The organism is Bradyrhizobium sp. WCU1, from assembly GCF_053474805.1.
In genome coordinates, this window is the sequence record NZ_CM130280.1 from 2612510 (window position 1) to 2726885 (window position 114376).

A 114376-nucleotide genomic window follows, 5' to 3' on the forward strand; every position below is an offset into this window, starting at 1 on the left:
CGCTGTTCGTTGCCGGGCGACAGCGACTGTCCCCATACCGCAGTCGTGATGTCGAAGTCGAAATTGCGGATGCGGTTCTGGTACTGCACGCTGTCGACGGTGCGGATCGACACCGTCATGCCGAGGCGCTCAAGGTAGGGCTTGTAGAACAGCACGCCGCGCTCGTCGCCGGGGTCACCGGACAGAAATTCGACACTGACCGGCTTGCCCGTGGGATCGACCAGCTTGCGGTCGCGATTCTCGAACCCTGCTTCCTTGAGCAGGCGCGCGGCTTCGCGAAGGTTGCTGCGCGCCGCCTCCTCATTGCCGCCCACCGGGTTCTTGTACGGCGTCGTGAACAGCTCTGCAGGGACCTTGTCGCGCAGCGCTTCGAGGATCTGCAGCTCGGCGCCTTCCGGCAGACCGGTCGCCATGAACTCCGGAATGCCGTCAAAATAGCTGTTGTCGCGATGGTAGTCGCCGTTCGAGAGCAGCCGGTCCGACGTCTCCCAATCATAGGCGAGGTTGAAGGCGCGGCGGACCCTGATATCGGTGAATAGCGGACGGCGCAGGTTGAACGCGTAGCCCTGCATCCGCCCCGAACTCGAATTGGTGAACTTCTCCTTGAGGACGCGCTTCTCGGCCACCGCCGGAAAATCATAGGCGGTCGACCATTGCTTGCCGCTACGCTCGTTGAACCAATCCAGCTGATCCGCCTTGAAGGCTTCCCGTCCGACGGTGTCGTCGCGGAAGAATTCGGACCGAACCTGATCGAAATTGTTCTGTCCGACGTTGACCGGGATGTCCTTGCCCCAATAGTCGGCAACGCGCTCCAGCACCACCGAGCGGCCGGCCACGAACTCCTTGATGCGATAGGGTCCGGATCCCAGCGGGATCTCCAGCGTGGTCGCCGTCACGTCGCGCTTGTTGCCTTGCGCATCCTTGCCTTCCCACCAGTGCTTGGCCAGCACCGGGACTTCACCGGCAATACTGGGAAGCTCACGGTTTCCAGGCGCATCAAACACGAATTTGAGGTCGCGCTCACCGATCTTCTCGCATTTGACGATGTGCCGATAGTACGCGTTGTACATCGGGCTGTTGGCCTTGAACGCGTCGAACGAGAAGATCACGTCTTCGGGCGTGACCGGCTTGCCGTCATGCCAGCGCGCCGCCGCGCGCAGACGGTAGATGACGTAGGAATAATCATCGGGATAGGCCGCGGCCTCCGCCAGCAACCCGTAGGCGGTCGAAGGCTCGTCCAGCGACCGCGTGGTCAGCGTTTCGACGATCTGCCCGACGGCGCCGGCAAGCGAGCCCTTCACGCCCTGGATGACGAGATTGAAGTTGTCGAACGTGCCGAGTTCGAACGTCCTGATGACCCCGCCTTTCGGGGCATCGGGATTGACGTAGTCGTAGCGCTTGAAGTCGGCGGGATATTTGACGTCGCCAAACGTCGAGAGAGCGTGACGCCATTTCAGCCCGCCGGGGGCGTCCTGCGCGTGGGCCGGAGTGATGACCGATGCGGCGGGAGCAAGACCGAGCGCCGGAGCCATCGCGGCGCAGGCGCTAGCCTGGAGAAGATGTCGTCGGGTGATCGCCAATGCGGAATTCCTGTTGCTGTGCACGCCTCGCTACATGGGACTCACTATAAGGCAACGGTTCGACAAATTACGTTGCTTTTTCCTCATGATAGCTGCTGGGGAACAATTCCGCTGCGGCGAAACGCCCCGATAACAAGCCCGCGACCGCCAAACGGTTTCTCCCATACGAAAACGGCCAGGCATTGCCTGGCCGTCCATCTGCATATGATCGCAGGACAAATCCCTACTTCGAAGCGGTCGGGATCGGAGCCGGGTGCTCTGAGTTCGAATTCAGATAGGCGATGATGTCGGCGCGCTCGCTGTCCTTCGGCACGCCGGCGAAGCCCATCGCGGTGCCCGGGACGAAGGCCTTCGGGTTGGTCAGGAACTTGTTGAGGTCGTCGAACGACCAGTCGCCGCCCTTGCCCTTCATCGCAGCCGAGAAATTGAACCCGCGGCCCTCGCCCTTCTTCTCGCCGACGACACCGTAGAGGTTCGGACCGACGCGGTTGGGGCCACCCTTTTCGAAGGTATGGCAGGCCTGGCACTTCTTGGCGGCCGCCGCGCCCTTCTCGGCGGAGGCGGTCTGCAACAGCTTCTCGATCGGCTCGGAGGCGGCCGCAGCGGCCTCGCCGCCACCGCCATGGGACTCTTCCTTCACCGCGATCTCAAAACCCGGCTTCTCCGGCTGCTTCGCAGAAAACACCGATCCGGCGGTAAAGCTCATCACCAGGACGACGATGCAGGTGCCAAGAACCGCACCGAGGATTTTGTTGAGTTCGAAGGAGTCCATTTTCGGTCAGGCTCCGGGCCTTGAATGTCGACTTCAGGCCGGGAATACGGCCGCGGGGAAAGACCCGGGAATCGACCTTTCGTGCCTCCCCCCAGGCAGGGTTGAGATATCGGTTTGCCCGCGCTCTGGCAACCCGTATAAACGCGCCGAATTCAACCGCCTCCCCGGCAATTTCCGCAGCCCGGACGGGCCCTGACACGAATGACCCAATCCCGTACCTTGGTGCTGATTCCGGCCCGCATGGCCGCCACGCGCCTCCCCGGCAAGCCACTGCTCGATATCGCGGGCGCGCCGATGATCGTCCACGTGCTGCGGCGGGCCGAGGAGGCCGGGATCGGCCGGGTCGCAGTCGCCACCGATACGACCGAGATCGCCGCCGTGGTGAAGGCCGCGGGCGGTGAGGTGGTGATGACCCGCTCCGGCCATCCCTCGGGCTCGGACCGGATTCATGAAGCGATGACGATCCTCGACCCCGGCGGCAATGCCGAGATCGTGGTCAATCTGCAGGGCGATTTCCCGACCATCACTCCGGACACCATCCGCAGCGTGATGCCGCCGCTGGCCGACCCCGCCGTCGATATCTCGACGCTGGCTTCGCGGATCCATAGCGAAGAAGAGGATCAGGCCCCGAGCGTCGTCAAGGCGGTCGGGTCTCCGATCGGCGCCAACCGGTTGCGCGCGCTGTACTTCACCCGCGCCACCGCGCCTTATGGCGACGGGCCGCGCTACCACCATATCGGCCTCTACGCCTACCGCCGTGCCGCGCTGGAGCGGTTCGTGGCGCTGCCGCCCTCGCCGCTGGAGCAGCAGGAGAAGCTCGAGCAATTGCGTGCGCTGGAGGCCGGGATGCGGATCGACGTCACGATCGTCGACACCGTCCCACGTGGGGTCGACACCCCGGCCGACCTCGAAACTGCCCGCAGAATACTGGCAAAAGCCTGAGCCACTGATAAAAAGCCCCGCATGAACAAAAAGCTGAAAATCGCGTTCCAGGGCGAGCCTGGCGCTAATTCCCACATCGCGATCGCCGAGGCCTATCCCGACGCCGAGCCGATGCCCTGCCCGACCTTCGAGGACGCGCTGGCCGCGATTTCCTCCGGCGAGGCCGATCTCGGCATGATCCCGATCGAGAACTCGGTCGCCGGCCGCGTCGCCGATATCCATCACCTCTTGCCCGCGTCCGGCCTGTTCATCGTCGGCGAATGGTTCCTGCCGATCCGCCACCAGCTGATGGCGCTCAAAGGCGTCAAGCTCGCCGACATCAAGAGCGTGGAGAGCCACGTCCAGGCGCTCGGCCAGTGCCGGCGCACCATCCGCAAGCTCGGCATCAAGCCGATCGTCGCCGGCGACACCGCCGGCAGCGCCCGCGACGTCTCCGAACGCGGCGACAGGACCGTGGCCGCGATCGCCTCGCGCCTTGCCGCCGAGATCTATGGCCTCGACATTCTCGCCGAGGACATCGAGGACGAGGCCCACAACACCACCCGCTTCGTGGTGCTGGCGCGCGAGGCCAAATGGGCAGCGCAAGGCTCCGGGCCGCTGGTCACGAGCTTTGTGTTCCGGGTGCGCAATTTGCCGGCCGCGCTCTACAAGGCGCTGGGCGGCTTTGCCACCAACGGCGTCAACATGACCAAGCTCGAGAGCTACATGGTCGACGGCAATTTCTTCGCCACACAATTCTATGCCGACGTCGACGGCCATCCCGACGACCGCGGGCTCGCCTTTGCGCTCGAGGAACTGAAATTCTTCTCGCGCGAATTCCGCATCCTCGGCGTCTATCCAGGCAACCCGTTCCGCGCGACGTTCAGCGAGACGCAGGACTGAGTCGCGCAAACGCAATCCGTTTCAGCGTCGTCCCGGCGAAGGCCGGGACCCATAACCACCGACGTTCGTAGGCAGCAAGGCGACAACCAGTTTGCGCGACAAATGGGGCCGCGGCGTATGGGTCCCGGCCTTCGCCGGGACGACGACTACGATGCGGCCACCCTCTTCGCAAGCCCGAACGCCTCGGCAAGCAGGCTGTAGGACTTCTTCCGCGCCGCGTGATCGTAGACCGCGGTGATCACCATCAACTCGTCGGCCTGACTCGCCGCGATCAGCGGCTCGAGTTTGGCCATCACGGTTGCCGGGCTGCCGACGAACAGCCGCGCCCGATTGCGCGCGATCGAGGCCCGCTCGGCGTCGGTGTAGGGATAGGCCTCCGCCTCCTCGACGCTCGGCAGCGGCAGATACTGGCCGCGGTCGCGGCGCAGCCGGTTGAGATCCATCGATAGCGCAAGCTGCTCGGCCTCCGCATCGGTGTCCGCGGCAACGACGGCGACCGCCAGGATCGATTGCGGCGTCGCGCGCCAGCCTGACGGCTTGAAATGCGCCCGATAATTCGTCATCGCCGCGATCGCGTCGTGGGTGGCAAAATGGTGCGCGAACGCAAAGCCCATCCCGACCTGGGCTGCGAGCTCGGCGGAATAATCGCTCGAGCCGAGCAGCCAGATCGGCGGCAGCGGCGAATCGTCCGGCATCGCCACCACATTGTGGTAGGGATGGCCGGCCGGGAAATCGCGCGTCTCCCACAAGGTCAGCTCATGCAGCCGCTCGAGGAAATCATCGCCCTCGCGGCGATCGAGCCGGCTGCGCAGCGCGTAGGCGGTGGCACCGTCGGTGCCGGGCGCGCGGCCGAGGCCGAGATCGATGCGTCCGGGAAACAGCGCCTCCAGCATCTTGAACCGCTCGGCGACCACGAGCGGCGCATGGTTGGGCAGCATCACGCCGCCTGAGCCGACACGGATATGCTGCGTCACCGCCGCGATCTGCCCGATCATCAGGTCGGGCGCCGGGCTTGCGACCGAGGCGAGGTTGTGGTGCTCGGCGAGCCAGTATCTGACATAGCCGAGGCCATCGACATGGCGCGCCAGATCGATGCTGTTGCGGAGCGCGGCGGCGGGCTTGGTGCCTGTCGTGACGACGGACAGGTCGAGGACGGAAAGCGGGATCATGGCCGACAGCCTAGTGTGACGTCACGAGGCGACAAAGACCCCGGCCGCGCAGGGCAGTCCCGCAGCGGAAAGCTGGAAGAGGTTGCATAGGCTTTGGGACGAAACGAGACGACTCATTGATATAGCCCATGGCCCACATTGTACTTTGGTGGCACGTATATCGCCGGAGCATGATTTAATATAAATATATCAATGCAGTAAGAAACGGTTTTGGCCGTCAGCTCGTCGCCCACCATATGTGCCCCGCAGTCGATTTTTCTCGCTTCACCGCAAATAATGGGCAATTTCCCATATACGATGGGCTGTCTCAGCCCACCCGTTTCGATTATCTTGGGGCTCCATATCCAGGCCGGATGTCTGCCCTCCAGTTGCGGAGCCCTTGCGTATCATGACCCAGACCATTTCCTCCGTGCCGAATGGCCAGCGCGCGCCGAAGGCGCCGAAAATCTCCTTCGAGTTCTTCCCACCGAAGACCGAGGAGATGGAGCGCAATCTCTGGGAGACCATCAACCGGCTGGCGCCGCTGACGCCGAACTTCGTCTCGGTCACCTACGGCGCCGGCGGTTCGACCCGCGAGCGCACCCATTCGACCATCAGCCGCATCCTGCGCGAGACCGATCTGCTGCCGGCCGCGCATCTGACCTGCGTCAGCGCCTCGCGCGGCGAGATCGACGAGATCGTCGATCGCTATCATGAGGTCGGCGTCCGCCACATCGTGGCGCTGCGCGGCGATCCGCCCGGCGGCATCGGCACGCCCTACTTCACCCATCCCGACGGCTACCAGAGCTCGGCCGAGCTCGTCGCCGGCATCAAGCGGCGCCACGCCGACATCGAGATCTCGGTGTCCGCCTATCCCGAGAAGCATCCGGAAGCGAAGGATTTCGATGCCGACATCGACACGCTGAAGGCCAAGGTCGACGCCGGCGCGACCCGCGCGATCACCCAAGTGTTCTTCGACAACGACCTCTACCATCGCTACGTCGACAGGGTGCGTGCGCGCGGCATCGAGATCCCGGTGGTGCCGGGCATCATGCCGATGCACAATTTCAAGCAGGCCCGCAATTTCGTCACCCGGGCCGGCACCAGCGTGCCGGATTGGCTCGCCGAGAAGTTCGAGGGCCTCGACAACGACGCCGAGACCCGCAAGCTGGTGGCGGCCACCGTCGCCGCCGGCCAGGTGCAGAAGCTGTTCAAGCACGGCGTCGACACCTTCCACTTCTACACCATGAACCGCGCGGACCTCGTGTTCGCGATCAGCCATCTGCTCGGCATCAGGCCGAACGGTGCCCAGAAAGCTGCCTGAATCATGTCCGTACCGGTTTCCCCCAAGCGTAGCGCTTTGCTCGCGGCTGCCCGCGAGCGCATCCTGGTGCTCGACGGCGCCATGGGCACGATGATCCAGGGCCTGCAGTTCGACGAAGCCGCCTTCCGTGGCGAACGCTTTGCGGATTTCCACCGTGACATCAAGGGCAACAACGATCTCCTGATCCTGACCCAGCCCGACGCGATCACGGACATCCACGCCGCTTACTTGCGCGCCGGCGCCGACATCGTCGCGACCAACACCTTCTCCTCGACCTCGATCGCGCAGGCCGACTACGACATGTCGGACCTCGCCTATGAGATGAACCTGCAAGGCGCCCGCCTCGCGCGCGCCGCCGCCGAGCGGGTGTCGGCCGAAGACGGCAAGGAGCGCTTCGTCGCCGGCGCGCTCGGCCCGACCAACCGCACCGCCTCGATCTCGCCCGACGTCTCCAATCCCGGCTATCGCGCTGTCACCTTCGACGATCTGCGCACGGCCTACGGCGAACAGGCCAAGGGCCTGCTCGACGGCGGCGCCGACCTGCTGCTGGTCGAGACCATCTTCGACACGCTGAACGCCAAGGCGGCGCTGTATGCGATCGCCGAGATCATCGAGGAGCGCGGCATCGACGTGCCCGTGATGATTTCCGGCACCATCACCGACAAGTCCGGCCGCCTGCTCTCCGGACAATTGCCGGAGGCGTTCTGGCATTCGGTGCGGCACGCGCGGCCGATCACGATCGGCTTCAACTGCGCGCTCGGCGCCGAGGATCTGCGCGCGCACATCGCCGATATCGGCCGCGTCGCCGACACGCTGGTGTGTGCCTATCCGAACGCCGGCCTGCCCAACGAATTCGGCCAGTATGACGAGACGCCAGACTACATGGCGCGGCTGATCGGCGAATTCGCCGCCGCCGGCCTCGTCAACATCGTCGGCGGCTGCTGCGGCACCACGCCCGACCATATCGCGGCGATCGCCAGGGCCGTCGCCCCGCACAAGCCGCGTGTGGTGCCCGAGATCGCGCCGCGCCTCAGATTGTCCGGCCTCGAGCCGTTCACGCTGACCGATGCGATCCCGTTCGTGAACGTCGGCGAGCGCACCAACGTCACCGGCTCGGCGCGCTTCCGCAAGCTGATCACCGCCGGCGACTACACCGCGGCGCTTCAGGTCGCGCGCGACCAGGTCGAGAACGGCGCCCAGGTCATCGACGTCAACATGGACGAGGGCCTGCTCGATTCCGAGAATGCGATGGTGACGTTCCTCAACCTCGTCGCCGCCGAGCCCGACATCGCGCGGGTGCCCGTGATGGTCGACTCCTCGAAATTCCACGTCATCGAAGCCGGCCTGAAATGCATCCAGGGCAAGCCGATCGTCAACTCGATCTCGATGAAGGAAGGCGAGGAGAAGTTCCTGCACGAGGCGACGGTGGCCAAGCGTCACGGCGCCGCCGTGGTAGTAATGGCGTTCGACGAGACCGGCCAGGCCGACACGTTCGCGCGCAAGACCGAGATCTGCAAGCGCGCCTATGACATCCTGGTCAACCGGCTCGACTTCCCGCCCGAGGACATCATCTTCGATCCGAACATCTTCGCGATCGCGACCGGCCTCGAGGAGCACAACAATTACGGCGTCGACTTCATCGAGGCGACGCGCTGGATCCGGCAGAATCTGCCCGGCGCCCACATCTCCGGCGGCGTCTCCAATTTGTCGTTCTCGTTCCGTGGCAACGAGCCGGTACGCGAGGCGATGCACTCGGTGTTCCTGTATCACGCCATCCATGCCGGCATGGACATGGGCATCGTCAATGCCGGCCAGATGATCGTCTATGACGACATCGATCCCGAACTGCGCCAGACCTGCGAGGACGTCATCCTCAACCGCGATCCCGGCGCGTCGGAACGGCTGCTGGCGCTAGCCGAGAAATTCCGCGGCAAGGAGAAGCAGACCAAGGAGCAGGATCTCGCCTGGCGCGAATGGCCGGTCGAGAAGCGGCTCAGCCACGCGCTGGTGCACGGCATCACCGAGTTCATCGAGGCTGACACCGAAGCCGCCCGCCAGAACGCGTCGCGCCCGCTCGACGTCATCGAAGGCCCGCTGATGGCCGGCATGAACGTGGTCGGCGACCTGTTCGGCGACGGCAAGATGTTCCTGCCGCAGGTCGTGAAGTCGGCACGCGTGATGAAGCAGGCGGTCGCCTATCTGATGCCGTTCATGGAGGAGGAGAAGGCACGCAACCTCGCCAACGGCATCACCGGCGGCCGCAATGCCGCGGGCAAGATCGTGCTCGCGACCGTGAAGGGCGACGTCCACGACATCGGCAAGAACATCGTCGGCATCGTGCTCCAGTGCAACAATTTCGAGGTCATCGATCTCGGCGTGATGGTGCCCGCGAGCAAGATCATCGAGACCGCGAAGGCCGAGGGCGCCGACATCATCGGCCTGTCCGGCCTGATCACGCCCTCGCTCGACGAGATGAGCTTCCTTGCCGGCGAACTGGAACGCCAGGGCATGAACGTGCCGCTTTTGATCGGCGGCGCGACCACGAGCCGCGTGCATACCGCCGTCAAGATCGACCCGAACTATCCGGGCGGCCCGGTCGTGCATGTCAATGACGCGAGCCGCGCCGTCGGCGTCGCCTCCTCGCTGCTGTCGGCCGAGAAGAAGCAGGCCTATGCCGCCGAGGTGCGCGCCGAATATGCGAAAATCTCGACCGCGCATTTCCGCGCCCAAGCCGACAAGAAGCGGCTGAAGCTGCCGGACGCCCGCGCCAACAAGGTTGCGATCGACTTTGCGGCAGTGCCGCCGAAGAAGCCGGCGTTCTTCGGGCTGAAGAGTTTTGACGCCTACGATCTCGCCGAGCTTGCCGACTACATCGACTGGACGCCGTTCTTCCAGACCTGGGAGCTGACCGGCCGCTTCCCGGCGATCCTCGACGACCCCAAGGTCGGCGAGGTCGCGCGCTCGCTCTATGCCGACGCGCGCAAGATGCTCGACAAGATCATCGCGGAGAAGTGGTTCACCGCTCGCGCCACCATCGGCTTCTGGCCGGCGAACGCCGTCGGCGACGACGTCGAGGTCTATGCCGACGAGACGCGGAAGCAAAAGATCGCGACCTTCCATACTCTGCGCCAGCAGCTCGAGAAGCGCGAGGGCCGCTTCAACGCCGCGCTGTCAGACTTCGTCGCGCCGAAGGACACCGGCGTGCCTGACTATATCGGCGGCTTCGTCGTCACGGCGGGGATCGGCGAGGACGCGGTCGCGGACCGCTTCAAGAACGCCAATGACGACTACTCCTCGATCCTGTGCAAGGCACTGGCCGATCGCCTGGCCGAGGCCTTTGCCGAGCGCATGCACCAGCGCGTGCGCAAGGAATTCTGGGCCTACGCGCCCGGCGAGACGTTCTCCGCCGACGAACTGATCCTCGAGAAGTATGACGGCATCCGTCCGGCACCCGGCTATCCGGCGCAACCCGACCACACCGAGAAGCGGACGCTGTTCGCGCTGCTCGATGCCGAGAACACCGCCGGCGTGAAGCTGACCGAGAGCTTTGCGATGTGGCCGGGATCGTCGGTCTCGGGGCTGTATTTCTCGCATCCCGAGAGCTTCTATTTCGGCGTCGGCAAGATCGAGCGCGACCAGGTCGAGGACTATGCGGCGCGCAAGGCCATGACGGTCGCCGAGGTCGAACGCTGGCTCGCGCCGGTCTTGAACTACATCCCCTCGCAGGACGGCGCCAAAGGCCAGGCGATCGCGCCGGCCGCGACGCCCGCCAACGACGAGGAACTGGCCTCGCATCCGCAGGGCTGCACCTGCGCCGTGCACCTTGCCTGGCGCAAGAAGAAGGTGGGCGCGGGCTAGCTCTTCCTTCCCTTCTCCCCTTGTGGGAGAGGGTGTCGCGGACGCAGTCCGAGACGGATGAGGGTCTCTATCCGCGGACACAGACCCCTCACCCGTCCGCGATGCTGTCGCATCGCCCCCACCCTTTCCCACAAGGGGAGAGGGGAAGAATGAGGAGTGCACTCCATGCAGTTCTTCTCCTTCTGGCGATCGCTGGCGAGCTTCCGGGTGCGGATCGCGCTCAACCTCAAGGGCGTGCCGGCCGAAATCGTATTCGTCGATCTCGATGCGGACGCGCATCGCGCTGACGCCTATCGCAAGATCAATCCGCAAATGGCGCTGCCGGCGCTGGTGATCGACGACGGCACCGTGCTGTTCCAGTCGCTCGCGATCATCGACTATCTCGACGAGACCTATCCCGACCCGCCGCTGCTGCCGGCCGATGCGCTCGGCCGCGCCCGGGTGCGTGGACTGGCGCTGATGGTCGCCTGCGAGGGCCATCCGCTGATCACGCCACGGGTGCGCCGCTATCTCGACCGCGAGCTCGACCTGCGCGACAGCCAGCAGAACGCCTGGCGGCGGCACTGGACGGTCGAGACGCTGGCGGCGCTCGAAGGTCATCTCGCCGGCCGCAAGGCGACCGGCCTGTTCTGTCACGGCGACGCGCCGACCATCGCCGACATCTGCCTGGTCGGCCACGTCACGGCGGCGATCAACCAGCAGATCAGCCTGTCGCCCTGGCCGACCGTGAAGCGGATCCACGAGACAGCGATGGCGCTGCCGGCGTTCGCCAAGGCGCATCCCTCCGCGCAGCCCGATACGCCGGAGGCAATGCGGGCGAAGTGAGCGTGCGGCGCCTGCTCTATCCACCGCTCTCCGCGCTCCGGGCAATGCGATCCCGGACCGTCCGCGCGATCGCCGCCGGCGCCTCGTCGGGGATCGCAAAGCATGAACTGGCGTTGATCTCACACAGCACGTAGGTGTCGGCGCCATCCGCATCGCGCGGGCCGTAGAGGAAGTCCGCATCCCAGATCACCGGCAACGACGCGTCGTCGATCGCCAGCGTCTTCATCAGCTGCGGAATCCATTCGTCCTCCATCGAACGGCGCAGCGCCTGGAATTGCGGCGCATCCGGGCCGTGCATGATGCGCGGGCCGGGCTGGGCTTGCGGGGAATCCGGGCCTTCCGGGGGCGGCGGGATCAAGGCCTTGATCAGCTGATGCCCGAACCCTGCGACCTTCGCGCCGCTGACATAGCAACGGATCATGCCCTCGGGCAGCCGCGGCTGGAATGGCTGATCGATGATGCAGCCGCCCCAGCCGAAATACGGCTCGCAGCGCGCCATGAAATCTTCCAGCGGCATCTCCTCGGGCTGGCTGCCGCGCAGCGCGTGCAGCACACGCACCGTCGCATCGGGCAGGGCCTCCACCTTCCAGACGCCCTGCCCGCCATTTCCGCGATTCTGTTTGAGGACACGCGGGCCGGCTGCGCGAAGCCGCGGCGGGAATTCGGCGCTGAAAGAATCGGCGGTGGCGTAGCGATGCGTGTCGGCGCCCCAGCCCAGATGCCGCGTGCGGTGGAGCACCTCCTTGACGCCCATCTTGAGGATGACATCGGGATGGGCGCTGACCCACGGACGCTTCGCCGCGACCTCGCGCAGCAGCAGATCGAGCGCCGCGCGCGTCTTGCCCTGATGGATCGGATCGACCCAGACCAGAACGCCGTCCATGGTCAGCAGCTGGTCGCGGACGAGATCGGCGAATGTCTCGTCATAGACGACGGGATTGGCCTCGATGCCGGAAGCAGCGAGCGCTTCGAAGACGCGAACGAAACGACTGTTCTCTGGCGTCGCCTCGCGGCGCGACGCGGCATCTCCACGCCACAGGATGGCGACCTTGGAACGACGAATTGATTGCGGTTGGATGTCCATAGCAAGCTCCACGACGGATTGTCGCGCAGAGCTTGGACCAAAGGTCTCACGGGGAGTCTGCCTTTCCCCGTCAGAGAGACTCTAGACGACGGCGCGCAGGTTTCAAGCTGGAAGTGAACTGAAGCGGATCACGGCGTGATCCCGTGCAGGCCGAACCCAGGTGAGAGCAAGCGCGCCGCCGAAGTTGAAACACCGCTGCGTTACCGGCGTTGAGAACATGCCTGCGGCTTTCTAAATCAGGGCGTGCCCACCCGCCCCCGCGGCGCCGTCATTCGCCACCGAAGAGTTCAGCCGATGCGACCTCACATCATCTGCCACATGGGCACGTCGATCGACGGCCGGCTTCACCCCAGCCGCTTCACCAAGGCAGCTAGCGGCATTCCCGCCGAAGTGCTGCGCTCCCACTATGAACGAATCCATGACGGCTTCGATGCCGACGGGTGGATCATCGGCCGCGTCACCATGAACGAGATGGCCAAGGGCACGGCGCGGCACATCGCCAATCCACCGAGGCTGCCGCGCGAGCCGCATCTTGCCAACCGCGACGGCCGCAAGCTTGCGATCGGCATCGATCCGTCGGGCCGCGTGCATTTCGGCAAGGACAATGTCGGCGGCGATCATGCCGTTGCGGTGCTCGGCGAACAGGTCTCCGACAGCCATCTCGCCGAGCTGCGCGAGGACGGCGCGTCCTACATCTTTGCCGGCCCCAAGGGCGACGATCTGCCGGGCGCGATGGCGCAGCTGGCCTCGCTGTTCGGCGCCGGGAGGCTGTTGCTCGAGGGCGGCGGCGGGATCAACGGCGCATTTCTCAAGCACGGGCTGATCGACGAATTCAGCACCTTGATCTTTCCGGCGGTCGACGGCGTTGCGGGATCGCAAAGCATCGTCGACTATCGCGGCCCCGAAGGCGATCGTCCCGGCGCCGGACAATCGCTGCGGCTGACGCATTGCGAGACGCTGGAAGGCGGCATGGTCTGGCTGCGCCACGCCGTGGAGCGGGCGCCGGGCTGAAGTTGCCTCGGAGAGCGGCGCAAAGCGCGGGCGAACCACGTCCGGCAGGCGCGGCTGGATGCCGGGCATGACGGGACGGTGATTTGTTCAAGCCGGTGTCAGAACTTGTAACTCAGCGCAGCGCGAGCCACGCTGAATCTGTTCTCGCGGCTGGCGTTGTAGCGGATCTGGCTCTGCAACGGATCGGTGCCCTGGAACGTCGCCGTGGTGCCGCTCGAGCCGAGATCGACGTAGAGATATTCGCCGCGCAGCGTCCAGTTGTTGGTGAAGGCATATTCGGCGCCGCCGCCGGCGGTCCAACCGACGCGGACGTCGGAGTTGTTGCCAAGCCAAAGCCGCGACAGGCCCGTGGAGAACGCCGACGAATTGGCGATATTGGTCTTCACCTCGCCGTAGGCGAGGCCGCCTGTCGCATAGATCAGCAGGCGCTCAGTGGGCACAAAGCCGATGCGCCCCCGCACGGTGCCGAACCAATCGACCTTGCTGGTGTATTGAGGATTGAAGCTTCCCGTCACGCCACCCGGGAGAGCGACGATGGCGCTGCCGTTCCGGGTAGACTTCAGGTCGACATAGTTGAAATCGGCTTCGACGCCGAGGACGACCCTGTCGATCTGGGAATTGTACCCGACCAATCCACCCGCGGTCACACCCGCCTGGTTGCTGCTCGAAAGGGGAACGCGGATGATGTTGGCCGGCGGGACGATCGAAGCGACATTGCTCCTCGTCGTGATATTCCCGCCATCATACCAGCCACCGCCCACATTCACGCCGGCATAGAAGCCGGACCAGTTGAACGCGGGAGCCACCAAGGGCGGAGCCTTGGTCCAGCTGCGCTCCGACAGGTCAGCCGCCGATACCGCGCTTGCAAACCCCACAAATGAAATCAGGCCAGCCCCGACAATTGCAAAACCACGCATTCCCATTCCCATTCCTTGCACTCGGCGAAACCGCCTTACTTAAGGTTGTGGCACGAACGGGAGGCTTGCGACAGCTTGTCTCATTCGAATTTGATTCTTTTGTGCGCCGTGTGGCGAAGTTGCAACGATCCTTGCTCGCAACCCAACGAGCGGATTTGTCTCGGATCGCGCGGATCAATTGGTCCCAGGCCGGTATCCGGATCTGCACGCCGCGACGAAGAACGCGACGCCGTGCGCGACATGCTCATCGATCTCGGGGCCGAGCGCTTTCAGGTCCACCTCGAACAGCGCCCGGAGCAGCATCGGCACCGCGATGATGTCGAGGAACAGGCGCGCCGTGGTCGGCAGGTGCTCCGGCGCGAAGGCCGGCAGCTTGCCGAGCTCGTCGGATTGCGTTAGCTCGTGCAGCAGGTGAATCCCGAGCTCGGTGCTGAGTGCACGCGCCCGGCGGTTAACGGTGGCGGCGAGGTCCGGGAAGCGGTGCGCCTCCGCAATGGCGAGCCGCATCAGGCCGATCCGGTCGGCGTCGAACCCCCAATGCAGCAAGGTCGAGGCGACGCTGGTGAGACGCTCCTCGATGGTCACGCCAACCGGCGGATCGGCCTTGAACTCGGCAATGCGCGACAGGATGTCCCGCGTCACCACCTCGGTGAACAGCGCCCGCTTGTCGCGGAAGCGCGCGTAGATCGTGCGCTTGCCGGAGCGCGCGACTTCGGCGATCTCGTCGATGCTCGCGCCTTCGAACCCGCGCTGCAGGAACACCCCGCGCGCAGCATCGAGGATGCGCGCATCGACCTCGCCGGCCAATTCCTTCGGCGGTCGGCCGGCGCGTACCTCGACCGGGCCCGCCGCCGGTCTTGTTGCCAGTTTGGTTGCCAGTCTGGTTTTGGGCCCCCGCGGCATCTTCAGAGTGCTGGTGGTCATCGCCTTGACCCGGGTTCCATGAGCCGGCCAAGCCGGCAATGTCGGGCAATATAAGCCTATCACATCTAGTTGTAAATAGAACGGTACGGTTCCGTTCCTATTGACGCACTCTGCAATCGAGACTATTTGCCGCACAGAACGGAACGGTATCGTTCCCTTTTGCGAAGGCCGTGCCGACCTCGCTCACCAGCCAAGAGCAGCCATCATGTTCGAAGACACAGTTCTGGAGCGCGACCAGCCGGGGCACGAGGCCACCGAGGGCGCGCCCTCGGCTCCGGCCTCTCACGAGCCCATCATCACGTCGGAGCGGCCGGAGGTCACCGCAAAGGCGCCCGCCGAGGGGCGTCCCGCGGCCAAGGACCCCGCCCCACCGGCAACGGTTCCGCCGGAGGCCACCGGCCCGGTGCTGCGGCGCGGCCTGCTGCGCCGCCGTCCGGTGGTCTCCGCGATCGGTGCCGTGCTGCTCGCCGCCACGCTCGGCGGCGGCTATCTCTACATGGACTACACCGGGCATTTCGAATCCACCGACGACGCCTTCATCGCGGCGCGGCAGTCGGCGCTGGCCCCGAAAGTGTCCGGCTACATCACCGCGGTTCCGGTCACCGACAACCAGCATGTCGCAGCCGGCGACGTGATCGCCCGTCTCGATGACCGCGACTATCGCGTCGCCCTGGCGCAGGCTGAGGCGCAGGTCGCCGCCGCGCAGGCCAGCATCGAGAATGTCGATGCGCAGCTCGACGTGCAGCAGGCGCAGATCGCGGCCAGTCAGGCCCAGGTCGACCAGGCGCAGGCGGCGCTGACCTTCGCCCAGCAGCAGGCGACGCGCTACCAGCATCTCGAGCAGACCGGCTACGGCACGGTGCAGAATTCCGAGCAGTACACCTCGCAACTGCATCAGCAGCAGTCCGCTGTCCTGAGCGCGCAGGCGCAGCTGAACCTGGCGCAGCGCCAGGTGGAATCGTTGATGGCGCAGCGCAAGAGCGCGCTCGCCAATCTGGCGCAGGCCGACGCGCAGCGCGACCAGGCCAAGCTCAACCTGTCCTATACGATGGTCACCGCCGCGCAGCCCGGCCGCGTCGTCAACCTGTCGGCCGCGGTCGGCCAGTTCGCGCAGGCCGGCACCAACCTCACGATGTTCGTGCCCGACCAGACCTGGGTCACTGCGAACTTCAAGGAAATCCAGCTCGACAAGATGCGCCCCGGCGAGAAGGTGACGCTGAAGATCGACGCCTATCCCGGCCGCACCATCAACGGCCATGTCGAGAGCGTACAGCCCGGCTCCGGCACCGCGTTCTCGCTGCTACCGGCGCAGAACGCCACCGGCAACTACGTCAAGATCGTGCAGCGCGTGCCGGTCAAGATCGTGATGGACGACCCGCCGACCGACGTCGCGCTCGGCCCGGGCATGTCGGTGGTGCCCACCGTGCGCATCAATCCCGCTCCGTCGCTGGTCGAGCGGCTTGGCAAGCTCTGATCCCGGGAGGCTGTCATGAGTGCAGCAGCAATCGATCCCAAAAGCCTCCCTGTCCCGCGCGTCACCGTCAATCCGTGGCTGATCGCCATCGTGGTCGCGCTCGCGAGCTTCATGGAGGTGCTCGACACCACCATCGCCAACGTCGCGCTGCCCTATATCGCGGGCGGCATGGGCGTCAGTGAGGACGAAGCCTCCTGGGTGGTGACGAGCTATCTGGTCTCCAACGCCATCATCCTCACCGCCTCGAGCTTCCTCGCCAAGATGCTGGGGCGGAAGACCTTCTTCCTGATCTGCCTCGGCATCTTCACGGTGAGCTCGATCCTGTGCGGCTTCGCGCCGAACCTCAACGCGCTGCTGCTGTTCCGCATCCTGCAGGGCCTCGGCGGCGGCGGCATGGTGCCGGTGGCGCAGTCGATCCTTGCCGACGCGTTTCCGCCGGCCAAGCGCGGCCAGGCGTTTGCGGTGTTCGGCATCGCCGTCGTGGTGGCGCCGGTGGTCGGCCCGACGCTGGGCGGCTGGCTCTCCGACAATCTGTCCTGGCACTGGTGCTTCCTGATCAACGCGCCGGTCGGCGCCTTCGCGATCGCGCTGATCGCCGCGGTACTGCAGGAGCCCGCCAGGCCCAAGGACCAGAAGCAGGACAATTCGTTCGATTTCATCGGCTTCGCGCTGGTCGCGACCTTCCTCGGCGCGCTCGAGGTGACGCTGGACCGTGGCCTGGAGGACGACTGGTTCGGATCGTCCTTCATCATCGCGTCGGCGGCGATCTGCGCCATCGCCTTCGTGCTGATGATCCCGTGGGAGATGACCCGCCGCAATCCGATGATCGATCTGCGGATGGTCGCGACCCGGCAGTTCGGCGCGAGCTTCCTCGTGATGCTCGCGACCGGCGCGATCCTGCTCGCGACCACCCAGTTCCTGCCGCAACTGGTGCAGCAGGATTTCGGCTACACCGCGACCTGGGCCGGCCTCGTGCTGTCGCCCGGCGGCGTGGTGACCATGGTGATGATGTTCGCGGTCGGCCGTCTCGCCGCCAGGGTGCAGCCGAAATATTTGATCATCGCCGGCGCGCTGGTGATCGCGGCGTCGATGTACAGCATGACCAATGTCTATGGCGACCTCGGCTTCTGGTACATGGCGCGCTCGCGCATGCTGATCGGCGTCGGCCTGCCCTTGATCTTCATTCCGATCATGGCGGCATCCTATGACGGCATTCCGGCCGGCAAGACCGACCAGGCCTCGGCGCTGATCAATGCCGCGCGCAACACCGGCGGCTCGATCGGCGTCTCGCTGGTCTCCAACGTGCTGACGCATCGCGAGCAGTTCCACCAGAGCCGGCTGGTCGAGCAGGTGACGCCGTCAAGTCCGCAATATCAGGACACCATGCATCGAATGACCGACTTCTTCATTGCCCAGGGCAGTTCGCTGCTGCAGGCGCAGCAGCAGGCGGTGCAGTGGATCGGTCAGCAGGTGCAGACCCAGGCCTCGTTCCTTTCCTACATGGACGCATTCTGGGTCCTGATGCTGATCGCGCTCTCGGCGATCCCACTGGCGCTGACCTTGCGCAACATCAAACTCGGCGGCCCCGCCCCCGCGGGTCATTGATCAGGCGCATCGTCTCGACCCGGATCAAATGCCGCCGGTGGCGGCGACGATCGTGTCCCTGAGCCAGCGGTGCGCCGGCAGATCGTCGAAGCGGCGGTGCCAGCACATGACACTGTGCAGCTTCGACGCGTCGAACGGCAACTCCCGCATCTCGATCGGATAGGCGCGGCGGAATTCGAGCGCGAGCTTGCGCCCGAGGATCGCAACCATGTTGGATTGCACCAGAACCGCGCCGGCCGACAGATAGGGCACATCTGATGCAATGATGCGGCCCGCCTTGCGTGCCCGCAGCCAGGCGTCGATGAAATCCAGATTCTCGCCGCTGGAGGTGATCGCAAGATGCGGCAGCTCGATCAGCGCCTCGCCGGTCAGCTTCTTGCGCAGGGCCGGATGACCGGCCCGCAGCACAGCGACGAAGCGATCCTCGATCAACCGACGGGAGGCGAAGCGCTCGCCCTCCAGCGCGCCGGCGGAGATCGCAAGATCGAGCTCGCCGCGATCGAGCCGGTCGGCGAGATTCAAGGTCCCGCTCGGCACCAGCGTCAGCCGCACCCGGGGCGCCTGCGCGCGCACCGCCGCGATGATCGCGCCGGCGGCAACCACCGCAGCATAATTATTGACGGCAATGGCGAAGCGCCGATCCGCCTGCGCCGGATCGAAACGATCGCCTTCGACCGCCAGTTGCAGGTCGCTCAGCGCCTTGCGGACCGGCAGCGCCAGTGCTTCGGCCCGCGGCGTCGGCAGCATGCCGGACGGCGTGCGGACGAACAGCTGGTCCTTCAGCGCATGACGCAGCCGGTTCAGCGCGTGGCTCACGGCGGGCTGGCTGATGGCAAGTGCGCCGGCTGCACGCACCACGCTGCGCTCGCGCATGACGGCGTCGAACACCAGCAGAAGATTGAGATCGAGATTGCGCAGCCGCATGCATTCATCATGCACAATGTGAATAGGCAAATAAAGACAATTCATTTGAATAATATCGGACCAAGGCCCAGCTTCCGGGCATGCCCGAGAGCCCGCACAGCGCCATCGCAACCCGGCCCCATCGCGCCACCGCGCGCGTGCTGGTCGGCGTCCTGGTCGCCCCCGATGCTGCTGATATCGCCGTACCGGAAACCTTCGCGCGCTGGCGACGGCTCACCCCGCTTGCGACATGGCTGCCGATTGCGCTGCGCGAAACCAGCTATGCCGGCATCCTGAGCGGCGTTGCGGCCGCGCTCGACCGCGTCGGGATGGCGCCGCGGCAGCTGATCCTGCTCGGCGAAGGGCCCATCGCGCGGCGCATGCTCGAACTGACGCTGCGCGGCGAGCTGCCCTGCGGCGGCATCGTCGCGATCGACGTTGCCTCCGACGCACTGTCGTTTCCCGTGGTGCCGACGGTGACCGCGATCCGGCTCGTGATTCATCACAATGACGAAGAGCCGCAAGGCAGTCTGATCGGCGCGTTGCGCGCCGCCGATCTCGACGCCCGCATCATCAATCTCGACCTCGCCGCCGGCCGCGCGACGGAAGCTGCCGCGGCGAGCGCAACCGAAACCTTTGTCCTGGAGCTGGTCGCGACGATCGGCCGCCGGACCACCGATGGAGCTGGTGAACCATGACAATGAAGACCATCACGATCGCGGGCGTGTGCCTGGCGGCCGCCGCAATCAGCGTCGGCTTGTATGCCGTGGATCGGCCGGATCGCGCGGCCGACAGGGCTCCGGCCGCGGCCCAGTCGAAGACGACCACATCAGTCGTTCCGGTGACGGCGGCAAAGGTCCTGCAGCATGATGTGCCGATCGTGCTCGAAGGATTGGGCACGGTGACGCCGATCAACACGGCCACCATCCGCACCCAGGTGCAGGGCACGCTCGACAGCGTCGATTTTGTCGAAGGCAAGCAGGTGAAGCGCGGCGATGTACTCGCCAGGATCGACCCGCGGGTCTACGAGGCCCAGGTCGACCAGGCCGAGGCCGCGCTGGCACGCGACCAGGCGAGTCTGAAGAACGCCAGGACCAATCTGGCGCGTACCCAGCCGCTCGCCACTCGCGGCTTTGCGACCCAGCAACTGCTCGATACCCAGGATTCGCAGGTCGCGCAGGGCGAAGGCACCGTCGCGCTCGACAAGGCCGCGCTTGAGGCCGCACAGACCCAGCTGAGCTACGCCACGATCACGGCGCCGTTCAACGGCGTCACCGGCATCCGCCGCATCGATCCCGGCAACGTCGTGCACCCGACCGATACCAACGGGCTTGTGGTCCTCACCCAGCTGCAGCCGATCGCGGTGATCTTCACGCTGCCATCCGGCGACATCCCCGGTGTCCAGCAGGCGCTGGCATCCGGCGACGCATCGGTCGACGTCTATGATGCCCAGAACAAGCACAAGCTCGACCACGGCAGCCTGATGCTGATCAACAACCAGGTCGACAGCTCGACCGGCACCGTGCAGCTGAAGGCATCCTTCCCCAATGCCGGCAACACGCTGTGGCCAGGCACCTTCGTCAACGTTCATCTGACGATCGCCGTTCGGCACAACGCGCTCACCGTGCCGCTGACGGCGGTTCGCCAGGGGCCGGACGGCGCCTTCGCCTATACGGTCGGCCCGAACAACGTCGTCGGCATCCGCAATGTCACGACCGGCCAATCGCGCGACGGGCAGGTCCTGATCGAGCAGGGCCTCGCGGCCAACGAGACCGTGGTCACCGCGGGGCAGTACCGGCTCAATCCCGGGACCACGGTCGAGATCGTGCCCGACGACAAGAAAGACCAGGTCCAGGACGCAACCACCGCAAGCGCAGGGATGCTGCCATGAACGTCTCCGCAGGTTTCATCCGCAAGCCCGTCGCCACCGCGTTCCTGGCCGTCGCCATCGTGCTGGTCGGCATCATCGCCTTCGTGCGCCTGCCGGTCTCGGCGTTGCCGACGGTAGATACCCCGACCATCCAGGTCACCGCGCAATTCCCCGGCGCCGACCCGCAGACCATGGCCTCGTCGGTCGCAACCCCGCTGGAACGGCAGTTCGGTCAGATCGCCGGCTTGACCGGCATGAGCTCGAGCAGCGGGCTCGGCAACACCCAGATCACGCTGCAATTCGCGCTGAACCGCAGCGTCGATGCGGCGGCGCAGGACGTGCAGACCGCGATCGATGCGGCATCGGGGCAATTGCCCAAGACGATGCCGTCGCCGCCGACCTTCCACAAGGTCAATCCGGCCGACGTGCCGGTGCTGCTGATCGCGCTCACGTCGGACACCGAGCCGCTGACCAAGGTCGACGACTATGCCGACAGCATCCTGGCGCAGAAATTGTCGCAGGTGCCGGGTGTCTCGCTCGTCACCATCGGCGGCATGCAGAAGCCGTCGATCCGGGTGCAGGTCAATCCGGCCAAGCTCGCTGCCGCAGGGCTCGATCTCGAGCAATTACGCGCCACGCTCGGCAACATCACCGTGAACCAGCCCAAGGGGGTGCTCTACGGCAGTCAGCAGGCCTATACGCTCGCCACCAACGACCAGGTGCTGGTCGCGAACAAGTATGACGATCTGATCATCGCCTATCGCAACGGCGCGCCGGTGCGCCTGCGCGACGTCGGGCAGGCCATCGTGGCGGCCGAGGACGTCACGCTGCACGGCTGGTACAACGACAAGCCCGCCGTCATTCTCGCGATCCAGCGCCAGCCCGGCGCCAACGTGATCAGCACGGTGGACGGCATCAAGAAGCTGCTGCCACAGCTGGTGTCGAGCCTGCCGTCCGACATCAAGGTCACGATCGCCTCGGACCGAACGCAGACCATCCGCGCCAGCGTCGCCGACGTTCAGCTCACCCTGGTGCTGACCATCGCGCTGGTGGTCGGGGTGATCTTCCTGTTCCTGCGCAATCTGTGGGCGACCATCATCCCCGCGGTCTCGGTCCCGATCTCACTGATCGGCACCTTCGGCGTGATGTATCTGCTCAACTACAGCCTCGACAATCTGTCGCTGATGGGCCTGTCGATCGCGGTCGGCTTCGTCGTCGACGATGCCATCGTGATGATCGAGAATATCTCCCGGCATATCGAGGAAGGCCTCTCTCCGATGCAGGCTGCGCTGAAAGGCGCGGGCGAGATCGGCTTCACCATCATCTCGATCTCGGTCTCGCTGATCGCGGTTTTCATTCCGCTGCTGCTGATGGGCGGGGTGATCGGCCGCATGTTCCAGGAGTTCGCCGTCACGGTATGCGTTGCCATCGTGGTGTCGGTGATCGTCTCAGTGACGCTGACGCCGATGATGTGCGCCTATTTGCTATCGCCGCACCAGGGCGCCGAGGCCGGGATCATCTCGCGCACGCTGGAACGCGGCTTCGTCGCGATCCAGACGGGCTATGAAGCCGTGCTTGCCGCAGCGCTGCGCTACAAGGCCGCGACGCTGTCGATCATGCTGGCGAGCGTCGCGGTGACCGGCTTGCTGTTCGTGGGCATCCCGAAGGGCTTCTTTCCGCAGCAGGACACCGGCATGATCACCGGCATCACGGAGGCCTCGGCCGACATCTCTCCGGCGCAAATGGCGACACTGCAACGCAGCGTCATCGATGTCATTTCGAGGAATCCCTCGGTTGCCAATGCGACCGGTTATATCGGGCCGGGCGGCCCGACCGTGACCGAGAACAACGGCCGCCTGTTCGTGCTGCTGAAGCCGCGGGCCGAACGCAACGCATCCGCCGATCAGGTGATCCGCCAGCTCGACACCGCGTTGCAGAAGATCAAGGGCATGTCGGTGTTCATGCAGGCAACGCAGGACATCAATCTCGCGAGCCGCCTGTCCAAGACGCAGTACCAGTTCACCCTCACCGACGTGAACCAGGATGAGCTCAATCTGTGGGCCGGCAAGCTGTATCAGAAGCTGAAGACGCTGCCCGAATTGGCCGACGTCGCGACCGACCAGGCCAACGCCGCGCGTCAGCTCAAGCTGCAGATCGACCGCGACGCGGCCTCCCGCCTCGGCATCGATCCGGCTGCCGTGGACAACACGCTCTATGATTCATTCGGCCAGCGGCATGTCGCCCAGCTGTTCACGACGCTCAACACCTATTACGTGATCCTGGAGGTCGATCCGTCGTTCCAGCTCGGCCCCTATGCACTCAACCGCATCTATATCCGTTCGTCCGCGGGGACCATGGTGCCGCTCAGCCAGATCGCGAGCATCGACTACGGCACCGCGCCGCTTTCCGTGAACCATCAGAGCCAGTTCCCGTCGGTGACGCTGAGCTTCAACCTGGCGCCGGGCACGGCGGTGGGGACCGCGGTCGCGGCGGTGCAGAAGGCGACCGCCGAGCTGCACGTGCCGTCGACCGTCGTCACCAGCTTCCAGGGCAATGCGCAGGCGTTCCAGGCGGCGCTCGCGTCGACGCCGATCCTGATCCTCGCCGCCTTGGTCGCCGTCTATCTGATCCTCGGCATGCTTTATGAGAGCACGATCCACCCGATCACGATCCTCTCGACCTTGCCGTCCGCCGGGCTCGGCGCGCTGGTCGCACTGTGGGCGTTCGGCCTCGGGCTCGACGTGATCGGGCTGATCGGCATCATCCTCTTGATCGGCATCGTACAGAAGAACGGCATCATGCTGATCGATTTCGCGCTACAGGCCGAGCGCCACCAGCATGTCTCCGCCGAACAGTCGATCTACATGGCCTGCCGGGCGCGGTTCCGCCCGATCCTGATGACGACAATGTGCGCGATGCTCGGCGGCGTTCCGCTGATGATCGGCACCGGCACCGGATCGGAGCTGCGTCAGCCGCTCGGCTTTGCCATCGTCGGCGGCTTGATCGTCTCGCAATTGATGACGCTGTTCACGACGCCGGTCGTGTACATCTACCTCGACAGGATCAGCCGGTCGTTGGCCAACCTGCGCGCAGTTGCGCGGAAGGACGCGCCGCACGAAGCCGAGGCGGCCTCGTGACCTGCTCGCTCAGCCCGCGCGGCGCCGCTGGCCGCGCCACCACAGGCCGAAGGCGATCGTGACCGCGGCCGCCAGCGAGAACCAGGTGATGGCGTACTGCATGTGGTCGTCCTTGAGATGCACCTTCAAAGGCCCGGGCTTCGGCGTGCCGCTATCGGGCACCGGCGCTTCGAGGTCGATATAGAACGGCGCGACCTCGCCCCAGCCGAGCGCCTGCGCCATGGCGCGATGGTCGCGCACGAACCACAGCCGCTTCGATGCATCTTCCTTCGGCGTCAGCCGGCCCGGCGGCTCGGGATAACGGATATAGCCTGTGAGTTCGACCGGCGCGCCGGTGACGAGGCGACCTGTGACGCGATCCTCGAAAGCGCGGTCCTGCATCGTGTTCTGGACGAACCCGGTGTTGATCACGACGGTCTCGCCACTGGCAAGCTTGGCCGGCAGGAACGCCCAGGTGCCGGGCCCCGAAATGTCGTCGCGCACCGCGGAGCCGGAGCTGAACACCATCGCGTCGGGCAGCTTTGCGTAAGTCGCGGTCAAAGTGACGCGGCGGAATTCATCCTTCGCCGAGGTCAGCGTGGGCCATGCCGATGGCGGCGGCAGCGCCTCGGTCGGCGCGGCCAGCCGCGCGTCGAGCGCTGCGATCAGCGCATGCTTCTCGACCCGGCGCTGCAACTGCCAGACGCCGAGCGCGATGAACACCGCGATCAGGATCAGCGTGAAAAGGCCGAAGCCGGCCGCGCTCGGTCGGCGCGTAGAGACGTCATTCATTTCGGGTCGCGCTCGATCAGTTGGCCTTCGGCGGCCTTGTGGTGGAATTGCAGCGCGATCAGCAGCGCCTTCATCGAACGCAGCGGCAGGATCGTGGTCACCACGATCAACGGCAGCCATAGCGCGGCATGCACCCAGAATGGCGGCTGGTACTTGACCTCGACGATCAGCGCCGCCGCGACCACGATGGCGCCGGCCAGCATGATGATGAAGACCGCCGGCCCGTCGCCGGCATCGATGAAGGCGTAGTCGAGGCCACAGGCCTGACAGCGCGGCGCCAGCGTCAGAAAGCCGGAATAGAGCTTGCCCTTGCCGCAGCGTGGGCAGCGGCAGGCGATGCCGCGGATCGCGCTTTCGGTCACAGTGGGCGGGATATCGGTCATCGGCTCTCTATCAAAAGCAAAGGGGGCGGCCATCAGGCCGCCCCCTCTTAGCACGTCGGCGAAGTCAGTGGGCGCCGTGCGCCATCGACTCGGCGCCGTGGCCCCAGACATAGATGCAGATGAACAGGAACAGCCAGACCACGTCGACGAAGTGCCAGTACCAGGCGGCGAACTCGAAGCCGAGATGCTGCTTCGGCGTGAAGTGGCCGGCATAGGCGCGGATCAGGCAGACCAGCAGGAAGATGGTGCCGACCAGCACGTGGAAGCCGTGGAACCCGGTCGCCATGAAGAAGGTCGCGCCATAGACGTTGCCGCCGAACGAGAACGTCGCATGGGCGTACTCATAGGCCTGCACGCAGGTGAAACAGGCGCCGAGGATCACGGTGAGGATCAGGCCCTGCTTGAGGCCCTGGCGGTCGTTCTCCAGCAGCGCATGGTGCGCCCAGGTGACCGTGGTGCCCGAGGTCAGCAGCAGCAGCGTGTTGAGCAGCGGCAGATGCCAGGGATCGAAGGTCTCGATGCCGTGGGGCGGCCAGGTGCCGGGGACGGAGCATGCGCCCATCGCCGTGCCGGCGCCGCAGCCGAACACCGCATCGCGCGTGGCGTGCACCGCATCGGCCGGGAACAGCGCCGAGTTGAAAAAGGCCCAGAACCAGGCGACGAAGAACATCACCTCGGAGGCGATGAACAGGATCATGCCGTAGCGATGGCTGATCTGCACCACGCGGGTGTGGTCGCCCTTGTACTGGGCTTCCTTGATCACATCGCCCCACCAGCTTGCCATGGTGTAGAGCACGCCGATGGTGCCGACGCCGAACACGATCGGCGCGGCGGAGAACATGTGGTGCATCCAGCCGATCGCACCGAGCGCCATGATGAAGGCCGAGACCGAGCCGACCACCGGCCACGGGCTCGGGTCGACGAGATGATAGTCGTGATGCTTGACTTGCGCCTCAGCCATTGCCGTCTCTCCATTCGCGTGCCGCAAGGCACGTCTTAATCTTAAATTCCAATCTCTTCAGCATGATCTTCTCGGAAAACCGGACCCCACTTTTCCGGATCATGCTCTAGCCGCCCTTGCGCTGCTCCGCCTCGCCGGCCGCCACGGGCTTCGGCGTAGCGTCGCGCACGGGAAAGAAGGTGTAGGACAAAGTGATCGTCTTCAGCGTGTCGTTCTCGCTGTCCTTGGCCAGCGCCGGATCGACATAGAACACCACGGCCATCTCGCGCTTCTCGCCCGGCGCCATGGTCTGTTCAGTGAAGCAGAAGCAGTTGATCTTCTGGAAATAGGCGCCGACCGTCAGCGGCGCGACGTTGTAGGCTGCCTGGCCGGTCGTGGTGCGCGCCGACTGGTTGGTCACGGTGTAGTAGACCGTGACGACCTGGCCGATCTTGACGTCGATCGTGGTCTGCTCGGCCTCGAACTTCCAGGGCAGGCCCGGCGCGACGTTGGAATCGAAGCTGACCGCAATGGTGCGCTCGAGCGGTGCATCAGAAGGCGCCGACGTCGCGACCTGGGTGGTGCCGTTGAAGCCGGTGGTGCGGCAGAACCAGTTGTAGAACGGCACGGCCGCGTAGGACGCGCCGACCATCAGCACCACGACGAAGCCGCAGATCGACGCCACCAGGGCGTCGCGGGTCAGCATGCGGCGCGTGACCTTGGCACCCTCGCCTTGCGGAGCCTGCTGCACACCCTGGTTCGCCATCTCGCTCACAGCGGTCGCACCAGCACGGCCGGCCCCTTCACCAGGGTGACGGCGAAGAACAGCACCACCATGACGCCGAGCGCGAGCGCAATCGCGATCGAACGCTGGCGGCGGCTCTTGAGTTGCGCCTCGGTGAGGACGATGCCGTCTGGTTCGTTCTTGTCGTCCATTGCTGTCCCGTGTGCCCCCATCTCGCCCCCCGGCGTCCCTATCCGATGAAGGCAGGCAGGATCGCGCGGACCACGACCTCGGCAAGGAGGACGGCGAACAGCGCGAACAGATAAAGGATCGAGAACGCGAACAGCCGCCGCGTGGCGCGGTTGGCAACCGTGCCCTCGCGGCGACGGTAAACCTCGATGGCGAGCCACAGCATGCCGGCGCCCAGCACCAGCGAGGTGACGCCGTAGATCGCGTCGAAATAGCCGAGCGGCCATGGCGCCAGCGCGATCGCGACCAGCACGACGGTGTAGAGCAGGATCTGCAGGCGGGTGGCGTCGGGACCGGCGACCACCGGCAGCATCGGGATGCCGGCGCGCGCATAGTCGTCGCTGCGGAACAGCGCCAGCGCCCAGAAGTGCGGCGGGGTCCAGAAGAAGATGATCATGAACAGCAGGATCGGCTCGACCGAGAGCGAGCCGGTCGCGGCGGCCCAAGCCACCACCGGCGGCAGCGCGCCGGCGGCGCCGCCGATCACGATGTTCTGCGCGGTCCAGCGCTTCAGCAGCATCGTGTAGATCACGGCATAGAAGAAGATGGTGAAGGCGAGCAGCGCGCCCGCCACCCAGTTGACCAGGATGCCGAGCGTCATCACCGAGAAGAAGGCGAGCGTCAGGCCGAAGGCGGCCGCCTCGGCCTGGGTGATCCGGCCGCGCGGAATCGGCCGGTTGGCGGTGCGCGTCATCAAGGCGTCGACGTCGCTCTCATAGGCCATGTTGAGAGCGCCGGAGGCACCGGCACCGACCGCGATGCAGAGGATTGAGGTGAACGCCAGCACCGGATGCACATGAACCGGCGCGATCATCAGCCCGACCAGCGCGGTGAAGATCACCAGCGACATCACGCGCGGCTTCAGCAGCGCGATGTAGTCGCCCACTTCAGCCTCCGAGATCCGGGGCAATTCAATGGCGTTGTGATCGACAACCGACAAGATCAGGTCTCACTTCTCTGCAAAAGGCGCGGCGCACCCGCAGGTGCGCCGCGTTGTCGTGGACTTACTGCACGCGCGGCAGCACTTCGAACTGGTGGAACGGCGGCGGCGAGGTCAGCGTCCACTCAAGCGTAGTGGCACCCGCACCCCACGGATTGTTCGCGGCCTGCTCCTTGCGGACGAAGGCATCGATCACGCCGTAGATGAAGATCAGGACGCCGACGCCGGAGATGTACGAGCCCCAGGAGGAGATCAGGTTCCAGCCGGCGAACGCATCCGGATAGTCGACATAGCGGCGCGGCATGCCCGACAGGCCGAGGAAGTGCTGCGGGAAGAACACCAGGTTGACGCCGACGAAGGTGAACCAGAAGTGCGCCTTGGCGATCTTCTCCGAGTACATGTAGCCGAACATCTTCGGGAACCAGTAGTACCAGCCGGCGAAGATGCCGAACACGGCGCCGAGCGACAGCACGTAGTGGAAGTGCGCCACCACGTAGTAGGTGTCCTGCAGCACGCGGTCGACGCCGGCATTGGCCAGCACGACGCCGGTGACGCCGCCGACGGTGAACAGGAAGATGAAGCCGATCGCCCAGATCATCGGCGCCTTGAACTCGATCGAGCCGCCCCACATCGTGGCGATCCAGGAGAAGATCTTCACGCCGGTCGGCACCGCGATCACCATCGTGGCGGCGACGAAATAGGCCTGCGTCGCCGACGACATGCCCACGGTGTACATGTGGTGCGCCCACACCACGAAGCCGATGCCGCCGATCGCGACCATGGCGTAGGCCATGCCGAGATAGCCGAACACGGGCTTGCGCGAGAAGGTGGAGACGATCTGGCTGATCATGCCGAAGGCGGGCAGGATCAGGATGTACACTTCGGGGTGGCCGAAGAACCAGAACAGATGCTGGAACAGCACCGGGTCGCCGCCGCCGTCGGCCGCAAAGAAGGTGGTGCCGAAATTGCGGTCGGTCAGCAGCATGGTGATCGCGCCGGCAAGCACCGGCAGCGACAACAGCAGCAGGAACACCGTCACCAGGATCGACCACACGAACAGCGGCATCTTGTGCAGGGTCATGCCCGGCGCGCGCATGTTGAAGATCGTGGTGATGAAGTTGATGGCGCCGAGGATCGACGAGGCACCGGCGAGATGCAGCGACAGGATCGCGAAATCGACCGCCGGACCCGGATGACCCGAGGTCGACAGCGGCGCGTACATGGTCCAGCCGGCGCCGACGCCGTTGGCGCCCGGCTCACCCTCGACGAAGGTCGACAGCAGCAGCAGCGCGAACGAGGCCGGCAGCAGCCAGAACGAGATGTTGTTCATGCGCGGGAACGCCATGTCGGGCGCGCCGATCATCAGCGGCACCATCCAGTTGCCGAACCCGCCGATCATCGCCGGCATGACCATGAAGAAGATCATGATCAGGCCGTGCGAGGTCACGAACACGTTATAGGTGTGCGTCTCGTGGAATATCTGGACGCCCGGGTACATCAACTCGGCACGGATCGCGATCGACATCGCAGCGCCGATGACGCCCGCGATCACCGCAAAGACCAGGTACATCGTACCGATGTCCTTGTGGTTCGTGGAGTAGAGATAGCGCCGCCATCCGGTCGGATGGTGGGCGTGATCATCATGGGCGTGATCGTCGTGTGTCGCTGCGCCTGTCGCCATGTTCAAAATCCTGCCTTGCAGTCCCTCTCGGACCTTGCGGTCCCGTCGCCCTTATTCCGTCCGCGCCGTAAGCCGTCCGGCTTACTGCGCCGCCTGACCAGCCGAGGCGTAGGAATTCGCCGGGTTGGTCGCAAACTTCTTCTTCGCGCCTTCAACCCAGGTCGCGAATTCCTGGTCGCTGACGACCCGCACCGCGATCGGCATGAAGGCATGGTCCTTGCCGCACAGTTCCGAGCACTGACCGTAGAACACGCCGGTCTTGGTCGCCTTGAACCAGCTCTCGTTGAGGCGGCCGGGGACCGAATCGATCTTCACGCCGAACGCCGGCACCGCGAAGGAGTGGATCACGTCGGCGCCGGTGGTCTGGATCCGCACCACCTTGTTGACCGGCACCACCATCTCGTTGTCGACGCCGAGCAGACGGGGCTGCTTGTCCTTGTCGAGCAGCGAGTCGAACTCGAACTTGCCGTTATCCGGGTAGGCGTAGGACCAGTACCACTGCTTGCCGGTGACCTTCACGGTGAGGTCCGGCTTCGGCACGTCGAGCTCCAGGAACAGCAGGCGGAACGACGGCACCGCGATGCCGACCAGGATCAGGACCGGGATCAGCGTCCAGGCCACCTCGATCAGGGTGTTGTGGGTGGTCTTGGAGGGGACCGGGTTGGCGCGGGCGTTGAACTTCACCACCACGATGACGAGCAGCGCCAGGACGAACAGCGTAATGACGGTGATCAGCACCAGCAGGAAATTGTGGAACCAGATGATGTTTTCCATCACCGGGGTCGCGGCTTCCTGGAGCGTGTGCTCCCACGGCGCCGGCTGCCCCATCTCGGCGAAGGCCGATCCCGCGGCGACAGACGCCACACCCGCTACCGTCAACCCCAGCAATTGCCTGCCCAACCGGCCAATCGACATCTTCATGCCGCTCGCGCTCCCTTGCATTATTCCCCAAAGCACCTCCGGCATGTGGCCGAAAATGCAGCACGATCCGCCCTGACAAACGGCCTTCCGGACATACCCGTCTCTGAGTCAAGGTGGGTACGGGAGCCAGATCGCTAGAACGCGTCGAAATCCAGCCTCTCAAACCATAATTCTCAGGCGCTCGCAATGCAGTAGTAGGGCCGAAAGCCATGCGCCTGCGATGAAGCTGCCGCTTGCGATTTTTCCCGCAAAATCAAGCGAAAGGCGGCCGCACGCAGTTGACAGGCGGATTACCGGATGTAGGCACAGGCGCGGTAGCCCACAGGAACCTGATTCGCTGCGGGCTGCCCCAATCCGGCGCGGGAATGGCTCCAAGATCGCCTTCAAGGCGCCGTCATTGCGGTATCAGTCGGCTGTTGCGCGCTACCGGCGGCCGGAACGGCCGGACCCAACATTTTAGAGGATCGACCCGGATGGGCGCTTCGAACATTCAGGCAGGACGGGCGCTGCCGCGCTGGCTCGGCGCCCTCTTGGCGGCCGCATTTTCGCTCGGCCTGAGCCAGGCGGCCAACGCGCAGGGCGCGGTGCGCTCGGTCCATGGCGACTGGCAGATCCGCTGCGACACCCCGCCCGGCGCCCAGGCCGAGCAATGCGCGCTGATCCAGAGCGTGGTAGCGGAAGACCGCTCCAATGCCGGCCTGACCGTGATCGTGCTGAAGACCGCCGACCAGAAGAGCCGCCTGATGCGCGTGGTCGCCCCGCTCGGCGTGCTGCTGCCGTCCGGCCTCGGCCTGAAACTCGACAACCAGGACGTCGGCCGCGCCGGCTTCGTCCGCTGCCTGCCCAATGGCTGCGTCGCCGAGGTCGTGATGGACGACAAGCTGCTCGGCCAGCTCAAGAACGCCAAGACCGCGACCTTCATCATTTTCGAAACCCCGGAAGAGGGCATCGGCTTTCCGCTCAGCCTGAACGGCCTGGCGGAGGGCTATGACAAATTGCCCTAGGGCGCTCCCTTAGCTGCGGAAGCACGTACCCCGGATGGAGCCAATGGCCGCGTCAAGCGCACGGTCTATCCCGAGGTGCCGCCGCGGATTGAGTATGAGATGACGCCGTCGGCGAAGGCGCTCAGGCCTGTATGTTCGACGAGTTGCACCGATGGGCGCAGGAGCATGGCTTTCCGACCTCGACCGGGAGCGCCGCGCAGTCGGCGCCGTCGAGCGATGAGCCCGAGCCGGAAGACCAGCCGCGGAGGGCGGACCGGCGCGCGCGCTGATGACGACAAGGTGAGGATCGCGCGGGGCTGCCGTGATCGCCGTCACTGTCCCAGCCCCTCCCGGTTTGCCACCCAAAACACTATGTTTGACGGTCGCCATCCGGCCCTGAACCAGGACCGGCGCAGCTTTCCGGGTTGTAAGATGCGTTTTCCGCTCGTCTCTGCTTCAATCGCCCCGAAATCCCTGCGTCCGGGTTCCCCACTGGCAATCAGTTGCGCTTCAGGCAAGGATGACACGGAACGCCCAAAGAATCGCACTGCGTCGGAGTGACCATGACCAATCCCGCCACGACCTCCCTGCTCGACCGCGCCAATCTGGACCGCGATGCCGTTCGCCGCGAGGTGGCACGCGGCCTTGAAGGCGCCGACGACGGCGAGCTGTTCCTGGAGTTCGGGCAGACCGAGGCGCTGGTGTTCGACAACGGCCGGCTCAAGCAGGCGACCTACGACACCTCGCAGGGCTTCGGCCTGCGTGCCGTCAAGGACGATGCGGTCGGCTATGCGCATTCCTCCGACGTCTCGATCCCGGCGCTGATCCGCGCGGCCGATGCGGTTGCCGCGGTGCGCGGCGGCTATGCCGGCACGTTCGCCGCGGCGCCGGCCCACACCAATGTCAGGCTGTATGGCGACGAGAACCCGCTCGACGGACCTGCGTTCGAGGCCAAGGTCAAACTGCTCGGCGAGATCGACGCCTATGTCAGGGACAAGGACCCGCGGGTGCGGCAGGTCTCGGCCAGCCTCACCGCGACCTGGCAGGTGGTGGAGATCCTGCGGCCCGACGGCGAGAGCTATCGCGACATCCGCCCGCTGGTGCGCGTCAACATCTCCGTGGTCGCAGGCCAAGGGGACCGCCAGGAGAGCGGCAGCAAGGGTTATGGCGGCCGCGAGGGCTATGCGCGCTTCATCGAGACCAAGGCCTGGCGCGACGCTGCCGACGGCGCGCTGCGCGAGGCGCTGGTCAATCTCGAATCGATGCCGGCGCCTGCCGGCGAGATGGACGTGGTGCTCGGGGCCGGCTGGCCCGGCGTGATGCTGCATGAGGCCGTCGGCCATGGGCTCGAGGGTGACTTCAACCGCAAGCAGACTTCCGCCTTCGCCGGCCTGATGGGCCAGCAGGTCGCAGCCAAGGGCGTCACCGTGGTCGACGACGGCACCATGGCCTCGCGCCGCGGCTCGCTGTCGATCGACGACGAGGGCACGCCGACCAACCGCACCATGCTGATCGAGGACGGCATCCTGGTCGGCTACATGCAGGACCGCCAGAACGCACGCCTGATGGGCATGAAGCCGACCGGCAACGGCCGGCGGCAGAGCTATGCCCACGTGCCGATGCCGCGCATGACCAACACCTACATGCTGGCGGGCGACCGCGACCCGGCCGAGATCATCGCCTCGGTGAAGAACGGCATGTATGCCGCCAATTTCGGCGGCGGCCAGGTCGACATCACCTCGGGCAAATACGTGTTCCAGTGCACCGAGGCCTACAAGATCGAGAACGGCAAGCTCGGCGCGCCGCTGAAGGGCGCCATGCTGATCGGCAACGGGCCGACCGATCTCCACAGGATCACCATGATCGGCAACGATCTTGAGCTGGATACGGGAATCGGCACCTGCGGCAAGAACGGCCAGGGCGTGCCGGTCGGCGTCGGCCAGCCGACGCTCAGGATGGAACGGATTACGGTCGGAGGAACGGGCTAGTGAGCAGCGGAAACGAAGTCGTGGCGGCCAAGCCGACCAGCTGGCGCGGACAGGCCGTACAGCTGGCCGCGATCGTGGCCGTCGTGTTCCTCGCCAAGGGCGCGATCGCCGAGCCGTTCTACGTGCCGTCGGGCTCAATGGAGCCGACGCTGCTGATCGGCGACGCGCTGGTCGCCTCGAAATATCCCTATGGCTACGGCGCGGCGTCGCTGCCGATCCAGATCACGCTGCCGGAGACCGGCCGGGTGTTCGGCGAGACGCCGAAGCGCGGCGACGTCGTCGTGTTCCGCTGGCCGGGCGACCGCTCGCAGGCCTGGGTCAAGCGCGTGGTCGGGCTGCCCGGCGATCGCATCCAGATGCGGCAGGGACAGCTCTTCATCAACGATCATGCTGCGGCGCTGAAGCCCGACGGCACCGGCTTTGCTGAAGACGATCGCGGCGGCGGCGAGGACGCCAATCGCTATGTCGAGACGCTGCCGAACGGTGTCAGCCACGCGATCTTCAAGATCCGCGACAATGGCCGGCTCGACAACACGCCCGAGGTGACGGTGCCGCCCGGCAATCTGTTCGTGCTCGGCGACAACCGGGACAATTCCGCCGACAGCCGCGTGCCGGTGCGCGACGGCGGCGTCGGCCTGTTGCCGATCGACAATCTGATCGGCCGCGCGGACGCGGTGGTCGGCTCCTGGGACATGGGCATCCGCAGCCAGCCGGTCTGGACCTGGCTCTCCGGCTTCCGCCTCGCGCGTTTCTTCACCTCGGTGCAGTGAGTAGGTCAACGTGACCTTCGACGACGTCAGGACCCTGGTGCTGGCGTGGCCGGAGGTCGAGGACGGCACGTCCTACGGAACACCGGCGCTGAAGGTGCGCAAGAAGATGCTGGTGCGGCTCAAGGAGGACGGCGACAGCCTGGTGATGCCGGGCGTGCCGCCGGATGAGCGCGACATGCTGGTCGAGAGCCAGCCCAGGCTCTTCTATTTCACCGATCACTATCGCGATTATCCGACCGTGCTGATCCGCCTGTCGAAAGCCAAACGTGCGACCGTCGAGCCGCTGCTGCGCCGGCACTGGCGCACGCTGGCCTCGAAGAAGGCGGTTCGGGATTACGATGCGACGGCAACGTCGTGACGCAAGACGAATTCCTCGCCGCGGCACTGCGCAACCCAGTCAATCCAGCGATCACAGGCGAGCTTGACCGCCTCGGTCTGCCTGATGCCTGGCTGGTGGCCGGCTGCCTGGTGCAGAGCGTGTGGAACGTGCTGACAACGCGGCCGCTCGATCATGGTATCAGCGACTACGACGTCTTCTATTTCGATTCCGACACGTCATGGGAGGCCGAGGACGCCGTCATCCGCGACCTCACGGCGCGACTCGGCCATCTCGGCGCCGCGATCGAGGTGCGCAACCAGGCCCGCGTCCATCTCTGGTATCCCGGCAAGCACGGCGTGCCCTACCCTGCGCTGTCACGTTCGACCGACGGCATCGATCGCTTCCTCAGCGCGAACGTGCAGGTCGGCATCCGGCGTAGTGCGAGCGGTTACGACGTTTATGCGCCGAGCGGTTTCGACGATGTCGCCGACATGATCGTGCGGCCGAACCGGACCGCGAATTTTTCCGCGGCGAATTACGCCAAGAAGGCAGCGCGATGGAAGACGCTGTGGCCGGAGATCACGGTGATCGCGGCGGAGTAGCCTGTCGTTCCTGCGAACAGGTTCGCAGGGACGACGCTTTGTGTGCGGCCGTTACCGCACCACGCCCGACGTGAACCCCGCCTTGCGGCGCGGCGGCTTGATCTCCTTCTTGAGGAAGCAGTGCGCGTCGCGGCCGGCATAGCCGGGCCGGGCGTAGGTCCAGGCGCGGCACTTGTTGTCAGCGGTGCAGGCGGCCTGGCAGGCCTCGTCGCCGTCGCTGCTCTTCAGTTCGAAATTCTTGTAGTCGCCGCCGAGGCGGTCGATCGAGGTTTCGATGGCGCCGTTGCGCGGTTCGACCACGCCGGCGCCGCGCACCCCGGAGACGCAGCAAACGTCCTGCACCCGCGGCGGCACGCTGTTCTTCAGCCAGCACACCGCGCCGTTGTTGGAATCGGTCGGATAGTTGAAGCTCCAGGCGCGACAGCGGCGGTCGCGCTCGCAGGTCAGCGCGCAATCGGCGGGGTCACCCGACGTCACCGGCGCGTTCAGATAGTCTCCGCCGGGACGGTCGAAATTGGTTTGCGCCAATGCCGGGCGCGTGACGGCAACGGCCGACAAGACCGCGAACATCACCACACACGCCCTAAAGAGGCGGCCTATCCCCATGACATTGCTTTCAAATTCGTACAGCCCCGCGCATCCCGCGGGGCGTCATTTGAACGCCATGAACCTGTACGGCTGATGAACGGCGCGGCAGCGGCGGGTGCGACAACACCGCCGTCCGCACGCGTTCGGGGCGCGGGCCGGGATTAGAAGGCGTATTCCTGATAGGCCGGTTCCACGGAGCCCTTCCAGGGCCCGTTGAACTTCTCCAGCATCTCCTCGGCCGGCGAGCGGCCGGTCTCGATGATGCGCTCAAGCGGTTCGAGGAAGCGGCTCTCGTCGCGTCCGAGATGGTCGATCCGGCCGCGCCGGCGCAATCCGGCATGCGACAGGACCAGGCACTCCTTGGCGATCTCGAACAGATAGCGGTCCTTGATCCGTGCCTTGAAGCCGAAGCGCGGCACGTCATCGCGCAGCGCCTGCCGCTCCGCCGCGGTCCAGTGCCGGACGATATCCCAGGCGGCATCGAGGCTGTCATTATCGTAGAGCAGCCCGACCCAGAACGCCGGCAGCGCCGGCAGCCGGCCCCACGGCACGCCGTCGGCGCCGCGCATTTCGAGATAACGCTTCAGCCGCACCTCGGGGAAGATCGTCGAGAGGTGGTTGGCCCAGTCCGACAGCGTCGGCCGCTCGCCGGGGAGAATCTTGTTGTTGCCGGCGAAGAAATCGCGGAACGACGAGCCGGAGACGTCGATATATTCCTCGCCGCGCTTGACGAAATACATCGGCACGTCGAGCGCGTAATCGACATAGCGCTCGAACCCCATGCCGTCCTCGAACGCGAACGGAATCATGCCCGAGCGCGCATTGTCGGTGTCGCGCCAGATTTCGGAGCGGAACGACAGGAAGCCGTTCGGTTTGCCTTCGGTGAACGGCGAATTGGCGAACAGAGCGGTCGCGATCGGCTGCAACGCCAGCGACACCCGCAGCTTCTTCACCATGTCGGCTTCGGAGGAGAAGTCGAGATTGGTCTGCACCGTGCAGGTCCGGAACATCATGTCGAGGCCGTATTGGCCGACCTTCGGCATGTAGTTGCGCATGATCTTGTAGCGGCCCTTCGGCATCACCGGGATCTGCGCGCGCGACCAGGACGGCGTCATGCCGAGGCCGAGGAAGCCGATGCCGAGCGGGGTTGCGACCTCCCGCACCTGCGCCAGATGTGCCATCAACTCCGACTGCGTCTGGTGCACGGTCTCGACCGGCGCGCCCGACAATTCGAACTGCCCGCCCGGCTCGAGCGAAATCGCGCCGCCGCCGGTGACGTCATAAAGCCCGATGATGTTGCCGCGCTCCACGATCGGCTCCCAGCCGAGCAGGAGCTTCATGCCCTCGAGCAACGCGCCGATACCCTTGACGCCCTCATAGGGCACGGGCTGGTGGCCCTCGAGCGTGAACGGGGTCTTCTCGTGCTCGGTGCCGATCCGGAATTCGGACTCGGGCTTCACGCCGGCTTCAATCCACGCCACGAGTTCGTCGCGCGACTGCAGCGGCGTCATGTCGATCTGGTCACGCGCCATAAAAAATCCAACTCAAGGGCGCTTCGATCGAAGGCGCGCGGTGGCAGGGACATCCGCGGGCCATGCCGGCCGCGGATGATGGGATCAGGACTATCATCGGGCGGGCACGCCGTCTCGCGCGGGTGCGGCCTTGGTATCGCTCTTTGCATCGGTCTCGCCGCAGGAGCAGCCGAGACGGTCGAGCAGACCGCACAGCCGTTCGGCGTCGGCGTCGGACAATTTCGAGCCGACATGCTTGTCGATCGCCGCCGAATAGGCGTTCCACATCTTCTTCTGCAGCTCGCGCCCGGCCTCGGTGATCTCGACGAACTGGCCGCGCTTGTCGATCTTGCATTCGCGCCGGGCGGCGAGCCCCTCGTCGACCAGCTTGTCGATCAGCCGCGAGGTCGAATATTGCGGGATCAGCATCTGCCGCTCGAGCTCGACCGGGCGCAGCTCGCCGGACGGCGCGCGCGACAGCTCGAGCAGGGCGTCATACCAGGCGAGCGGCGGAAAGCCGGCCTTCTTCAGATCCTGCTCGACGCAGTCCAGCACCCGGCTCGGCACCCGCATCAGGCGGATCCAGGCGGCCGTCGCCTCGCTCGATAGCTTGCGTTTCATCGTCTGGCCCTAAGTTCCCGGAACCCAGTGTACCGCACTGAATGCATCTGCATCAATCTTGACTAATTCATGCAGGCGCATGTAGGCAATCCCTCTCCGGACGCCAAGAACAAGGGAAGGAATACCCCCATGAAGCTTTATTACTCCCCCGGTGCCTGCTCCCTCTCCCCCCACATCGCCCTGCTTGAAGCCGGCCTGCCCTATGACCTGGTCAAGGTCGATCTTCGGGCCAAGAAGCTCGAAAACGGCGACGATTTCCTGCAAGTGAACCCCAAGGGCCAGGTGCCGGCGCTGGCGCTGGATACCGGCGAGATGGTCACCGAAGGCCCGATCATCATCCAGATGATCGCCGACAAGGTCGCCGACAAGAAGCTGGCGCCCGCCCGGGATTCCAACGAACGCTACAAGCTGCTCGAATGGCTGAACTACATCACGACCGAGCTGCACAAGAATCTCGGCCCGATGTTCTCGCCGGTGCTCGCCGACGACGCCAAGGCGTTTTTCAAGGACCGCGCCATGGGCAAGTTCAAATATGTCGACAGCCAGCTCGCCGGCCGCGAATATCTGATGGGCAGCCAGTTCACGGTCGCCGACGGCTACCTCTTCACCATGATCATGTGGGCGCAAGACCGGCTCGGCTTCGATCTCTCCGGCCTGCCGAACGTGACGGCCTACAAGGCCCGCGTCGCGGCGCGCCCGAAGGTGCAGGAAGCGCTGAAGAAGGAAGGCCTGCTGAAAGCGGCCTGAGCTCTCGAAGCTGCTTCATCGGACGTGAAAGGGCCGGATAGCATCCGGCCCTTTTGTTTGGGCCGCCCGATCGGGTCAGCCCCAAATCTGCAATTTTCAGCAGTTTGTCCGCTTCCACGTAAGCGCGCCTTCGCTATCCCGCGAATACCGCAGCCGGGATTCGGCAACCATTTGCCCGATCGGACGTAGCCGGATTGCTGCCTCATCCAGCGGGAGATGCGCATGAGTAGCTCTCTATCCAGCAACGCCGCCGACCGGATGGTCGAGGTCCTGGCGGGCTCGACGGCGCTGCTGGCAAATTCCAGCGACGGACTCTCCGACCTGCCACTCCCGGTGACATCTGTGCTGCCTGACGACGGCACGGCCGATACGGCTGCCGGCCCGCCGGCCCACAGCCTGATCGATCCGGTACCGGCGGCAAATGCGCTGGACGGCGCGACGTCCCTGCTCGGCGACGGCGCCGCAGCCGCGGCCGGTTCCGACCTGCCCCTGGTCGGGAGCTTGCTGAACACGAGCGAGCTGCCGGTGATCGGCATTGTGTTGAACGCCGCATTGCCCGTCGAGCCGGATTCGACAGCGCTCGCAGCATCGGGCGGAGCGCTGCAACCGGTGCTCGACACCGCCACGACCGCGGTTCAAGGCGGCGTCCATTCCTCAGCCGGTGTCCTGTCCCAGGCGACCGCACTGCCCGACATGCTTCATGGCCTCACCAATCTCGGACAGGCGATCGATCTCGGCAACATCAGCACCATCGGGACCAGCAATGGCGGCCATGCCAATCTGGTCGCCGACATTCTGGTCGTGCCGGGACAAATCCTTGCCGGCAATCTCGGCGAGACGGTCGCGCATCTCGGCGCCGATATCAGCGGCGTGATTCATGCCGTCTCGGGGCTGGTTGATACGGCAGTCTCCGATGTCAGCGGTCTGCTGAGCCCGGTCACCGGACTGGTCAGCCAGCTGACGCACGGCTTGCTCGATGGCGGCCTGCTCAATCTCGGCGGCGACACCGCAGGCAACGGACCGCTCGGCGGCTTGCTTGGCGGCCTCATTGGCTCCGGCAGCGGCCATTTGGCCGGCGTCACGATCGGCCCGCATCTGCTCGACCTCGGCGCTCTCACCGGCACGCACGAGCTCAACATTCCGAGTCTCAACATTCCGAGTCTCGGCGGCGTCGGCGCCGACGGGTTGGCCGGCAATCTGCTCGGCAGTCTCAACCTCAGTCTGCTCGGCGACAGCAGCGCCGCCGGACACGCCGCGAGCGCGCCGGCCTCCACACCGGTCGATCTCGGCACGATCGGGCATGACCTGCTCTCGCCGCTCACACATGGTCACGGCATCCTTGATGCGCACGGCACACACATCCTCTGAGATTGCCGCAAATCGGCGGATGCGCGCGATCGCCGCGCTTCCGCAACTCCCTCTCCATGTCCATTGGGCATCACAGGCTTGAACATCCGCGGGGCGCGATGATCGGTCAGGGCAAACGCTTCTCCTCACTGCCGGTTGAAATCCGGGATGCGATCACGGCCGTGCGCGGCGCGCTGGTTGCCGTGGCGATGGCGAGCGGCCTCGTCAATCTGTTGATGCTGGTCGGCCCGGTGTTCATGCTGCAGACCTATGACCGCGTGCTGCCGAGCCGCAGCATCCCAACCCTGGTCGGCCTGCTCGTGATCGCGCTGGTGCTGCTCGTCGTGCAGGCCGGCGTCGATGTGCTGCGCAGCCGGCTGTTGGCGCGCATCGCCGAAATCTTCGACGAGAGCATTCGCGGCGCCGTGTTCGACAGCGTGCAGCATGCTTCGCTGAGCCGGCCGAACGGCGACGGCCTGCAGATCATGCGCGACCTCGACAGCATTCGAGGCTTCATCGCCGGCAGCGGCCTGGTCGCGATCTTCGACCTGCCATGGACCCCGCTCTACATCATCGTCTGCACGCTGTTTCATCCGCTGATGGGGCTCGCAGTCGCCGGCGGCGCGATCGCGCTGGCACTGATCACGGTCGCCGCCGAGCTGTTCACGCGCGCGCCGACGCGCGCGCTGGTCGCGCTCGCCTCGTCGCGGCGGCAGATGGCGGAGACCGCATTCTACCACGCGCCCGTGGTGCACGCGCTCGGCATGCAGCAGCGGATGGCCGAGCTGTGGTCGGACCGCACGCAGGCCTATCTCAACATGCAGCGCGTGACCTCCGATTTGACCGGCACGTTCGGCAGCGCCTCGCGCTTCCTGCGCATGATCCTGCAATCCGGCGTGCTGGCACTCGGCGCCTGGCTCGTTATCAATCAGCAGGCCACCGCCGGCGTGATGCTGGCCGCAACCATTCTCTCGATCCGCGCGCTGGCGCCGATCGAGCTTGCGATCGCCAATTGGCGCAGCTTCATCGCGGTCCGCGCCAGCGTCGGCCAGCTTGCCGAAGCCCTGGCGGCGGTGCCGTCGCGGTCGGCGTTCACGCCTTTGCCCGCGCCGAAGAACGAGGTCCGTGTCACCTCGATCAGCCTGACCGCACCGGCCTCCGATGCCGTGGTGCTGCACGAGGTGAGCTTTGCACTGCGCGCCGGCAATGCGGTCGCGGTGGTCGGCCCCAGCGGCTCCGGCAAGTCGACCCTGGCGCGCGCGCTGGTCGGCATCGGCGCACCGGTGCGTGGAGTGATCCGGATCGACGGCGCGACGCTGGCGCAATGGGATCCGCTCGCGCTGGGCCCGTCGATCGGCTACCTGCCGCAGGACGTCGCATTGTTCCGCGGGACCGTCGCCGAGAACATCTCCCGCTTCGCAGCTAGCCCGGACGCCGGCAGGTTGCTGGCCGCCGCGCGCGAGGCCGGCGTACACGAGCTGATCCTCCGGCTGCCTGACGGTTATGAGACCGAGGTCGGCGACGGCGGCCTGATGCTGTCGGGCGGCCAGCGGCAGCGCATTGCGCTGGCCCGCGCGCTCTATGGCGATCCGTTCCTGGTGGTGCTCGACGAGCCGAACTCGAATCTGGACTCCGAGGGCGAGCGCGCGCTGATCCATGCTATCGCGCGCGTCCGTGCTCGCGGCGGCATCGTGGTCGTGATCGCGCATCGGCCCGCGGTGCTGCAGGCGGTCGATCACATGCTGGTGCTGAACGAAGGACGCATGCAGGCGTTCGGCACCACGGCTGCAGTGCTGCCGCTGCTGGTGCCGAAGGCTGCGCAGCCGGCACCGGCGCGCCGCAAGCGCAAGAAGGACGCGGAGCCCCGGCAAAATGCCTAGCGCCCGGCAATCGGTCCATCACCACATCCTGGCGGTCGCGATGGCCGCGGCGTTCCTCGTCGCCAGCATCGGCATCATGGGCGCGGCCACCAGGATGTCGGGCGCGATCATCTCGCAGGGATCGCTGGTGGTCGAATCCAGCGTCAAGAAGGTGCAGCACCCCTCCGGCGGTGTCGCCAAGAAGCTGCTGGTCGAGGACGGCGCCCGCGTCGCCAAGGACGATTTGCTGATCCTGATGGACGAGACGGTGGCACAAGCCAACCTCACCGCCGTGACCAAGAGCCTGTGGGAGCTCGAGGCGCGCCGCGCGCGGCTACAGGCCGAACGCGACGGTGACGCCGAGATCGTATTTCCCGACAGCGTGGCATCGCTCAGCGACCCCGCGGCGCAGGCCGTCGTCTCGGGCGAGCGTCGGTTCTTCCAGCTGCGCAAGGACGCCAATGACGGGCAGAAGCAGCAGTTGAAGGAGCAGATCGCGCAGCTCAAGGAGCAGATCGGCGGCATGCAGGACCAGTTGAGCGCCAAGAAGCAGGAAGCCGATTTGATCGCCAACGAGCTGACCGGCGTGCAGCAGCTCTGGGAACAGCGCCTAGTCTCGCTGTCTCGTCTAAGCGCGCTGCAGCGCGATTCGGCGCGGCTGCTCGGCGAGCGCGGCCAGCTCACCGCATCGATCGCGCAGGCCAAGGGCAAGATCTCGGAGACCGAGCTGAAGATCCTGCAGGTCGATCAGGATTTCCGCTCCGGCGTCGCCAAGGAGCTCGCCGACATCAGGGCCAAATATGCCGACGCGATCGAGAAGCAGGTCACCGCGAAGGACCAGACCGAGAAGCTCGAGATCCGCGCGCCGCAGGCCGGCGTCGTGCACGATCTCACCATCCACACCCAGGGCGGCGTCATCGCGGCCGGCGAAACGATCATGACCATCGTGCCCGACCAGGACAATCTGATCGTGGAAACTCATGTTGCACCGCAGGATATCGATCAGGTCAAGCTCGGCGCATCCGCGGTGCTGCGCTTCACCAATTTCAACCAGCGCACCACGCCGGAGATCGAGGGCGAGGTCAGCCGGATCGGCGCCGATGTGTCGCGGGACGACAAGACGACCCCGACCTACTTCCTTGTCCGCATTGCGATTCCAGCGCCGGAGCTGAACAAGCTCGCGACCGCGCATCTGCTGCCGGGCATGCCGCTCGAGGTGTTCATCCCGACCAGCGAGCGCACGGTGCTGTCGTATCTGATGAAGCCGCTGGCGGACCAGGTGCACCGCGCCTTCAGGGAGAAATGAGCGGTGCAAACTTTCGGCGCGCCGTGGATCAAATCAAATTTAATCCGCATTCTACCGGTTAAGACTAAGTCGGCGTACTTCCGGCTGAGGGCGTTGCCGTCCTTGTTCGTGCGATCCAACTGACCGACTATGACCTGCGGCGCGCCCTCGGCTCCAACTGGTCTGAAAATGTGACGATCGTCTCCACGCTTTTATTGACCAGCACGCTCGTCGGGCTGGCAACCAGTTTGTACTTTCGGGTTTGGACATTGATGCTGGTGTCGCCGCTGATCGCGGTGCTCGCGGCAATCGTGCTCCAGTCCGACGGCTATGCATTTGCCACCGGCGCCCCGATCCTGGTCGCCTGCCTCGCATTCAGCCAGATCGCCTATCTCGCCGGCGCCTTGCTGTTGCCGGACAATGACGGCTCAATGGCGGAAGAAATCGACGGCGTTCCACGCCGCGGCCGCGAGCACAAGATCAACGGCCAGAACCAGTAGTGCAAGGCCTGTCCATGACGGGCCCTTGCCGCGCAGTCGCAGCGGATTCCATCGTCGCGGCGCCGGCCACGAACGCTTGCCCGCGGTTTCAGTGACCCCATGCTTGAGCACAACACCCATTTGCACGACACCCGAGCCTGATCGTCTCTGGCGATCAACCAGCAAGAGTGATGCCAGCAGCGTGGTGCCAGTTGGGAGCAGGCGTGGCGGGACTTTGACCGCCGTGACCGTCGCACAACAGGATCAAGTCGGATCGATGACCGGCTTGATCCTGTACGATGTGTCCCGGAGAGAGACGGCGCTTACGCCGCCTGCTTCTTCGGCGGGAAGCGGCCGTAGAAGGTTTCGCCCTTGGCGGCCATCTCCTCGAGCAGCTTCGGCGGCGTGAAGCGCGAGCCGTATTTCTTCTCGAAGGCGTGGCAGAGCGCGACGAAGTTCTTCGTGCCCATGAAGTCAATGTAGGACAGCGCCCCGCCAGTGAACGGCGCGAAGCCGAAGCCGAGGATCGAGCCGACATCGGCCTCGCGCACGTCGGTGATGACGTGATCCTCGACGGTGCGCGCGGCTTCCACCGCCTGCACCACCAGGAAGCGCTGCTTCAACTCCTCGACGCTGAGCGTATCCGGATCGAGCTGCTTCGGCTGCAGATCGGCGAGCCCCGGCCACAGGCTCTTCTGACCCTTGCCCTTCTCGGGATAGTCGTAGAAGCCCTTGCCGTTCTTGCGGCCGAAGCGGCCCTGCTTCTCGACCATCTCGACGATCAGCTTCTTCTGCGCCTGGTCGATCGCGTTGGGACCGAGATCGGCCTCGGTCGCCTTGGTGATCTTGAGGCCGAGATCGAGCGCGACCTCGTCCTGCAGCGACAGCGGCCCAACTGGCATGCCGGCCATCCTGGCGGTGTTCTCGATCATCGCCGGCGGCACGCCTTCGAGCAGCATCTCGTTGCCCTCGGAGATATAACGCATCACGCAGCGGTTGGCGAAGAAGCCGCGGCTATCGTTGACCACGATGGGCGTCTTACCAATCGCGCGGACATAGTCGAGCGCGGTCGCCAGCGCGACATCGCCGGTGTTCTTGCCGAGGATGATCTCGACCAGCATCATCTTCTCGACCGGCGAGAAGAAGTGGATGCCGATGAACTTGCCCTGGTCCTTGAACTCCTCGGCCAGCGAGTTGATCGGCAAGGTCGAGGTGTTGGAGGCGAAGATCGCACCCGGCTTCAGCAGCGGCTGCGCCTTGGCATAGGTGTCGGCCTTGACCTTGCGGTCCTCGAACACCGCCTCGATGACAAGGTCGCAGTCCGAGATCACGTTGTAGTCTGATGTCGCCGAGATCCGCGCCAGGATGGCGTCGGCCGCCTCCTGCTTCATCCGACCCTTCGCGATCAGCCCGTCGACAACGGTCTTGGCGTGGCCCTTGCCCTTGTCGGCGCTCTCCTGGTCGCGATCGACCAGCACGACGTCGATGCCGGCCTGCGCCGAGACATAACCGACGCTGGCGCCCATGAAGCCGGCGCCGATCACGGCAAGCTTCTTGACCTTGGTCGGCGGCACGCCGGCCGGGCGGCGGGCGCCCTTGTTCAGCTCCTGCATCGACAGGAACAGCGAGCGGATCATCGCCGCCGCTTCCTTCGAGCGCAGCACTTTGGCGAAGTAGCGCGACTCGACGCGCAGCGCAGCGTCGATCGGCAGCTGCAGGCCCTCATAGACGCAGCTCATGATGGCGCGCGCGGCCGGATAATTGTCGTAGGTCTCGCGACGATAGATCGCGTTTCCGGCCGGGAACATCTGCATGCCGGCCTTCGAGAAAACGGGGCCGCCGGGCAGCTTGAAGCCCTTCTCGTCCCACGGCGCGACGGCCTTGCCGCCACCCTTGATCCAGTCCTTCGCCGCCTTGATCAGATCGGCCGCGGGCACCACGGCGTGAATCAGATTGAGCGCCTTCGCGCGGGTGAGATTGACGGCCTCGCCCTTGAGCAGCAGTTGCATCGCATCAGCCGGCTGCACGAGACGCGGCACGCGCTGGGTACCGCCGGCGCCGGGGAACAGGCCGACCTTCATCTCGGGCAGGCCGAGCCGGGTCTTCGGGTTTTCGGCCGCGACGCGGTAGTGGCAGGCCAGCGTGATCTCGAAGCCGCCGCCAAGCGCAAGCCCGTTGATCGCGGCGACCCACGGCTTGCCCGAGGTCTCGATCGCGCGGAACGACAGCGACATCTGGCGGCTCTGCTCGAACAGCATCTGGTTCGCGGCTTCCTCGCCCTTCTCCTTGAAGAGCTGTGCGTAAGCGCGGTTCATGCCCTCGAGCATGGAGAGGTCGGCCCCGGCGCAGAACGCCTCCTTCGCCGAGGTGATCACGACGCCCTTGATCGCGGGATCGCTGGTGGTCTGCTTGATGATCTCGCCGATCTCCTGGGTGGAGACCTCGTCGAACACGTTCATCGAACGGCCCGGGATGTCCCAGGTGACGAGAGCAATGCCGTCGGCGTCGACGTCGAACTTGAAATTCTTGTAAGCCATGTTGCTCGCTCCCCTCGCCTCAGACGCGCTCGATGATGGTGGCGGTGCCCATGCCGCCGCCGATGCACAGCGTGACCAGCGCCGTCTCCTTGTTGGTGCGCTCGAGCTCGTCGAGCACGGTGCCGAGGATCATCGCGCCGGTCGCCCCGAGCGGATGGCCGAGCGCGATCGCGCCGCCGTTGACGTTGATCTTGGCATTGTCGATGTCGAAGGCCTGGATGTAGCGCAGCACCACCGAGGCGAACGCCTCGTTGAGCTCGAACAGGTCGATGTCCGACTTCTTCATGCCGGAGCGCTCGAACAGCTTTTCGGTGACGTCGACGGGGCCGGTCAGCATCATCGCGGGCTCCGAGCCGATATTGGCGAAGGCACGGATCTTCGCCCGCGGCTTCAGGCCATGCTTCGCTCCTGCCTCCTTGCTGCCGAGCAGCACGGCGCCGGCGCCGTCGACGATGCCGGAGGAGTTGCCCGCGTGATGCACGTAATTGACCTTCTCGACCTCCGGATGCGACTGGATCGCCACGGCGTCGAAGCCGGCCATCGCGGCCATCGCCGCGAATGACGGTTGCAGCTGCGCCAGCGACTGCATCGTCGTGGTCGGGCGCATATGCTCGTCCTTGGCAAGGATGGTCAGGCCGTTGATGTCCTTGACCGGCACCACCGACTTGTTGAACCGGCCCTCGTCCCAGGACTTCGCCGCGCGCTGCTGGCTCTGCACCGCATAGGCGTCGACGTCGTCGCGCGAGAAGCCGTATTTGGTCGCGATCAGATCGGCCGAGATGCCCTGCGGCATGAAATAGGCGGGCACCGCCATCGAGGGATCCATCGGCCAGGCGCCGCCGGACGCGCCGATGCCGACGCGGCTCATCGATTCCGCGCCGCCGCCGATCACGAGCTCATGCTGGCCGGCCATGATCTGGGCCGCGGCGAAGTTCACGGCATCGAGGCCGGAGGCGCAGAAGCGGCTGATCTGCACGCCCGGCACCTTCTCGCCGAGGCCGGCGTTCAGCGCCGCGAAACGGGCGATGTCGGACCCGGCCTCGCCGACTGGATCGACCACGCCGAGCACCACGTCGTCGACGGAATCCTCAGGCAGATTGTTGCGCTCCTTGAGCGCCTTCAGCGGCACCGTGGCGAGCGCCAGCGCGGTGACCTCGTGGAGCGCGCCATCGGCCTTGCCGCGGCCGCGCGGGGTACGAACGTGATCGTAGATGTATGCCTCAGGCATGACGCCCTCCTTGATATGAGGATCATAATATATACGGAAGGAAGCGCCGCCGCAGCACTGCGGCGGCAATTATTCAGAACGCTTCCGCGGCCAGTTCCATCGTGGTGGCGCTGCCGCTCTGGATCCTGGCCAGATGCACGGCGGTCTCCGGCAGCAGCCGCTCCATGAAGAAGCGGCCGGTGACGAGCTTGGTGTTGAGGTAAGGCGTGGCGCCGGCCGCAGCCTTGTCCTGCGCGACCTTGGCCATCTTCGCCCACATGTAGCCGAGCGCGACCAGGCCGAACAATTTCATGTAATCGGTCGCGGCCGCGCCGGCATTGTCGGGCTTGGTCAGCGCGTTCTGCATCAGCCAGCCGGTGGCCTGCTGCAGATGGCCGAGAGCGGCCGAAAGCGGGGTCACGAACGGCTTCATCGCCTCGTCGCCACCATGCTCCTTGGCAAAGGCGCCGACCTCACCGAAGAACGCCATCACGGCGCGGCCGCCGTCGCGCGGCAGCTTGCGGCCGACCAGGTCGAGCGCCTGGATGCCGTTGGCGCCCTCATAGATCATCGCGATGCGGGCATCGCGGACGAACTGCTCCATGCCGTGCTCGGCGATATAGCCGTGGCCGCCGAACATCTGCTGCGCGGAGACCGTGTTGGCAAAGCCGGTGTCGGTCAGGACACCCTTCAGCACCGGCGTCATCAGGCCCATGTGGTCGTCGGCGGCCTGACGATCCTTCGGGTCGTTGGAACGGTGCGCGACGTCGCTCTTCAGTGCGGTCCACACCACCATGGCGCGCGCCGCCTCGTTGAAGGCGCGGATGGTGAGCAGCGTGCGGCGCACGTCGGGATGCACGATGATCGGATCCGCGGGCTTGTCGGCCTCCTTGACGCCGGTCAGCGAGCGGCCCTGCAGGCGCTCGCGGGCATAGGCGACCGCGTTCTGATAGGCGACCTCGGACTGCGCGAGGCCCTGCACGGCGACGCCGAGGCGGGCCTCGTTCATCATCACGAACATGCCTTGCATGCCCTTGTTCTCTTCGCCGATCAGCCAGCCGGTGGCGTTGTCGTAGTTCATCACACAGGTGGAATTGCCGTGGATGCCCATCTTGTGCTCGATCGAGCCGCAGGTGACGCCGTTGCGCTGGCCGAGCGAGCCGTCGGCGTTGACCAGCACCTTGGGAACGACGAACAGCGAGACGCCCTTGATGCCGGCCGGCGCGCCTTCGATCCGCGCCAGCACGAGATGGATGATGTTCTCGGCAAGGTCATGCTCGCCGGCGGAGATGAAGATCTTGGTGCCCGTGATCTTGAAGCTGCCGTCCGGCTGACGCACGGCCTTGGTGCGAAGCAGGCCGAGATCGGTGCCGCATTGCGGCTCGGTCAGGTTCATGGTGCCGGTCCACTCGCCCGCAACCATCTTCGGCACATAGGTCTTCTTCTGCTCGGGCGTGCCGTGCACCAGCAGCGCCGCGGTCGCGCCCATGGTCAGGCCGCCATACATCGAGAACGCCATGTTGGCGGAGATCTGGAATTCGTTGACCGCCTGCGACAGCGTCACCGGCAAGCCTTGGCCACCGAATTCGGTCGGCGCCGAGAGGCCGAGCCAGCCACCCTCGGCGACCTGCTTGTAGGCGTCCTTGAAGCCCTTCGGCGTGGTGACGCTGCCGTCGTCATTGCGCTTGCAGCCTTCGAGATCGCCGGTGCGGTTGAGCGGTTGCAGCACCTCTTCGCTGAGCTTGGCGGCCTCGCCGAGGATCGCCTCGCGCACGTCGGCCGACGCGTCGGTGAAGCCGGGAAGATTGCCGTAGCGGTCGATCTGGAAAACGTCGTTGAGCAGGAAGCTGACGTCTTCGACGGGGGCTTTGTAGGTCGGCATGCTGATCTCCCGGCTGGCTCGTGGCCGCATGTGCGGCCGATGCTGCGCAGCTTGTCCTTGGGTTTGTTGGAACGGACCTTATCCGGTTCCGGAGGTCCGCGGCAGGTGCTAGCGAGACTGTGATTGCGACGTTGCGCCGCTCTGATTCATCAACTCCTCGCCCATCATGCGATGCAGCAGGTTGATCGCCTTGAGCGGGCGCACCATCACCTTGAAATGCGTGATCCGGCCGTCACCGTCGAAGGTGATGATGTCGACGCCGTTGAGCTTGATGCCGTCGATCTCGTTCTCGAATTCGAGCACCGCGCCGCTGTCGCTCTTCCATTCGCCCAGATATTTGAAGGTCGGGCCGCCGAGCACCTTGGCGGCGCTGGTCAGGTATTTGAAGGTGATGTCGCGGCCGCGCTGCGGCGTGTGCACGACCGGGCTTTCGAACACCGCGTCGGGATGCAGCAGATCCCACAAAGCGGCGGTGTCGTGGGACTTCATGTAGGCGTACCACTTGTCGAGGCCCGGCTTGCTCATTCGGACGTCTCCTGCGGCTGGGTTGTAGAAGCCTGAACATCGGCTGCGCACGAGAAGGCGGCACGCCGATCATCATATGCATATTGACGCATATGCACAGTAACGCATAAAGTCAAGCGAACTTGTGAATGGTCGATTTGGGAACTCAGATGGAGGTGGGCGTTGGCACTCGGTGACGCAATCCTCGCCTGCCTCACGGAACGTCCGATGACGGGCTACGAGCTCGCCAAGACGTTCGACGCCTCGATCGGCTTCTTCTGGAAGGCCGACCATCAGCAGATCTACCGGGAGCTCTCCCGGCTGCGCGACAAGGGCCATGTCCAGGGCCGCGAGGTGGTGCAGTCGGGCAAGCCCAACAAGCTGGTCTACACGCTGACGGCCGAGGGCCGCGCAGCGCTGAAGCATTGGGCGGCGCGGCCGAGCGTTCCGCCCTCGATCAAGGACGATTTGCTGGTCCGGCTCTATGCGCTCGACTGCGTCGACATCGAGCCGCTGCGCACCGACCTGATGGCGCGGCTGGAACATCACCGCGACCGCTATGAGCGCTACGAGCGCCTGCTCAACAAGCGCTTCCCCGACGGCACCGCGCCTGCGGCCGATGTCGGCAAGATGCTCAGTCTGCGGCTCGGGATGCGCCACGAGCGCGTCGTGGTGGAGTGGTGCGAGGAAGCGCTCGATGCGCTGTCGGCGATGTCCGGCCGCGGCAACGTCACGCCGCTCGCCGACGGCAAGCGCGAGAACAACGGCTAGAAGCAAACTCGTCACGGCTTGCCGTGTTCGTCACGCCAAGCGGAATCCGCTTTGCCTGAAAACGATAGGCCTGTCCTGATCCGGCGCAACAGGTTCCCGGAATCCCTAACTTTAAAGCCCGCCGGCTGCATTCCTTAACCCGTTATTTACCGTGACGGGAAAAAGTCAGCAGCTGAAGCAGACGACCAGCGCAGAATTCGATTGTCTCTTAACGGGAATGCGCGGGGAGGCTGCGGGCGCAGAGTATGGCGCCGGAGTCGGGACCGGACGGAATCATGAATTCGCGCGTATCGTGGAGTGTTGACGGCATCGATCCCTCCGTCCGCGACAGGGCCGAAGCGGCTGCGCGCCGCGCCGGCATGTCGCTGAACGACTGGCTCAATTCGACCGTCGGCGAACCGAGCCCGCCGGATTGGCGCATGGAGCAACGGCAGCCGATGCCGAGCCGGGAGAGCCGCGACGTCGCCGATATCCATCAGCGGCTCGACGCGATCACCCGCCAGATCGAGCAGATTGCAAAGCCGCTGTCGCGCGGCGAAGCCGTGCGCGCCGAGGTGCCGCGCGGCCAGCCCGCGGTGGCGCGACAGCTGAACGACGCGATTTCGCGCCTCGATGCGCGGCTGTCGCAAATCTCGCGGCCGCAGCCGGCGCGCGAGCCGCAGCCCCAGCCGATGCGTGAAGCGCAGATGCAGCGGGAGCCGCAGATGCAGGACCGGCAACTGGAGGAAAGGCTGCGCCAGGCGGAAGCGGTCGAGCGCGCAGCAGCCCAGGTCTACCGCCCCTCGCCGCCGCTAAGCCCGGCGTCGTTCGATTCCGCGATCGCGGAAATCGCCGCGCGCCAGAACGAGCTCGATGGCCCGGCAACGCGGCAGATGCCACAGCGCAGCGCGCCGCCGATGCAGGAGCCGGCCCCGCCGATGGCCGCCTACGCGCCGCCGCTGGCAGCGCCCGCCGGCCCGGACTTCTCCTCGCTCGAGCGTCACCTGCTCAAGATCACGAGCCAGATCGAGGCGCTGCAACGGCCCGACCACATCGAGCAGTCGATCGCGTCGTTCCGCGGCGAGCTCGCGGAAATCCGCCAGGCGATCACCGAGGCGATGCCGCGCCGCGCGATCGAGTCGATCGAGAACGAGATCCGCTCGCTGCACCACCGGATCGACGAGATCCGTCAGGACAGCAACAACGGCCAGGGCCAGGCGATTGCCGGCATCGAGCGCGCGCTGTCGGAGATCCGCGAGGCGCTGCGCACGCTGACGCCCGCCGAGCAGCTCACCGGCTACGACGAGGCGATCCGCAATCTCGGCGCCAAGCTCGACATGATCCTGCGCGCCAACGACGATCCGTCGACGGTGCACCAGCTCGAGAGCGCGATCGCGGCGCTGCGCGCCATCGTCTCCAATGTCGCCTCCAACGACGCGCTGCTGCAGCTCTCCGGGGACGTGCACGCGCTGGCGGCGAAGGTCGACCAGCTGTCGCAGATGTCGCGCGGCGACTCCTACGGCGACGCTTTCGCCGGGATCGAGCAGCGCATCGCGGCGCTGGCCTCGTCGCTGGAAGGCCGCGAGCGGCCGGCCGGCTACGACAACACCGACGCGATCGAGGGCGCCCTGCGCTCGCTGTCGGAGCGGATCGACCGTCTCCAGGTCGGCAATGACAGCTCGTCGGCCTTCACCCATCTCGAACAGCGCGTCTCCTATCTGCTCGAACGCCTTGAATCGGCCGACCAGCGCTCCGGCAATCTCGGCCGGGTCGAGGAGGGGCTGCATGACATCATGCGGCACCTCGAGGCGCAGCACGCCCATCTCGCCTCGCTCGCCGACGCCACCCGCAACACCGTCAACACATCGGCGCCGCAGCCGATGATGGACAGCGGCATCGTCGATCTGGTGAAGCGCGAGCTGTCCGACATCCGCTTCAGCCAGTCGGAAACCGATCGCCGCACCCAGGATTCGCTGGAGACGGTTCACAACACGCTCGGCCATGTCGTCGACCGGCTGGCGATGATCGAGAACGATCTGCGCACGGTGCGCAGCGCGCCGCCGCCGGCTCCGCCCGCCCCCGCGCCGGCCGAGCTGCGGATGGACGCACCGCGGATGGAGATGCCGCGCGCGGCGATGCCGCAGCCGGTCGCACATCCCCAACCTGAATCGTACAGGCCGGACTCGTACCGGCCCGAACTACCCAATCCTGCGCTGGCGCAGGAGCACTTCATGTCCGCGCCGCGCGAATTCCATGCCGCGCAGCCGGTCGAGAGCCCGCCGCCGCCGCTGCCGCCGCGCGCGATCAGCGAGATCCTTGAGCCGCACGCGGCGTCCGCGCGCGCTGTGATCGCACCGGAACTGCCGCCGGATCATCCGCTCGAGCCGGGTACGCGCCCGTCGGGCCGGGTGTCGTCGCCGTCGGAGCGGATCGCGGATTCCGAGCGCGCGATCTCTGATCTTCCTGCGGGCAAGAAGGAGCCGGTCTCGACCTCGAGCTTCATCGCCGCCGCGCGCCGCGCCGCGCAGGCCGCCGCCGCACAGCCCGTCAACGAGAAGGCGGCGCGCGCAGCGAGCAAGGCCGCCGCCAAGGCCAAGGAGAAGGCCGACAAGGCGGCGAAGGCTGCCGCCAAATCCGGCGCCAAGGCCGACGCACCGGCGACCGGCGCGGCGGAGGCCCAGCCGTCGACCATCACCTCCAAGATCCGCTCGCTGCTGGTCGGTGCCAGCGTGGTCGTGATCCTGCTCTCCACTGCCAAGATGGCGATGAACCTGCTCGACAGCAGCTCCGCGCCACAGGCGCCGGCGATCGAGCAGCGCGAGCCGGCGGCGCCCGCCGTGCAGCCGCCCGCCGACATTCCCGTCACCCCTGCGCCGTCGGCGCCCGCCGCGCCGGGCCCATCGATGACCTCGCCGACCCCGCTCGGCCGCCAGTCCAACAACACGCCGGCGCCGAACACGCTCGACGCCGCGCAGGTGACGATCCCTCAGGCCCCTGCGCCGGCACCCGCCGCCGCGCCGGACCCGGCCGTGGCGACGCCCGCGGCCGCCGCCAACGACGTCACCGGCAGCATTCCAACCGCGCCACCGCTCGGCGGCAAGCTCGCAACGATCCAGATTCCGGCGGGCGAAAAGCTGCCCGACGCGATCGGCGGTCCGGCGCTGCGCACGGCCGCGATCAAGGGCGATGCGGCCGCGGCCTATGAAGTCGGCGTCCGCTTTGCCGAGGGCAAGGGCGTGACCGCCAACGTCGACGAGGCCGCCAAATGGTATGGCCGCGCGGCACAGGCCGGTGTGGTGCCCGCGATGTTCCGGCTCGGCACCTTCTACGAGAAGGGCCTCAGCGTGAAGCGCGACTTCGATACCGCACGGCGCTTCTATGTGCAGGCCGCCGAGCGCGGCAACGCCAAGGCGATGCATAACCTCGCCGTGCTCGACGCCGATGGCGGCGGCAAGGGCGCCGACTACAAGAGCGCCGCGCAATGGTTCCGCAAGGCGGCCGATCGCGGCGTCGCCGACAGCCAGGTCAATCTCGGCATCCTCTATGCCCGCGGCATCGGGGTCGAACAGAACCTCGCCGAGTCCTTCAAATGGTTCAGCCTCGCGGCCGCACAGGGCGACGCCGACGCCGGCCACAAGCGCGACGATATTGCCAAGCGGCTCGACCCGCAGTCACTGGCCGCCGCCAAGCTTGCGATCCAGACCTTTACTCCCGAACCGCAGCCGAGCGATGCGGTCAACGTGCCGGCCCCGGCCGGCGGCTGGGACGGCGCCCCCGCGCAGCCTGCGGCGGCGAAGCCGGTCAGGCAGCCGTCGAAGCGGACCGCGGCGCTGGCCGCACCGGCTCATTAAAGCGAGGCTAGCTGCGGCGCCGCTGTCCTGTACCTCCGCCCTCCTGCCGTGTAGACAGGCGCGTAGTCGCGCGCCAATCGCGCCTGCGTTCCGGAGGGTCAGGCTTGTCCGTCGACGATCGTCAGGATGATGGAACGGGCCATCGTTCGTCGCCGACCGGTCCCCGCGTCGCGCCGCCGCGTCAGACGCCGTCTCCATTTGCTGCGCGTCCCAACACTCCGCCTTCGCCGCCTCCACCCGCGCAGGTCAACGCGGCATCGCCGCCGCGCACCTTCCGGTTCTCGCTGTGGTCCGTCGTCATCTTCGTGCTGCTGTTGTCGAGCGTCGCCATTCAGGCCTATCGCGACCTGTCGCGGCCGGGTGCCTGGGATTTTTGGCGCGAGACCTACATCGCGGCGAGCATGACGTCGGCGGTGATATCAGACGTCGACATCGACGGGTCGGGCCGCGGCCGGCGCGCGCTGGCGATCAGCGGCAAGATCGGCTCGGCCAGTGCGAGCTGGTTCCGCGACCGCCTCAGCGAGGCGCGTCTCGCCGCCGGCGATGCCGTGCTGCTGTCGTCGCAGGGCGGCGCGCTGAACCAGGCCGCGATCATGGGCGAGGTCATCCGCACACACGGGCTCGTCACCGCGGTCGCCACCGCAGACGCCTCGGGCAAGCTGCGCCCCGCGGCCTGCGCCAGTGCCTGCGTCCTGGTCTATGCCGGCGGCGCGACCCGCTACGGCATCGCCGGCTCGCGGCTCGGCGTACATCGCTTCACGACCAGCGCACCGGTCAGCGATCCGCTTGCCGAGGCCCAACGCATCCAGGGCATGGTGCTTGGCTACATGACCAAGATGGGCGTCTCTTCCGGGATCGTCGAGGCGATGTCGCAGACCTCGGATATCCGCTGGCTGAGCCCGAAGGAAGCGCTCGCGCTGAACCTGATCACGACGCCGGTCGATCAGCCCTGAGCCGATACAGATGTCATTAATCTGAATTATCAACCACGTGCGCAACCGAGCGGCAACGTGCGGCGAAAAATGCCACCCGGAGCGGAATCTTTAGTCCCTCCTCCCGCCGAATTCGGTTATGCAAGAACGCGGCAATCGACCCGCGTTCGCCTGCGCCTCGCGCGCCGACCGGATTCGTTCAGCCGGAGAATGCCCGACCCGAACGACATCACGCCGTGATGCGGCCTTGCGCCCCAGCATGCGGCGAACCGACAAGAAGCGACGCGCGTGCAGCTCTACCTCCCGATCGCCGACATTCCGGTCAATGTCTTCCTCATCCTGGCGATGGGCGCGGCGGTGGGATTCGTCTCCGGCATGTTCGGGATCGGCGGCGGCTTCCTGATGACGCCGCTCCTGATCTTCGTCGGCATCGCGCCCGCGGTCGCGGTGGCCTCGGTCGCCAGCCACATCGCAGCCTCCTCGTTCTCCGGCGCGATCTCCTATTGGCGCAGGCGCGCGATCGACCCGTTGCTGGCGGCAGTGCTGCTGGTCGGAGGCACACTCGGCACCGCGCTCGGGGTGTGGACCTTCACCTTCCTGCGCTCGCTCGGCCAGCTCGACCTGATGATCGCGCTGTCCTACGTCATCCTGCTGACGACGGTCGGCGGGCTGATGTTCTGGGAAGGCCTGCGCGCGATGCTGCGCGCCCGCGGCGGACGCCCGGTCGCGCTGCGCAAGCCGGGCAGCCATGGCTGGATCCACGGCCTCCCGCTGAAGCTGCGCTTCAAGCGCTCCAAGATCTATCTCTCGGTCATTCCGGTCGTCGTGGTCGGGCTCGTGATCGGCTTCATCGGGGCGGTCATGGGCATCGGCGGCGGCTTCATCCTGGTGCCGCTGATGATCTATGTGCTGCGGGTGCCGACCTCGACCGTGATCGGCACCTCGATGGTGCTGACCCTCGTGACGATGGTGTTCGCCACCATGCTGCACGCGGTGACCAACCATCTGGTCGACGCCGTGCTGGCGCTGATCCTGATGATCGGCGGCGTCACCGGCGCGCAGTTCGGCGCCCGCGCCGGCCAGAAGATCCGCGGCGAGCACCTGCGCCTCCTGCTCGGCCTGCTGGTGCTCGCGGTCGGCATCCGTTTTGCGGTCGAGCTGGTGATCCAGCCGCAGGACCTGTTCAGCATCCGCGAAACCGGCGGAGCGCCGCCATGAGGCTGTGTGCACCACTGGCCATCGCGGGCCTCGTCGCCGCCGGCCTCGCAGCCGTGCCCGCTCGTGCGGAGCGGCTGATCGTGTCGGTCTCCAACCACCGTGTCACGGTGACGCCGAACTATTCCGGCGGCGAGCTCGTGCTGTTCGGCTCGGTCGAGAAGGACGACAAGACGCCGCCCAATCGCGGCAATTACGATCTCGTGGTCACCGTGTCGGGCCCGCGCGCCGACATGGTGACACGGCGCAAGGAGCGCAAATTCGGCATCTGGATCAACACCGACTCGCGGCAATTCCTGCAGGTGCCGGGCTATCTCGCGCTGTTCTCCAATCGCCCGTTCGACCAGATCGCCGCACCGGAGGTGCAGCGGCGGCAGCAGCTCGGGCTCAACAACGTTACGCTGGTGCAGCGGGTCGGGCCGGACTTTGCCGACGTGGTGCCGAACGATCCGTTCCGCAGCGCCTTCGTCCGGCTGCGATCCGAGCACGGCCTGTACCGCGAGGCGACCTCGGCAGTGACGTTCCTGACCCCGACCTTGTTCCGCACCGGCATCCCGCTGCCGGCCGAGGTGCCGATCGGCACCTACAATGTCGAGATCAAGCTGTTTTCCGACGGCGCGGTGGTGACCAAGACCGAGACCGCCTTCGAGATCGTCAAGGTCGGCTTCGAACAGTTCGTCGCCACCACCGCGCGGCAGAACGGCCTGGTCTATGGCTTCGTCACCGCCTTCATGGCGCTGATGACCGGCTGGATGGCCTCGATCGTGTTCCGCAAGGACTAAAGGGCGTAGGTTTGGGTGGAGCGCAGCGCCACCCATCCTACGGTCTCTGCAACGTGCTCTCGAATGCGTCGCCGAGGATGCACGCCCGCAATCCTGGCACGCTCGACCAGCCTGTCGCGCAGGATGATCTCGATGACCTTGAGCCCGACCGCGGCCGGCATCGGATCGGACACATGCGTGAAGCCGCGTTCGTGGCAGCGCTCCTCGATTTCGGCCGATGTCGTCGACATCCGCCCCAAGCAGCAAACCAGGGAATCCTTCGAACGTTTCGAGAAGAAGGTGATCGGCCTTCCGGAGGTCGTCGAGTGCTGCATGATCGCCGGCGACTGGGATTATTCGCTGCGGGTCGTGTCCTCCGACCTCGCAAGCTATCAGTCGTTCATCCTCGACCGCCTGATGCATCCGGACACCGATATCGCGAGCTATCGCACCACCATCATCCTGCGGAAGGTCAAATCGACGACCAGGATCGACAGCTCGCTGTTTCGCAGGGACTAGAGGAGAAACCCGATCCCCATCGCGATCACGCTGAGCGCCATCGCAGCCGTGGAGAGCCAGCCGAGCCAGTACAGCCACCCGCCGATCACGAAGCCTCCCATCACTTCCCTGCGGCGTGCCATGACCATCAGTAGCACCATCACGGGCACGGCGAGCACGCCGTTGACGACTGCGCTCCAGTACAGCGCCGAGATCGGATCGATCGGTGTGAAGTTGAGCGCGATGCCGATGCCGCCCGACAGCGCCAGCACCGAATAGAACGCGATCGCCTCCTTCGGCTTGCGTGCCAGCCCGACCGGCCATCGACGTCCCTCGCTGACCGCATAGGCCGTCGCTCCCGCAAGCACCGGGATCGCCAGCAGGCCAGTGCCAACGATGCCGAGCGCGAAGATCACCTCGGCAAAGGGTCCGGCGATCGGGCGTAACGCCTCGGCGGCCTGCGCCGAGGTCTGGATGTCGGTCTTGCCGGCCACATGCAGCGTGGCCGCGGCAGTGACGATGATCGACAGCGCGATCAGGTTGGAAAATGCCATGCCAGTGATGGTGTCGGCGCGGATGCGCGAGAATTCGCGCTGCGCGCCGTAGTGCCGCTTGATCAGCGGATGCTTGTCGGGATCGACCCGCTGCTCCTCGGCCTCCTGCGAAGCCTGCCAGAAAAACAGATAGGGCGAGATCGTGGTGCCGAGGATCGCGACGATGGTCGTGAAATAGTCCGCGCTCCAGGTGACGCGCGGCAGCACCACGCCGGCCAGCACCTGTGTCCACGACACCTGGGCAAAGGCGAGCGCCGCGACATAGGCGAACAGACTGAGCGTCAGCCATTTCAGGACGCCGACGTAGCGGTGGTAATTCATGAATATCTGAGCGACCACCGACGTCACGCCGAACAGCACGACATAGAGGATGGCCGGACCGCCGATCAGTAACCTGGTTGCGTCCGCCATCGCCGACAGGTCGGCGGCGATGTTGACGGTGTTGGCGATGAACAGCAGCGTCACCACCATAGCGAGGAGCCAGCCGGGATAGTGCCTGCAGACATTGCCCGCAATTCCGTGCCCGCTGACACGGCCGAGCCGCGCCGAAATCTCCTGGATCGCGCTCATCAGCGGGAAGGTCAGCAGCATGGTCCAGCCGATGCCATAGCCGAGCTGCGCGCCGGCCTGGCTGTAGGTGCCGATACCGGACGGGTCGTCATCGGAGGCCCCGGTGATCAGGCCGGGGCCGAGCGCCTTGAAGATGCGGCTGAAGCTGGACGGCTGGCGCCGAGGCTTTTCCGCCGGCGCATCGTCATCTTGGTCGTGGTGCGAGATCGTCCCTTGCCGCGTCATGTCCCAGTTCCAGCGTCTGACAACGAGCCGGATACCGCCTGGTTCCTGCGGCGAAACCCAAGCCTCTATGGCCGTGGCGACCCCGACTTGAAGGAGGCGCTGGGGACAGCCGCGGCGGGGCGGGTCACCAGATAGATGCCGAGCGCGACCGGAACGATGCCGAGCAGATCGCGGAATTCGACATGCTCGCCGAGCACGAGGTAGGCGAACAGCATGCCGAGCGGCGGCATCAGGAAGTGATAGGCGCTGGCAGCGGTGGCGCCGCACACCTTCAGCAGATGAAACCAGATCACGTAGCCGAGGATCGAGCCGCCGAGCACCAGGAAGGCGAAGGCGCCGGCGAGCCGGGCGCTCGGCACGATGTCACCTACGCTGGAAAACGCGAAGGCGAACGGCATCACCGCAAGGCCCCCGGCAATGTTCTGGATGCCGTTGCCGATCCACAAATTGCCCTTGGGCGCGAGCAGCTTGAACAGGATAGTGCCCGCGACGATCGAGGCGAGCGAAGCCAGCGTGAACAGGACGCCGTGCGGACTGTCTGATCCGATCGACATGCGATGCCAGACGATGAAGGCGACGCCGGCGATTCCGAGCAGCAGGCCGGCGACCTTGCGCCAGGTCAGCGCCTCGCCGAGTAACAGCGCCGCCAGCACCGCGGTGAACACCGGATTGGCCGACACGATCAGCGTGCCGAGACCGGCAGAGACCGTCTTCAGACCAGTGTAGCCGAGACCGAGATAGAGCGCGTTGTTGGCGACGCCGAGCACGGCGAACACGACGGCATCGCGCCACGTCAGATCCCATGCGTCCCGGCGCAGCAGCGAGACCGCCAAGATCAGGATGCCGGCCAGCGAAAATCGCGCGGCGAGCAGGATCAGCGGCGGGCAATCGGTGACGCCGACCTTGCCGGCGACGAAGGCGAAGCTCCAGAGCAGGCAGAACAGCGCGATCAGCAGCGGCAGGGTGTTGAAGCGGACGCGAGGGACGGCGATCGAAGATGCGGCGGACATGGATTTCTCCTGGAATTTCTCCATCGCCCATGATCTAGGCCGTCGCGTTGATATTTGGAAATTAAATGATAGACTGGCTTCCAGTGGATTTATGAATGGAGCCTGCGATGCTCGACCTGGAGCTGTTGCGCAGTTTCGTCTCGGTGGTCGATGCCGGCGGCTTCACCCGCGCCGGTGAGCGCGTCCACCGCACGCAATCGACGGTGAGCCAGCAGATCAAGCGCCTGGAGGAGGACGTCGGCCAGCCGCTGTTGATCCGCAGCGGCAAGGACGTCACCCCGACCGAGGCCGGCGAACGGCTGTTGACCTATGCGCGGCGACTGCTGTCGCTCGCGGAGGAGGCCCGCGACGTGCTCTCGCGCCCCGGCAGCGAGGGCGCGATCCGGATCGGCATCACCGAGGACTTTGCCGCCTACCGCTTGACGAGACTGCTTGCGACGTTCGCGCGCAGCCATCCGAATTTGCGGCTCGACGTGCGCTCCGGCCAGAGCCTGTATCTCTACCGCGATCTCGAGCGCGGCGATCTCGATCTGGCGCTGATCAAGCGCGCTGCCAGCGAGAAAGCCGGCATCGCGGTGTGGCCGGAACGCGTGCATTGGGTCACCAGCAAGAGCCATCCGCGCGACACCACGGCCGGCTCGGTGCCGCTGATCGGCTTCGGCTCGGGCTGCCTGTACCGCGCCCACGCCATCCATGCGCTAGAGCGCGCCGGCCGCAACTGGCACATGGCCTACACCTCCTCCAGCCTGGCCGGCATCCAGGCCGCGGTCGCTGCGGGGCTGGGCTTGAGCATTCTCTCGGAAATGTCGATCCAGGCCGAGCACCGCGTGCTGACCGCCAAGGACGGTTTTGCGCCGATCGAGCGCACCGAAGTCGCCCTCGTCGCCGCCCCCGAGGCCCGCCCCGCGACGTTGCGGCTGGCCGACCGGCTCGCCGAGTATTGCGAGAGTGTGCAGGCAAAGGCGGCTTAGGGTATTTATCCGTCATTCCGGGGCGTGCGAAGCACGAGCCCGGAATCCATTCATTCACGAATGATGCGGCTCAATGGATTCCGGGCTCTCGCTTCGCGAGCCCCGGAATGACGATGCGAATCTAGGAGCACCGCGACGCTGCGAATGCGTGGACGCGATTGTCGCCCAGCACATGGGCCATGAAGCCGGGCGATCCGAAAATCCGTGCGAACGCCGCGTCGCGGATGCTGAGGCCCCCGGTGTAGGCGCCGAACGCCGGCATCACCGCGCGCTCGCCGTCGCTGGCAAAACAGCGCCGCTCGATCGAGCGACCGCGGGTCGGCACCCGCGCCTTGGGATGCAGGTGCCCGGCGATCTCGCCGCTCGCGCCGGTCGGCTCGTGGCGGAACACGATCGGGCCGATTGCGACTTCGGTCGCGACCACGCCGCCGAGATTGGACGGCAGCGCCGGATCGTGATTGCCGGCGATCCAGATCCAGTTGCGCCGCATTTGCAATGCCGCGAGCGCCTCGCGGTCGGCCCCGGAGAGACGTTCATGCGCCTCGCGATCGTGAAAACTGTCACCGAGCGCGATCACCTGCCGTGGATCGTGCCGCGCGATCACGGCGGCAAGCCGGCTCAGCGTCGCCACCGTGTCGTAGGGCGGCAGCAAAACGCCGCGGGCAGCGAAGCTCGAGCCTTTTTCCAAATGCAGGTCTGACACCACGAGCAGGCGCTGTTCTTCCCAGAACAGCGCGCCGGAAAAATCCGCCACAAAGCCGACATCCGCCACCATGACCCTCGAAGCGCGCATGTCGTCACCGTCTCGCAAAGCTGGCGCGCTTGCCGTCACGTCCTGTTCCTCACAGCATCAGCGTTAGGTTGTCGCCTCCCGCACGAGTTCCTCGGCCGCCTCGGCCAGAAGCTCGTCGGATGCTTCGCCATAAACTGACTCGCGGCCGATTTCCAGCAGCGCGGGGACGGCAAGCGGGGAAACGTGGTCGAGATCCTTGTGGGTGATTCGGCCCTGGATGCGCGACAGCATGTCGCCAAGACGGCGAAGGTCGAGCAATCCCGTGGCGGCATCGCCACGCGCGGCACGCAGCAGCACGTGGTCGGCCTGGTGCTTGCGCAGCACGTCGTAGATCAAATCGGTCGAGAATAGCACCTGGCGGCGCGACTTCTCCTCGTCGGTGAAGCGGCGCGCGATCAGGCCGGAGATGATCGCGCAGTTGCGGAAGGTGCGCTTCATCAAGGCGGATTCCGCAAGCCACGCCTCGAGGTCGTCGCCGAGCATGTCGGGATCGAACAGCGCGTTGAGGTCGAGCTTGCCATGCCGGATCATGAAGGAGAGATCACCGACACCCCAGACCGCGAGCGCGTATTCGTTGGCGACGAAGCCGAGTGGACGGGCGCGGGCGCGCTCCAGCCTGCGCGTCAGCAGCATGCCGAGCGTCTGGTGCGCGAGCCGCCCCTCGAACGGATAGCAGACGAGATAATGACTGCCGCCGCGCGGAAAGGTTTCCACCAGCAGCTCGCGCACCGCGGGCACGCGGGAGAATTTCCGCTGCAGCGACAGCCAGTCATGCACCTGGTCCGGCAATCCGTTCCACGCCCGGCTGTTGTCGAGCAGCTTGCGCACGCGTTCGGCGAGATAGGTCGAGAGCGGGAACTTGCCGCCCATATAGGACGGCACTTTTGCGTCCTTGTCATTGGCGCGAGAGACGTAGACCTGATCCTCGACCAAGGCCTCGTAGCGCACCACCTCACCGCCAAAGACAAAAGTGTCGCCGGGCACCAGGCCCTCGATGAAGACCTCCTCGATCTCACCGAGCATCCGGCCGCCGCGCGCGATCGCGCCGGTCGACCCGGTTCCGCCGGCGCGCGAGCGCACTAGCCGCACCTTCAGCATCGTCTCCTCGACGATGGTGCCGACGTTAAGGCGGTAGCTCTGCCGTACCTTGGGATTGGTGACGCGCCAGCGGCCCTGCTTGTCCTGCTTGATCCGCGCGAAACGCTCATAGGTCTTCAGCGCGTAGCCTCCGGTCGCGACGAAATCGACGACGTCGTCAAAATCGGTCCGCGACAGCGATGCGTAGGGTGCCGCGGTCCTGACCTCATCGTAGAGTTCGTCGGACAGGAACGGCTTGCCGCAGGCGCAGCCGAGCACGTGCTGGGCCAGCACGTCGAGCGCACCTAGGCGCAACGGCGGCGTGTCCTGCGCATTCTCGGCGATGGCATCGATCGCGACACGACATTCCAGCACCTCGAACCGGTTGGCCGGCACCAGCACGGCGCGCGAAGCCTCGTCGAAGCGGTGGTTGGCGCGACCGATCCGCTGCATCAGCCGCGACGATCCCTTGGGCGCGCCGATATTGATGACGAGGTCGACATCGCCCCAGTCGACGCCGAGATCCAGCGAGGAGGTACAGACCACGCCGCGCAGTTTTCCCGCAGCCATCGCGTCTTCGACCTTGCGGCGCTGCGCGACGTCGAGCGAGCCGTGATGCAGCGCGATCGCGAGCCCATCGTCGTTCATCCGCCAGAGGTCCTGGAACAGCATCTCGGCCTGGCTGCGGGTGTTGACGAACACCAGCGTGGTCTTGTTGCGCTTGATCAGCTCATAGACCTCGGGCAGCGCGTGCCGCGCGCTGTGGCCGGACCACGGCAGCCGCTCGCGCGTGTCGAGCATCTCGACCACCGGCGGCGCGGCACCGCCGGCAGTGACGACGTCGGCGGATGCGCTCGCGCCGCCCGGCTGCGGCACCAGGAAGCGCGCGAGTTGCTCGGGCTCGGCTACGGTTGCCGAGAGGCCGATGGCACGCGCCTGTGGCGCGATGGTCCAGAGCCGCGCCAGGCCGAGCGACAGCAGATCGCCGCGCTTGGAGGTGACCAGCGCGTGCAGCTCGTCGAGCACGATGCGCTTCAGCGACGAGAACAGGAACGGCGCGTCGTCGGACGCCAGCAGCAGCGCCAACTGCTCCGGCGTGGTGAGCAGGATATCAGGCGGATAGCGCCGCTGCCGCTGCCGTCGCGACACCGGCGTATCGCCGGTGCGGGTCTCGATCCGGATCGGCAGGCCCATCTCGGCAACCGGCGTCTCCAGATTGCGCGCGATATCGACCGCAAGCGCCTTCAGCGGCGAGATGTAGAGCGTGTGCAGCCCGCCGCTGCGGCGAACCCCGCGGCCGGTGGAGACGAGGCTTCTTCTTGGCTCCGCAGCGCTCGCTGGTAGGGCTCCCTCCCTCCTTGCGGGGGAGGGTTGGGGAGAGGGGTAAGCCGTATCGTTCGGAACAAGCGGCATACCCCTCTCCCGCAAGGGGGGAGGTGGCGATCGAGTTTGTGCGTGTAGAGTCGTTGCGCTCGCTTCACCGCTCAGCTCCACCAGCGTCGGCAAGAACCCCGCCAGCGTCTTGCCGGCACCCGTGGGCGCGATCAGCAGCGCCGAACGCTCCTCGCGTGCTTTCGCCAGCAGCGCAAGCTGATGCTCGCGCGGCGACCAGCCGCGTGAGGCGAACCAGTCGCGAAACTGGCGCGGCAAGAGATCGGCCGTTTCCGACGGCGGGACGGAAAAGAGATCGAGCGTCGACACGCCCAAGAGGTAGGCGGTTCAGGCGGCTTCGTCGAGGGCGGGACGGAAATGGCAGCAGATGGCAAGGGGGATGTTCGCCTCCGCCACCCCCAACTCGACCGTCATTGCGAGGAGCAAAGCGACGAAGCAATCCATCTTTCCCCGAATGGATCGATGGATTGCTTCGCTTCGCTCGCAATGACGGGATGGGGGCGTCTGCGCCCCCTACTCCGTCATCGGCTCGCCGGCGAGGTCCCAGTCCTTGCCGTTGAAGATCGAGATGTAGAGCGTCTTCATCGGCGTGTAGTCGTCGGGCGTGTAGCTGTAATTGATGCCATCGAGGAAATAGGGCGAGTGGAAGCCGGCCAGCGTGGTGGCGTGCTTCAGCACGTTGGCGCGGGTCAGATCGTCGCCGCAGCGGCGCAGGATTTCGCCCATCGTCGCCGCCTGGCCGTAGCCGGCGAAGGCGATGGTGTTGTCAGGATCGACGTTCGGCAGGTACTTCTTGCGCAGCTCCTCGAACGCCATCACATCAGCATCCTTCTCGTAACGCGGCACGCCGACTTCCTTGTTGTAGCGGATGGCGACGATGTCCTTGGCGTTCTCCAGCCCCGCGGCGCTCAGGATCGAGCGGCCGGTCGAGCCCGCCGACAACAGCTGCAACGGCTTCCAGCCGAGCTCGGCCACCTTGCGGATCGACTGCGACGTCGCCTTGCCTGTGGTGATGTTGTAGAACACGTCGGCGCCCGACTTCGACAGATTGATCAGCTGGGAATCGACCGTCGGATCGGTGAGATCGTAGGTCTGCTCCATGATCACCTGGGCCTTGCCGCCGGCGTCAGTCAGCACCTTCTTGAACGGACCGAGGAAGTCACGGCCGAAATCGTCGTTCTGGTAGAGGATGCCGATCTTGGCGTTCGGCTTCACACTGACGACATGCTTGGCGAGGATGCGCGCCTCGGTCGGATAGAGCGGCAGGCCCGCCATGGTCCATTTGAAGTTCTTCGGGTCGTTCCACTTCGAGGCGCCGGTATTGAGCAGCAACTGCGGCACGCCCTTGGAATTGAGATATTTGTGCACGGAGGTCTGCGGCGCGGTGCCGAGCGAGCCATAGAGCGCCAGCACCTCCTCCTGCTCGACCAGGCGGCGCGTCGCCTCGACGCATTTCGGCGCGCTGTAGGCGTCGTCCATGGTGAGGAACTTCACTTTGCGGCCGTTGATGCCGCCCTTGTCGTTCAGCATCTGGAAATAGGCTTCGCCGACGCGGCCGAGCACGCCATAGAGCGAGCCGGGGCCGGAATGCGGCACGGTCTGGCCGAGCTTGATCTCGGTGTCGCTTGCACCCGGATCGTACTTCTTGTCCGCGGCCCGGACGAACGGCGCCGGCAGCACGGACGCTGCGATCACGGACAATGCGGTGGCGCCGAATTCGCGCCGCGTATGTTTTTTCATTGTGTCTCTCCCTGAGGCGCAAAGCTCTCGCATTCCGCCCAGCGCCGGGCAAGCACGAAGTCACGGCTTCGCGACGCAATGCCGCGTCACGGCAAATGCGTAGCGTGTAGACTCAAGTTCGGGAGCGAGATGCATGAACATGCACCCTCTCCCCTTGTGGGAGAGGGTGGCTTCGATGCGAGAGCATCGAAGCCGGGTGAGGGGTCTGTCTCCGCGGATAGAGACCCCTCATCCGGCGCGGATTGCATCCGCGCCACCTTCTCCCACAAGGGGAGAAGGTCAAGAACGTCACGGCTTGACGGCAACTGCGACAAGCCCAGGTGCCGGGATGTTGTCCTCGTTGCGCGCGGAGAGATCGTCGAGCAGCGCCAGTGTCAGCCCGGCGGCCGCAACGGTTGCCCGCACATGGGCTGCGCTGTGGGCGTAGCGCAGCCCCTCGCCGAGGATGACACCCTCTCCGTCATGGGTCTCGGTCGTAAACGCGAACACGCCGCCCGCGACCAGCACGCGCCTCGCCTCGGCGAGCACGGGCGCGAGATCGGCGATATAGACCATCGCATCCGCGGCGAGAATCAATTCGGCGCTGGCATCCGGCTTGCCGGCAATGCCGTTGAGCATGTCGTCGACCTCGAGCTCGGCGTAGAGGCCGGTGGCGCGCGCCTTGTCGATCATGCGGGGCGACAGGTCGATCCCGATGAAGCGATCGACATGCCGCGCGAATGCGCCGGCCGCGAGCCCGGTGCCGCAGCCAAGATCGATCGCGCGCTTGAAGAACGCCGGCTTCTTCGCGGCAGCGCGCACCGACAGCACCGCCTTGAACAGCAGCGCCGGGCCGCGATAGCCGAGATCGCCGACCAGTGCCGCCTCGAAGCGCGGCGCATATTGATCGAACAGCGTCCGCACATAGCCGGGCGGCATCGAACTGACCGGCTCGATGCCGAGCTGCATCAAATGCAGGCCGGCGCCGTGGCGGTCCTCGGGATCGGCGTCGCGCGCGGCGCGGAAGGCCGCAATCGCGGCCTCGCGTTGCCCGAGCTCGAGGCGGATCTTGCCCAGCGTGTACCAGGCCGACGGAAATTTCGGCACCAGCTCGATCGCCTGTTCGAGCAGCTCGGCAGCGGCCGGCAGGTCGCCCTTCAATTGCAGGTCGCGCGCAAACTCGTAGCGGCGGTCGGCAACGAGGTCGCCGGAGGACAGGAACAGGCGGGGCGCCATTCTCTTCAAGGAACCGATGTTGCGACAGCCCCGGTCGGGCCATCCATCAAGGCACGGACTTTTTCCGGAGATGGAGGCGCGGGTCAAGCCCGGGCATGACGGCTAAACATCGCGGTTTGACCGCCTATATAGGACCAATGCGCTCGCAAGACATCCTGATGCCCGTCCCGGCCGGGCTTTGCTGCAAGCCCGGCGGCTTCCACATCGATCCTGTCAGGCCGGTCGAACGGGCGCTGATCACCCATGGCCATTCCGACCACGCGCGGACGGGCCACGGCGCGGTGCTTGCGACCCAGGAAACGCTCGACATGATGCGGCTGCGCTATGGCGAGAATTTCGCCGGCTCCGTGCAGGCGGTCGCCTATGGCGAGGAGATCAGGCTCGGCGACGTCACGGTGTCGTTTCATCCCGCCGGCCACGTGCTGGGCTCCGCCCAGATCTCGGTCACCTGCAAGGACAGGCGCATCGTCGCCTCCGGCGACTACAAGGACGCGCGGGACCCGACCTGCGCGCCGTTCGAGCTCGTGCCCTGCGACGTCTTCGTCACTGAGGCGACGTTTGGATTGCCTGTGTTCCGCCATGGCGATGCCGCCGGCGAGGTGAACAAGCTGCTCGCGTCCGTCAAACTGTTTCCGGAGCGTGCGCATCTGGTCGGCGCCTATTCGCTCGGCAAGGCGCAGCGGGTGATCGCGCTGCTGCGCGAGGCCGGCTACGACGCGCCGATCTATCTGCATGGCGCGATGGAGAAGATCACGTATTATTATCAGGAGCGCGGCATTCCGCTCGGCGAGCTCCGGCCTGCGCGCGGCATGAAGAAGGCCGAGCTTGCCGGCACCATCACGCTGGCGCCACCCAGCGCGACATCGGACGTGTGGACGCGTCGCTTCCCCGATCCGGTCACCGCCTTCGCCTCGGGCTGGATGCGGGTGCGCGCACGCGCGCGACAAGGCGGCATCGAGCTGCCGCTGGTGATCTCGGATCACGCCGACTGGGACGGGCTGACGGCGACGATTGCGGCCACCGGCGCCGGCGAAATCTGGGTCACCCACGGCCAGGAAGACGCGCTGGTGCATTGGTGCAAGAGCAAGGGCCTTGCCGCGCGGCCGCTCGATCTGGTCGGCTATGGCGACGAGGACGAGGGTGAGACCGCGGCAGTCACCGGCGAAGGCGAGGCCAAGCCCGACGGCGAGGCGACATCGTGAACCGCTTTGCCGAACTGCTCGACCGGCTCGCCTACGAGCCCGGCCGCAACAACAAGATCAGGCTGCTGGTCGGCTATTTCCGCGAAACCGAAGATCCGGACCGCGGCTACGCGCTGGCGGCGCTGACCGGTGCATTGTCGTTCAAGCACGCCAAGCCGGGCTTGATCCGTGACCTGATCACCGAACGCACCGATCCGGTGCTGTTCGGCTATTCCTATGATTACGTCGGCGATCTCTCCGAGACCGTCGCGTTGATGTGGCCGAAGGCGACTGGCGCATCTCACAACGAGTCTTTGCTGGGCTACCCCTCTCCCCAACCCTCCCCCGCAAGGGGGGAGGGAGCCCAACCGTCGTGCTCACCTCACAGCAACGTTGTGACCGACATGAGTGAGGGACGCACTGTTGGATGGGTTCCCTCCCCCCTTGCGGGGGAGGGTGAGGGAGAGGGGTACCGCGGGCGAGATGTCGCCGAGACTCCACGCACGCACAACAACCCACCTCCCCCGACGCTGACCGACGTCGTCACGACGCTGCGCACGCTCGGCAAGGCGGAGCTGCCGGCGCAACTGGCGCGCTGGCTGGACGAGCTCGACGAGACCGGGCGCTGGGCGCTGCTGAAGCTCGTCACCGGCGCGATGCGGATCGGGATCTCGGCTCGGCTGGCGAAGACCGCTGCGGCGGCACTCGGCGACAAGGACCCGCACGAGATCGAGCTGATGTGGCCCGGGCTGTCACCGCCCTATCTCGACTTGTTCGCATGGCTCGAAGGCCGCGGCGACAAGCCGGTCAACCGCGATCCGACCCCGTTCCGCCCGGTGATGCTGGCGCATCCGATCGAGGATAGCGACTTCGCCAATCTCGACGCCGCCGAGTTCAGCGCGGAATGGAAGTGGGACGGCATCCGCGTGCAGGCGGTCGCCGGCCGCGACGCGCGCGGTCACATCCAGGCGCGGCTCTATTCGCGCACCGGCGAGGACATCACCGGCAGCTTCCCCGACCTCGTGCCCTCGCTGCATCTGCCCGGCGCGGTCGACGGCGAATTGCTGGTGCTGCGCGACGGCCGCGTGCAGACCTTCAACGTCTTGCAGCAGCGGCTGAACCGCAAAGTCGTCTCGCCGAAGCTGATCAAGGAATTCCCGATCCATCTGCGCGCCTACGACCTGCTCGGCGACGACGAGAACGATCTGCGCGAGCTCCCATTCACTGAACGGCGCGCGCATCTCGAAGCCTTCGTCGCCAGGCTCGGCGATCCGCGCATCGACCTGTCGCCGACGGTTCCGTTCGCGAGCTGGGAGGAACTGGCCGCGGCGCGCGCCGATCCGAAAAGCGCCGGCGCCGGCGACGATGCCGACGCCGTCGAGGGCGTCATGCTGAAGCGGCGCGACGCGCCCTATCTGCCGGGACGGCCGAAGGGCCCATGGTGGAAATGGAAGCGCGATCCGCACATCATCGACGCGGTGCTGATGTATGCCCAGCGGGGCCACGGCAAACGCTCGTCATACTACTCCGACTACACGTTCGGGGTCTGGACCCGCGGCGATGCGGGCGACGAGCTGGTGCCGGTCGGCAAGGCCTATTTCGGCTTCACCGACGAGGAGCTTTTGCAGATCGACCGCTTCGTCCGCCGCAACACCACCGAGAAGTTCGGCCCGGTGCGGCATGTCGTGCATGAGCCGGATCAGGGGCTGGTGCTGGAGGTCGCGTTCGAGGGCCTGCAGCGCTCGTCGCGTCACAAATCCGGCGTCGCGATGCGCTTTCCCCGGATCAGCCGGCTGCGCTGGGACAAGCCGCCGCGCGAGGCCGACCGGCTGGAGACACTTGAACGGATGTTAATCTCCATGACAGGAAGTTAAACCCGCAAGCCGCATGGCAGCCATTGATCGCCGCTCACGGATTTCCCATGTGCTCCGCCGTGACCTATAATGCGCGGACAATTCCGCCAGGAGATACAGATGCCGAACGACGTCAGGGACTTGCCGGCCGGAGGCCAGAGCGACGGCCTGTACCGCTTTCTCGGCGGCTCGCCGCTCTCGGTGGCGTTCCGGCTGATCCTGCTCTCGATCCTGGTCGGCGTCGTGCTCGCCGCGATCGGCCTCGACCCATGGAACATCCTCTACAGCGTCCGCAGGCTGTTCCAGACCATCTGGGATTTCGGCTTCGACGCGATCAACTGGGCCTGGCGCTACTTCCTGCTCGGCGCCGTGATCGTGATCCCGATCTGGCTGCTGTCGCGGCTGTTCGGTGCGCCGCGCGGCCGGTGATCCAAGGGAAGGCCCGCAGCCGATGCAATTGCGATTTGTCGGCTGCGGCGATGCGTTCGGCTCCGGCGGCCGCTTCAACACCTGCTTCCACGTCAGCAGCGAGCGCGTCAATTTCCTGATCGATTGCGGCGCCTCCTCGCTGCCGGCGCTGAAGCGGCTCGAGATCGACCGCGACGCGATCGACCTGATCCTGATCACGCATTTCCACGGCGACCATTTTGCCGGATTGCCGTTCTTCCTGCTCGATGCGCAGTTCTCCCGCCGCACCCGGCCGCTGGTGATCGCGGGGCCGCAAGGCATCGAGACGAAATTGCCCGAAGTGATGGAGGTGATGTTCGAGCATTCCTCCAAAACCAGGCAGCGCTTCGACCTGTCCGTCGTCACGCTCGCGCCAAGGGAACGGCGCAGCTTCGGCGACGTGACCGTGACGCCCTACCCTGTGGTGCATGGCGAATCCGGCGGGCCGTTTCTCGCCTATCGCGTCGAGGCGGAAGGCCGCACCGTCTGCTATAGCGCCGACACCGAGTGGACCGACGCGCTGATCCCGGCCGCGCAGAACGCAGACCTCTTCATCGCCGAAGCCTACACCTACGACAGAACGGTCAAGAACCATCTCAGCCTGAAAACGCTGGAAGCGCATTTGCCGGTCATCAACGCAAGGCGAGTGGTGCTGACCCATATGAGCGACGACGTGCTCGCTCGCATCGACGAGCTACCCTATGCGGCCGCGAGCGACGGCTTGGTCGTGGTGTTCTGACGACGCAATTGCGTTGCCGGCTGCCCACCCCCCTCGCCGCCGCATTGCTCTGAGCACAATTCCGGCATGGTCGCGCGACGGACGACGCGCTAGAAGCATACATTCCTTGCAACCGTAGCCATGCACGCACCCATCCACCCGAAGATCTCCACCCGCCAGGTGTTCGCCATCGCCGGCCCCGCGATGGTCGCCAATTTGACCACGCCGCTGATCGGCATCGTCTCGACCACCGCGATCGGCCGCCTCGACGATGCTGCGCAGCTCGGCGGGGTGGCGATGGCCTCGGTGATCTTCGATTGCCTGTTCTGGCTGTTCGCTTTCCTGCGCATGAGCACACTGGCCTTCACCGCGCAGGCGCAAGGCGCCGGCGAGCCGCAGGAATACGCCGCGATCCTGGTGCGCGGCTTCATCGTCGCCGGCCTGATCGGCGCCGCGCTGATCGCGCTGCAGCTGCCGCTCGCCGCAATCACGTTCCAGCTGATGGGCGGCAGCGAAGGCGTCACGCGTGCGGCGAAAACCTATTTCATGATCCGGATCTGGTCGGCGCCGCTGGCGCTCGCCAATTACGTCATCCTGGGCTGGCTGGTCGGCCAGGCGCGCGCCAATCTGGCGCTGGCGCTGCAGATCGTGATCAACCTGATCAACATGATTGCGACCGTGCTGCTGGTGCAGGCCTATGGCGCCGGCATTGCCGGAGCCGCGATCGCCGCCGTGCTCGCCGAGACCGCTGGTTTCGTTGTCGGCATCGTCGTGGCGTGGCGGATCTCGCAAACAGGCTTCGCGGTTCCCGCGGCCACGCTGTTCGATCGCACCAAGCTGATGCGCATGCTGGCCGTCAACCGCGACATCATGGTCCGTACCGCGGCGCTGATCGTCGTGTTCCTGTTCTTCACCGCCAAGGGCGCGCGCGAGGGCGACGTCACGCTGGCGGCGAATTCGGTGCTGAACAACTTCCTGCTGGTCAGCGCCTTCTTTCTCGACGGCCTCGCCAACGCCGCCCAGCAGCTGTGCGGCCGCGCCTTCGGCGCGCGCGACGGACGCGGCTTTGCCGATTCGACCCGGCTGGTGCTGCTGTGGGGCATCGGCTTTGCGCTGGTGGTGTCGGTGCTGTTCGCACTGTTCGGACCGGCGCTGATCAAGCTGATGACGACCAGCGACGACGTGCGCCGCTATGCGCGCGACTTCCTGCCGTTCGTGGTCATGGCGCCCCTGCCCGGCGTGTTCGCGTTCGGCTTCGACGGCATCTATGTCGGCGCAACCTGGGCGCGCGAGATGCGCAATCTGATGCTGGCCTCGCTCGCGATCTTCCTCGCCACCTGGTGGGCGCTCAGCGCATACGGCAACACCGGCCTGTGGATCGCTCTGATCGGCTTCTACGTCGCCCGCGGCGGCCTGCAGGGCCTGCGCTATCCGGCGATGCTGCGGAAGACGTTCGCTACCTCACCGGCCAGTCCTCGGCCGTGATGGCCGCGGCGTCGGCGCCGACGATTTCCGACAAAGAGTCGCGCCCCGTGCGCAGCAGGGTCGAGGACAGATCGCGCTTGATGTCCTCGACCAGGCCGATGCCCTTGTAGACCAGCGAGGAATAGAGCTGGATCAGGCTGGCGCCAGCGCGGATCTTGGTCAGCGCGGCGCCGCCGGAATCGATGCCGCCGACGCCGATCAAGGGAAAGGCGCCTTCGACACGCACATAGGTCTCGGCCACCATCCGCGTCGAGAGGCGAAACAACGGACGGCCCGACAGGCCGCCCTGCTCCTTGGCACGGGTTTCCTCGCGCAAGGTCGAGGGACGCGCCAGCGTGGTGTTGGCGACGATCATGCCGTCGACGCCGCGCGAGCGAGCGATGTGCACGACGTCGTCGAGCTCGGCGAGGCTCAGATCCGGGGCGATCTTCAGCAGCACCGGTGAATCGCCGGCGTTCTTGCGCACGCGCTCGCGGGTATCGATCACCCGCGCCAGCAAATCGTCGAGCGCCGCCGATTGCTGCAGATTGCGCAGGCCCGGCGTATTCGGCGAGGAGACGTTGACGGTGAAATAGCTCGCGACCGGCGCGAAGGTCTCGATCAGCTTCACGTAGTCGGCAATGCGGTCCTCTGAATCCTTGTTGGCCCCGACATTGACGCCGACGATGCCGCCACCGCCGGCGCGCGCGGCGAGCCGCCGCAGCACGGCTTCCGCGCCGTCATTGTTGAAGCCCATGCGGTTGATGACGGCTTCGTCGCGCTCGAGGCGAAACAGCCGCGGCCGCGGATTGCCGGCCTGCGGTTTCGGTGTCACCGAGCCGATCTCGACAAAGCCGAAGCCGAGCCGCAACAGCGCGTCAGGCACCTCGGCGCTCTTGTCGAACCCCGCCGCCATGCCGATCGGATTCGGAAAGTTCAGCCCGAAGGCGCGCACCGCGAGCTTGGGATCATCCGGCCGCAGCCGGACCGGCGGCAGCAGTTTCAGGCCCTGGATCGCCATGCGATGGGCATCCTCGGGATCGAACCAGCGCAGCAGCGGCAGCGAGAAGGCGTCGAAGGCACGGATCACGGCTTGAGCTCCGGAACGTCGTGGCCGCCGTCGGAGCGCGCGCGCAGGCTCAGGATTTCGGTGACCGCGCCGAGGTCGAGTTCGCCATAGAGATGTGGAAACAGTTCGTCATTGCGCGACCGCTCCCAACGCAGGGCATCGCCGAGCGCATCGGCGTCGACCGCGACCAGGAACAGGCCGGTTTGTCCGTGGTAATGCTTGCGCGCGGTCTCGGCGACCTGCGAGGCCGTGGAAAAATGGATGAAGCCGTCGCGATTGTCGTCCGCACTGCCCCGGTACACGCCCTGCCGCTCGGCTTCGCGCCAGGCCGAAGCGGGGGTGATTTTATAGATCATGGGCACGGCCCGGCCTTCCCTTTTGTCCTTGAGTCTCTTGGGGTTTTATCCGGATTTGAGGGGAAATGCCCCAGACGCCAACTGGCGAGCGAGGGACCGTATCGGCGGTAGCGGCGCAACTCAAGCGGTGCCGCGCCAGATCCGGCGGCAGATTTGCGAAAATCGAAGTTTCAGGCAATAATTCCTACCATCCGGGATATCCTCGATGGCCAAACAGTCCAAAGCCGCCCGACCGCTGACCCACGCTCAGGTCTGGGCCGCGCTCGACCGGCTCGCCGAACGCGCCGGCCTGTCACCGTCCGGACTTGCCAAGCAGTCCGGCCTCGATCCCACCACGTTCAACAAGTCCAAGCGCGTGACCGGCGACGGCCGCGAGCGCTGGCCATCGACCGAATCGCTCTCCAAGGCGCTGGCCGCGAGCAACGCCAGCATGGAGACCTTCGTGCAGCTGCTCGGCGACGGCCCGCGCGGCGGCCAGTCGGTGCCGCTGCTCGGCTTCGCGCAGGCCGGCGCCGGCGGCTATTTCGACGACTCAGGTTTTCCCGCCGGCAAGGGCTGGGACGAGGTGGCGCTGCCGGCAACGTCAGACGAGCACGCCTATGCGCTCGAGATCGACGGCGACTCGATGAAGCCGGCCTATCGCGAAGGCGACATCATCGTGGTGTCGCCGGCAACCGCGATCCGCCGCGGCGACCGCGTCGTGGTGCGCACCACCGGCGGCGAGGTGATGGTGAAGGAGTTGAAGCGCCGCACCGGCAAGGTGCTGGAGCTCGCCTCGCTCAATCCGGAGCACCCCGACCGCATGCTCGATGCCGAGGAGGTCGCGTGGATCGCGCGGGTGGTGTGGGCGAGCCAGTAGCAGGCGATGCAGTCACCACACAATCGGTGTCGTCCCGGCGCAGGCCGGGACCCATAACCACCGCATAGCACTGCTTACGCACGCTGAGGCCGCAACCTGCCCAACCAACCCAGCCCTGTGGTTGGGTCCCGGCTTTCGCCGGGACGACGGCGGAGTTTGACGCGAACTACGTCGCGTAGTCCGGCTCCTTGCGGTCCAGCATCCGCTTCAGCGCATCGAAATGCCGCTGCGACGGGCTTGGGCCCCTGTAGAGGTGATCGTCGCGGAAATCGCGCTTGGTCTTTTCCACCACATGCTGCGGCAATTGCTTGAGCGGCTGCTGGGTCCACATCGCGTAGATCTGCACCTGCGCGGCGCGCTCGATGTAGTAGAGCCGATCATAGGCATCGGCGACGGTCGCGCCGACGGTCGAGATGCCGTGATTGGCCATGAACAGGATGGTCTTGTTGCCGATCACCTTGGCGAGCCGCGCACCTTCCGCAGGGTCGAGCGCAGGGCCGGTATAGAGGTCGTCATAGGCGATCGCCTCCGACAGTCCGACCTCGGTCTGGCCGATCTCCTTGATGCGAGGATCCTCGAGCCGCGTCAGCGCGCTCGCATACGGCATGTGGGTGTGGAACACCGCCTTGGCTTGCGGCAGCGCCTTGTGGATCGGCGCGTGGATGCAATAGCAGGAGCGCTCGACCTCACCCTCGCCGCGCTTCACCTCGGCATCGTCGATACCGACCTCCATGAAGGACGACGCAGTCACCTCCGACCAGTGCATGCCGAACGGGATCTGGTAGTAGCGGTCGCTGCGGCCGGGCACTACGAAGGTGAGATGGTTGAAGATGCCTTCCGAAAAGCCGTGGATGTAGGCGAGCCGATGCGCCGCGGCGAGATCGACCCGCGCCTGCCATTCCTCGGCGCTCGTACTGTCCTGCAGCGATGTCGGCGAAACCCTGAACTGCATGCGCGCGCTCCCATCTGTGCCGGCCGCTCTGCGGAGGCCGTGCTGATTTTATGGAGCCAGTGTAGCGCAGTCCGCCGCAGACCTCCGGTGAAATTGCCGGGGATCAGCCATCCGCATTTTGCGGCTCTTTGTCCCTCCCCTCGCGGGGAGGAACGGAAGTTTACGACGACCGCGCCAGCGCACCGTCGATCATGTTGACCGCGTTCTGCACACCATAGACCGCGACGAAGGAGCCGAAGCGCGGGCCCTTCTCCTGGCCGAGCAGCACCTGGTAGAGCATGTTGAACCAGTCGAGCGACACGCCCGGACGGCCGTCCTTGCCCTTCTTGACCATGTCGAGGAACGGCTCGCGGCGGCCGATCTCGTAGACCACGTTCTGGATATCTTCCGCGGTCGCATCAGCTTGCATGTTGGCGAGCGCATCGCGCAGGTCCTGCAACGCGGCGCGTTCACCCTCGGTCGGTTCGCGGAACTGCTTGGTCGGCGCCACGAAGTCGCGATAATAGTTGATGGCGTAGCCGACCATTGCATCGAGCTTCGGATGGGTCTCGGGCGTCACACCCGGCCGATAGCGGCCGATGAAGCCCCACAGCGTCTCGGCATTTTCCGCATTCGACGACGACACCAGCGTCAGCAGCAGCTGGAAGGTGACCGGCATGTCGGCCTGCGGCGGCTTGCCGGAATGGATGTGCCAGACCGGATTCTGCAGCTGCTGTCGCGGTTCCTGGCGCGTGAAGCCATCGAGGAACTGCTGGTAGTCGTCGACATTGCGCGGGATGACGTCGAAATAGAGCCGCTTCGCCGCCTTGGGCTCGCGATACATGAACAGCGACAGCGATTCCGGCGAGGCATAGCGCAGCCACTCGTCGATGGTCAGGCCATTGCCCTTCGACTTCGAGATCTTCTGGCCCTTCTCGTCGAGGAACAGTTCATAGTTGAAGCCTTCCGGCGGCGTGCCGCCGAGCGCCGCGCAGATCTTCGCCGACAGCTTCACCGAGTCGATCAGGTCCTTGCCGGCCATTTCATAGTCGACGCCGAGCGCGTACCAGCGCATCGCCCAGTCCGGCTTCCATTGCAGCTTGCAGCGGCCGCCGGTGACCGGGACGGTGACGCTCTCCTTGGTGTCGGGATCTTCATAGGAGATCGTGCCGGCCTTGGCGTCGTGCGCGGTCACCGGCACGTAGAGCACGAGACCGGTGCGCGGACAGATCGGCAGGAACGGCGAATAGCTCGCGGCGCGCTCCTCACGCAGCGAGGGTAGCATGATCGCCATCACCTTCTCGATCCGCTCCAGCATCCGCAGCAACGCGGCATCGAACCGGCCCGAGGTGTAGTATTCGGTCGAGCTCGCGAACTCGTAGTCGAAGCCGAACTGATCGAGGAAGGCGCGCAGACGCGCATTGTTGTGCTGGCCGAAGCTCGGGTGGGTGCCGAACGGATCGGGCACCTTGGTCAGCGGCTTGCCGAGATGCTGTTGCAGCAGCTCCTTGTTCGGCACGTTGTCCGGCACCTTGCGCAGGCCGTCCATGTCGTCGGAGAAGGCAAGCAGCCGCGTCTTGATCTTGTCCTCGGTGAGCACGCGGAAGGCATGGCGCACCATCGTGGTGCGCGCGACCTCGCCGAAGGTGCCGATATGCGGCAGGCCCGAGGGGCCGTAGCCGGTCTCGAACAGCACTTCGTCCTTCGGATTTTTCTTCAGCCGCGCCACAATCGCTTTCGCCTGCTCGAACGGCCAGGCGTTGGATTGTTCGGCGAGCGCCCGCAGGTCGCTCGGGCTGGCGGCAAGATCAATCACGGACATTTCTTCGAGCTTTCTCCAAAAAGGCCGCGAAACCTAACGCTTTCGCGGCAAAATGCAAAACGACGGGAGTCTCGAGATTCCGGGTTCGATGCTTCGCTTCGCCCCGGAATGACGGAGCTAGAACGGGCTGATCGAGAAATAGCGCAGCCACAGGTCGGTGAAGCGGCCTTTTTCCCAGATCCGGAACAGCGCCCAGTTCAGCGACTGCCGCAGCAGGTCGTTGCCCTTGCGCACGGCGATGCCGACGCCCTCGCCGAAATAGCGGCTCTCGACAAAGGGGCCGCCGGAGAACGCGCAGCATTCGGCGGAATCGGTGCCGTTGATCCAGAACGCCAGCGAGATCGCATCGCCGAAGATGAAGTCGACCTCGCCGCGGCGCAGCGCCGCGCGCAGCGCATCGTTATCCGGATAGGAATGGATCTCGGCGTCGGTGAACATCGCCTTGAGGTAGGCCTCGTGCGAAGTGCCTCCGATGACGCCGACCTTCTTGCCCTCGAGATATTCCGGGCGGATTTCCGGCATCACATTGTCGCGGCGCGACACGAAGCGCGCCGGCGCGCGGTAATAGGGATCGGTGAAATCGACCTTGGCGCGCAGCTGCGGCGTCACCGCCATCGAGGCGATGATGGCGTCGCCCCGGTTGGTGGCGAGCGCATCGATCAGGGTCTCGAAGCGGCGCATCTGGATAGTGCAGGTGACCTTGATCTCGTCGCAGAGCGCGCGCGCCAGATCGACGTTGAAGCCGGCCGGATTGCCGTCCGGACCGGTGAAGTTGAACGGCGGATAATCGGTCTCGGTCAGGAAGCGGATCACGGTGAGCCGCGACAGGTCCGGCCGATCCGGCCGGCGCCGCGGGTCCCAGAAGCCCGGCACCGCCTGCGGCGCAGCCTCGGCGGCCTTGGGCGGCTGATTCGGCTGCGACGGGGCAGCTGCCGCCGGGGGCGCCGCTGGTGCCGGGGCAGGCCTTGCGGGCGGAGGCGGCGCAGCGGCCGGCTTGGCCGCTGGCGCCTGCGGTGGCTGTGCCGGTGGTGTCTGTGCGACCGCGGGCTCCGCCATCACCAGCACGACGGCGGCAATCATCCCCGCGGCCAGGCGAAGCTGGCGCGAGCGGACGGCAAAAGGCTGGGCGGACGGATTGGGCATAACCGGCAATAATCAGGGAATTGAACGGCTTATAGACCATCCGGCGCGTGATGCGAGCGCCGATTGGGCGAATCCCGAACCGGAAAGGGCGGTCAGAGATACCGTTTGAGATCGACCGCCGCCTCTTCGGGCGTCCGTTTCAGATTGAACGGCGCGACGAAATGGCCGTCGCGGTCCATCAGATAGATCAGCGCGGTGTGATCCATCGTGTAGTCGCCATCCTTCAGCGGCACCTTCTTGGCGTAGACGCGATAGCTCGACAGCACCTTGGCGATCGCTGTGGGATCGCCGGTCAGGCCCTTGAGGTGCGGATCGAAGCTCGACAGATAGTCCTTCATCGCCGCAGCGGTGTCGCGTTCCGGATCGACCGAAACGAAATAGGCGTTCACGCGGTCGGCGTCCTTGCCCATCGCCTTCAGGACCTCGGAAATCTCGAACAACGAGGTCGGGCAGATGTCCGGGCAATGGGTGAAGCCGAAGAAGATCAGCGTCGGCTTGCCCTGGAGGTTCTTGTCGGTGACGGTCTGGCCGGACTGATCGGTGAGCTGGAACGGCCCGCCGATCGCGGCCGGCGCTGCGACGGTGCGCAAGCCGCCGACTGCCCACAGCATGAGGAACAGGCCGACCGCCAGACTGCCCGCGAAGGCAGCGAAGATCACCAATGGGCGCGTGGTCCGGGTCATGGTGTGAGGGCGTCCTTGTCAGAAGCAGGCGGAGATGCCGGCCGTGATCATTTCGAAAAACACCGCGGTCCCGTAGTGGAACCAGAGCGCGGCAGCGGCGAGCAAGGCCAATCCGCCGATGCCGGCAGCGCCCCACAGGATCATCGACGCCACCCGGCCCTGCAGAGCCGTCACGTGCTCGGATCGGGTGGAGATCGGCTGAACCATCCGGTTCAGATAAGCCGGGTTCCCCAAGGCAGCAAGCGCTATGGCGGTCGCGGGCCGTCAAATGATAGCGAGCCGATTTCCGCTGCCTGTCCCATCATGCCCCAGGTTACCGGCCATGCGCGAAAGGACGTTAGGCCGAGATCGGCCGCTCAGTGCGCGGGTTTGGGCGCCGAAGCCTGGGCGTTGAGATAGCACGGCTTGTACAGCGCCTGCAGCTGCTTGCCTTGCAGGAAGATCATCCGCCGGGTCAGGCCGCCGCGATCGTTGATCCATTTGCGCACCGCCGGCGGGTACATCAGGTACAGCATATGGGTGGCTTCGGGGTTGGGCACCGGCCGGCCGTTGTCGCCGTAATCCCAGGCGGCATGGAAGCCGAGACTGGCGTGCGAGGTCACACAGATCCGGTCATGAGGAACCTTGCCGAGCACGATGGTGCAGGCCGAGGCGCACAGCCCGTCGATGATCACGGTCTCACCCGACGTGCGCAGGTCCTGGTACTTGTCGACATAGACCCCGATCTTGCCGCCGCGATCGTCGGCGATCCTGACCACTGCTTGTGACGCCCCCATTCCCGCCAGCAGGAGAACCGCCGCGAGCAACCCCGTCATCAACTTCATTGGCCAGCCCCAGTCCAAACCGAATCTGTTGGTCTTGTGATGCAGACGGCGTGAGCGTGTTGCGAGACTGGATTTTTGTCCAGACGAGCGAAGCCGGTCAAAACAAAATCAAATTGGGTGTTGCGCGCACGCTGCAGTGGCGCGTGGAAAAGGTCCCAAACCGGAACAACTTGCCGCAACCATTTGATGCCTTGCCGCCACAGGCAAGGTCCATTTGGCGTTGACCGCGAACAGTGACGCGGTCTTGAATCGCGGCGGGACGGGGGACACCAAAATGGCTGACGATGCAGATGTGATCGTGATCGGCGCCGGACTTGCCGGCCTGGTCGCCGCAACCGAGATCGCCGACGCAGGCAAGCGCGTCATCGTGCTCGATCAGGAAGGGGAACAGAGCATCGGCGGCCAGGCTTTCTGGTCGTTCGGCGGATTGTTCCTGGTCGATTCGCCGGAACAGCGCCGGCTCGGCATCAAGGATTCGATCGACCTCGCGCTGCAGGACTGGATGGGCACCGCGGGTTTTGATCGTGACGAGGATCACTGGCCGCGCAAATGGGCGGAGGCCTATGTCGCATTCGCGGCGGGCGAGAAACGCGACTGGCTGCGCGCGATGGGCCATCGCATCTTCCCCGTCGTCGGCTGGGCCGAGCGCGGCGGCTACGACGCCATGGGCCACGGCAATTCGGTGCCGCGCTTTCACGTCACCTGGGGCACCGGCCCCGGCATCGTCGAGCCGTTCGAGCGCCGCGCGCGCGAGGCCGCCAGGAGCGGACTGCTGGTGTTCAAGTTCCGCCATCGCGTCGATGCGCTCAGCGTCAGCAACGGCACGGTCGACGGCGTCAGCGGCGCCATCCTGGAACCGAGTTCGGTCGAGCGCGGCAAGAGCTCCTCGCGCAATGTGGTCGGCGATTTCACGCTGCGCGCGCAGGCTGTCATCGTCGCCTCCGGCGGCATCGGCGGCAATCACGACCTGGTGCGGCAAAACTGGCCGCGGCGGCTCGGCGAACCGCCGAAGTTCATGATCTCCGGCGTGCCCGAACATGTCGACGGCCGCATGATCGGGATCACCGAGGCCGCGGGCGGGCGGCTGATCAACCGCGACCGCATGTGGCACTATGTCGAGGGCATCCAGAACTGGAACCCGATCTGGCCGCGTCACGGCATCCGGATTCTGCCCGGGCCGTCGTCGATGTGGTTCGACGCATCAGGCAAGCGGCTGCCGGCGCCGCTGTTCCCGGGCTCCGACACGCTCGGGCAGCTGCATTACATCATGGGCACCGGCTACGATTATTCGTGGTTCATCCTGACCCAGAGCATCATCAAGAAGGAGTTCGCGCTGTCAGGCTCCGAACAGAACCCTGATCTGACCGGCAAGAGCTGGCGCATGACGATCAAGCGCGCCACCAACAAGGGCGCGCCGGCGCCGGTCGAAGCCTTCAAGCAGCATGGCGCCGACTTCATCGTGCGCGACAACCTCGCCGACCTCGTCGCTGCCATGAACAAGCTCGCCGGCAATGACCTGTTGCAGCCCGACGCTATCAAGGCGCAGATCGAGGCGCGCGACCGCGAGATCACCAACCCCTATGTCAAGGATGCGCAGGTGATGAACCTGCACAATGCGCGGCGCTATATCGGCGACCGGCTGATCCGGACCGCCAAGCCGCACCGCATCCTCGATCCCGAGCACGGCCCGCTGATCGCAGTGAAGCTCAACATCCTGACCCGCAAGACGCTCGGCGGCTTCGAGACGGATCTCGATTCACGCGTATTCGGCAACGATCACCAGATCATAAGCGGGCTCTATGCCGCCGGTGAAGCCGCCGGCTTCGGCGGCGGTGGCGTGCACGGCTATCGCTCGCTGGAGGGGACGTTCCTCGGCGGCTGCCTGTTCTCCGGCCGCAACGCCGGGCGCGCGGCGGCGAAGGCGGTGGGTTAGGCACGCGGGCTTAAAATATCGAAAACAACCCCATGCAAAGGAGCCGCTGGCGTTCGGTCAGGCACCGAGCGACCGAGCGACTTGACACGTCGGGCAACTCAGGTGCATTCTTCTAATATTCAGAAATTGCGCAAAGTGTCCCTCGCCCCGCGGCCACAGCCCGATCTCATCTTGCCCTACTCCACCTCCACGCTGGCGAAGCGCACCCCGAACGTGTCCGCATTCGCCTCGCCCCAATCGTACAGCGCCTGCAGCATCGGCTTCAGCATCTCGCCGCGCCTGGTGAGGCAATAGCGCGAGGCGCCGCCGCCGCGCTCCTGCTTGACGAACCCCGAGTTGCAGAGATCGCGCAGGCGCTCGGTCAAGACCTTGTCACTGAGCTGCGGAATGTCGTGGCGCAACTCGCCGTAGCGCATCGGGCGGACCTTGAGGCGGCTCAGGATCACGGTCTTCCATTTGCCGCTGAGCTGGTCGATCGAGAACTCGACCGGGCAACCATATTTGCGCTTGGTCTTGCGGATCATCGCAACTCTCCTGCGGCACTTTCCATCTGGTTCGTTGAGCGCCGCCATCGATCCATCTAAGCACGCTTTGCGCGGGTTGGGCGAGTTCAGGGAATACTGCAAGGCATGACAGAAGACAGTTCCGTCGAGCGTGCGAACGACAAGCAGAAGCCGCGCAAGCGCATCGTCGTCAGAAGCAACGGTCCCTACGAAGCCGAGCCCGGCATTGCGATCGTCGATCATCTCGGTGTGCCTGTTGCAGCCGAGGCGCCGGTGCGGCTGTGCCGCTGCGGACAATCGCAGACAAAGCCGTTCTGCGACGACAGCCACGTCGCGCGCGGCTTCACCGACGGCAGGGATCCGCGGCGGGTGCCCGACAAGCTCGACGTCCATGCGGGACAACAAGCCTATGTGTTCGACAATCGCGGCACCTGCGCGCATTCCGGCTTTTGCACCGACCGGCTCAATTCCGTGTTTCATCTCGGCGAGGAGCCTTTCATCGCGCCAAGCGGGGCGCGTCTGGATGATCTCATCAACGCGGTGCGCAGGTGTCCGTCGGGCGCACTCGGCATCGGCATTGGTCCCGCGCGGGACACCAACCTGTCCGACGTCGACCGGCCGCCGCAGATCGAAGTGTCGAAGGACGGCCCCTATCGGCTCACCGGCCATGTCGAACTGGTCGGTGAGGATGGCGCGCCGATCGCACGAAACGAAGGTGCGTCGCAGGAACATGCCAGCCTGTGCCGCTGCGGTTCATCGCTGAACAAACCGTTCTGCAGCGGCATGCACTGGAATGTCGATTTTCACGATCCCGTCCCCGATCCCTTGCGCGAGCCGACGCTGTTCGAATGGGCTGGCGGCTATCCGGCGCTGCTCGACATGACGCGCATCTTCTACAGCCGCTACGTGCCGGAGGATCCGCTGCTCGGCCCGCTGTTCGCCGAGATGTCGCCGGACCATCCGGAACGGGTCGCGGCCTGGCTGAGCGAAGTGTTCGGTGGCCCGCGCTTCTATACCGAACGCTATGGCGGCTATCGGCGGATGGTGTCGCAACATATCGGCAAGGAGATCCGGCCGGAGCAGCGCGCGCTGTGGGCCACCTACATGGTGCAGAGCGCCGACGACGCCGGCTTGCCATCCGATCCGGAATTCCGCGCCGCCTTCGTCGCCTATATCGAATGGGGCTCGCGGATCGCGGTGGAGAATTCCGGCGCCGACGCGACACCGCCGCCGAACATGCCGGTGCCGCGCTGGTGGTGGGTCTGCAACGCGACGCCCGCGGCGCGACCATCCGCCATCGCAGACGATGCGCAGGGCGCGAACGAGGTCAGCGTCGTGCTGCCGGGTCCCGATGAAGAGGTGCAATTCGAACAGCACATCCGGCCGCTGTTCCGGCCGATGGACCGCAATTCGATGCTGTTCGCTTTCGATCTCTGGAAGGAGGAAGACGTCAGCAAGCACAGTCGGCAGATTCTGGCTCGCCTCGAGGCCGGCACGATGCCGTGCGATGGCGCGTGGCCGGCCGAGCGGATCGCCCTGTTCGCGCGCTGGGCGTTCCAGCCGCATTCGTGACAACGCGATTGCGCCGAGGTGATCTCGGTGCAATTCAGGCGATTTCCGTGAGCCGTGCTGCAAATTGCGCAGTGGCGGCGGACGCGCCGGCAGGCTAGAGAGTTTCCGCCATTCAAGTGGAGACCCAAATGAGCATTCAGCGTTTCGAAACCGGCCCGCGCATGAGCCAGGCTGTCGTACACGGCAACACCGTCTATCTGGCCGGCGTCGTCGCCGGCAAGGCGGCGGGCGGCAGCGTCACCGACCAGACCAAGGACATCCTGTCGATCATCGACGGCCATCTCGCCAAGGCCGGCACCGACAAGTCGAAGCTCCTCAGCGCGACCATCTACATCACCGACATGAAGACCTTCCCGGAGATGAACGCGGTGTGGGATGGCTGGGTCTCCGCGGGCAACACCCCGGCCCGTGCCACCGTCGAGGCCAAGCTTGCGGCGCCCCAGTACAATGTCGAGATCATGGTCGTCGCGGCCAAGTAAGCGCGACAAGTAAGCGCGACATCGCGATGGACGTTCGATGCCCCGGATTGCGAAACCGCAGTTCGGGGCATTTTCATTTGGCGCCTCACGCGCTGATCCGCGCTCGCCCGCCTGTGGCCTCGTCGAGATCGGACTGAAGCCAGCGTGCAATCCGGCGCCACGGGCCGGTCAGGGCCATGCAGCCGACGAACAGGCCGAGATGGCCGCACGGCTCGGTGTCGCATTGCAACCATGCGGGCGGCGTGCCCAGGAGCCGCATTGTCGCGAATGCCTGATCAGGCGGAACAACGATGTCCTTCTCCGCAGCGAGCAGGAAGACGGGCAAGGTCACTGCGGCAAGATCGATCTTGCGACCGAGCGCAACGAAGTCTCCGGCCGCGATCCGGTTCTGGCGAAAGATCCAGTCGGTCACTTCGAGGTAGTAGGTGCCGGGCAGATCAAGCGTCTCGTCGTTCCAGCGCGTAAAGCGATCGAGCAGGACCCGCGCATCCTCCGACTTGCCGTCGAGCCGCCGCTGCAGCGCAGCCTCCACGTCAAGCAGGTTGAACGGGAGGCTCCAGACCTGAAGCATGTGCTCGCCGCTGACGATCCCTTCACCCTGCCGCACCATTGCCTCGAAGGATTGCTGCGGGAGCGAGGCGACCATCCTGGAAAGCTCCGACGGCACCGACACGTCAACCGGGCTGCCCGCAAGCACCAGCCGCCGCACCTTGTCGGGAAAGCGCGCCGCATAGAGCAGTGACAGCCATCCTCCCTGACAGAGACCTGCGAGGTCGACGGGTGGTCCGATGGTGTCAACGGCGACGTTGAGATCGGACAGAAAGGTGTCAATCGAGAAATACCGCATCTCCGGCGTCGCCGAGCGCCAATCGGTGAGATAGAGACGTGCAGTACCGGCCTCCTGCAACGCCGCCATCAGGCTGTGGCCGTGTGCAAGATCCGCGATCTTCGCGCGGTGCAGCGCGTAGGGCGCGCAGACCAGCAGCGGCGGGCCCTCGACCGCGCTCGAGAAGTCGAGCAGGCGCATCGTCGGCAATTGCAGCGCGACGGAATTGGCCGTCGTCCAGGGCAGTTCCTGTTCGTCTGACGCATCTGTGGGCTCGGCCGGGCGATCCGGGTACCATTGTGAGGAGATGTCCAGCGCCAATCGCATGGCCTCAAACGGCCATAGCCAAGCGTGCTGCACCCAGTTGGTGCTGCCACTCCGTTCAGAGGGGTCTGCTTTTTCGCGCAAGCTCATTCACCGATTGATCGCCGACCAAGATGGTCAGGCCGGCGCAGGTCTAAACCTTGACCCCGATCAAGAACCGACGAATTAAGGTCGAACACCTTACGTCAACCAGCCGGAACGGAAGCCATGCCGGGAAGTCACGATCTCGCGATCCCGGCGCGACTTTGGCGGGGCGCGGACAGCCGGCGCCGCCGCGATCATGCGGCCCGTGCCGTTGCCTTCTCCGTATCGAGCCGGCGCGCGAACAGCCAGCGGAAATAGGTCAACGGCGCGTCGGCGCCGATCGCCAGCAACTGATAATCCGGATCGGCATCGAGCACCTTCTGCTGCGCCTCGATGAAGTCCTTGTCCTCGTTGAAGGCCTCCTCGAGCGAATGCCGCAGCGACAGCGCGATGTTCGCGTTGTCGGTGTCGAAATCGTGCAGATAGTTCCAGAAGAAGTGCGTTGAGGAGCGCGTCTCCGGGGTCATGAACTGCGCGTTGCGGTATTGCCGGGTGCCCGGCACCTGAACGCCCTTCTCCGCGCCCTGCCCGGCCGGCGCGAACATCGTGTCGAGCGTGAAGATACCCGGCACGATCATGCGGCCGACATTGCGGCGATCGACCATGTCGGCTTTGTTCGGGATCACCTTCTTGTGGTAGGGCGGCGCATCGGCGCCCATGTGCCAGCGCTCGACGCGGAAACCGTCCTCCAGCTTCTCGATCGCGACCGGCTTGGTCTTGTAGGCATATTCCTCGGAACCGCCGAGCGTGTTGGTGTGCACGAAAGCGAGATGCGCGAAGTCGCTGAGGTTGTCGACGATCAGGAGCCAGTTGGCCTTGTAGTGCATATAGCCCGGCAGGCCGCGCCATTTGGGATCTTCGAGCGGCGGATAGTCGAGGATCAGCTTCGGATCGGCCTTCTCCGGATCGCCGGTCCAGATGAAGATCATGTTGTAGCGCTCGACCACGGGATAGCTGCGCACGCCGAGCTTGGCGGGGATCGCGTCCTGGCCGGGGATCTGGATGCACTTGCCGTCGGCCGCGAACTTCATGCCGTGATACATGCACCTGATGTCGTCGCCCTCGACCCGTCCCATCGAGAGCGGCGCCGCGCGATGGCAGCAACGGTCGTCGAGCGCGACGACCTTTCCGCTGGCGCCGCGATAGATCACGATCGGCCGCTCCAGGATGGTGCGCGCCAGCTTCTTGCCGTCGATCAGCTCGTGGTTCAGCGCCGCCACGTACCAGGCGTTGCGCAGGAAAATCCCGTCGTCGTCAGCCAATTCACCCTCCCGATGCAATATTGCTTGCAACGAGGTTAGGGGATTGCGGCCGCCGGGATAATCCGATTTGGCTGGACACACTGTACCGGTGGATGGACAATCGGCCATGGAGTGGCGTGACTGGGAGCTGTTTTGCGAAGTTGTCGAGCATGGCGGCTTCAGTGCGGCTGCGCGCGTGCTCGGTCACCCCAAGTCGAGCCTTAGTGCTGCGGTGCAACGGCTCGAGGCCAATCTCGGGCTGCGGCTGATCGAGCGGACCACGCGGCATTTGCGGCTGACCGATTCCGGCGAGACGATCTATCGCAAGGTGCGTCCGCTGTTCGCGGCGCTGCACGACACCCACAGCGAGGCGCTGGCGATGTCGAGCGCGGTCGCCGGCACGCTGCGCATCAAGGCGCCGTACGAATTCGGCGCGCATCACGCGGGGCCGGTCGCCTGCGCGGTGATGGGCCGCTATCCGGAGCTCGCGATCCGCGATCGATGTCGAGCACGATATCGTCAACCCGATCGCGGAGAACTACGACATCGTGTTCGCGATGCTGGAGGCGCCGCTGCCGTCGGCCGGCATCGTGATCCGGCGCGTCTTCACCCTCGAGCGCGGCCTGTTCGCGGCGCCGGCGCTGCTGGAGAAGTTCGGCGAGCCGCGCACACTGGACGAGCTGAGACAGCTGCCACTTCTGACGGGTCCCAGCGATCCGCGATGGGCGATCACCGCACCCGGCGGCGCCGTCGAGCATCTCGCGGTCGATCGCGCGCGTCTCACCTCTTCGAATGCTCATGTCCGCCTGCAAGCCGCGCTCGCCGGCCATGGCGTGCTGCGGGTGACCGCGAGCTACACCCGCGCCGCAGTCGCGGCCGGCCAGTTGCGGCGGCTGTTGCCGGACCACGCCTGCGAGCCGCTCAACGTGCACGCGCTGCTGCCGGCGCGGCAATTCGTCCCGGCCAAGGTGCGCTGCTTCCTCGATGCGATGGAGGCGCACGCGCGCGGCGATCCCGAGGCCTATATCAGGCCATAGGCCGCGCCGCCGTCACGCGCGCGATGACGTCAGAGGTAATCGATCGACGCCTGCAAACCTTCGATAGTCCGGACAGCCGCTTAAGGACGGCACTTGAGAAGGAGAGCACCATGACCGACCATGCCACCGTCGCCCGCAACTACATCGCGCTCTGGAACGAGCGGACGCCGAGCCGGCGCCGCGAGATGCTGAGCACAAACTGGACCAGTGATGCGCGCTATGTCGATCCGCTGATGAGCGGCGACGGCCATGAGGGCGTCGATGCGCTGATCGCCGGCGTGCAGCAGAAGTTTCCGGACTTCACCTTCAAGCTGATCGGCGAGCCGAACGGCTTCGGCGACCACGTCCGCTTCTCCTGGGGCCTCGGGCCCGACGGCGTCGACAGCCCGATCAAGGGCACCGACTTCGCCCTGCTGAAGGACGGCCGGATCAGGAGCATCACCGGCTTCCTCGACCAGGTGCCGGGGGCCTAACGGCTTCTTCAGGTAAACCGCGACCTACATCCTCTCGTCATTCCGGGGCGACGCGCAGCGTCGAGCCCGGAATCCATCGGGCCACAAGGCCTGCGGCGAAATGGATTCCGGGCTCTCGCTTCGCGAGCTCCGGAATGACGGGGGGGACCGCTTCCACCCCCGCAATCCCGCTGCTAGTCTTCCCGAAACACAGGGAGGACCACCATGAAGGCCGATCACGCCTTCAACACGTCGGTCGTCAGCGACATCACGCCGGCGCTGCTGGCGATTGGCCGCGACAGCTTTGCGGAGGCCCTGATCGACACGCTACGCCGGGTCGCCGGGGTCGGTCACTGCATGGTGTTCTCGTTCACGGGCCCGCGGTCCGCCGCGTGCCTGCTCGACGTCGGCAACATCCCGACCGGGCGCGACCTCGGGATCGCCTATTCCGAGCATTTCCACCAGGCCGATCCGAATCGTGACGCGGTGTTCGAGGGGCAGGCACAGGCCACGCCGATCATGCTGCCGACCTTCGCCCGCCGCATGTACAGCGACGGTTATCGCAAGATCTTCTTCGACGATTCCGACATCGTCGACAAGTTCGCTTCCGCGATCTGGACCGGCGACACCTGCTTCTACGTCAATTTCTACCAGATCACCGCGCAAGGGCGCTTCAGCCGCGCGCAGATCGCGCGCCTCGCCGCAGTGGCGCCCGCGTTGACCGCTGCCGTGGCACGGCACTTCCAGCGCGACGCGGCAGCGGATGTCGATCCCATTGAGCGGTTGAAGACCCTGTTTGCGACCACAGAGCCGCTCGCCCGGCTGACCGGGCGCGAGCAGGAGGTCTGCCTTCGCATCCTCTCGGGCCTCAGCTCGGAGGCGATCGCAGCCAGCCTCGGCATCGGGCTGCACTCCGCCCTCACCTATCGCAAGCGCGCCTATGACAAGCTCGGCATCTCCTCGCAAAACGAGCTGTTCGCGATCGCGCTGCGGCTGACGGCCTCAGTACGCCAGCTGAACTGACGCCCCGCGCTAAAGTTGCCGCTGCGCCGGTTGCGTCGTCTTGCGCGACCATGCCGCCATTATTCTCTGCTGTCATTCCCCGCGAAAGCGGGGAATCCAGTACGCCGCGGCCTCTCAATCGACAATGACTGCCTCTGGAATACTGGATCGCCCGATCAAGTCGGGCGATGACGGTGTGTGTCCCAAATCATGGGGACAGACCGGATGGGCATGGCGGATTATGCTCGTTGAGAACCTGAGGCCATACACCGTGAGCACCGCTCCCCATTTCGACATCGACGTCCCCGCCTTCTGGCAGGACCCCTATCCGACCTTGGCGCGCATGCGCAAACAAGCGCCGATCGCGTTCGTGCCGCAGCTCGGCAGCACGCTGCTGTGCAACCGCGACGACATCTTCATCTGCGAGAAGCAGATCGACGTGTTCTCGTCGCACCAGCCCGAGGGGCTGATGAACAGGCTGATGGGCCATAACATGATGCGCAAGGACGGCGACGCGCACATGAACGAGCGCAAGGCGATCTTCCCGACGATCTCACCGAAGACCGTCAAATCGCACTGGACCGCGCAGTTCGCCGGACACGCGACGCGCATCCTCGACGAACTGAAGCCGGACGGCGTCGTCGATTTCGTGCAGGCCTTCGCGCTGCCGTTCTCGGCTGAGTGCCTGAAATCGATCACCGGCCTCACCAACATGCGCTTCCAGGACATGAACGCGTGGTCGCAGGGCATGATCGACGGCATCGCGAACTACGTCGGCGATCCCGCGATCGAGGCGCGCTGCCATGCCGCGACCTCGGGCATCGACGCCGCGATCGACGAGATGGCTCCAAGGCTGCGCAAGGCCCCCGACCTCAGCCTGCTCGGCGTGCTGCTGCAGACCGACATGCCGATGGCGAGCGTGCGCGCCAACATCAAGCTTGCGATCTCGGGCGGCCAGAACGAGCCGCGTGATGCGATCGCAGGCACCGTGTGGGCGCTGCTGACCCATCCCGATCAGCTGGCGCTGGCGACTGATGGCGCGATCCCGTGGCTGCAGGTGTTCGAGGAATATGCGCGCTGGATCTCGCCGATCGGGATGTCGCCGCGGCGGATCGCCAAACCCTGGACGATCCGGGATGTCGCATTCGAAACCAACGAACGCGTATTCCTGATGTTCGGCTCGGCGAACCGCGACGAGAAGCATTTCAGCGAGCCCGACCGCTTCGACATCCGCCGCGACGCCAGCAAGAGCATCGCGTTCGGCGCCGGCCCGCATTTCTGCGCCGGCGCCTGGGCCTCGCGCGCCATGGTCGCCGACGTCGCGCTGCCCGCGATCTTCACCAGGCTGACGAACCTGCGCCTGATCGAGGACCGGCCGCCGCGGATCGGCGGCTGGGCGTTCCGCGGCCTGCTGGATCTGCCGGTGACGTGGGACCGGTAGAGCGCGCCGAAAGCACCAGCCATTTATTGTTTCAAAACAGCAGCATAGATAAACAAAGACACAGAAACACGCGGCTTGGGCGGCCGCTTTGGATGCTCTCTCGACCCGCAATTGCGCGTCTTGCTGCGCTGCGACACCGTGCCGCCGCAGCCGGTCGGACGACTGTAATCAAACTGTCATGAATCCATTTCAATCCGCCGTTATTGGTGAAACTGCAGTTAGTTGAGCGGTCACAAGGGATTTCCGATGAACCCGAACCACAATGGTAGCAGTCACGATACCGCCTTCCACAACGAGGCCCCCGAGCAGGAGTCCGAGGAGGGTGGCGGCATCAACAAGACGGTTGCGGTCGTCGCGGTGGTGGCTGTCGGTGCTGCGGTGTTCGAAGCTGCCTTGCTGCCGGGACTTGCACTCGGCGTTGCCGCAGTCGCGGCGCCGAAGTACCTGCCGAAGCTGGCGGGCGCACTCAATCCGCTGTTCAAGTCCACCGTTCGCGGCACCTACAAGTTCGCCCAGAAGTCGCGCGAGATGTTTGCCGAGGCCCATGAGCAGGTCAACGACATCGTTGCCGAAGTGAAGGCCGAGAGCAAGGCGCCGGAAAGCAAGACGGCGGCAGACGGCCGGGCGTCGCCTGCGGCCTGAACGGGCCGGACGGGCAGACACAAGACGGCGAAGCGCGCCGGTGATCAACCTTGCGACGCCGGCGCTGCAGGCAATTTGACGACGGCATCATTCGCGTCCCCGCGCCGGCGTTGGAACGCTGTGAGAGGAATGCGATGACCAAGATGAAGCTGCAGATTGCGCATCAGGTTCCGGGCCGGATTCGCATGAAGGTGCCGTCGGCCAAGGAGAACCCCGAGCTTCTTGAACAGATCAAGCAGACCTTCAGCGTCATTCCCGGCATCGAGGAAGTCCTGGTCAACCCGGCGACCGGCAGCATCGTGCTGCACTACGACACCGACCGGCATGACGAGTTTCACGGCCGGCTGCAGCATCACACCGGCGGTCACTACAAGCCGCCGACCAATGAAATTGACGCGCTGGCGAACAAGATCGAACAGGAAGCCGAGTATCTCGCCGAGCATTCGCACACGGCCAGGGTCATTGTCGACTTCTTCAAGGACTTCGACAACGGGATCAAGGTCTCCACCGGGAACGTGATCGATCTGAAGATCGTGCTGGCAGCCGGCATCGCCGGCTTCACCATCTTCGAGGTCGGCGCCACCGCGGCGACGCCGGTTTGGGTCACGCTGGCAGTGTTTGCCCTCAACCACATGATCCAGGCCAACATGCGTGACGCCGAGCAGGCGGAGCCGGCAGGCGCGACGGCCTGATCCGCCAGGGGCGAGAGCGTAATCCATGGACTTCCGCTTCTGCCACTCCATGCCAGGGCGCATCCGTCTGAGCATTCCCGCGCTCGGCCAAAATCGCAAGCTGGGCGAGATCTGCCTCGGCTGGCTGCGGGCGCAGGACGGCATCAGGACCGCGCGGATCAACTACGACTGCGCGAGCCTCGTGCTGGAATACGATCCGGCTCACGAGCAAAGACTGCTGTTGCTGCTGAACAGCTTCAAGCGCATGAGCCTGGCCGACCTCAAGGCGCTGGGCGCCGGCGCCGCGCAGGATGCGGGCGCGCAACGCGCCAGCGTCCCGGAGGTCTCGAAGCGTTCGCCCCTGGCGTTGCCGACGCTGTCCCTGTTCATGGCTTTGAGCGCCAATCCGGTGATCACGGCGATCAACATGCCGCTGATGCTCTGGAATGCGATCCCGATCGCCAAGCGCGCCTGGAAGGTCTGGGCGAACGAGAGCCGGCTGAACATCGACGTGCTCGATACGCTCGCGATCAGCGCGTCGGTGCTCCAGGGCAACCCGCTGGCCGGCTGCATCGTCACCTGGCTGATCAAGCTCGGCGACTGGATCCGCGACCTGACCGCTGCGGGCTCGCGACGGGCGATCAACGAGCTGCTCGAATTCCAGTCGAAGACGGCCTGGCTGCTGCGCGACGGCGAGGTGGTGTCGATTCCCGCCGCCGAGCTCAAGAACGGCGACATCGTCGTGGTGTATCCCGGCGAGATGATCCCGGTCGACGGCGAGATCATCGACGGCTCCGCCACCATCGACCAGAAGACGATCACCGGCGAGGGCCTGCCGGTGCATCGCGGCAAGGGCGAAGCGGCCTTCGCCGCTACCGTCATCCGCGAGGGCCAGATCACGTTGCGTGCCTTGCGCGTCGGGACGGCGACCACCGCCGGCCAGATCGTGCGGTTGATCGAATCCGCGCCGATCGGCGACACCCGCATGCAGAACCATGCCGAACGCTTCGCCGACCGGCTCGTCACCCCGACCCTGGCGCTCGCCACCGGCACCGCCATGGTCTCCGGCGACTTCAATCGCTTCCTCTCGCTCGTCATCGTCGACTACGGCACCGGCATTCGCGTCGCCGCCCCTACATCCGTGCTGTCCTCGATGACGCTGGCCGCCCGCACCGGCATGATCATCAAGAGCGGCGGCCACATGGAGAAGCTCGCCGGGATCGACACCATGGTGTTCGACAAGACCGGCACACTGACCCACGGCACGCCGGCGGTCATCGATGTGATCTCCTATCAGAAGTACATCACGCCGAACCACCTGCTCGGGCTCGCCGCGGCGGCCGAGACCAAGCTGCAACATCCGGTCGCCGAGGCGTTGCGCAGCCGCGCCCGCCAGCTCGCCGTCAACATCCCGCCGTGCAACGAGACCACCTACCGTCTCGGCCTCGGCGTCGAGGGCCAGGTCAACGGCTACTATGTCCATGTCGGCAATCAGCGCTTCATGCGCCAGAGCGAGATCATCGTCGACGCCGCGGTGCATGATCGCGCGGCGCTCGACGAGCGCGGCTATTCGAGCCTCTACATCGCCGTGGACGGCAAGCTCGCGGGCCTCGTGCCTTACTCTGACGAGATCCGCGAGGAGAGCCGTCCGGTGATCCAGCGGCTGCATGAGCTGGGCGTCAAGAACAGCATCATGCTGACCGGCGACAATGCCGTCGTGGCGCGGGCCGTCTGCAACCGGCTGGGGCTCACCGAGCACTTCGCGGACATGCTGCCGGCCGACAAGGCCGGCGTCATCCAGGAGCTGCAGCGCCAGGGCCGCCGGGTCGCCATGGTCGGCGACGGCATCAACGATTCGCCGGCGCTCAGCTTCGCCGATGTCGGAATCGCCATGAAGCACGGCGCCGAAGTCACGCACGAATCCGCCGACGTCATCCTGATGGAAGATTCGCTGTGGAAGCTCGTCAAGGCGGTCGAGATCTCGCAAGGCGCGGTCAGCCTCATCAAGCAGAACTACGCGATCGTCGCCGCGCTCAACACGCTGGCGCTCGGACTGGCCCTGCCGGGCGGCCTGATCACGCCCGAGGTGACCGCCATCATCAGCAACGGCTCGGCGATCCTGGCGAGCCTCAACGGCATCCGGCCAATTCTGCGCTATCAATGAGCCAGGATGTCACCCAGCTCGTCCTGCTTCCTCCCGGCGATCACGCCGCACTACAAGCCGCAGTCAGGACGCTGGAGAGCTCCAACCTCGCGGCAAGGATCGCCGACTATGCCGGCATCCCCGTCAACCGGGTCCTGGGCCTGCTGCCGAAAGCCGCCAACCGCCAGCTCAGCGGACTGGTGCGCACGGCGGTGATGAAGGGGCTGGAAGTCGCCGTCGATACGCTCGACGAGAAGCCGCCGCCCGCACCCGCGGTCACCTTTTCATCGTTTCTCGCCGGCGTGACCGGTGGCGTGAGCGGCCTGCTCGGCTTCGGTGCGCTCGCGGTCGAGCTGCCTCTGACCACGACGTTGATGCTGCGCGCGATCGCCGAGATCGCGCGGCACCAGGGCGAGGACCTCTCCCGGATCGAGGCCAGGCTCGCCTGCCTCGAAGTGTTCGCCTACGGCACCAAGCGAACCGACGAGAATCTCGACATCGGCTACTACGCCGCCCGCGCGCTGATCAGCAAATACACCAGCGACGCCGCCGCCTACATCCTGGAGCGCGGCGCGGTGGATGCCTCCGCCCCGGTGATCTCCAACCTGGTCAGCGAAATCGTCTCCCGGTTCGGGCTGGTGGTCTCGGACAAGGCGGCGGCCGGCGCGGTGCCGATCATCGGCGCAGCGTTCGGCGCAACCGTCAACGTCATCTTCATGGACCATTTCCAGAAGATCGCGAAAGGTCACTTCACCGTGCGCCGGCTGGAGCGGCTGCACGGCAGCGCGGGCGTTCGACAACACTATGCGGCGATCGCAGCCGGGCTCGGGCCGCGGCGCGGCGTCGCGACGGTATGAGGCGTTTGGCAGCAATTGGACATCGGCGCCGTGCTTCCGCCTGAGGACACCAGGCTGCGCGACCTTCGCCGCATGCGCACGCTGGCCACGGGTTTGCTCGTGTTCATGCTGCTGGTATTTCTGGCGACCTCGATGGCGCAGCCGCACTGGCCGTGGCTGGCCTATCCGCGCGCTTTCGCCGAAGCCGGCATGATCGGCGCCTGCGCCGACTGGTTCGCCGTCGTCGCGCTGTTCCGTCATCCGCTCGGCATCCCGATCCCGCACACCGCGATCGTTCCGCAGAGCAAGCAACGCATCGCGGTCGCGCTCGGCCGCTTCATCGCCAACAATTTCCTGTCGCCCCGCGTGGTCGGCGATCGCATCCGAGACGTCGACATCGCCGGCTGGACGGCGCAATGGATCGAGCGGCCGACGCATGCCCGCAGCGCGGCCCAACGCACGGTCTCGGCGGTCCATCAGGCCCTGCAGGCGACGCCGAGCGCCGAGATCAACGCCTTTCTGACCCGCCGCACTCGGCAGGGCATCGCGGCGGTTCCGGCGGCCCCGCTCGCTTCGCGGGTGCTGGCGCTATTATGGGCGCATGGCAACGCCCAGGCGCTGGTGGAGCGATTGATCACATCGGCGAGCGTGGCGCTCGCCAACAACAAGGAGACGATCCGCAAGAAGGTCTCGCAGCGCTCGTACCGGTTCGTTCCGAAATGGGTCGACGGCATGGTGGCCGACCGCGTCATCTCCGGCGTCAGCCAGACGCTCGACGAGATGCGCGAGCCGAACCATCCCTGGCGCGTCGAGCTCAAGGCCGAGATCGAGCGCCTGATCGACCGGCTCGCCACCGATCCCGAATACCTCGCCAGGGGCGAGGAGCTGAAGCAGCAGATGCTCGACAATCCCGCCGTGATCGGACAGATCGACGCGATGTGGCACGCCATCGAGATGCGGCTGAATTCCGCAGCGACCTCGGCCGCGATTGCGGACGCGATCGAAACCGCCCTCACGTCGGTTGCCGCCCGGGTCCGGGACGATGCCGAGATGCGCGACCGTATCAACCGCTGGCTTCGCGTCGCCGCGCTGCGCGCCGTCGCATCGCGGCGCCAGGAGATCGCGGCCTTCATCCGCAAGGTGGTCGAAAACTGGGACACCGAAACGCTGATCATGCGGATCGAAATGCAGGTCGGGCGCGATCTGCAATTCATCCGGATCAACGGCACCGTCGTCGGAGGGCTCGTCGGGCTGCTGATCTTCTCGGTCTCGCGCTGGCTGTAGCGCATGACGGGATTAAGTTGAACCTGGATCGACGGCGGAGGTTCACCTCTCCCTTGGGAGAGGTCGGCGCGTAGCGCCGGGTGAGGGTCTACGGTCCCTCGTGGGAGCTGCGGCCCCTCACCCGATTTGCTTCGCAAATCGACCTCTCCCCAAATGGGGAGAGGTGAACCGAGCGCACGGCCAAAGCGATTCAATAAGATGCGCTCGCCGCGATGCCGTCAGGGGAAGCGAATGCGCAGCAGCGGCAGTTGCTGCAGCCTGTCGATCAGGCGAACCATTTGGCTTGCCGCCAGACCGAGACAGCCGAGCATGAAGTGACGTCGGGTCAGACCCCGCTCACGGTCTGCGAATTCAAGACGCTCGAGGCGTGGCCTGAGGGGAGCGGGGGTACGCAGGGCGGGAAGCGTCGTCATATCCATCAGCCGATCGGAATGCGGATTTCCGGCGCGGTGGTCATCTGCTCGATCGTGCCGTCGAACGACAGGCAATCCGGATTTTCGCCGGGCATCCGGCGGAGCGTCTCGACCAGCTGCTCCTGCTCGAGCAGGAACGAGCGGCCGTCGCACAGCCGGGCATAGGCCGCCCAGGGCACGAATTTGGTGAACGGGAACGGGAATCCCTCGCGCGGCGAGACGTCGATGTTCAGGCCGGAGACAAACAGGACGTTCTTGGTGGCAAACGCCGGCTCGCGCAGGATGCTCCGATAGGTGCGGTCGAACTCGGCCTGGGTGACGAAGCGGGCGGCATCCAGCGCAGGATGCGGCGACGTCACCAGGGCCGGCATGACCGGCGCGAGCGCCGCCTCGAGAAGGTCATGGCCCTCGGGACCTTCGGCCAGCGCACGGCGGAAGTGAAACAGTTCGGGTGACAGCGCCGTCCCGATCGGCGCCGGCGTCTCGCCAAAGCAGGCTTCGCCCAACCGTTCGCGGATCGAATGGCCTGCGCGAAAGACCTTGGACGTGCTCAGCACGGTCAACGGTTGCGGCGGCGTCTCGACCATGCGGTCGAGCCGCAGAAAGACGCCTTCGCTGCGGCTGTCGTCGAGATATTGATTGTCGATCTGGAACACCGGCTCGCCATCGAGCCGGCCGCACTGCACCTGCCGGCAGGCATGCGCGTATTCGTCCTCGTACCAGCGCAGCACGCCGCAGAGCTTGCCGCAGCAATCTCCGAACCGGCAGCCTTCGGTGCGATGGCGCTGATAGACGCCGAAGCGGCCGTCATCGGGATTGTAGCCGACATGGCTGGCCTGGATCAGCACCAGGTCCTCGCCGTGATGGGCATAGGGCCCGTGGCGGTTGATCGCGACCTTGCCGCCGACCCGCCCGTGGTCGAACGGAAACGTCCCGAAATGCTGGGCCAGCAGCATGACCGGATAGCCCTGGCTCTCGTCGGAGCAGAAGGCGCGTGACGGCAGCATACGCTGCCGCTCAAAGCCGAGCGACCGGCAATAGTTGTAAAGCCGCGGCACGAAATGGCCGTAGCGCATCGCATAACGGCCAACCCGGAAGGTTTCGATCATCCGCTGCCTGACCGGTCAGACGTAACCACCCGCGAGGGAGAATTCCCCGCTCCCCCGTACCGGATCGGAACGGTAGATACCGTTGTTGACGGTTATGTGAATGCAGCCGGAGCGACGACCCGGACGCAACAGCCGGTGCGGCTCAGCGCCCCCAGCGCAGCACGACCGGATCGAGCGTGCGCGCGATCTCAATCAGTCCGGCGCGGGTGGCCGGATGCAGCGGTTGCAGCGGGTGCCGGACCGCGTCCGACTTGATGACGCCGCCCTCGCGCATCAGCACCTTGCAAGCCTGCAACCCGCATTGCCGGTTCTCGTAATTGATCAGCGGCAGCCAGCGCGCATAGGCCTGCACCGCCTCGTCGCGGCGGCCGGCGAGGAACGGATCCATGATCTGGCGGATGCCGTCGGGATAGCCGCCGCCGGTCATCGCGCCGGTCGCGCCGGCATCGAGATCGGCCATCAGCGTGATCGCCTCCTCGCCGTCCCACGGCCCCTCGATCACGCTGCCGCCCTTCTCGATCAGGCCGCGCAGCTTGTTGGCAGCCATCGGCACCTCGATCTTGAAGTATCTGACATTGGCGAGCTCCTTCGCCATCCGCGCCAGGAAATCGACCGAGAGCGGCGTGCCCGCGACCGGCGCGTCCTGGATCATGATCGGGATGCCGATCGCATCCGAGACCACCCGATAGAACTCATAGATCGCCGGCTCGCCGACGCGGAAGGTCGCGCCATGATAGGGCGGCATGATCATCACCATCGCGGCACCGGCGGTCTCCGCCTCGCGGCTGCGCGCGGCGCACACCGCCGAGGAGAAATGCGTGGTGGTGACGATGACGGGGATGCGGCCCGCGACGTGCTCGAGCACCGTATGCATCACGGTCTCGCGCTCGGCATCGGTGAGCACGAACTGCTCGGAGAAGTTGGCGAGGATGCAGATGCCGTGCGAGCCGGCATCGATCATGAAATCGATGCAGCGCCGCTGTCCGTCGAGGTCGAGGTTGCCGTTGACATCGAAGATGGTCGGCGCCACCGGGAAGACGCCGCGATAGGGACGCTTTGCGATTGTTGGCATAAGACGACCTCCCAAGTTTGTTGTCAGCTGTTCTCGTCAAACGCCGCGGTATGGCAGCGGCGGACCTTCGAGCCTGCGCAGGCCGGGCTCGCGCCGCTCCAGCCACCAACCATACTGCCTGGGCCAGGACGCGAACACCTCGCCGCCTCCGCCGCCCAGCGCAAGCTCGGCGTGCAGCGGCCAGTTCGGATCGAACAGCGCCTCGCGGCCGATCGCGACCAGATCGGCCTGGCCATTGGCCAGCACGTCTTCCGCCTGCTGCGGATGCAGGATCAGTCCGACCGCGATGGTGGCGATTTCGGCGGCGCGCCGGATCTCGTCCGCATAGGGCACCTGGAAGCCATAGCCGCGCGGAATCCGCGCCGCCGTCGCCGAACCGAGCAGGCCGCCCGACGAACAATCGATCAGATCGGCGCCGCGCGCCTTGGCTTCGCGCGCGAACGCGATCTGGTCCTCGAGCGTCAGGCCGCCCTCGACGCCATCGACCGAGGAGATCCGCACCGCCAGCGGCCGCTCCGCGGGCCAGGCGGCGCGCACGGTCTCGATGACCTCGAGCGGATAGCGCATCCGCCCGGCGCGGTCGCCGCCATAGGCGTCGCTGCGGCGGTTCGACAAGGGCGAAAGGAATTCGTGCAGCAGATAACCATGCGCGCAATGCACCTCGACGAATTCGAAGCCGGCCTCCACCGCGCGCAAGGTGGCGCGCCGCCATTGTTCGCGCAACGCGGCGAGCTCGGCCACATCGAGCGCGCGCGGCATCAGCCAGCCCTCCTCCATCGGGATCGCGCTCGGCGCCACTGTCCGCCACGGCAGATCGCCGCGGGCGCGATCGGCCTCGTCGAGCGCGGCATTGCCGTACCAGGGACGCTGCATGCTGGCCTTGCGGCCGGCATGCGCGAGCTGGATCGCGGGCACGGCGCCGTTGTCCTTCAGGAAGGCCGCGATGCGCTCGAGCGGCGCGATCTGCTCGTCGTTCCAGATACCGACATCGCCATGGGTGATGCGGCCCTCGGCCGCGACCGCCGCGGCCTCGACCATCACGAGCCCGGCGCCGCCCTGGGCAAACTTGCCAAGATGAACAAGGTGCCAGTCATTGGCGAGGCCGTCGGTCGCCGAATACTGGCACATCGGTGAAATCAGGATGCGGTTTCGGGAGGTCACGCCGCGAAGCGTGATCGGCTGAAACAGAAACGGCTGCGACATCGGGACCTGCGGACGCGTGGTGGCGGGGAGAATGGCGGCCGAAAGCTAGGCAGCGCGTCCCGCAATCGCAAGCCGCACAACAGCGCAGGCGGCAGGACCTGCACGCATGCAGCACCCGGGCAATGGCACGATCCGCAAAACCCGCAGCATCTGCCGCGGATATTCGCGCGGCTGGTAAACACATTCCACTATCCTTGGATGAGTTTCAGTCATGCCCGGCTGACTTTCAGTCATGCCGGGATCGCGCCACGGATCGCAATTCGCGCCGGACATGCCTACATTGCCGACATGAAGAAAATCGGATTCCTTTCGTTCGGGCACTGGACGCCCTCGCCGCAATCCCAGGCCCGCTCGGCCGCGGACGTGCTCCTGCAATCCATCGACCTTGCGGTGGCCGCCGAACAGCTCGGCGCTGACGGCGCGTATTTTCGCGTCCATCACTTCGCCCGGCAGCTCGCCTCGCCCTTCCCGCTGCTGGCGGCGGTCGGCGCCAAGACCAGCCGGATCGAGATCGGCACCGCCGTGATCGATATGCGCTACGAAAATCCGATGTACATGATCGAGGACGCCGGCGCGGCCGACCTGATCGCGGGCGGGCGCCTGCAGCTCGGCATTAGCCGCGGCTCGCCCGAACAGGTGATCGATGGCTGGCGCTATTTCGGCTACCAGCCGGGCGAGGGCCAGACCGACGCCGACATGGGCCGGCGCCATGCCGAGATCTTCCTCGACCTGTTGCGCGGTGAAGGCTTTGCGCAGCCGAATCCGCGGCCGATGTTTCCCAATCCGCCCGGCCTGCTGCGGCTCGAACCGCTCTCGCAAGGCCTGCGCGAACGCATCTGGTGGGGCGCCGGCTCGAACGCGACCGCGGTCTGGGCCGCGAAGCTCCGCATGAACCTGCAGAGCTCGACGCTGAAGAGCGACGAGACCGGAGAGGCCTTCCACATCCAGCAGGCTGCACAGATCCGGGCGTACCGTGCTGCCTGGAAAGAGGCCGGCCACACAAGCGAGCCGCGGGTCTCGGTGAGCCGCAGCATCTTCGCGCTGGTCGACGATCGCGACCGCGCCTATTTCGGCAACGGGCAGGAGGAAGACCAGATCGGCTTCATCGACGAGCGGACGCGCGCGATCTTCGGCCGCGGCTACGCCGCCGAGCCGGACAAACTGATCGAGCAGCTCAAGACGGATGAGGCGATCGCAGAGGCCGACACGTTGCTGCTGACCGTCCCCAATCAACTCGGCGTCGCCTACAACGCGCATGTGATCGAGAGCATCCTGACTCACGTCGCGCCGGCGATGGGCTGGCGCTGATCGCCGCCAAAGAACGACGCAACCGCGGGCACTTGCCGGCCGCTCCCGAGTTCCGGCGGAACTCCGTTCTCAAAGACGGAGAACTACGGAAACATAACTGCGCGTTGTGAGAAGAACAGGTCGGGTACAATGCGTTAGGCGCGCACGTTGCGTGAACAGATCGCCGCAATATCCCGGGACCGTCGTGCGTGGCGCGTCTTGCGGAACTGCCGGGTCAGGAATCCGGATCGCGATTGCGGCGCGGAGATCGGCAAGCCCGCGTGCATGAATGGAAAGGTCAGCGTTCAGGCCTGCCCGGACGCGTTGGCCTTGGCGCGTAAAACGGATTGATCAGGCAAGTTGCCGGATTCCCTACGGCTGCCGCCTGGCACTGCTCCAGCGACGTGAAGATGCAGTCCATTCGTTCGCCGATCAGCTCGCCGTACACATGCATGCAGACGGGATAGCGAGGATCATAGGTTTGTGCCGATGCCGGCTTCGTCATGCAAAGCGCGCTCAGCGCGAGCAACAGCGCTCCAGGCAACCTCACGTAAAATCTCCCGCTATGGCCGCGAAATATATCGCCTCGCCGACAAAACCGTCTCGTGCAATTTCGCCTGAGGGCTGGAGCGGGCGAAGGGAATCGAACCCTCGTATGCAGCTTGGGAAGCTGCCGTTCTACCATTGAACTACGCCCGCGATCTCAATTGCTTGAGGTCGACCCCATGGGGGCGACTAGCCGGACCATAGCCCGGGCCGAGGTGGCGGATCAAGCGCGCATTGACGCCGATCGCCGCGGCGCCGCCTGCTACTGGCCCATCCTCACGAGCACGTCATTGATGACAAAGGGCGCAGCGACCGATGCGTCGCAGCTCCCCCCGCGGGCATAGATGCAGGCATCGCTGAAGCCGACGCGGGCGCAGCTTTGCCGTGAAAAATCCACCGGCAGGTCGCTTGCCGCCTCGGGCCGCGCAAGGATGCGATTGAAGGCCGGCCGGGTCGCCTGCAACAGCAGCGGCGGCAGGATCATCTCGGCAAGGGGATCGGCGGGCTGCAGCGCATAGAGCGGCACCGGGCCGACCAAGCGTTCCCGCCCCGGCAACTGCTGGAAGCGAACGTTGTAAAGCGCAAGTCCGCACATCTGCGGATCGCTGCGCAGTTCGGCGGCGAGCCGCGCCGCGCCGACGCCGCGCGTCCAGTACTCGCGCATCCCTTCGTTGGCACCGGCCAGCGCGACGGACAGCAGCGCCCAGCCGCCGAGGACGATCGGCAATGCCAAGCGGCGCCACGTGGCTTTCGTGCGCAGCCATTGCACCCAATCGGCCGATCCCAGCGCCGCGACGATGGTGAACAGCACCAGCGACAGGAACACGAAGCGGTATTCCTTGTGCGCGATCAGGCTGTGGAAGACGAGGTTGACCAGCGCGACTGCCAGCAGCAACGGTGCGTGGCGCGAGCCGCGCCAGATCGCGGCGAGCGGGAGCAGGATCGCCACCGACCAAACGGTCAGGAAGTCGATCAGATAGGCCGAGGGCGGCGACACGCCGAATTCGATGGCGCGATCGTGGACGAGGTTCTCCTTGATGTTCGCGATCAGCCAGGCGAACGGCACGGCGCCATGCGCAAGGTCGATCGCGGCGGCAAGCAGCAGCGCAACGAGCCCGCCGGCGACCATCGGAACGAGGTTTCGCCAGCGTGGCCAGCACGCCCCGAAAGCCAGCACGGCGATCGCCGGCGCATATTGGAAGCGGCAGACGAAGGCGAATGCGAGCAAGGCACCGCCGATCGCAAGCCGCCGCTGTGACGGATGATCGGTGATCAGCAGCGCCGCCGGCACGATCAGCGCCGTCGCCAACGGCTCGCCCAATGTGTGTGGCGCGAGCATGATCAATTCGAACCAGGTCGCGGCGGCAAACGCTGCGACGACGGCATGGGTTCGCGAGACCCGCGCACCGAGGCACCAGGCGCTGGCCACGATCGCCAGCGACGCGGATGCGGCGATCAGACGCGGCAGCAGGAAGGCGCCTGCGCCGCCAGGCGCGATCGCATCACCCAGCGCAACCGGCCCGGCCAGCAATGTCGGCAGGAACCAGCCGCGAATGCCCTCGCGCCATTCCCACGTCAAAACGCCGTCGTGGCCGAGCATCCGCCACGCCGGCTCGAGATACTGAAACACTTCGTCGGGATAGATCACGTTGGGCCAGACCGCGGCCGCAACGCGGATCGCCAGCGCCAGGAGCAGCAATGCAAACAACGGATGCAAGCGCCCGCTCGCGCGCCCGACCATGCCTGCTCGGCCGGGCGCGGCTTCGGCGCTCGTGCTGGTCATCGTTCCGCCGATTGTCTTCTGGAGCAGCATGCCGGCGACCAGATAGCGGGCAAAGCCTTTAAGATGCGTGACCGGGTGATGCGTGACCGGACGTTGCCGAGGTCACACAGCGGCGGCCGCAACATGCTTAACCAAACCTTAAGATTCCGGATGCGCCGGACCGCGACGATGTTATGCTCTCGTGGGGGTTGGTGGCGTCATGGCGGGGCGTGGGTACACCATTTTCGACACGGCAGTCGGCCGATGCGGCATCGCATGGGGCGACGCCGGCGTGGCGGGTATCCAGCTTCCGGAGCTCCGCGAGATCGAAACCCGCAAGCGGCTGTTCCAGCTCTATCCCGATGCACGCGAGATGCGGCCGCCCGAGGAGATCGAGCTTGCCATCGAGGGCATCGTCGCGACCTTGCGCGGCGGCGATGGTGACCTCACGGGCGTGGCGCTCGACATGACCGACATCGCGGCCTTCGACCAGCGCGTCTACCATGCCGTCCGCGACATTCCCCGCGGCGAAACCCGGACCTATGACGAGGTCGCCAGCGCCCTGCGCGCGACCGGCGCGGTCTATGCGGTGGCGCAGGCGCTCGGCCGCAATCCCTTCATGATCATCGTGCCCTGCCACCGCGTGCTCGAGGCCGGCCACTATCCGGACCGGATTTCGGCGAACGGCGGCAGCGTCTCGAAGCGGCGGCTGCTCTCGATCGAAGGCGCCCAGCCGACCACCAGCAAGACCCTGTTCGACGTGCTGCTGCCCGTTGCGCGGCCCCGGCCGCAAGCCTAAATCTCGGGAATGAACCGAACCACGCTGCTGCAGCGCGACCGCATCACGGTGAACGAGTTTCGCTGCACGGCGGAGCCCGGCGACAAGCCGTTCGTCGAGCAATTCGCCTGCCACTCGGTGTCCTATGTGCGCAGCGGCAGCTTCGGCTGCCATTGCCGCGGCCGCTTCCATGAACTGGTGGCAGGCGCGATCCTGGTCGGCCATCCCGGCGACGAATACACCTGCACGCACGACCATGTGGTCGGCGACGAATGCCTGTCGTTCTTCCTCGACCCGGAGCTGGTCGAGACGATCGGTGACCGCGCGGACGTCTGGCAGGTCGGCTCGGTGCCGCCGCTGCCGGAATTGATGGTGATCGGTGAGCTCGCCCAAACGGCGGCAGCTGGCAACAGCGATGTCGGCCTCGACGAGGTCGGTCACCTCCTCGCCAGCCGCCTTGTCGAGCTGGTGTCCGACCGCAAGGCAAAGCCGCTCACCGCCGGCCTGCGCGATCGCCGCCGCGCCGTCGAGGCGGCGCTGTGGATCGACGCCAACTCGCATCACCGGATCGATCTCGACGATGCCGCCGAGCAGGCCGGCTTGAGCAGCTTTCATTTCCTGCGGTTGTTCTCCGCGGTGCTCGGCGTCACGCCGCATCAATATCTGGTGCGCTCGCGGCTGCGCCATGCGGCGCGACGGCTGGTCGACGACGACAGCCCGGTCACCGACATCGCCTATGACGTCGGCTTCGGCGATCTCTCCAATTTCGTGCGCAGCTTCCACCGCGCCGCCGGCGCCTCGCCGCTGAAGTTTCGCCAGGCCTCCCGCGGCGACCGCAAGATTTTCCAAGAACGCCTGGCGCTGCAATAGCTAGGTTTGCTCCGGTCCGCGCGTCACCGACGCGCCCAACGACTGGAGATCTCACCATGTACGACCATATCGGATTGCGCGTCGCCGACCTCGACGCCAGCGTGCGCTTCTACACCGCGGCGCTGGCGCCGCTCGGCTTCGTGCTGTGCTCGCGCGACGACAGCGGCGCCGGCTTCGGCCCGAAGGGCGAGCCCGCGCTCTGGCTGCATCTGCACAAGGGCAAGGCACAGGGCGGCGCCCATATCGCGTTCCGCGCACCGAGCCACGAGGCGATCAAGACATTCCACAGCGCGGGCCTGAAGGCCGGCGGCAAGGACAACGGCGCGGCAGGCCACCGCAAGGACTACAGCCCGACCTACTATGCAGCCTTCCTGCTCGACCCCGACGGCAACAATGTCGAGGCGGTGTCGACCTGAGATCAGCTCATAAAAGGACCCAATCCCCATGGCTTCGATTCAAAAGGACATTCCAATCGACGCGCCGGCGGACCACGTCTGGGACGCGCTGCGCGATTTCGGCGCGCTGCATACCCGGCTGGTGCCGGGCTTCGTCACCGACACCCGGCTCGACGGTGACGTTCGCACCGTGAGCTTCAGCAACGGCACCGTGGCGCGCGAGACGCTGGTCGATTGCGACGACGAGCGGCAGCGGCTGGTCTATGCGATCACGAGCGAACGGCTGAAGCAGCATTCCGCCTCGGTGCAGGTGCTTGCCGAGGACGACGCGCACTGCCTTGTGGTGTGGATCGCCGACGTGCTGCCGCACGAGATCGCGCCCTATATGTCGGCGCAGATGGACCTTGGCGCGGCGGCGATGCAGGCGGCGCTGGCGAAATCGGCCAAAGAAAAGAACGCGGCGTAGCGGCGCTGGCGGCCAGAAGATCTTATCACCGTAACGGTGTGAGAATTGTAGCGAGCGGCTCTCCCTACATCGTCGTCCTGGCGAAAGCCAGGACCCATAGCCACCGAATTCGATTGAGAGTGCGATAGTGGCCCCAGCGTCGCTCGACAACAAGCGGTCGGGGTAATGGGTCCTGGCTTTCGCCAGGACGACGCCGACGGTGTGAGAGCCGGGGATAACAGCGCAGAGCGCTACGACAACGCCGGCTGCGCCTCGGCAACCTGCGCGGACTTGCCCCAGCGCGTCAGGATCACGCTGAGGCAGGAGAGCACGCCGAGCACGCCCATCGAGGCGGCGGCGAGTGCGAAGAAGTTCTGCGCACTCGCCTCATGCGTCGACAGCCACCAGCCGCCGGTGCCGATGAAGATCAGCCGCGCGGTCTGCGCCAGCACCGGGCCCAGCACCTTGGCGGCGCCCTGCGAGGAGAAATACATCGACATCGCAAGGCCGATGAAGGCGTACATGGGCGCCGCGGTCGACAGATATTGATGGCTGGTCGCCCGCACATGCGGATCGCTGGTGAATAGGTTGACCCAGAGATCGGGGAACACAGCGATGAAGCTGCCGACCACGCCGACCGACAGGAACGACACCGTGCCCGCGGTCCAGGCGATGCGCCGGGCGCGCGCGATGCGCTCGGCGCCGACCGCCATGCCGATCATCGGCACCGAGGCGATGCCGACGGCAAACGCGACCGAGGTCAGCATGAATTCGAGCCGCGCGCCGATGCCGTAGCCGGCGAGCACCGCGGTGCCGAATTGCGCCAGCATGTGGGTGAAGATCGAGATCGTCAGCACCGATTGCAGCGGCGAGAAGCAGGAGACCGCACCGACCCTGAGGATGTCGATGAACATCGCCCATTGCACGCGCAACCCCCTGAGCTTCGGCTTGACCCGGGCGCGGCCCGAGAACAGGTACCAGCCCATCACGCTGATGCTGATCGAATAGGCGATCAGCGAGCCCGCGGCGACGCCGCGCATGCCGAATTGCGGCACCGGGCCGAGGCCGAGCCCGAGCGTGCCGCCGAGCATGATCTGCCACACCGCCGAGGACAGGATCATGGTCGACGGCAGCTTCATGTTGCCGGTGCCGCGCAGGATGCCGGCCATCGTGTTCATCAGCCAGGGCAGGATCGCGCCGCCGAAGAAGATCTGCGTATAGGCGATCGCCTGCGCCAGCACATTGCCGCGGCCGCCGAGCAGTTCGAGCAGATGCGGGCCGAAGATCAGCATGCCCAGCATGAAGGTGACGCCGAAGGTGAGGCCGATCAGCAGCGCATGCATCGCCAGCGTCGACGCGCGCTCGATCTCGCCGGCGCCGAGTGCGCGCGCGATCGCGGATGCGACGCCGCCGCCCATCGCGCCGCCCGACATCGTCATGGTCAGGATCACGCAGGGAAACACCAATGCCATCGCCGCCAGCGACTCGACGCCGAGCCGGCCGATATAGGAGGTCTCCGCGATCACCACGCAGGTGCCCGCGGAGAGCGCGATCACATTCGGCCAGGCCAGCCACAACAGCGTGCGCAGGATCGGGCCGTCGAGCAGCGCGTTGCGCGCGGGCTTGGTCACCGGCGGCGGCAGCGGCCGCTCCTGGTCGTCGACAGGTATTTCGGCGAGGCCGAGGTCGGACATTTCCACTCCCACGCGCGCAGTCTGGGAGCCGCGCCATGGTGTTTCCCTACCATGGTGGCGGCGAAATCCACGTGCGCGGGACGCAAGGGGGGCCTGCGCGATTGCAGGTGAACCTTGATGAACCTCTGATCTAGCCGATCGACCACACGAACGGCGCGCCGGCGGTGCTGTTCGGCTTCAAATGCAGCGGAATGTGCCGTCCACAGCCGGCCGCCAGCCCCTCGAACAGCCCGGTCAGCACGCTGGCGCAGGCCGGGTGATAATCGGCCACATCGGCCATCAGCTTCCAGCCCTGCTGGCGGATCTCGAACTGGCCTTCGGATTCGGTGATCTCGGCAACATCATCCTGCGACTCGAACAGCGTGCGCAGGAATGCGGCAAATTCCGTGGCACGGCCACGGCTGCCGCCGAGCGCCTGCGCGACCTCGTCGAAATACTGCATGCCGATCAGCTTGCCGGTGAGATGCAGCAGATAGCTCGCATCCTCCGGGCCGAACACCTGCACGATGACGGGCGCGGCCGTCTTCACATATTCCATCGCGTAGTTGCGATAGGCCTTCTCCAGCCGCGGCTTTGGCCAGCTGTCGACCGGCAGCGCCGGCGCAGTGTTCGGATCAAACGGCGGCGCCTCGAGATGGCGCGCGAACACCAGGCGCTGGTCGAGCTCAAGCGGATGGTCATATTCGCAGTAATAGCCCTCGAGGCCGTCCTGGCCGTCGACGCTCTGCTTGGTGCAGACGAAGCCGAGCCTGAGATCGCCGAGCGCGACACCGTTGTTGGCGTGCCAGCCGCGCAGCATCGCGCGCGAGACCTCGCCCGGCACACCGCAGATCGCGGTGCCCTTCCAGATCCAGCGCGGCGGCGGATAGCGGATCCAGGCCTTGCGGTCGTTCTCGTACACGTATTGGACATGCACGCCGCCGATCCAGTTGGAGAGATAATGATACTGCGCGGCCGCGACCGCCGGCGGCAGGCCGTCGAGGCCGAGCTTCTTCAGACCGGGCAGGAAGCGCTCCTGCTGCTGGCGGCGAAACACGCGGAAGACGAACTCGGCGGCATCGGCGGTGCCGCGCCGCGTCACCACGGTGAGGATCAGCCCGGTGAAGAAGGCGTGATAGAGATCGGCGACGCTGCGCCACTTCCGCCACTGCGCTTCTTGTGCGGACTCCGTTGCGGCGCTCATGTTCACTCCCGATCTGTTGTTTGCCGGAATGTGTCACCGCCAGCGAGGCGACGCAACCACACACCCGGCGTCATCGCCCCACTCGATCGGGCGATGAAATGATCCGGAGCCCGCGATCTCGATTCATGCTTCGTCTCGCGGCTGAATCTTTCACCTCGCCATTGAGCACGAAGCCGAAAATGGGGGCCGAACAGACCCCTTCACAACCCGAGATCGCTCAATGACGGGTGATCGTCGGGGCGCCGGCCAAGAGGCCAATGGAATAGACGATCCTCGGGCTTGATCGGTAGGTCGTTGATGCACGCATGACGGCGGCACATCAGGCCATTCGGCTCGAACTCCCAATTCTCGTTGCCATACGACCTGAACCAGTTTCCACTGTCATCGTGCCATTCATAAGCGAACCGCACCGCAATCCGGTCACCCGTGTAGGCCCACAACTCTTTTATCAGGCGATAGTCGAGTTCGCGGGCCCACTTTCGAGTCAGGAACGCCTGAATTTGATCGCGACCCTCGACGAACTCGGAACGGTTTCGCCAGCGGCTATCTGGCGTATACGCCAGCGATACCCGGGCAGGATCGCGGCTATTCCACCCGTCCTCGGCAAGTCGGACCTTCAGCGCAGCGCCTTCAGTGGTCGTAAAGGGCGGCACGGGCGGACGTTCGGCTTCCATTGCCAATCTCCTGTTGTGGCGAGCTCTGTTTCGTAAGCTGGAGAGGACCCGAGCCGACGGCGAAGTCGTCGGCTCGGGAGACACCGGTCAGGCGGCCTTGAGATCGTTCGCTTGCACGACAGGGAAATCGATATCGGTCTTGGCGACCTCGTTGACGAAATTAGTGAAGACGTTCTCCACAACGAGGGCGACAATTTCGAGCACTTGAGCATCGCTGTACCCGGCCTTGCGAACCGCAGCGATATCTTCGTCGCCGACGTGGCCGCGCGTTTCGGCGACCTTCGCCGCGAAGCGGACGGCGGCATCCGCCTTCGGATCGCCGGAAGTTCCCTTCCGGTTGAGGGCGATCTCTTCAGCGCTGATCTTGGCCAGATTCAGTCCGAGGTAAGTGTGAGCCGACAGACAATAGTCGCAGCCGTTCACCTGGGCCACGGCGAGCGCGATGCGCTCGCGAGTCTTGACATCCAGACTCTTCGCAAGAGTTCCGCTGAGGCCGGCTAAGGCCGTGAGCGCCACCGGGCTGCTGGAGACCACCCGAAACAGGTTGGGTACGACGCCGAGCTGCGCGTTGACGGCAGCGAGGATCGGCTTGGAGGCTGCTGGCGCATCGTCCAGCGCGGGAATGGGAAGGCGGGCCATGATGATCTCCATCGTTGGTTGAACGGTAACAGGCCGGTTGGGTCGGCTGACCACGGACATAGGTCCTTCCAGTAGGAATGATAATGCTGTAATTTCGAGAGGCATTGTCTTGGTGAGTGAGATAATCAATTGGATCGTTTGGAGGCGATGACGGTCCTCGTGGCCGTGGTGGACAACGGAGGCTTCACCGCGGCGGCGCGTGCGTTGGGTCTGCCTCTTCCCACCGTCAGTCGAAAGCTGGCAGAGCTGGAATCGCATCTTGGCACTCGGCTGCTGAACAGGTCGACGCGACGGATCGCGCTGACCGACGCGGGGCAGGACTACCTGTCTGCTTGCAAGCGCATCCTCGAGGAGATCGGGGACGCCGAGCGAAAGGTTGCCGGCGAATACGTCGCTCCGAAGGGGGAGTTGGTCATATCCGCGCCCATCGTGTTTGGCAGGCTCCATGTGATCCCTGTCATCAGCGAGTTTCTGGCGAAACATCCTGATATCGACATCCGGATCGTCCTGTCCGACCGGAACGCTCATCTGCTCGACGACGACATCGATCTGGCCGTGCGGATCGGCCGACTGCGCGACAGCTCCATGGTTGCAACGCAAGTGGGGATGGTGCGCCAGATCACTTGCGGAAGTCCAAACTACTTTGCGGCGAACGGAATTCCGAAAGTGCCGCGCGACCTTCAAAAACTTTCTGTCATTACCTTCGAGGCGCTGAATTCAGGGACGTCGTGGTCCTATGGAGGCAAGAAGAGCGAAGCGCTGCCAGTCCGCTCGCGCCTGTCCGTCAATACCGCAGAAGCCGCGATCGATGCGGCGATTGCGGGCACGGGCGTGACCCGAGTGCTGTGCTATCAGGCCGCGCAAGCGGTCGCTGGCGGCAAGTTACAGGTCGTGCTCAGCTCCTTTGAGCCTGCGCCGGTGCCGGTGAGCATCATCTACGCAAGTCAAAATATGCTTCCGCTGAAGATGCGCAGCTTCATCGATTTTGCGGCTCCGCGGCTTCGCGCAAGGCTTTCTCAACTCGCTGATCGCGCCAAGGCGTAAGCCGGACAGGCCGCTGCCTTGGCTGGCCCCAGAGCGATCTCTCGGCGTTTGCCCTGCGGAATATCGCTACACGCGAAAATGCTTGGAGAGCTTCAGGCCCTGCGCCTGATAGTTCGAGCCGATGCGCTGGCCGTAGAGCGCATCGGGACGCTCCAGCATGCGTTCATAGACGAGGCGGCCGACGATCTGGCCGTGCTCGAGAATGAACGGCACCTCGCGCGAGCGCACTTCGAGCACGGCGCGCGCGCCCTTGCCGCCGGCGCCGGCATAGCCGAAGCCGGGATCGAAGAAGCCGGCATAGTGGACGCGGAATTCGCCGACCAAGGGATCGAACGGCACCATCTCCGCGGCGTAGTCCGGCGGCACCTGCACGGCTTCCTTGGACGCAAGGATGTAGAATTCGCCGGGATCGAGGATCAGGCTGCCGTCAGGGCGCGCCTTGATCGGCTCCCAGAACTCCTCGACGGCATAGCCGCCGCGGCGATCGACATCGACCACGCCGGTGTGGCGCTTGGCGCGATAGCCAACGAAGCCGCCCGAGTTTTCGCCGGAGAGATCGACCGAGAGCGCGACACCATGGGTGAGATCGGCATTGTCGGCATCGACCAGCCGCTCGGCGGCATGCAGCTCGTCCAGCTCGTCGGCGGTCAAGGTCGCCTCGCCGATCCGGAAGCGGACCTGGCTGAGCCGCGAGCCCTCCCGCAGCAGCACCGGAAACGTCTTCGGTGAGATCTCGGCATAGAGCGGGCCGTGATAACCGGCACCGATCATGTCGAAGCGGCGCGTGCCGTCGGCGATCACGCGGGTGAAGACGTCGAGCCGTCCGGTCGAGCTCTTCGGGTTGGCCGCGGCCACGATCTCCGGCGGCAGCGCCAGGCTCTCCAGCAGCGGCACGATGTAGACGCAATTGGTCTCCAGCACGGCGCCGTCGGAGAGATCGATCTCGTGCAGCTTGAGCTGGTCGATCCGCTCGGCGACGGTGGCATCGGGCCCCGGCAGGAAGCTGGCGCGGACCCGGTAGGCGATGTCGCCGAGGCGGAGATCAAGGCTTGCCGGCTGGATCTGGCTCTCGACAAAGTCGTAGGCGGGCAGAATGAGGCCAGCCTCCGCCATCTCCGCGATCATGCGGTCGGGCAGGATTCCGTTGGATTCATCTTCCAGCGTGAACGACACGGCGCGGTCCCTCGGCGATCCCTCGAGATGGCCCAAAATCAACCTCTGACGGGCCACCAAGCCCCCATATATGGGCTTTTACGGGTTATCCGATGACCGTCTTGACGGAAAGGGCGCGAGGGAATATCAGCTGCACTTATCCCGTGGTGATTTGAGCCGGCCGGCTTGCAGCCACGTTAAATAAGTCGCTAAACAGGCCGGGGACAGTGTGATCCCGGTCTGTGGAGGTTGCTCCAGGCCGGTTTTTTTGTGGCCATTTTCGCCAGGAAATGGCCACCTCGGAGGTCACATGTCTGAATCTGAAGGTACCGCCCGCTTCCGTCCCGAAACCCGCCTGGTCCATGGCGGCACGCTGCGCTCGCAATTCGGGGAGACGTCGGAAGGGCTGTTTCTCACCCAGGGTTACGTCTACGACACCGCTGAGCAATGCGAGGCGCGCTTCAAGGGCCAGGATCCCGGCTTCATCTATTCGCGCTATTCCAACCCGACGATTGCGATGTTCGAGCGCCGCATGATCGAGCTCGAGGGCGCGGAAGCCGCGCGCTCGACCGCGACCGGCATGGCCGCGGTGACCACCGCGATCCTCGCGCCCCTGAAGGCCGGCGACCACGTGGTGGCATC

104 protein-coding genes, 1 tRNA gene, 2 pseudogenes and 1 riboswitch (2 of these 108 cut by a window edge) are annotated in these 114376 nt (G+C 65.7%); of the genes and pseudogenes, 55 read left to right on the forward strand and 52 right to left on the reverse strand.

The features are described 5' to 3' along the window. Positions 1–1580 carry the 5' portion of an extracellular solute-binding protein gene (locus ACTUWL_RS12120; RefSeq protein WP_168470962.1) on the reverse strand. The gene continues 319 nt to the left of window position 1, outside the view, so 1580 of the gene's 1899 nt are visible here — the first part of the coding sequence; its start codon is at positions 1578–1580; its stop codon lies beyond the left edge, outside the window. A 223-nt stretch (positions 1581–1803) separates the two neighbouring features. Then, positions 1804–2352: a c-type cytochrome gene (locus ACTUWL_RS12125; RefSeq protein ID WP_021076865.1), complete on the reverse strand. Its 549-nt coding sequence runs from the start codon at positions 2350–2352 to the stop codon at positions 1804–1806. 201 nt (positions 2353–2553) lie between these two features. On the opposite strand from ACTUWL_RS12125, the gene ACTUWL_RS12130 reads away from it, so the two are divergent. Together ACTUWL_RS12130 and ACTUWL_RS12135 are read left to right on the forward strand one after the other, a co-directional pair. Further along, positions 2554–3294 (forward strand): 3-deoxy-manno-octulosonate cytidylyltransferase, encoded by a 741-nt coding sequence (locus tag ACTUWL_RS12130; RefSeq protein WP_021076866.1) that lies wholly within the window; start codon positions 2554–2556, stop codon positions 3292–3294. 21 nt (positions 3295–3315) lie between these two features. Further along, a complete protein-coding gene (locus ACTUWL_RS12135; protein ID WP_021076867.1) occupies positions 3316–4176 on the forward strand; it encodes a prephenate dehydratase in 861 nt (286 codons plus the stop codon). Between the two features lie 146 nt (positions 4177–4322). Here ACTUWL_RS12135 and ACTUWL_RS12140 read toward each other — a convergent pair whose 3' ends face one another. Next, on the reverse strand, positions 4323–5345 hold the full coding sequence (locus tag ACTUWL_RS12140) for an LLM class flavin-dependent oxidoreductase (protein WP_021076868.1): 1023 nt from the start codon (positions 5343–5345) through the stop codon (positions 4323–4325). 388 nt (positions 5346–5733) lie between these two features. On the opposite strand from ACTUWL_RS12140, the gene metF reads away from it, so the two are divergent. From metF to maiA, 3 genes are all read left to right on the forward strand, one after another. Next, a complete protein-coding gene (gene metF, locus ACTUWL_RS12145; RefSeq protein WP_021076869.1) occupies positions 5734–6648 on the forward strand; it encodes a methylenetetrahydrofolate reductase [NAD(P)H] in 915 nt (304 codons plus the stop codon). 3 nt (positions 6649–6651) lie between these two features. Continuing rightward, positions 6652–10506, forward strand: coding sequence for a methionine synthase (metH, locus tag ACTUWL_RS12150; protein WP_021076870.1), 3855 nt, complete (start codon positions 6652–6654; stop codon positions 10504–10506). Between the two features lie 165 nt (positions 10507–10671). After that, positions 10672–11331, forward strand: a complete 660-nt coding sequence (gene maiA / locus ACTUWL_RS12155) for a maleylacetoacetate isomerase (protein ID WP_021076871.1) — start codon at positions 10672–10674, stop codon at positions 11329–11331. Between the two features lie 16 nt (positions 11332–11347). On the opposite strand, the gene ACTUWL_RS12160 is transcribed toward maiA, so the two are convergent. Then, positions 11348–12415 carry a Cj0069 family protein gene (locus tag ACTUWL_RS12160; RefSeq protein ID WP_021076872.1) on the reverse strand — a complete coding sequence of 356 codons (1068 nt, stop codon included), beginning with the start codon at positions 12413–12415 and terminating at the stop codon, positions 11348–11350. A gap of 294 nt (positions 12416–12709) precedes the next feature. Between ACTUWL_RS12160 and ACTUWL_RS12165 the strand changes: the two genes are divergently transcribed. Continuing rightward, entirely contained in the window at positions 12710–13426 is a 717-nt protein-coding gene (locus tag ACTUWL_RS12165; protein ID WP_021076873.1) for a dihydrofolate reductase family protein, read from the forward strand. 98 nt (positions 13427–13524) lie between these two features. Here the strand turns inward: ACTUWL_RS12165 and ACTUWL_RS12170 are convergent, their stop codons facing one another. Together ACTUWL_RS12170 and ACTUWL_RS12175 are read right to left on the reverse strand one after the other, a co-directional pair. Further along, positions 13525–14343 carry an outer membrane protein gene (locus ACTUWL_RS12170; protein WP_035650055.1) on the reverse strand — a complete coding sequence of 273 codons (819 nt, stop codon included), beginning with the start codon at positions 14341–14343 and terminating at the stop codon, positions 13525–13527. 174 nt (positions 14344–14517) lie between these two features. Beyond that, positions 14518–15267 carry a TetR/AcrR family transcriptional regulator gene (locus tag ACTUWL_RS12175; protein WP_021076875.1) on the reverse strand — a complete coding sequence of 250 codons (750 nt, stop codon included), beginning with the start codon at positions 15265–15267 and terminating at the stop codon, positions 14518–14520. A 205-nt stretch (positions 15268–15472) separates the two neighbouring features. On the opposite strand from ACTUWL_RS12175, the gene ACTUWL_RS12180 reads away from it, so the two are divergent. Together ACTUWL_RS12180 and ACTUWL_RS12185 are read left to right on the forward strand one after the other, a co-directional pair. Then, positions 15473–16741: an HlyD family secretion protein gene (locus ACTUWL_RS12180; RefSeq protein ID WP_021076876.1), complete on the forward strand. Its 1269-nt coding sequence runs from the start codon at positions 15473–15475 to the stop codon at positions 16739–16741. 15 nt (positions 16742–16756) lie between these two features. Next, positions 16757–18346, forward strand: a complete 1590-nt coding sequence (locus tag ACTUWL_RS12185; RefSeq protein WP_021076877.1) for a DHA2 family efflux MFS transporter permease subunit — start codon at positions 16757–16759, stop codon at positions 18344–18346. Positions 18347–18370: 24 nt separating this feature from the next. Here ACTUWL_RS12185 and ACTUWL_RS12190 read toward each other — a convergent pair whose 3' ends face one another. Next, a complete protein-coding gene (locus ACTUWL_RS12190) occupies positions 18371–19270 on the reverse strand; it encodes a LysR family transcriptional regulator (protein WP_021076878.1) in 900 nt (299 codons plus the stop codon). A gap of 80 nt (positions 19271–19350) precedes the next feature. Between ACTUWL_RS12190 and ACTUWL_RS12195 the strand changes: the two genes are divergently transcribed. Genes ACTUWL_RS12195 through ACTUWL_RS12205 form a run of 3 tightly spaced genes read left to right on the forward strand, consistent with a single transcriptional unit; the run spans position 19351 to position 24256 of the window. Further along, positions 19351–19947 carry a hypothetical protein gene (locus tag ACTUWL_RS12195; protein WP_021076879.1) on the forward strand — a complete coding sequence of 199 codons (597 nt, stop codon included), beginning with the start codon at positions 19351–19353 and terminating at the stop codon, positions 19945–19947. Beyond that, positions 19944–21140, forward strand: a complete 1197-nt coding sequence (locus ACTUWL_RS12200; RefSeq protein WP_021076880.1) for an efflux RND transporter periplasmic adaptor subunit — start codon at positions 19944–19946, stop codon at positions 21138–21140. The genes ACTUWL_RS12195 and ACTUWL_RS12200 overlap by 4 nt, the downstream gene beginning before the upstream one ends. After that, positions 21137–24256 carry an efflux RND transporter permease subunit gene (locus ACTUWL_RS12205; protein WP_021076881.1) on the forward strand — a complete coding sequence of 1040 codons (3120 nt, stop codon included), beginning with the start codon at positions 21137–21139 and terminating at the stop codon, positions 24254–24256. Before ACTUWL_RS12200 ends, ACTUWL_RS12205 begins: the two co-directional genes overlap by 4 nt. A 9-nt stretch (positions 24257–24265) precedes the next feature. On the opposite strand, the gene ACTUWL_RS12210 is transcribed toward ACTUWL_RS12205, so the two are convergent. From ACTUWL_RS12210 to coxB, 8 genes are all read right to left on the reverse strand, one after another. Beyond that, complete coding sequence (locus tag ACTUWL_RS12210; RefSeq protein ID WP_021076882.1) at positions 24266–25027, reverse strand: SURF1 family protein; 762 nt, start codon at positions 25025–25027, stop codon at positions 24266–24268. Beyond that, positions 25024–25410 (reverse strand): DUF983 domain-containing protein, encoded by a 387-nt coding sequence (locus ACTUWL_RS12215; protein WP_035650058.1) that lies wholly within the window; start codon positions 25408–25410, stop codon positions 25024–25026. The genes ACTUWL_RS12210 and ACTUWL_RS12215 overlap by 4 nt, the downstream gene beginning before the upstream one ends. Before the next feature lie 64 nt (positions 25411–25474). Continuing rightward, complete coding sequence (locus tag ACTUWL_RS12220) at positions 25475–26371, reverse strand: cytochrome c oxidase subunit 3 (RefSeq protein WP_021076884.1); 897 nt, start codon at positions 26369–26371, stop codon at positions 25475–25477. A 106-nt stretch (positions 26372–26477) separates the two neighbouring features. Next, on the reverse strand, positions 26478–27116 hold the full coding sequence (locus ACTUWL_RS12225; protein ID WP_021076885.1) for a cytochrome c oxidase assembly protein: 639 nt from the start codon (positions 27114–27116) through the stop codon (positions 26478–26480). A gap of 5 nt (positions 27117–27121) precedes the next feature. Further along, positions 27122–27286 carry a hypothetical protein gene (locus ACTUWL_RS12230; protein WP_035650061.1) on the reverse strand — a complete coding sequence of 55 codons (165 nt, stop codon included), beginning with the start codon at positions 27284–27286 and terminating at the stop codon, positions 27122–27124. A gap of 38 nt (positions 27287–27324) precedes the next feature. After that, positions 27325–28263, reverse strand: a complete 939-nt coding sequence (locus tag ACTUWL_RS12235) for a heme o synthase (protein ID WP_035650064.1) — start codon at positions 28261–28263, stop codon at positions 27325–27327. Between the two features lie 64 nt (positions 28264–28327). After that, the gene (ctaD, locus tag ACTUWL_RS12240) at positions 28328–29944 is read right to left on the reverse strand and encodes a cytochrome c oxidase subunit I (RefSeq protein WP_021076888.1); all 1617 of its coding nucleotides are present in this window, start codon (positions 29942–29944) and stop codon (positions 28328–28330) included. A gap of 81 nt (positions 29945–30025) precedes the next feature. Next, positions 30026–30865, reverse strand: coding sequence for a cytochrome c oxidase subunit II (gene coxB, locus ACTUWL_RS12245; protein WP_021076889.1), 840 nt, complete (start codon positions 30863–30865; stop codon positions 30026–30028). Between the two features lie 473 nt (positions 30866–31338). Between coxB and ACTUWL_RS12250 the strand changes: the two genes are divergently transcribed. The 6 genes from ACTUWL_RS12250 (at position 31339) to ACTUWL_RS12275 (ending at position 35527) form a co-directional block, all read left to right on the forward strand. Further along, positions 31339–31869, forward strand: a complete 531-nt coding sequence (locus tag ACTUWL_RS12250; protein WP_021076890.1) for an invasion associated locus B family protein — start codon at positions 31339–31341, stop codon at positions 31867–31869. A gap of 75 nt (positions 31870–31944) precedes the next feature. Beyond that, positions 31945–32409 carry a hypothetical protein gene (locus ACTUWL_RS12255; RefSeq protein WP_106940436.1) on the forward strand — a complete coding sequence of 155 codons (465 nt, stop codon included), beginning with the start codon at positions 31945–31947 and terminating at the stop codon, positions 32407–32409. Positions 32410–32411: 2 nt separating this feature from the next. Further along, on the forward strand, positions 32412–33836 hold the full coding sequence (gene tldD, locus ACTUWL_RS12260; protein WP_021076891.1) for a metalloprotease TldD: 1425 nt from the start codon (positions 32412–32414) through the stop codon (positions 33834–33836). Continuing rightward, complete coding sequence (gene lepB, locus ACTUWL_RS12265; protein ID WP_021076892.1) at positions 33836–34606, forward strand: signal peptidase I; 771 nt, start codon at positions 33836–33838, stop codon at positions 34604–34606. The genes tldD and lepB overlap by 1 nt, the downstream gene beginning before the upstream one ends. Positions 34607–34616: 10 nt before the next feature. After that, a complete protein-coding gene (locus ACTUWL_RS12270; RefSeq protein ID WP_021076893.1) occupies positions 34617–34964 on the forward strand; it encodes an MmcQ/YjbR family DNA-binding protein in 348 nt (115 codons plus the stop codon). Beyond that, positions 34961–35527 carry a nucleotidyltransferase family protein gene (locus ACTUWL_RS12275; protein WP_021076894.1) on the forward strand — a complete coding sequence of 189 codons (567 nt, stop codon included), beginning with the start codon at positions 34961–34963 and terminating at the stop codon, positions 35525–35527. The genes ACTUWL_RS12270 and ACTUWL_RS12275 overlap by 4 nt, the downstream gene beginning before the upstream one ends. A gap of 51 nt (positions 35528–35578) precedes the next feature. On the opposite strand, the gene ACTUWL_RS12280 is transcribed toward ACTUWL_RS12275, so the two are convergent. The 3 genes from ACTUWL_RS12280 to ACTUWL_RS12290 all read right to left on the reverse strand — a co-directional run bounded on the left by ACTUWL_RS12280 (position 35579) and on the right by ACTUWL_RS12290 (position 38247). Next, positions 35579–36133: a PAN domain-containing protein gene (locus ACTUWL_RS12280; RefSeq protein WP_035650067.1), complete on the reverse strand. Its 555-nt coding sequence runs from the start codon at positions 36131–36133 to the stop codon at positions 35579–35581. A 143-nt stretch (positions 36134–36276) separates the two neighbouring features. Next, the gene (locus tag ACTUWL_RS12285) at positions 36277–37647 is read right to left on the reverse strand and encodes a glutamate--cysteine ligase (protein WP_021076896.1); all 1371 of its coding nucleotides are present in this window, start codon (positions 37645–37647) and stop codon (positions 36277–36279) included. Positions 37648–37740: 93 nt separating this feature from the next. Beyond that, on the reverse strand, positions 37741–38247 hold the full coding sequence (locus tag ACTUWL_RS12290) for a MarR family winged helix-turn-helix transcriptional regulator (protein WP_021076897.1): 507 nt from the start codon (positions 38245–38247) through the stop codon (positions 37741–37743). 129 nt (positions 38248–38376) lie between these two features. Here ACTUWL_RS12290 and gstA point away from each other — a divergent pair, with 129 nt between their 5' ends. The 5 genes from gstA to ACTUWL_RS12315 all read left to right on the forward strand — a co-directional run bounded on the left by gstA (position 38377) and on the right by ACTUWL_RS12315 (position 43985). Continuing rightward, positions 38377–38994 carry a glutathione transferase GstA gene (gstA, locus tag ACTUWL_RS12295; RefSeq protein WP_021076898.1) on the forward strand — a complete coding sequence of 206 codons (618 nt, stop codon included), beginning with the start codon at positions 38377–38379 and terminating at the stop codon, positions 38992–38994. Between the two features lie 222 nt (positions 38995–39216). Next, positions 39217–40362, forward strand: a complete 1146-nt coding sequence (locus tag ACTUWL_RS12300) for a hypothetical protein (protein WP_021076899.1) — start codon at positions 39217–39219, stop codon at positions 40360–40362. A 98-nt stretch (positions 40363–40460) separates the two neighbouring features. Further along, the gene (locus tag ACTUWL_RS12305; protein ID WP_021076900.1) at positions 40461–42221 is read left to right on the forward strand and encodes a type I secretion system permease/ATPase; all 1761 of its coding nucleotides are present in this window, start codon (positions 40461–40463) and stop codon (positions 42219–42221) included. Beyond that, positions 42214–43506: an HlyD family type I secretion periplasmic adaptor subunit gene (locus tag ACTUWL_RS12310; protein WP_021076901.1), complete on the forward strand. Its 1293-nt coding sequence runs from the start codon at positions 42214–42216 to the stop codon at positions 43504–43506. Before ACTUWL_RS12305 ends, ACTUWL_RS12310 begins: the two co-directional genes overlap by 8 nt. A gap of 251 nt (positions 43507–43757) precedes the next feature. Then, positions 43758–43985: a hypothetical protein gene (locus ACTUWL_RS12315; protein ID WP_021076902.1), complete on the forward strand. Its 228-nt coding sequence runs from the start codon at positions 43758–43760 to the stop codon at positions 43983–43985. Between the two features lie 302 nt (positions 43986–44287). On the opposite strand, the gene ACTUWL_RS12320 is transcribed toward ACTUWL_RS12315, so the two are convergent. The 4 genes from ACTUWL_RS12320 to ACTUWL_RS12335 form a co-directional block, all read right to left on the reverse strand. Then, positions 44288–46501: an FAD-dependent oxidoreductase gene (locus ACTUWL_RS12320; protein WP_021076903.1), complete on the reverse strand. Its 2214-nt coding sequence runs from the start codon at positions 46499–46501 to the stop codon at positions 44288–44290. 19 nt (positions 46502–46520) lie between these two features. Then, positions 46521–47729 carry an acetyl-CoA C-acetyltransferase gene (locus ACTUWL_RS12325; RefSeq protein ID WP_021076904.1) on the reverse strand — a complete coding sequence of 403 codons (1209 nt, stop codon included), beginning with the start codon at positions 47727–47729 and terminating at the stop codon, positions 46521–46523. 73 nt (positions 47730–47802) lie between these two features. Then, the gene (locus ACTUWL_RS12330; protein WP_021076905.1) at positions 47803–49590 is read right to left on the reverse strand and encodes an acyl-CoA dehydrogenase C-terminal domain-containing protein; all 1788 of its coding nucleotides are present in this window, start codon (positions 49588–49590) and stop codon (positions 47803–47805) included. Positions 49591–49698: 108 nt separating this feature from the next. After that, the gene (locus ACTUWL_RS12335) at positions 49699–50115 is read right to left on the reverse strand and encodes a nuclear transport factor 2 family protein (protein WP_021076906.1); all 417 of its coding nucleotides are present in this window, start codon (positions 50113–50115) and stop codon (positions 49699–49701) included. Positions 50116–50277: 162 nt separating this feature from the next. Between ACTUWL_RS12335 and ACTUWL_RS12340 the strand changes: the two genes are divergently transcribed. From ACTUWL_RS12340 to ACTUWL_RS12360, 5 genes are all read left to right on the forward strand, one after another. After that, positions 50278–50865: a PadR family transcriptional regulator gene (locus ACTUWL_RS12340; RefSeq protein ID WP_021076907.1), complete on the forward strand. Its 588-nt coding sequence runs from the start codon at positions 50278–50280 to the stop codon at positions 50863–50865. A 275-nt stretch (positions 50866–51140) separates the two neighbouring features. Then, the gene (locus tag ACTUWL_RS12345; protein WP_021076908.1) at positions 51141–54695 is read left to right on the forward strand and encodes a tetratricopeptide repeat protein; all 3555 of its coding nucleotides are present in this window, start codon (positions 51141–51143) and stop codon (positions 54693–54695) included. 104 nt (positions 54696–54799) lie between these two features. Beyond that, on the forward strand, positions 54800–55648 hold the full coding sequence (locus ACTUWL_RS12350) for a COG3904 family protein (RefSeq protein ID WP_021076909.1): 849 nt from the start codon (positions 54800–54802) through the stop codon (positions 55646–55648). 267 nt (positions 55649–55915) lie between these two features. Further along, positions 55916–56845: a sulfite exporter TauE/SafE family protein gene (locus ACTUWL_RS12355; protein ID WP_021076910.1), complete on the forward strand. Its 930-nt coding sequence runs from the start codon at positions 55916–55918 to the stop codon at positions 56843–56845. Further along, positions 56842–57624 (forward strand): TIGR02186 family protein, encoded by a 783-nt coding sequence (locus ACTUWL_RS12360; RefSeq protein ID WP_021076911.1) that lies wholly within the window; start codon positions 56842–56844, stop codon positions 57622–57624. Before ACTUWL_RS12355 ends, ACTUWL_RS12360 begins: the two co-directional genes overlap by 4 nt. Before the next feature lie 71 nt (positions 57625–57695). On the opposite strand, the pseudogene ACTUWL_RS12365 reads toward ACTUWL_RS12360, so the two are convergent. Next, positions 57696–57845, reverse strand: a pseudogene (locus ACTUWL_RS12365) (aspartate aminotransferase family protein); the annotation flags it as partial. A gap of 58 nt (positions 57846–57903) precedes the next feature. Here ACTUWL_RS12365 and ACTUWL_RS12370 point away from each other — a divergent pair. Then, a complete protein-coding gene (locus ACTUWL_RS12370; protein WP_307756268.1) occupies positions 57904–58122 on the forward strand; it encodes an Lrp/AsnC ligand binding domain-containing protein in 219 nt (72 codons plus the stop codon). Here ACTUWL_RS12370 and ACTUWL_RS12375 read toward each other — a convergent pair. Together ACTUWL_RS12375 and ACTUWL_RS12380 are read right to left on the reverse strand one after the other, a co-directional pair. Continuing rightward, on the reverse strand, positions 58119–59450 hold the full coding sequence (locus tag ACTUWL_RS12375) for an NRAMP family divalent metal transporter (RefSeq protein ID WP_021076913.1): 1332 nt from the start codon (positions 59448–59450) through the stop codon (positions 58119–58121). The two genes, ACTUWL_RS12370 and ACTUWL_RS12375, sit on opposite strands and share 4 nt — an antisense overlap. A 65-nt stretch (positions 59451–59515) precedes the next feature. Next, the gene (locus ACTUWL_RS12380; protein WP_021076914.1) at positions 59516–60460 is read right to left on the reverse strand and encodes a DMT family transporter; all 945 of its coding nucleotides are present in this window, start codon (positions 60458–60460) and stop codon (positions 59516–59518) included. A gap of 107 nt (positions 60461–60567) precedes the next feature. On the opposite strand from ACTUWL_RS12380, the gene ACTUWL_RS12385 reads away from it, so the two are divergent. Continuing rightward, positions 60568–61431 (forward strand): LysR family transcriptional regulator, encoded by an 864-nt coding sequence (locus tag ACTUWL_RS12385; RefSeq protein WP_021076915.1) that lies wholly within the window; start codon positions 60568–60570, stop codon positions 61429–61431. A gap of 121 nt (positions 61432–61552) precedes the next feature. Here the strand turns inward: ACTUWL_RS12385 and pdeM are convergent, their stop codons facing one another. The 4 genes from pdeM to ACTUWL_RS12405 form a co-directional block, all read right to left on the reverse strand. Next, complete coding sequence (gene pdeM, locus ACTUWL_RS12390; RefSeq protein WP_035650073.1) at positions 61553–62224, reverse strand: ligase-associated DNA damage response endonuclease PdeM; 672 nt, start codon at positions 62222–62224, stop codon at positions 61553–61555. A 63-nt stretch (positions 62225–62287) separates the two neighbouring features. Further along, positions 62288–65002 carry a ligase-associated DNA damage response DEXH box helicase gene (locus ACTUWL_RS12395; RefSeq protein ID WP_035650107.1) on the reverse strand — a complete coding sequence of 905 codons (2715 nt, stop codon included), beginning with the start codon at positions 65000–65002 and terminating at the stop codon, positions 62288–62290. A gap of 204 nt (positions 65003–65206) precedes the next feature. Further along, a complete protein-coding gene (locus tag ACTUWL_RS12400; RefSeq protein WP_021076918.1) occupies positions 65207–66433 on the reverse strand; it encodes an ABC transporter substrate-binding protein in 1227 nt (408 codons plus the stop codon). A 288-nt stretch (positions 66434–66721) separates the two neighbouring features. After that, positions 66722–67648 carry a methyltransferase domain-containing protein gene (locus ACTUWL_RS12405; protein ID WP_021076919.1) on the reverse strand — a complete coding sequence of 309 codons (927 nt, stop codon included), beginning with the start codon at positions 67646–67648 and terminating at the stop codon, positions 66722–66724. 137 nt (positions 67649–67785) lie between these two features. Here ACTUWL_RS12405 and ACTUWL_RS12410 point away from each other — a divergent pair, with 137 nt between their 5' ends. From ACTUWL_RS12410 to ACTUWL_RS12430, 5 genes are all read left to right on the forward strand, one after another. Then, positions 67786–68850, forward strand: a complete 1065-nt coding sequence (locus tag ACTUWL_RS12410) for a ligase-associated DNA damage response exonuclease (RefSeq protein ID WP_021076920.1) — start codon at positions 67786–67788, stop codon at positions 68848–68850. Next, positions 68847–70703, forward strand: a complete 1857-nt coding sequence (locus ACTUWL_RS12415) for a cisplatin damage response ATP-dependent DNA ligase (RefSeq protein ID WP_021076921.1) — start codon at positions 68847–68849, stop codon at positions 70701–70703. The genes ACTUWL_RS12410 and ACTUWL_RS12415 overlap by 4 nt, the downstream gene beginning before the upstream one ends. 99 nt (positions 70704–70802) lie before the next feature. Beyond that, complete coding sequence (locus ACTUWL_RS12420) at positions 70803–71111, forward strand: DUF6460 domain-containing protein (RefSeq protein WP_021076922.1); 309 nt, start codon at positions 70803–70805, stop codon at positions 71109–71111. A 22-nt stretch (positions 71112–71133) separates the two neighbouring features. Next, positions 71134–71868 (forward strand): MBL fold metallo-hydrolase, encoded by a 735-nt coding sequence (locus tag ACTUWL_RS12425; RefSeq protein ID WP_021076923.1) that lies wholly within the window; start codon positions 71134–71136, stop codon positions 71866–71868. 120 nt (positions 71869–71988) lie between these two features. Further along, complete coding sequence (locus tag ACTUWL_RS12430; RefSeq protein WP_021076924.1) at positions 71989–73332, forward strand: MATE family efflux transporter; 1344 nt, start codon at positions 71989–71991, stop codon at positions 73330–73332. On the opposite strand, the gene ACTUWL_RS12435 is transcribed toward ACTUWL_RS12430, so the two are convergent. Then, a complete protein-coding gene (locus tag ACTUWL_RS12435; protein WP_021076925.1) occupies positions 73304–74401 on the reverse strand; it encodes a quinone-dependent dihydroorotate dehydrogenase in 1098 nt (365 codons plus the stop codon). The two genes, ACTUWL_RS12430 and ACTUWL_RS12435, sit on opposite strands and share 29 nt — an antisense overlap. Next, on the reverse strand, positions 74398–74742 hold the full coding sequence (locus ACTUWL_RS12440; protein ID WP_168470963.1) for a DUF952 domain-containing protein: 345 nt from the start codon (positions 74740–74742) through the stop codon (positions 74398–74400). The genes ACTUWL_RS12435 and ACTUWL_RS12440 overlap by 4 nt, the downstream gene beginning before the upstream one ends. 199 nt (positions 74743–74941) lie before the next feature. On the opposite strand from ACTUWL_RS12440, the gene ACTUWL_RS12445 reads away from it, so the two are divergent. Further along, the gene (locus tag ACTUWL_RS12445) at positions 74942–75595 is read left to right on the forward strand and encodes a S24 family peptidase (protein WP_021076927.1); all 654 of its coding nucleotides are present in this window, start codon (positions 74942–74944) and stop codon (positions 75593–75595) included. Between the two features lie 166 nt (positions 75596–75761). Here the strand turns inward: ACTUWL_RS12445 and ACTUWL_RS12450 are convergent, their stop codons facing one another. The 6 genes from ACTUWL_RS12450 to ACTUWL_RS12475 form a co-directional block, all read right to left on the reverse strand. Further along, positions 75762–76547: a class II aldolase/adducin family protein gene (locus ACTUWL_RS12450; RefSeq protein WP_021076928.1), complete on the reverse strand. Its 786-nt coding sequence runs from the start codon at positions 76545–76547 to the stop codon at positions 75762–75764. Between the two features lie 160 nt (positions 76548–76707). Beyond that, positions 76708–78348, reverse strand: a complete 1641-nt coding sequence (locus tag ACTUWL_RS12455) for a lysine--tRNA ligase (protein ID WP_021076929.1) — start codon at positions 78346–78348, stop codon at positions 76708–76710. 117 nt (positions 78349–78465) lie between these two features. Next, complete coding sequence (locus ACTUWL_RS12460) at positions 78466–79491, reverse strand: transporter substrate-binding domain-containing protein (protein ID WP_021076930.1); 1026 nt, start codon at positions 79489–79491, stop codon at positions 78466–78468. 92 nt (positions 79492–79583) lie between these two features. Then, positions 79584–80174 carry an SCO family protein gene (locus tag ACTUWL_RS12465; protein ID WP_021076931.1) on the reverse strand — a complete coding sequence of 197 codons (591 nt, stop codon included), beginning with the start codon at positions 80172–80174 and terminating at the stop codon, positions 79584–79586. Positions 80175–80192: 18 nt separating this feature from the next. Continuing rightward, positions 80193–80348 (reverse strand): hypothetical protein, encoded by a 156-nt coding sequence (locus tag ACTUWL_RS12470; protein WP_307756333.1) that lies wholly within the window; start codon positions 80346–80348, stop codon positions 80193–80195. Positions 80349–80530: 182 nt separating this feature from the next. Further along, positions 80531–80998 (reverse strand): hypothetical protein, encoded by a 468-nt coding sequence (locus ACTUWL_RS12475; RefSeq protein WP_021076933.1) that lies wholly within the window; start codon positions 80996–80998, stop codon positions 80531–80533. Positions 80999–81272: 274 nt separating this feature from the next. On the opposite strand from ACTUWL_RS12475, the gene ACTUWL_RS12480 reads away from it, so the two are divergent. Next, positions 81273–82931, forward strand: a complete 1659-nt coding sequence (locus ACTUWL_RS12480; protein ID WP_021076934.1) for an FAD-binding dehydrogenase — start codon at positions 81273–81275, stop codon at positions 82929–82931. Positions 82932–83107: 176 nt separating this feature from the next. On the opposite strand, the gene ACTUWL_RS12485 is transcribed toward ACTUWL_RS12480, so the two are convergent. Then, positions 83108–83455 (reverse strand): winged helix-turn-helix transcriptional regulator, encoded by a 348-nt coding sequence (locus tag ACTUWL_RS12485; protein WP_021076935.1) that lies wholly within the window; start codon positions 83453–83455, stop codon positions 83108–83110. A 105-nt stretch (positions 83456–83560) separates the two neighbouring features. Between ACTUWL_RS12485 and ACTUWL_RS12490 the strand changes: the two genes are divergently transcribed. Next, positions 83561–85006 (forward strand): CDGSH iron-sulfur domain-containing protein, encoded by a 1446-nt coding sequence (locus ACTUWL_RS12490; RefSeq protein WP_021076936.1) that lies wholly within the window; start codon positions 83561–83563, stop codon positions 85004–85006. A 128-nt stretch (positions 85007–85134) separates the two neighbouring features. Beyond that, positions 85135–85485: a RidA family protein gene (locus ACTUWL_RS12495; protein ID WP_021076937.1), complete on the forward strand. Its 351-nt coding sequence runs from the start codon at positions 85135–85137 to the stop codon at positions 85483–85485. An 85-nt stretch (positions 85486–85570) separates the two neighbouring features. Here ACTUWL_RS12495 and ACTUWL_RS12500 read toward each other — a convergent pair whose 3' ends face one another. Next, positions 85571–86725: an alpha/beta fold hydrolase gene (locus ACTUWL_RS12500; protein WP_373011637.1), complete on the reverse strand. Its 1155-nt coding sequence runs from the start codon at positions 86723–86725 to the stop codon at positions 85571–85573. A gap of 188 nt (positions 86726–86913) precedes the next feature. Continuing rightward, entirely contained in the window at positions 86914–87981 is a 1068-nt protein-coding gene (locus ACTUWL_RS12505) for an aromatic ring-hydroxylating dioxygenase subunit alpha (protein WP_021076939.1), read from the reverse strand. Positions 87982–88087: 106 nt separating this feature from the next. Here ACTUWL_RS12505 and ACTUWL_RS12510 point away from each other — a divergent pair. The 10 genes and pseudogenes from ACTUWL_RS12510 to ACTUWL_RS12555 form a co-directional block, all read left to right on the forward strand. Next, a pseudogene (locus ACTUWL_RS12510) lies at positions 88088–88213 on the forward strand (helix-turn-helix domain-containing protein); the annotation flags it as partial. Between the two features lie 304 nt (positions 88214–88517). Then, the gene (locus tag ACTUWL_RS12515) at positions 88518–88997 is read left to right on the forward strand and encodes a LysR substrate-binding domain-containing protein (protein WP_021076940.1); all 480 of its coding nucleotides are present in this window, start codon (positions 88518–88520) and stop codon (positions 88995–88997) included. Between the two features lie 110 nt (positions 88998–89107). After that, positions 89108–89470, forward strand: a complete 363-nt coding sequence (locus tag ACTUWL_RS12520; protein WP_021076941.1) for a nuclear transport factor 2 family protein — start codon at positions 89108–89110, stop codon at positions 89468–89470. A gap of 204 nt (positions 89471–89674) precedes the next feature. Beyond that, complete coding sequence (locus tag ACTUWL_RS12525; protein ID WP_021076942.1) at positions 89675–90472, forward strand: helix-turn-helix transcriptional regulator; 798 nt, start codon at positions 89675–89677, stop codon at positions 90470–90472. A gap of 250 nt (positions 90473–90722) precedes the next feature. Further along, complete coding sequence (locus ACTUWL_RS12530) at positions 90723–91892, forward strand: cytochrome P450 (RefSeq protein WP_035650115.1); 1170 nt, start codon at positions 90723–90725, stop codon at positions 91890–91892. A 246-nt stretch (positions 91893–92138) separates the two neighbouring features. Continuing rightward, the gene (locus ACTUWL_RS12535) at positions 92139–92534 is read left to right on the forward strand and encodes a DUF5132 domain-containing protein (RefSeq protein ID WP_021076944.1); all 396 of its coding nucleotides are present in this window, start codon (positions 92139–92141) and stop codon (positions 92532–92534) included. Between the two features lie 134 nt (positions 92535–92668). Beyond that, positions 92669–93226, forward strand: coding sequence for an HMA2 domain-containing protein (locus ACTUWL_RS12540; protein ID WP_021076945.1), 558 nt, complete (start codon positions 92669–92671; stop codon positions 93224–93226). A 25-nt stretch (positions 93227–93251) separates the two neighbouring features. Then, entirely contained in the window at positions 93252–95369 is a 2118-nt protein-coding gene (locus ACTUWL_RS12545) for a heavy metal translocating P-type ATPase (protein WP_021076946.1), read from the forward strand. Then, on the forward strand, positions 95366–96205 hold the full coding sequence (locus ACTUWL_RS12550; RefSeq protein WP_021076947.1) for an EcsC family protein: 840 nt from the start codon (positions 95366–95368) through the stop codon (positions 96203–96205). Before ACTUWL_RS12545 ends, ACTUWL_RS12550 begins: the two co-directional genes overlap by 4 nt. 30 nt (positions 96206–96235) lie before the next feature. Beyond that, positions 96236–97468: a DUF445 domain-containing protein gene (locus ACTUWL_RS12555; protein ID WP_021076948.1), complete on the forward strand. Its 1233-nt coding sequence runs from the start codon at positions 96236–96238 to the stop codon at positions 97466–97468. A gap of 218 nt (positions 97469–97686) precedes the next feature. Here ACTUWL_RS12555 and ACTUWL_RS12560 read toward each other — a convergent pair whose 3' ends face one another. The 4 genes from ACTUWL_RS12560 to ACTUWL_RS12575 all read right to left on the reverse strand — a co-directional run bounded on the left by ACTUWL_RS12560 (position 97687) and on the right by ACTUWL_RS12575 (position 101265). Then, positions 97687–97887, reverse strand: coding sequence for a hypothetical protein (locus ACTUWL_RS12560; RefSeq protein WP_021076949.1), 201 nt, complete (start codon positions 97885–97887; stop codon positions 97687–97689). Beyond that, positions 97887–98990, reverse strand: coding sequence for a hypothetical protein (locus ACTUWL_RS12565; protein ID WP_021076950.1), 1104 nt, complete (start codon positions 98988–98990; stop codon positions 97887–97889). Before ACTUWL_RS12565 ends, ACTUWL_RS12560 begins: the two co-directional genes overlap by 1 nt. A gap of 142 nt (positions 98991–99132) precedes the next feature. Then, complete coding sequence (locus ACTUWL_RS12570; protein ID WP_021076951.1) at positions 99133–100062, reverse strand: dihydrodipicolinate synthase family protein; 930 nt, start codon at positions 100060–100062, stop codon at positions 99133–99135. 36 nt (positions 100063–100098) lie between these two features. Beyond that, positions 100099–101265: an NADH:flavin oxidoreductase/NADH oxidase gene (locus ACTUWL_RS12575; RefSeq protein ID WP_021076952.1), complete on the reverse strand. Its 1167-nt coding sequence runs from the start codon at positions 101263–101265 to the stop codon at positions 100099–100101. Between the two features lie 288 nt (positions 101266–101553). Between ACTUWL_RS12575 and ACTUWL_RS12580 the strand changes: the two genes are divergently transcribed. Next, entirely contained in the window at positions 101554–102573 is a 1020-nt protein-coding gene (locus ACTUWL_RS12580; protein WP_035650123.1) for an LLM class flavin-dependent oxidoreductase, read from the forward strand. 277 nt (positions 102574–102850) lie between these two features. Here the strand turns inward: ACTUWL_RS12580 and ACTUWL_RS12585 are convergent, their stop codons facing one another. The 3 genes from ACTUWL_RS12585 to ACTUWL_RS12595 all read right to left on the reverse strand — a co-directional run bounded on the left by ACTUWL_RS12585 (position 102851) and on the right by ACTUWL_RS12595 (position 104881). Next, positions 102851–103081, reverse strand: coding sequence for a DUF3551 domain-containing protein (locus ACTUWL_RS12585; protein WP_106940440.1), 231 nt, complete (start codon positions 103079–103081; stop codon positions 102851–102853). Positions 103082–103177: 96 nt separating this feature from the next. Beyond that, positions 103178–103251 (reverse strand) — tRNA-Gly (locus ACTUWL_RS12590). A gap of 109 nt (positions 103252–103360) precedes the next feature. Next, on the reverse strand, positions 103361–104881 hold the full coding sequence (locus ACTUWL_RS12595; protein WP_035650124.1) for a 4-amino-4-deoxy-L-arabinose transferase: 1521 nt from the start codon (positions 104879–104881) through the stop codon (positions 103361–103363). A 199-nt stretch (positions 104882–105080) separates the two neighbouring features. On the opposite strand from ACTUWL_RS12595, the gene ACTUWL_RS12600 reads away from it, so the two are divergent. From ACTUWL_RS12600 to ACTUWL_RS12615, 4 genes are read left to right on the forward strand one after another with little or no spacing between them, the layout of a single operon-like run. Beyond that, positions 105081–105659 (forward strand): methylated-DNA--[protein]-cysteine S-methyltransferase, encoded by a 579-nt coding sequence (locus tag ACTUWL_RS12600; protein WP_021076957.1) that lies wholly within the window; start codon positions 105081–105083, stop codon positions 105657–105659. 9 nt (positions 105660–105668) lie between these two features. Then, entirely contained in the window at positions 105669–106508 is an 840-nt protein-coding gene (locus ACTUWL_RS12605; protein WP_021076958.1) for a helix-turn-helix transcriptional regulator, read from the forward strand. 56 nt (positions 106509–106564) lie between these two features. Further along, positions 106565–106924, forward strand: a complete 360-nt coding sequence (locus ACTUWL_RS12610) for a VOC family protein (RefSeq protein ID WP_021076959.1) — start codon at positions 106565–106567, stop codon at positions 106922–106924. Positions 106925–106952: 28 nt separating this feature from the next. Further along, complete coding sequence (locus tag ACTUWL_RS12615) at positions 106953–107369, forward strand: SRPBCC family protein (RefSeq protein ID WP_021076960.1); 417 nt, start codon at positions 106953–106955, stop codon at positions 107367–107369. Positions 107370–107599: 230 nt separating this feature from the next. On the opposite strand, the gene ACTUWL_RS12620 is transcribed toward ACTUWL_RS12615, so the two are convergent. The 4 genes from ACTUWL_RS12620 to ACTUWL_RS12635 all read right to left on the reverse strand — a co-directional run bounded on the left by ACTUWL_RS12620 (position 107600) and on the right by ACTUWL_RS12635 (position 111538). Beyond that, positions 107600–109042, reverse strand: a complete 1443-nt coding sequence (locus ACTUWL_RS12620; RefSeq protein WP_021076961.1) for an MATE family efflux transporter — start codon at positions 109040–109042, stop codon at positions 107600–107602. 130 nt (positions 109043–109172) lie between these two features. After that, complete coding sequence (locus tag ACTUWL_RS12625) at positions 109173–110225, reverse strand: hypothetical protein (protein WP_021076962.1); 1053 nt, start codon at positions 110223–110225, stop codon at positions 109173–109175. A 200-nt stretch (positions 110226–110425) separates the two neighbouring features. Next, positions 110426–110899: a nuclear transport factor 2 family protein gene (locus ACTUWL_RS12630; protein WP_021076963.1), complete on the reverse strand. Its 474-nt coding sequence runs from the start codon at positions 110897–110899 to the stop codon at positions 110426–110428. A gap of 87 nt (positions 110900–110986) precedes the next feature. Beyond that, positions 110987–111538 carry a carboxymuconolactone decarboxylase family protein gene (locus ACTUWL_RS12635; protein WP_021076964.1) on the reverse strand — a complete coding sequence of 184 codons (552 nt, stop codon included), beginning with the start codon at positions 111536–111538 and terminating at the stop codon, positions 110987–110989. Between the two features lie 129 nt (positions 111539–111667). On the opposite strand from ACTUWL_RS12635, the gene ACTUWL_RS12640 reads away from it, so the two are divergent. Continuing rightward, complete coding sequence (locus ACTUWL_RS12640) at positions 111668–112582, forward strand: LysR family transcriptional regulator (protein WP_035650080.1); 915 nt, start codon at positions 111668–111670, stop codon at positions 112580–112582. Positions 112583–112648: 66 nt separating this feature from the next. Here ACTUWL_RS12640 and ACTUWL_RS12645 read toward each other — a convergent pair whose 3' ends face one another. Then, entirely contained in the window at positions 112649–113707 is a 1059-nt protein-coding gene (locus ACTUWL_RS12645) for a 2'-deoxycytidine 5'-triphosphate deaminase (RefSeq protein ID WP_448214153.1), read from the reverse strand. A 181-nt stretch (positions 113708–113888) separates the two neighbouring features. Next, positions 113889–113968, forward strand: a riboswitch (SAM riboswitch). A 76-nt stretch (positions 113969–114044) separates the two neighbouring features. Between ACTUWL_RS12645 and ACTUWL_RS12650 the strand changes: the two genes are divergently transcribed. Next, positions 114045–114376: the beginning of an O-succinylhomoserine sulfhydrylase gene (locus tag ACTUWL_RS12650; RefSeq protein WP_021076967.1), read on the forward strand. It continues 862 nt past the right edge of the window; 332 of the gene's 1194 nt are visible here — the first part of the coding sequence; it begins with the start codon at positions 114045–114047; its stop codon lies beyond the right edge, outside the window.

Bases quoted from the DNA above. Each gene is read 5' to 3' on its own strand.
- ACTUWL_RS12125 (WP_021076865.1), bottom strand. From the start codon at position 2,352: ATGGACTCCTTCGAACTCAACAAAATCCTCGGTGCGGTTCTTGGCACC.
- ACTUWL_RS12130 (WP_021076866.1), top strand. From the start codon at position 2,554: ATGACCCAATCCCGTACCTTGGTGCTGATTCCGGCCCGCATGGCCGCC.
- ACTUWL_RS12135 (WP_021076867.1), top strand. From the start codon at position 3,316: ATGAACAAAAAGCTGAAAATCGCGTTCCAGGGCGAGCCTGGCGCTAAT.
- ACTUWL_RS12140 (WP_021076868.1), bottom strand. From the start codon at position 5,345: ATGATCCCGCTTTCCGTCCTCGACCTGTCCGTCGTCACGACAGGCACC.
- metF (WP_021076869.1), top strand. From the start codon at position 5,734: ATGACCCAGACCATTTCCTCCGTGCCGAATGGCCAGCGCGCGCCGAAG.
- metH (WP_021076870.1), top strand. From the start codon at position 6,652: ATGTCCGTACCGGTTTCCCCCAAGCGTAGCGCTTTGCTCGCGGCTGCC.
- maiA (WP_021076871.1), top strand. From the start codon at position 10,672: ATGCAGTTCTTCTCCTTCTGGCGATCGCTGGCGAGCTTCCGGGTGCGG.
- ACTUWL_RS12160 (WP_021076872.1), bottom strand. From the start codon at position 12,415: ATGGACATCCAACCGCAATCAATTCGTCGTTCCAAGGTCGCCATCCTG.
- ACTUWL_RS12165 (WP_021076873.1), top strand. From the start codon at position 12,710: ATGCGACCTCACATCATCTGCCACATGGGCACGTCGATCGACGGCCGG.
- ACTUWL_RS12170 (WP_035650055.1), bottom strand. From the start codon at position 14,343: ATGCGTGGTTTTGCAATTGTCGGGGCTGGCCTGATTTCATTTGTGGGG.
- ACTUWL_RS12175 (WP_021076875.1), bottom strand. From the start codon at position 15,267: ATGACCACCAGCACTCTGAAGATGCCGCGGGGGCCCAAAACCAGACTG.
- ACTUWL_RS12180 (WP_021076876.1), top strand. From the start codon at position 15,473: ATGTTCGAAGACACAGTTCTGGAGCGCGACCAGCCGGGGCACGAGGCC.
- ACTUWL_RS12185 (WP_021076877.1), top strand. From the start codon at position 16,757: ATGAGTGCAGCAGCAATCGATCCCAAAAGCCTCCCTGTCCCGCGCGTC.
- ACTUWL_RS12190 (WP_021076878.1), bottom strand. From the start codon at position 19,270: ATGCGGCTGCGCAATCTCGATCTCAATCTTCTGCTGGTGTTCGACGCC.
- ACTUWL_RS12195 (WP_021076879.1), top strand. From the start codon at position 19,351: ATGCCCGAGAGCCCGCACAGCGCCATCGCAACCCGGCCCCATCGCGCC.
- ACTUWL_RS12200 (WP_021076880.1), top strand. From the start codon at position 19,944: ATGACAATGAAGACCATCACGATCGCGGGCGTGTGCCTGGCGGCCGCC.
- ACTUWL_RS12205 (WP_021076881.1), top strand. From the start codon at position 21,137: ATGAACGTCTCCGCAGGTTTCATCCGCAAGCCCGTCGCCACCGCGTTC.
- ACTUWL_RS12210 (WP_021076882.1), bottom strand. From the start codon at position 25,027: ATGAATGACGTCTCTACGCGCCGACCGAGCGCGGCCGGCTTCGGCCTT.
- ACTUWL_RS12215 (WP_035650058.1), bottom strand. From the start codon at position 25,410: ATGACCGATATCCCGCCCACTGTGACCGAAAGCGCGATCCGCGGCATC.
- ACTUWL_RS12220 (WP_021076884.1), bottom strand. From the start codon at position 26,371: ATGGCTGAGGCGCAAGTCAAGCATCACGACTATCATCTCGTCGACCCG.
- ACTUWL_RS12225 (WP_021076885.1), bottom strand. From the start codon at position 27,116: ATGGCGAACCAGGGTGTGCAGCAGGCTCCGCAAGGCGAGGGTGCCAAG.
- ACTUWL_RS12230 (WP_035650061.1), bottom strand. From the start codon at position 27,286: ATGGACGACAAGAACGAACCAGACGGCATCGTCCTCACCGAGGCGCAA.
- ctaD (WP_021076888.1), bottom strand. From the start codon at position 29,944: ATGGCGACAGGCGCAGCGACACACGACGATCACGCCCATGATGATCAC.
- coxB (WP_021076889.1), bottom strand. From the start codon at position 30,865: ATGAAGATGTCGATTGGCCGGTTGGGCAGGCAATTGCTGGGGTTGACG.
- ACTUWL_RS12250 (WP_021076890.1), top strand. From the start codon at position 31,339: ATGGGCGCTTCGAACATTCAGGCAGGACGGGCGCTGCCGCGCTGGCTC.
- tldD (WP_021076891.1), top strand. From the start codon at position 32,412: ATGACCAATCCCGCCACGACCTCCCTGCTCGACCGCGCCAATCTGGAC.
- ACTUWL_RS12280 (WP_035650067.1), bottom strand. From the start codon at position 36,133: ATGGGGATAGGCCGCCTCTTTAGGGCGTGTGTGGTGATGTTCGCGGTC.
- ACTUWL_RS12285 (WP_021076896.1), bottom strand. From the start codon at position 37,647: ATGGCGCGTGACCAGATCGACATGACGCCGCTGCAGTCGCGCGACGAA.
- ACTUWL_RS12290 (WP_021076897.1), bottom strand. From the start codon at position 38,247: ATGAAACGCAAGCTATCGAGCGAGGCGACGGCCGCCTGGATCCGCCTG.
- gstA (WP_021076898.1), top strand. From the start codon at position 38,377: ATGAAGCTTTATTACTCCCCCGGTGCCTGCTCCCTCTCCCCCCACATC.
- ACTUWL_RS12300 (WP_021076899.1), top strand. From the start codon at position 39,217: ATGAGTAGCTCTCTATCCAGCAACGCCGCCGACCGGATGGTCGAGGTC.
- ACTUWL_RS12305 (WP_021076900.1), top strand. From the start codon at position 40,461: ATGATCGGTCAGGGCAAACGCTTCTCCTCACTGCCGGTTGAAATCCGG.
- ACTUWL_RS12310 (WP_021076901.1), top strand. From the start codon at position 42,214: ATGCCTAGCGCCCGGCAATCGGTCCATCACCACATCCTGGCGGTCGCG.
- ACTUWL_RS12315 (WP_021076902.1), top strand. From the start codon at position 43,758: ATGCTGGTGTCGCCGCTGATCGCGGTGCTCGCGGCAATCGTGCTCCAG.
- ACTUWL_RS12320 (WP_021076903.1), bottom strand. From the start codon at position 46,501: ATGGCTTACAAGAATTTCAAGTTCGACGTCGACGCCGACGGCATTGCT.
- ACTUWL_RS12325 (WP_021076904.1), bottom strand. From the start codon at position 47,729: ATGCCTGAGGCATACATCTACGATCACGTTCGTACCCCGCGCGGCCGC.
- ACTUWL_RS12330 (WP_021076905.1), bottom strand. From the start codon at position 49,590: ATGCCGACCTACAAAGCCCCCGTCGAAGACGTCAGCTTCCTGCTCAAC.
- ACTUWL_RS12335 (WP_021076906.1), bottom strand. From the start codon at position 50,115: ATGAGCAAGCCGGGCCTCGACAAGTGGTACGCCTACATGAAGTCCCAC.
- ACTUWL_RS12345 (WP_021076908.1), top strand. From the start codon at position 51,141: ATGAATTCGCGCGTATCGTGGAGTGTTGACGGCATCGATCCCTCCGTC.
- ACTUWL_RS12360 (WP_021076911.1), top strand. From the start codon at position 56,842: ATGAGGCTGTGTGCACCACTGGCCATCGCGGGCCTCGTCGCCGCCGGC.
- ACTUWL_RS12375 (WP_021076913.1), bottom strand. From the start codon at position 59,450: ATGACGCGGCAAGGGACGATCTCGCACCACGACCAAGATGACGATGCG.
- ACTUWL_RS12380 (WP_021076914.1), bottom strand. From the start codon at position 60,460: ATGTCCGCCGCATCTTCGATCGCCGTCCCTCGCGTCCGCTTCAACACC.
- ACTUWL_RS12385 (WP_021076915.1), top strand. From the start codon at position 60,568: ATGCTCGACCTGGAGCTGTTGCGCAGTTTCGTCTCGGTGGTCGATGCC.
- pdeM (WP_035650073.1), bottom strand. From the start codon at position 62,224: ATGCGCGCTTCGAGGGTCATGGTGGCGGATGTCGGCTTTGTGGCGGAT.
- ACTUWL_RS12400 (WP_021076918.1), bottom strand. From the start codon at position 66,433: ATGAAAAAACATACGCGGCGCGAATTCGGCGCCACCGCATTGTCCGTG.
- ACTUWL_RS12405 (WP_021076919.1), bottom strand. From the start codon at position 67,648: ATGGCGCCCCGCCTGTTCCTGTCCTCCGGCGACCTCGTTGCCGACCGC.
- ACTUWL_RS12410 (WP_021076920.1), top strand. From the start codon at position 67,786: ATGCGCTCGCAAGACATCCTGATGCCCGTCCCGGCCGGGCTTTGCTGC.
- ACTUWL_RS12420 (WP_021076922.1), top strand. From the start codon at position 70,803: ATGCCGAACGACGTCAGGGACTTGCCGGCCGGAGGCCAGAGCGACGGC.
- ACTUWL_RS12425 (WP_021076923.1), top strand. From the start codon at position 71,134: ATGCAATTGCGATTTGTCGGCTGCGGCGATGCGTTCGGCTCCGGCGGC.
- ACTUWL_RS12430 (WP_021076924.1), top strand. From the start codon at position 71,989: ATGCACGCACCCATCCACCCGAAGATCTCCACCCGCCAGGTGTTCGCC.
- ACTUWL_RS12445 (WP_021076927.1), top strand. From the start codon at position 74,942: ATGGCCAAACAGTCCAAAGCCGCCCGACCGCTGACCCACGCTCAGGTC.
- ACTUWL_RS12450 (WP_021076928.1), bottom strand. From the start codon at position 76,547: ATGCAGTTCAGGGTTTCGCCGACATCGCTGCAGGACAGTACGAGCGCC.
- ACTUWL_RS12455 (WP_021076929.1), bottom strand. From the start codon at position 78,348: ATGTCCGTGATTGATCTTGCCGCCAGCCCGAGCGACCTGCGGGCGCTC.
- ACTUWL_RS12460 (WP_021076930.1), bottom strand. From the start codon at position 79,491: ATGCCCAATCCGTCCGCCCAGCCTTTTGCCGTCCGCTCGCGCCAGCTT.
- ACTUWL_RS12465 (WP_021076931.1), bottom strand. From the start codon at position 80,174: ATGACCCGGACCACGCGCCCATTGGTGATCTTCGCTGCCTTCGCGGGC.
- ACTUWL_RS12475 (WP_021076933.1), bottom strand. From the start codon at position 80,998: ATGAAGTTGATGACGGGGTTGCTCGCGGCGGTTCTCCTGCTGGCGGGA.
- ACTUWL_RS12480 (WP_021076934.1), top strand. From the start codon at position 81,273: ATGGCTGACGATGCAGATGTGATCGTGATCGGCGCCGGACTTGCCGGC.
- ACTUWL_RS12485 (WP_021076935.1), bottom strand. From the start codon at position 83,455: ATGATCCGCAAGACCAAGCGCAAATATGGTTGCCCGGTCGAGTTCTCG.
- ACTUWL_RS12490 (WP_021076936.1), top strand. From the start codon at position 83,561: ATGACAGAAGACAGTTCCGTCGAGCGTGCGAACGACAAGCAGAAGCCG.
- ACTUWL_RS12495 (WP_021076937.1), top strand. From the start codon at position 85,135: ATGAGCATTCAGCGTTTCGAAACCGGCCCGCGCATGAGCCAGGCTGTC.
- ACTUWL_RS12500 (WP_373011637.1), bottom strand. From the start codon at position 86,725: ATGAGCTTGCGCGAAAAAGCAGACCCCTCTGAACGGAGTGGCAGCACC.
- ACTUWL_RS12515 (WP_021076940.1), top strand. From the start codon at position 88,518: ATGCTGGAGGCGCCGCTGCCGTCGGCCGGCATCGTGATCCGGCGCGTC.
- ACTUWL_RS12520 (WP_021076941.1), top strand. From the start codon at position 89,108: ATGACCGACCATGCCACCGTCGCCCGCAACTACATCGCGCTCTGGAAC.
- ACTUWL_RS12525 (WP_021076942.1), top strand. From the start codon at position 89,675: ATGAAGGCCGATCACGCCTTCAACACGTCGGTCGTCAGCGACATCACG.
- ACTUWL_RS12535 (WP_021076944.1), top strand. From the start codon at position 92,139: ATGAACCCGAACCACAATGGTAGCAGTCACGATACCGCCTTCCACAAC.
- ACTUWL_RS12540 (WP_021076945.1), top strand. From the start codon at position 92,669: ATGACCAAGATGAAGCTGCAGATTGCGCATCAGGTTCCGGGCCGGATT.
- ACTUWL_RS12545 (WP_021076946.1), top strand. From the start codon at position 93,252: ATGGACTTCCGCTTCTGCCACTCCATGCCAGGGCGCATCCGTCTGAGC.
- ACTUWL_RS12550 (WP_021076947.1), top strand. From the start codon at position 95,366: ATGAGCCAGGATGTCACCCAGCTCGTCCTGCTTCCTCCCGGCGATCAC.
- ACTUWL_RS12560 (WP_021076949.1), bottom strand. From the start codon at position 97,887: ATGGATATGACGACGCTTCCCGCCCTGCGTACCCCCGCTCCCCTCAGG.
- ACTUWL_RS12565 (WP_021076950.1), bottom strand. From the start codon at position 98,990: ATGATCGAAACCTTCCGGGTTGGCCGTTATGCGATGCGCTACGGCCAT.
- ACTUWL_RS12570 (WP_021076951.1), bottom strand. From the start codon at position 100,062: ATGCCAACAATCGCAAAGCGTCCCTATCGCGGCGTCTTCCCGGTGGCG.
- ACTUWL_RS12575 (WP_021076952.1), bottom strand. From the start codon at position 101,265: ATGTCGCAGCCGTTTCTGTTTCAGCCGATCACGCTTCGCGGCGTGACC.
- ACTUWL_RS12580 (WP_035650123.1), top strand. From the start codon at position 101,554: ATGAAGAAAATCGGATTCCTTTCGTTCGGGCACTGGACGCCCTCGCCG.
- ACTUWL_RS12595 (WP_035650124.1), bottom strand. From the start codon at position 104,881: ATGACCAGCACGAGCGCCGAAGCCGCGCCCGGCCGAGCAGGCATGGTC.
- ACTUWL_RS12600 (WP_021076957.1), top strand. From the start codon at position 105,081: ATGGCGGGGCGTGGGTACACCATTTTCGACACGGCAGTCGGCCGATGC.
- ACTUWL_RS12605 (WP_021076958.1), top strand. From the start codon at position 105,669: ATGAACCGAACCACGCTGCTGCAGCGCGACCGCATCACGGTGAACGAG.
- ACTUWL_RS12610 (WP_021076959.1), top strand. From the start codon at position 106,565: ATGTACGACCATATCGGATTGCGCGTCGCCGACCTCGACGCCAGCGTG.
- ACTUWL_RS12615 (WP_021076960.1), top strand. From the start codon at position 106,953: ATGGCTTCGATTCAAAAGGACATTCCAATCGACGCGCCGGCGGACCAC.
- ACTUWL_RS12620 (WP_021076961.1), bottom strand. From the start codon at position 109,042: ATGTCCGACCTCGGCCTCGCCGAAATACCTGTCGACGACCAGGAGCGG.
- ACTUWL_RS12625 (WP_021076962.1), bottom strand. From the start codon at position 110,225: ATGAGCGCCGCAACGGAGTCCGCACAAGAAGCGCAGTGGCGGAAGTGG.
- ACTUWL_RS12630 (WP_021076963.1), bottom strand. From the start codon at position 110,899: ATGGAAGCCGAACGTCCGCCCGTGCCGCCCTTTACGACCACTGAAGGC.
- ACTUWL_RS12635 (WP_021076964.1), bottom strand. From the start codon at position 111,538: ATGGCCCGCCTTCCCATTCCCGCGCTGGACGATGCGCCAGCAGCCTCC.
- ACTUWL_RS12645 (WP_448214153.1), bottom strand. From the start codon at position 113,707: ATGATCGCGGAGATGGCGGAGGCTGGCCTCATTCTGCCCGCCTACGAC.